This window comes from Pseudoalteromonas sp. S408, assembly GCF_005886645.1.
Taxonomy (GTDB): Bacteria; Pseudomonadota; Gammaproteobacteria; order Enterobacterales; family Alteromonadaceae; genus Pseudoalteromonas.
Genome location: NZ_PNDY01000009.1, coordinates 57,672 through 171,589, shown reverse-complemented (window position 1 = coordinate 171,589; position 113,918 = coordinate 57,672). Strand labels below are relative to the sequence as shown.

Sequence of the window (113,918 nt, the reverse complement as noted above, 5' to 3'; positions counted from 1 at the left end):
AAATTAAAGAAACCCGTTACAATGTGACGGGTTTTTTGCTATCTGGGATTTAATAAATAGCCAAGAGCCCATGACGAACTCAGTAGTGAAACAAAACAGCTCGAAGGCGAGCCCCGGCCAATGATAGTGTCCCATTTGCTATGTGACTCTCCACCGCTGTGGGCACCACGACATTCTACTGCGTAGCGCACCGACTTCAAATACAAGAAAGCCCGATTCGAAAGAGCCGGTTTTTTTTACGTCTATAGAAAAGTAAAATTAAGCATTTCTCTCTCTAAAGCGCAGTGTCTCTTAAGCGAAGCGCCTCTTTGTGAACAGTGTTGTGGCTATCCAATGTATTGGCCATGATAGTAACCCATTCCACTGTGACCTTCCAACGCTGTGGGCACTTCGGCATTGCAAGGCTCCAAATAAGAAAAACCCGTTACAGCAATGTGACGGGTTGTTTGTTGTTTAAGGTTTTTCATGCCGAGCCCAGTAATCAAACGAAACAGCGAAAGGTGAATCTCCGCAAGGCTGTACTAACACAATAATGGTGTTGTTATTTTACAGCTTTATTTTCCCATGTAATTACTTAAGGAGCGTAATAATATAAAAAAAATACTAGCGATTTAATAAAGCGTAGTGATTAATATGTACTTGCTATAAAAGTAAGTTTTTGTAGATTTTGTTTAACTTTACTTGTTAATAAGCCTTATGGGCTTTATGCTCTTCTTTCGTTAACGCTTTTACTCATTCAGGGTCTTCTATGCCTTTCTCCTTACTTATTGATGACTCATCTTCTTTAATAGAGTTTACTCGTATTTATCTTGCTTTGTTTTATACCTTTGTAGCTGGTTTTTATACATTTAGAATTATTTATGTGACACGTACTTCTAAAGAAAGCATTGTTTTTCCTGGAGTTAAGTATTGTGCAAGTTGGTGGAATCACACTGCGTTTAAGTTTTTTAGGGCGTTAATATGGTTTATTTGTGTATTGCGGGTGTTTATACCATCGCTTGATAATTACCTAGGTGTTTTTACTGGTCTGAATGGCTGGCCTGGCGTTATGTTTGGTAATGCGCTGCTTACAGCTGGGTTTGCTTTGTCAATGATAGTTCATTTTAATATGGCCTCACTATGGCGCTCAGGAGTTGATCCAAACGGTCCACGGATACTAAAAACAAAAGGACTCTATCAGTTTTCAAGAAACCCTATGTATTTGGGTGTTATAGCAGCTCAAGTAGGGTTTTTCTTAGCATTACCGAGTATATTTAGTTTGGTATGTTTAATAGTTGGAGTTGTAGCTATTCACAGGCAAACATTGGTAGAAGAAAAGCATTTATCCGAGAGCTTTACTGCTGAGTATAAGCAATATTCGCAGCTTGTACCCCGCTGGTTTTAGAGAGTGCTTATTTATCGATAAAATATTTAACAAATTCTTGTTTTGATACAGGCTTTGAAAAAAAGTATCCTTGGATGTAGTCACAATTTAACTGTTTCAGTAACAAATATTGTTTTTGATCTTCTACGCCTTCAGCAACGACTTCTACATTTAAGTTATGAGCCATTGTAATAATAGCTTTTACCAGAGCAATGCTGTTTTCATTTGTTTCTATGTCTTGTATAAACGAGCGATCAATTTTTAGTATGTCGATATCTAGCCGTTGTAAATAAGCCAGTGATGAATACCCTACACCAAAGTCATCAATAGCAACATCTATCTGAAATTCACTTAGGTGCTTTAACTGTCTTTTAAACTCTGCGTCAGTACCCATTAAAGTATTCTCTGTTACTTCAATTAAAATTGAGTGTGCGGGTAAGTTATATTGCTTACTAGCCTGTATCCATCCACCAACCCATTCTCCTGAACGATCAATTTCAAGTGGTGAGGTATTGACGCTTACTTGGATCAGCTTATTTGAAAGTGTATTAAATAAAATACAGTCTTGTATTGCTTGAGACTCAACCCATTTACCAATATCAGTTATTAATCCATTTTTTTCTGCTATGGGTATGTAGAAAGTAAAATCAGGGGATAATCTACAGCTCAATGTTAAACATTACGTGGTACAACATCCTCACTGATTTTAGAGCTTGGAGATAGCTAATCATCCAAAGCCTCAAGATACAGGTGGTCAATAAAATTTGGTCACAGTTTTAGAATCTTGATATCTAACCTCAGATTCATTTGGCGCTATACACTAGTTCTGTACTTAGGTTATTAAAAGGTTGCCAAGTGGCGACTATATCAACCCCGTTAGTTGTTGTTTCACCCTCTGAGACAATATCAAGGTCAACACGGGTTTGAGTAAGCGCAAATGCGGCTTGTTCAAATTGACCGAGTTGAAATAAACGTATCGCGGGCAAAAACTGATTAGGATCGGTGTTAAATCTAATTGCAGCGATATTATCGGCATCGGTATGAAATGCAGAAAAGTCCACAGAGGTGTTTTCACTTTCAAAGCGGTAGCCTAACTCGTATGAAACATAATTTTCTGATTCAACGTTGTCGTTGCCATTGAGGAAAGTTGCAATCGCATATTCATCAATAGCTCTAATCCCAGCACTTCCTCCGAGCGCCTCTTCTACAACCGTGCCATTCACTTTATAGTCATCATTAAACTCTATAAGGGTTGGTGTACGAACACTTCTAGATATGGCTCCCCAAATTAGGTGGTTTTCTTGTGGCTTATAAATAACCCTAGCTGATGGTTGGTTTTCCCAACCAGTTAAGTCATTGTGATCGAGCCTAGTGCCAATAATAAGGTCTAGAGAGTTAGGTATTACATTGTATTGAGCCTGAAGTAACCCGCCATACTGTTGAAGGTTGCTAAGGTTTTTATCACTGTCTAAAAATAGGCTCTCGTCAAAAGAGATATTGTTATACCTATAATTTAGCCCCCAATCTAGCTGCAAAGAGTCATATAAAAAGTTCATTTGGTAGTCTATATCTATAGATTCAAAATTTTCTTTTATATAGGTCTGATTACCACTTTGCTTTAACCACGACACTTGCAACATTTGATTGGCATCTGGTGATATTCTATTTTCAAGGCGCGCCATAACACGCGAATCTGTGCGTGATAAGTCATCCGAAAATAAAACGTTTTTATTAGTTGCGTCAATGACTCCACGAAAGTTTTGCCCTAGGTTTGAGTGAGTAACGTCGCCTTGAACCAATGCCGACCATTCATCGCTAGGTGTAAAGTCGGTACGAAAGCCAAAAGAATGTTGTTTTGCTGTGTCGGTAGGCTCTAACGAAATTCCTTTTTTTGATTCATTGGCATTTTTTACATGGCCATGAATACGATAGCTTCCTTTATTAGCTAAATCGTTACCATAGCGTACATTGGTATTAATGTTTATTTGATTACCCGTAGTAGCATTTGCATAGGCCCCACGGGTATCAATACTGTTTTTAGTAATAATATTGATAACACCATTATTTGCATTTGTGCCCCACAATAAGCCGCCTTGACCGCGAATAACTTCTATTCGTTCTATATCATAAAGTGGGACGTTAAGTGTTTCCCAGTAGACAGCAGCAAATTTAGGTGTATATAAGCTTTGCCCATCCACCATAACTAAAAGTTTACTTGAAAATCGAGAAGCAACACCGTGCGAAGAAATTGCCCATTGGTTATTATCAAGTTGCCTAACTATAAGACCTGGCACCATTTTTAGCGCTTCAGGTACTGAGTTTGCACCCGACTTATATATTTGTTCTTTGCTTAATACATAGATTGACGAGGCGGTATTAAATGCAGACTGTGCTCGCTTCCATTGCAGACGTTACTTACACATCCATTTCCATTAATGCGCGAAGGTCTAGCTCTGTGTCTTCAAAAGGGTCTGCAATCACAAGCGGCGATAATAATAAAAATGGCCATAGTGATTGATACGAAAATTTCACTAAGGATCTCCTACCTAGTCAAAGATTATATAAGCGAGGTTGCTTTTTAAAACATTACATTAACATCGTAAAAGCTTTAAACATAGAAAATACGTTATCGTCATTAATAAAAATCGAAACTACTTTTATTCGTATATCATTAGCTCATATAGCAATTTTGGTTAAAATAACATCATTACTAAGTGTAGGTTTAAATGATTGATTATATATATTATCTTATAACGAAAGTATTAAGCCCATGTTTGATTGCTTTTTGCCACCTAAATCAGGTTGTTTCGCATAAAAATGCTTTGATAAATTAAAATGATGGTGATTCCTAATGGTGGCGTAATTAAATTTATTCTCAATAAAGCCTATCAATACTGGTTCAGGGTTAAAAAATAAATTAATCTTGTTGCATTTAACGATTATCAGAATATTATATGAGTTTTATTTTTTCTGCACTGCTAGCTAGTCTTCCTGTTTTACCTGAGCCCGTTGCAAACAATGCCGTAGCTAAGGTTACAGTACAAAACCAAAGCTACTTTTTAAGTTTTATGGGGCTGGGTAAAAACAAACAACATACCGATGTACACAACAAGGTATTTTCTCTTAAATTAGGTGAGGGCGCATGGCAGCAGCAAGCGAGTGTGCCTTCAAGTTTGCCACTAAAAGGGCGCTTAGCAAGTACTGCTGTGGGCTTAGGTGAATACGCCTATGTATTTGGTGGTTATACGGTAGATAGCGACCATACTGAAATTTCAAGTCCCGATGTTTACCGTTTTGATATAAAAAGCAATACATACAAACACCTTGCAAGCATGCCAGTACCGGTAGATGACAGTGTAGCGCTGAGCTACAAAGAGCGCTACATTTACCTGATTAGCGGCTGGCATAACGATGGTAACGTAAATTTAGTACAGGTATACGATACCCAAACCAACACATGGCAACAGGCATCACCTTTTTTAGGCGAGCCTGTATTTGGCCAAGCAGCTGCTATTAGTGGTAACACTATTGTTATATGCGATGGCGTTAAAACCCAAGCAAACCCAGATTCACGCCGCTCGTTTACAGGTGTTGCGCAGTGTTTAAAAGGCACAATAGATGCTAACAATGTGCAAAAAATAGATTGGCGCACGTTACCTCATCCTACAGGTGAGTCGCATTACCGTATGGCTGCTACAAGTTACAATGGCAACATTTACATGATGGCTGGTTCTAACAACCCCTATAACTATAACGGCATTGGTTATGATAAAAAGCCAGCACCGGCAAGTAAACACGTGTGGCGTTTTAATATTGAGCAAAATTCATGGCAAGTTTTATCGCCTTTAGCCGCAGGCACTATGGATCACCGCGGGCTACTTGAGCACAACGGGGCTTTATATCGTGTTGGAGGTATGAACAACCAACAACAAGTAATAAGCGATGTAACAGGTTATGAGGTAGCAAAGTGAATACGCTTTATATTACAGGCGCAGGGGTAAGCGCTGCTAGTGGTATACCTACTTTTAGGGGCGAAGATGGCTTTTGGACTATAGGCAGTAAAAACTATACGCCTATGGAAATGGCCACGCGTGCTATGTATCAAAACAATCCGCGCGAGTTTTTAGCCTGGTATTACAACCGCTTTGCAACGTATCGTAACCATGGCCCTAACGACGTACACCACTGGCTTAGCGATAAAAACTTAATAATCCAAAATATAGATGGGCTTGATGGCAAAGCGGGTAATAAAAATTACATTGCTATACATGGCAGGCTGGATCAAATGACGTTATTCCATGAACAAGGCGAAGCAGTTAAACCGCTAATGACCCCATGGGATAGCGTAGACGAAAGCCGCCTGCATGACTCTCTTTTTGAGCTATTTAATATTCAAAACCAAACGCCTGAGTTAAACCATTCATTTAAGCCCTTTGTTTTATTATTTGATGAATACTACACCGAGCTTTACAGAATAACCGAAGCACAGCAGCGTATGCTCAATGCCGATAAAATTGTATTTATAGGCACCTCATTTAGTGTCAATATCACTCAAATGGCAATTGAAATAGCTCGTACTTACAGCATACCTATTGAGGTGGTAGATCCTAGTCCCGCGCATGTTTTACACCCAAATGTAAGCTATAAAAAAATGACTGCACTTGAGTATATCCAGCATTGCTAATTTATTTATGTAATTTAAAACTTACAAATAAATACATAAAAATATGCGTTTTGTTAACCCCAGTGATACATGTTGTTTTATAATGAAACTGTAAACCGAAATCGTTTAAAATAACATGACCTAAGAGAGTTACATGAGTGATTTAACTGCAATAGCCAATTTATCAATATTATTAGTAGAGCCGTCAGAGGTTCAGCAAAAACTGATAATCAAATCACTAACTCAATGTGGTGTAACGCAAGTAGAAACTGCAAGTAATCAAGCGCAAACGTTAGCATTGCTAGAAAAGTATCACCCAGATTTAGTTATTAGTAGCATGTACCTAGCCGATGGTACTGCAGATTCTCTGTTACAAAATATTCGCTCAAATCCGCGCACAGAAAGCCAAGCGTTTATGTTAATCTCGAGCGAAAGAAATAAAAAATACCTTGAGCAATTAAGGCAGTCGGGCGTATTAGCTATTTTACCTAAACCATTCAGTGCAGATGCAATTACACGCGCATTAAAAGCAACGCTCGATATAATTACAGAAGAAGAGGTAGAACTAGAGCACTTTGATGTCACACTTTTACGTGTACTTGTTGTTGATGATAGTCGTTTTGCGCGCAAGCATATTATTCGTGTGCTTGCTGGTATGGGAATTCCAGCCCCGGTTGAAGCAGAAGATGGTAAACAAGCAATTGAAAAACTTAACGAGCAGTCGTTCGACTTGATTGTTACCGACTATAACATGCCGGAAATGGATGGGCGTGAGTTAACCGAAACAGTACGTGGCTCAAATGCTTACTCGCATATTCCTATTTTAATGGTGAGCTCAGAGGCAAACGACACCCATCTAGCTAATATTGCGCAAGCGGGCGTTGATGCCATTTGTGATAAACCGTTTGAACCCGCAACAGTGCGAGATTTACTCTTTAAAATAATGTCGTGATAGACATTTTTTCATCACATGTATTTAAAATGAGTGCAAAAATAACAGCACTCGTTTTTAAATACTTTTACATTTTCCCTAATCTATAAATAAGCAGTGCTGTTTTTGCGGTGTTTTTATTAAGCGAGGTTATATCGGCGGTTTCGTTTTTAGTGTGCGCGCCACTGCCCATTAGGCCAAGGCCATCAAGCGCCATATCAACATGGTTTGCAGCAAACGAAATATCAGCAGCGCCGGCATTACGAGGGTTTGCAGCCACCACTTTGTTATAGCCTAAGTCTTGGCTCGCTTGGCTATACAGTGCAAGCAGCTTTTTATTACCTTCGGTGAATCCCATTGGTGGGTAGCCGTCTTCAAAAATAAGCTCAGCTTGGCTGCCATTTAAGCTTTTAGCCACTATTTGCTGCATCACTTTTTTAGCGCCCTCTACCTGCTTTGGCGAAAGCGCACGTAAATCACCCGCTACATGCACGGTTTGTGCAATTACATTACTTTTACCAAATGCTGTGGCTGACGAGTTAGCACTGTCGTACTGTGCATCAGTGCCACCCACAATAAGCCCCGGGTTAAAGGTTAAATTAGGTTGCGTGGCAAGTTGCTCTCTAAAGTCATTTAAAATACGCGACGCCTCGTAAATAGCTCCATAGCCCACACTTTCACTAAATATTTGCGACGAATGAGCCGCATTGGCCGTTACATTTAATGTCCAGCCGGTATAGCCACGGCGCGCCGCCATCGCGGTTTTAATATTGTTATCGCCGTTCTCAAAACCTAGCGCTACGTCAGCCCAAATTGCTGCATCAACAATCGCCTTTTTAGATAAACTAAGCGGGCGACCGCTGCTTTCTTCATCGCCGGTAAGCAGTACTTTTACGCTTACGTTTTCAAGTAAATTAAGCGCTTGCAGGCTTTTAAGCGCGGTAATTATAATAGTGTTGCCGCCTTTCATATCGGCTATACCTGGGCCGCTCGCGGTGTGTTCATCAATTTGTTTATAGGTAGTAAAGTTATCGTGTTTGGCAAACACCGTATCTAGATGGCCGATCATCAGTATTTTTATTGCATCGGGGTTTTTACTCTCATGCGTAGCGAGTACATGCCCAGCACGGTTAAACGCGCTGCCATCTAACCACTCAACCTTAAAACCAATCGCTTTTAGTTGCTCGCTTGCAATAGTGCCTACTTTTTTTACGCCTTCAATATTAAGCGAGCCGCTATTAATGTTTACCGCTTGTTTTATCTCTTCAAGTGCTTGAGGCATGTTTTGCTCAACTTGTTTTACTATTTCACGCTCATTTTTATTAAGCGCCGCATGGCTTGTAAGCGGTAGGGTACTTGCAAGGGTAAGAATAAGTGCTTGGCTAAATTTTAAAAGTGACATAACAGCCTAATAATTGGAGAATAGTTCAGCTAATATGAAGTATAAATACAGAGTATTCAATAGGCGTAGTTTATGACTTTTATAAATAATAACGAGTTACAAGTTTAAAAGTTATGGAGTGTATGTGTTATTAATTTAACCACTGGTATTTAAAATAAAACCACTTAGCTAAGCAGCAGCCAGTATTACTGTACGTCAATATATTTGATATTACTGGTCTCAACTGTTTACAGGTGTTTATTATGTGGCTAGGATGAAACTGGTATAAAATAGGGACATTTGCCGATTTGTAAAAAGAATAATGTCGTAGGCTGAATTTTTAGGTCACAAGGAATAAATAGTGAAAATTGAAAGTATATGGATTAAAAACTGGCGCTCTGTAAAGAAGTAAAGCTAAAGGCACAAGATCTAATGGTTATCATTGGCCAAAATAACCATGGCAAGTCGAATCTTTTATCTTCTGTCTTGTTTTTTTTTGGTGAGGTTAAACAACAAGATCTAGATTTCTATCATGGTTCTGCTGAACTATTCGTAGAAATTGAGTTTGGTGATCTTGATGATTCAGACAAAACTACTTTCAAGAAGTATTTAACCTCCGAGGAAAAAATAGTCGTAAGAAAAACAGCTTTTTTAGGCGGTAGCTTTGAATATCGAGGATATATAGAAAACCCATCAGAGGATTGGCTTCAAGAAGCCAATGCTTCTGCCTATACAAAAAGGGAGCTTGCTTCCAGCCTGCCATTCCACTCTTACATACCGGATTCTGGGCGAATTACCAAACAAAATATTATCGATGCCCAAAACGAATACATCCAAAATAACAGAGAAGATATTCAATTCGCTTTTGAACTTGAGGTAACAAACTTTCTTGGGTTGAAAAGTGTCGCGAAGGGAATATTTGGTGAGGTTTACTTTATACCAGCTGTAAAAGAAGCCTCCGATGATTTTTCTTCAAAAGATTCCAGTGTGTTCGGCAAAATGTTTGCCGATGTCGTAACTTTAATGTCTGAACACAATAATGACTGGAAAGAAACAAAGGAAAAGCTCGGACACCTTTTTTCTACCCTGAACAAAAGAGATCATGAAGGCAATGATAATAGTGAACGACCTCAACAATTAACCGATTTTGAGCAAGAGTTAACTGACGAGCTTGCTTCATGGGGGGCAAAATTAGATATTGAGGTAAGCGCTCCTGATATTGAGAGTGTATTCAAAGCAAATACTCAGGTTTGGGTTGATGATGGCGTCAGAACAGATATAAAACGAAAAGGGCATGGTTTACAACGAGCTCTGACCGTTGCACTAATACAAGTAGTGGCTAAGAAAGCTCATGCTGAAGCAAAGTCTGCGGAAGAACAAGGTCATAGGAAATCATCTAATTCTAGGTATTTTATATTCGAAGAGCCTGAGCTTTATTTACATCCCCAAGCGCAAAGGTCGTTATTTGACTCTTTCGTTTCACTGTCAGAATCAGGTAGTCAAGTTATCCTCTGCACGCATTCCAGCGGCCTTATTGACGTTGAACGCTATAAGTCTATCTACATAGCAACAAAAGATGATGAAGAGAATGGCACTAAGGTTAAGCAATGCACTGAAGACTTGTTTGATGGAGATTCAAAAAAAGATTTCAATCTTTCTTACTGGATCAACCCTGATCGTGGAGAGCTATTTTTTGCCAGTAAGGTAGTTTTACTAGAGGGAGCTACAGAAAAAACTGTATTTCCATTATTAGCTAAAGATTTAGGTGTGTTTAGGTACGAATATACCTTAATCGATTGTGGCTCAAAAGATAATATCCCACTTTACGTTAAGCTTATGAATAAATTTTCCATTCCATATATAGCAGTTTATGATCGAGATCATCAGGCTCACAAAGGAGCAGATGCAATCGCGTCTGCAGATCGATCTACACAAAAGATCGTGGATGAGATAGATATTAATATTGGTTCTTCGGTGGTATTAGCAAACGATATAGAAGAGGAGCTTGGGCTACCAAGTGGAGGTAGTAGCAAACCTTACATAGCAATAAGTCACATTACTGAAGAAGGCTTTGCAGTCACTCCACGAATGAAACAAAAAATCAGAGAAATCTATGACGCCGAGGCCTAACAAGTTGCTGCACTCGGAAAAATTACTCGCTGCGCTCCTAATTTTCCGGTGAGCAAGGCGCTATACCCTATGATGAAAAAAATGACTGATAAAAGGAATAATTATGTCTAATGAGAGTTCGTATCATTTATTTAAAATAGAGCTACCAGTAGAACGAAGAGATCAATTTGATGCAACGATAGGTCTCGAAAGTTACCTCATCACTAGTTATCCCAAAAGCCTTTGGTACTCAGAAGATAAGAATGCAATACTTTTAGACATTCCAGATAGCATCGAAGGTTTTTACGAAACAGTACAAAATTTAACAAAATTACCGTCAGGTGGATTCAAAGCAACACTTTCAAAAATTGACGAATCTCATTTGGATTTAGAGGAAATTCAATGGTTCAACGAAAGATATGAAATCAGAAAAAAACTAGTTGGTTCGTTGTTTCCTGCCTTAGTAGAGCAGCTAAAAAAGCCACTTCTACACATGATTTCACTTAGCACATAACACAGGTATAACAAGTGCCATAACCATCAGGTTTAACGCCATTGGCATTAAACCTGACAGCTCAAATTTAACCAATCAGCGTTAATTAGTCGGCATTAAATAAATTTCGCGTACGCTGTTGCGCTGGTTTGCTTCTATTGCAAACAATACCGCGTCGGCTACATCTTGTGGGTCGAGTTTGTCGGGTTTAGCTTCATCAAAAAAATGGGGTGTTTACCATGCCAGGGGCTATGGTGGTACAGCGGCCATTCCACTCGCTCATTTCCTCAGCTAAATTTTGCCCAAACCCGTAAGCAAACCATTTAGTTGCACCGTAAATAGAGCCTTTAATAGGCTTACGGCCAGCGGCTGAGCTGGTTAATATAAAATGGCCTTTGTTTTGGCGTAAATGGGGCAGGGTTGCTTTTGCCGTCCACAGCAGAGCTTTAATATTTATGTCTATCATGGTTGACCATTCATCAGGGTCACCTTTTTCGGTGCCTGCGGTTGAAACGCCCATACCTGCATTGGCAAATGCGGCATCTAGTCGGCCAAACTTTTCGAGCCCTTTTGTTACTACGTTTTCAAGCTCGGTAAAGTCGGTGGCATCTGCGGGTACACTGAGTGCGTTATCTTCACCCAATAATTGAACTAATTTAGTTAATTTGTCTTCGCTTCTGGCTGTAAGAATGACTTTATGGCCACTATTAACCAGTGTTTTGGCGGTTGCTTAACCTATGCCACTAGAAGCACCTGTAATGAGGACTATTTTTTCTTTCGACATGGTTACTTCTCCTATGTTTACCTATTCAAAATTATAGAAATTCGATTAGTTAAATAATGCATTGAGTAAGATTTACCATAGCAGGTTGAGGTTAACCTAAATTGAACATACAGCGGCTCATTTAATACTTTAATTTTGCCGTGTGTATAAAAAATATAGGTTAATTTTATTTATGGTTATATACTCGCGCGGCTTTTTGTTAGCGCGTTTGTTTTTTGTTCTTGCGTTGGATTAAATCGGCACTAAATAGAGTGAAAATAATCCTATAGGGTCAACAGGTACTTGGTCGTTAACGTTAAACTATGAGCTAAAACTTAACTTGGCTCATTTAAATTTTGCTGTGTGACAGCTTTTTTATCGGAACAAATATGAAAGATAAACTTATTGTGTTTTGGCAAAGCCATTCAGAAACTATTATCACTTTAGGTTACAAAGTGGTATTAGCGTTGGCTATTTTAGTTGCGAGTGCACTTATTGCGCGCTCGGTTAAAAAAGCGATTAAAAACTCTAAGTCGCCATTAAAAAAAGTAGACGAAACGCTACTACCGCTGTTATCGAGCATTGCGGGGTATTTAGTTTACATAATTGCTGGGCTGTTTGTTTTAGATATTTTTGGCGTTAATACGGCAAGCTTAATAGCGCTGATGGGCGCAGCGGGTTTAGCGATTGGTTTGGCGCTTAAAAACACCTTAAGTAATATTGCCGCTGGCATTATGTTATTGATACTTAGGCCATTTAAAATAGGCGATTTTGTAGATGCAAGCGGCACGCTTGGCACAGTAAAAGAAATAAACTTATTTACGACTATTTTTAAAACCACCGATGGCCTTTATATTGCATCGCCTAACGGTAAAGTGTGGGGCGGCAACATTAAAAACTTTACCCGTAACGGTAAAAGGCGCATGGATATAGTGGTGGGAATTTCGTACGCCGACTCTATTGATGTTGGTTTAAATGTACTTAAAGAACTCGCCGAATCAGAAAGCCGACTACTTGCAGAGCCTGCACCTAAAGTAATGGTTACCTCAATAGGCGAAAGTGCGGTGAACATTCAATTACGTGCATGGACAGTAAACGGCGATTACTGGCAAACCGTGTGGGATTTAAATAAACGCGTTAAAGAAGCTATAGAAGGTGCAGGGCTGAGTATTCCGTTCCCGCAGCGTACGTTGCATATATCTGAGTCGATGGCATCGGCAGTAACGGTTAATAAAGATACTTAAACACTATTAGCATAAATAAAAATAGCGAGCCAGGGCTCGCTATTTTAGTTTCAAAAAGTTTAACGCGCTAATTGAAAGTCGTATACTGAGCCTAAATTAAGCAGTTGGGTTAACTCATCTAGCGCTTGGTAACTTTCGTTGAGTAAAGCAGGGTCAGCGAAGTCGTTTGCACCTAATTTATCGCGGTAGTTGCGTTTAGCCCAATCACAAAGCTGAGTGTATTTAGTATCGGATAAAATAACCTCTGGGTTTACTGCACTTAGCTCTTGTTGGTTAAGAGCTACACGTAAACGCAAGCAGGCAGGACCACCACCATTTTGCATACTTTGACGCAGGTCAAAAAACTGTACTTGGTTTACTGGGTTATCGGCCATAATCATTTCTTCAATGTAGGCATTTACTGCACTATTACGTTGGCACTCTTGCGGGGCAACTAACAGCATTGAACCATCATCTAAGCTAACTAGCTGGCTGTTAAATAAGTAACTGCTTACTGCTTCGTTGATGCTAACTTTATTTGATGGTACTTCAATTATATAAAATTCTTTATTACCAACGTACGCAGCTTTTACGTCTTGAAGTGCTTGCTCTTGGTTTAAAAATGCTTGCTGGTGGCAAAGTAATACATTTGCGTTGCCAACGGCAATTACATCGTTATGAAACACACCTTGGTCTATTACGTCCGGGTTTTGCTGAAGCAAAATTTGGCTCGATTCTTTTAAGTTATGTAATCGGCAAATGGCTTCTGAGGCTTCGAGTGTTTGTCTTGCAGGAAACTTAACAGGCTTAGGTAATTGACTGTTAAAGGCGCTAGCGCCAAATACAAACATTTCTAGGCCTTGCTCACCATGGCTGTCGCAAAAACGGGTGTGATTTGCAGCGCCTTCGTCGCCAAAAAAGCCTTGATCAGGTAAATGAGTATGGTGTGTAAAATAACTATCGTTATTAAACATGGCTTTTAATAAGCGGGTAGTTGTAGCAGGCTCTAGCGAGCGATGAAATTTATTATTTAAATTAGCCGACGTAAAATGCACTTTGCCATCGAGTGTATCTGGCGAAGGTGAAACAGTTGCTGCGTTTGCAGTCCACATTGCAGAGGCCGAATAACATGCACGTAATAAAATAGGGTCTGCTTTAAATGCTTTATGAATAACTTGTGCGTCGTTACCGGTAAAGCCTAAACGACGAAGCACGTTTAAATCGGGGCGTGCGTGAGGCGCAAACACACCTTGTGTTAGGCCTTTATCGTGCATGGCTTTCATTTTTTCTAGGCCCTGTAATACGGCCTCTTGCGGGTTTGAAAAGCTTGTCGCGTTATTTAATGAGGCAACATTACCATACGATAAACCGGCATAGTTATGGGTTGGGCCCACTAATCCATCAAAATTCACTTCTAAGGCGCGCATACTTTTTCCAAAAATAATTAATATATAACAACAATACAACGCAACAGCTGCGCTTGCAAAGCGTATAGTCATTGGTTTTCAATATTTAATTTAATACGTTGTATTTAGTAGGAAGGTTTTATTTTATAGGCAGGGTGTAAAATTAAATAATGTACAAAAATGCAGTTGGGCTTATTTGCACAGCTTACGCTGCGTTTTTGTACATTACCGTGTTACTTAACATAGGCACGTTCTTTGTCGGCAGTAGTATGTGTATTGGTTGGCTCGTTTACCTGCCAAACGCTAATGTCTAAACGCCACAAAAGATAGAGGGTATGGTAAAAACTGATCATGGTTATTCCTTATTGAATCACTAAACACGTGTTTAATTAAGGAAGAATTGTGCCAATGTTAAGTTGAATATTTTATGAATATAAATCAGCTATTTAATTTATTTGCTTTATTTTGTGCAATTAAACTAGCACCAAAATAGGTAAGAATAGTCAATATTTGCACTTTTTTGGATCATAAAAACAACTCAGCCCAGCAAAAAATAAGCGGGGCTGGTTGAAGTAAAATACAAGCATAAGCGTGTTTAACGACCAACTTGCCCTTTTACTATTGGTTTGAACGACATGACTTTAAATTTACCGTGGCTCTCGTTTTGACCATTACTTAATACTGGCGAATGATGTAGGTCGTTAACGGTAAAATATATTTTATGATCGGCGCCATAACTAAAGCCATCTGGCCAGCTTAAGCGCTCGTCTTTAAATAATACCTGGTATTTACCGCTTGGTTTTACTACGCCAATTGCGCCGTTGGTAATGTCGGTAACATACACGTTGCCGCCGCCATCAACAATAATACCGTCGGAAATGGGTTTAGTGCCGTAACGCGTTACTTTACTCTCAAGGGTGCTTGCGCTCAGGCTTTTATTGTTAATATCGCTGGTGGCAATACGGTAAACCGACGTGCCAGACATAGAGCCAAAGTAAAGCCACTGTTCGCTTGGGTCGAGTGTGATTGGGTTTACGCCTAAACGAGCTGGTTGGCCGCCTAGTTTCATGGTGCGCCCTTCAATCACCATATCGATGTTTTCGGCTGTGGTGTATTGGCTATTTTGTAATACTCTGCGCGCCTCACCTGTTTTTAAATTTACGGTAATAATAGCGGCTTGGCTGCCTTGTGCTGTGTCGGCAATGTATACAACACCATGTTTATTATCGATGACTAAATCGTTTAAAAACGAGGTGTCGGTAATGGTGGGTTTAGCTAAGTAAATTATTTTATGCAGCTGCTCTTTATGGGTATCCCATCCGACTAAACGACCAGCATGATCAGGGCCTGATGTATCAAGCATCCATAATACGCCATCGGCTGATACATTTATGCCAAGTATATCGTAAAAGCCTTTGCCGTTTTTATACGCGTATGCCCATTCTTCATTAGGGTAGGGTTTGGTGGTGCCATCGCTTAATAGCTCCATAATTTTTTGTTTTTGGCCGTAAAAACCATGTACCGACAAAAACTTACGACCCGATGGCGTAATAGCAATGTTACCCGGTGGGTGCTGAGCGTCAAAAGTGGCTACTGTTTTTAAATCAGCATTTTGACTAGCAGTATTAGCAAACACACTGCTGGTTAACAACGCGGTGCTGCAGGCTGCAACTAAAAGTAATTTTTTAATCTGGTTCATGCTTCAAAGCCTTCTAAAACAAGTTTACCGCGTGATGTGTGCGATTCTAAAATTTGGTGCGCTTTATATAAATTAGCGGCGTTTATTGGGCCTAAATTTTGCCCAAGCGTGGTTTTAAGTGTACCTGAATCTATCAGTTCACTAATTTCATTAAGTAAGGTGTGCTGCGCTGTTATATCGGCGGTAGTAAATAGCGAGCGGGTAAACATAAACTCCCAATGCACTGAAATACATTTTTGCTTAAATTTTAAAATATCGAACGATGTTGGGTCGTCTATTAGCGCAAATTTACCTTGGGGTTTAATACACTCCACTATTTGGTCTTGGTATTGGTCGGTATGGGTTAAGCCAATAACGTAATCAAACTCAGCTAAACCCAGCTCTTTGCGCTGCTCGTTTAAGTTTTTAGAATGATCGAGCACGTGATCGGCTCCTAACTCTTTAAGCCAAGTTACGCTTTGCTCGCGTGATGCAGTACCTACTACGTTTAGCCCAGTAAGCTGCTTGGCAAGCTGTACTAAAATAGAGCCAACGCCACCAGCGGCGCCAATAACTAAAATAGATTGCTGAGTATTTTGCTTATTTTTAGGCACTTGCAGGCGATCAAACAGCATTTCGTAAGCGGTAATACTGGTTAGCGGCAGCGCTGCGGCTTGTGCGTCGGTTAATGTTTTAGGCGCACGCCCCACAATACGCTCGTCGACTAATTGAAATTGCGCATTACTGCCTTGGCGCGATAAATCGCCAGCGTAAAATACACGCTCCCCCACGTTAAATAACGAAACCGACTCGCCAACGGCTTTTACTATGCCTACGCCGTCCCAACCTAATACTTTGTGGCCTTGCTCTGGCGTTACATTGGCACGTATTTTTGTATCAACAGGGTTTACCGAAATAGCATTTACTTCAATAAGTAGGTCGTGCCCGGTAGCGGTTGGGGTATCAAGTTCAATTGCTTGTATAGAGCTTGCTGTAAGCGTTTTAGTGTTTTTGGTGTAGCCAAATGCTTTCATGTGGGTTCCTGATGATTTTAAGTACTTTTTAATATGTAAGCACTATAGCTCAGTTGAAAAATAGAAAAAGACATGAAAAACTAAAGCACTTTCAAATTTTAATTGAAAATATGCGATCATTTAACGATATTCAAACTTTTATAGATGTAGCTAGTTGCGCCAGCATTTCTGAAGCCGCACGGCAAAACGCGCAAACTCCAGCGGCGGTAAGTGCCGCTATTAAACGCCTAGAAAAAGATTTAGGAAACGTGCTGTTTATTCGCTCTACCCGCAGCTTACGCTTAAGTGTAGCGGGGGAGCAGTTTTTAAGTTACGCCAAAGATTCACTTTCGCTTATCCAACAAGGTGTAGCCGCAGTGCAAACTGCAGTAGGCGAAGTAACAGGGACGCTACAGGTATCGGCCCCCTGCGATTTGGGGCGAAATAAACTAAGTGAATGGCTCAATGAGTTTTTAGCGCAATATCCGCATGTAAAACTTAAACTGCATTTAAGTGACGAAGTAAGCGACATTTACAGCCAATCAATTGATATTGCGCTTCGCTTTGGCGTACCAAAAGATTCGCAGTTAATTGCAGCGCCGCTTTTTTTAAATAATGCGCGTATTTTAGTGGCCTCTCCTGAATATGTAGTAAACAATGGATTACTTACACACCCCCTTAATTTAACGCAGCATACCACCATTACCTTTATGCGTTTTGGTGAAGTGTTTAAAGAGTGGCGATTTTATAAAAATGGCGCGGTGCAAAAAGTGCAGCTAAATTGCCAACACATAGTAAACGATGGCGAAATGGTTAGGCGCTGGGCGCTAGAGGGCAAAGGCATTGCGTATAAGTCGTACTTGGATGTAATTGATAATTTAGCAAGCGGGCAACTCGTTCATTTATGCCCACAGTGGCAAAGCGATCCGCTACCGCTTTATATGATGTACGCCGACCGGCGCCAAATGACCCCGGTGATCAGCGCATTTAGGGCGTTTATTCAACAAAAAATAACCGCGTTAGTGGGGTAGTTTTTAATCTTTATTTTCTGCGCAGCTGTGGCTAGTTAAATCGTTGACTACTAAATCAAGTAGCTGCATAAGCTGTTTGGCTTGCGTAGGGTCTACACTTTCAAACTTACATAGTATATTTTTTGGAATATCAGCGGCGTCGTTTTTAAGGGCTTGCCCACTGTGGGTAAGCTGAATTAGGCGTTTACGCTTGTCGTGTTCGTTTTTAATAACAGCTAGCAAAGATTTTTCGGTCATTTTTTTGAGTATTTGGGTCATAGCGCCGCCATCAATAGCGGTTTTATCTATTAGCTGCGCGATGGTTATTTTGTCTTGCTCCCACAGCGCCATCATTACTACATACTGCGGATACGTTAAATTAAGTGCAGCTAAAGGCTCACGGTAAGCGCGTGCAATGCTATTTGATGCCATATATAGCCTATGACACAGCTGATTTTTTAATTTTAATTGCTCAAACGACATACCTAACTCCCAACGCGATAATACCTTTAACTCAAAAAAACATTTTAATTTGCATGCAAAGTATTTGCAATCTCTAATTACTTACCCTATTATTTTGCATGCAAAATAAATTAATTGATAAACTTTGGAGTTCACTATGAATGTATTACAAAACGTTGCCTACACAGCAAAAGCAACTGCAACCGGTGGCCGTGAAGGTGTAGCTAAATCTGACGATGGCCGTTTAGATGTGAAGCTATCAACCCCAAAAGGGCTAGGTGGTGATGACGGACAAGGCACTAACCCAGAGCAGCTATTTGCAGCAGGTTATGCAGCGTGTTTTATTGGCGCACTAAAATTTGTAGCAGGTAGCGAAAAAATTGCGCTACCAAGTGATACACACATTAATTCTGAAGTATCTATTGGCGCAATTGAAGGCGGTTTTGGCATTGCAGTTAAATTAGCGGTATCACTAGGTGATATGGATAAAGCAGCAGCGCAAGAGCTGGTAAATAAAGCACACCAAGTATGCCCATACTCAAACGCTACACGCGGGAATATTGAGGTGGAACTTTCGGTTATTTAGTTAACTGATTACTTAGCATTGTAATAGCCCAGGGGTTTTGCCACTGGGCTTTTTTTGTGCGTTGCAATTTAGCTGAGTTTCCACGCTTATAAATAAATATACGAAAAATCGTATATTCACTATTTCATATATTCTTGTTTTGTTTTATTGTATGCACACTAACTAAACGAGGATGCTATGGAACAACTCAACCCACTTCAATTTTACAAATGCTTAGCCGACGATACGCGTTTAAAAGCCATGTTATTAATTAGCCATGAGCAAGAGCTATGTGTGTGTGAGCTTGTTGCTGCGCTTGAACTTAGCCAACCTAAAGTATCGCGCCATTTAGCGCAGCTTAGGCAATGTGGCTTATTGAGCGACCGAAAGCAAAATCAATGGGTGTACTACAGCATTAATAAAGCCCTGCCAGAGTGGTCTCTTAGCGTAATAACACAAACACGAAACGAAAATTCTTCGTTTTATAACGACGATTTAAATCGACTCAATGCAATGGGTAATCGCCCTGAGCGTGCAGCAAGCTGCTGTTAATTAAGCAAATTGATATAACTTTACGAAAGGTATTTATTATGACAATTAAAGTAGGTATTAACGGCTTTGGCCGAATGGGACGTTTAACACTGCGCGCAGCACTAGAGTGGCCAGAAGTAGAATTTATTAAAGTAAACGATGTTGCAGGCGATGCTAAAACACATGCCCATTTATTAGAGTTTGACTCAGTGCATGGGCGTTTAGCGCACAGCGTTACAGCAAACGAAAATAGCTTTAGTGTGGGTAAACACACTATTGCTGTTACCAATAACAAAACCATTAACGACACCGATTGGTCTGATTGCGATGTAGTAATAGAAGCCAGCGGTAAAATGAAAACTACTGAGCTGTTAAATCAATACTTAGCACAAGGTGTTAAGCGCGTTGTGGTAACCGCACCAGTAAAAGAAGACGGCATTTTAAATGTGGTTATGGGCGTTAACGATAATTTATATAACCCAGATGAGCACAAAATTGTTACAGCGGCTTCGTGTACGACTAATTGTTTAGCGCCTATTGTAAAAGTACTACAAGAAAAAGTAGGCATTAAGCACGGCTCAATGACCACTATTCACGATATTACCAATACCCAAACTATTATTGATGCGCCACATAAAGACTTACGCCGTGCTCGTTCGTGCGGGACAAGTTTAATACCCACCACAACAGGTAGCGCAACAGCTATTACGCATATATTCCCTGAGCTAAAAGGTAAGTTAAATGGCCACGCCGTGCGCGTACCGTTAACTAACGCATCAATTACCGACTGTGTATTTGAGCTTGAGCGTGGTGTAACTGCAACTGAGGTAAATGAATGGTTTGCTCAGGCGTCTAAAAACGAGCTTGCAGGTGTATTAGGCTACGAAGAAAAACCGCTGGTATCGATTGATTACAAAACCGATCCACGTAGTAGCATTATTGATGCACTCTCTACCATGGTTATTAATAATACACAGCTTAAATTATACGCTTGGTACGATAACGAATGGGGCTACGCTAATCGTACCGCCGAGCTTATGCTTAAAGTTGCTAAAAGCGACTTGGTTTAACCATTTATAAGGTTTAAAGGGCTTTAACCATGTTTGAGCAGCTTGCTAATTTACCTACAGCAATAAAACAGTATTTAATTATTACCGGTAATTATTGGGCATTTACCTTAACCGATGGGGCACTGCGTATGCTGGTGGTGCTGCATTTTCATCAGTTAGGGTATGGTGCGTTGGCTATTGCCATGCTGTTTTTGTTTTACGAAATTTTTGGTGTGATCACCAATTTAGTGGGCGGTTGGTTAGGTGTCAAACTTGGGTTAAATAAAACTATGAATATAGGCTTAGGGCTGCAAATTGTTGCCTTAGGCATGCTGTGTGTACCGGGTGATTGGCTCACAGTTGCGTATGTCATGGTAGCGCAAGCACTAAGTGGTATTGCAAAAGACTTAAATAAAATGAGCGCCAAAAGCGCGATTAAGTATTTAGTTCCTCAAGGCGACAGCGGGCAAGCGCAATTATATAAATGGGTTGCTATTTTAACGGGGTCTAAAAACGCACTTAAAGGCGTAGGCTTTTTTTTAGGTGGCTTGCTATTAAGTTTATTTGGGTTTATTGGCGCTTTAGTTGGGCTTATTGTATTACTCAGCATAGCGTGGGTAATAAGTTTAGTGTTTTTAAAAGGCGACATGGGTAAAGCTAAAACTAAACCTAAGTTTAAAGAGTTATTTTCAAAATCTCGTGCAATTAATTTACTCAGTGCAGCGCGTTTGTGCTTATTTGCAGCGCGTGATGTGTGGTTTGTGGTTGCATTACCGGTTTATTTAGCGGCTCAGTTTAAGTGGGATCATTGGTGGGTAAGTGGGTTTATGGCAACGTGGGTTATTGCTTACGGACTAGTGCAATCTCAGGCACCACGTATTACAGGACACAGCCAATCTCATAAACAAGCAAGTGCCACTGCATATTGGTGGGTGGTGTTACTGAGCATGGTTACTTTAGTATTAGCCGTTTTAATGCAACTTAACTTAGCGGTACACATAACCTTAATAGTTGGGCTACTTATTTTTGGGGCTGTGTTTGCAATTAACTCATCGCTACACAGCTTTTTAATTGTAAGTTTTGCTAAAGACGATGGGGTGTCGTTAGATGTGGGCTTTTATTACATGGCCAATGCAATGGGGCGTTTATTAGGGACTGTGTTGTCTGGTTGGGTATTCCAAGTTTATGGATTAAGTGCCTGTTTGTGGGTGAGTGTGGTGCTATTACTAAGTGCCTCAGTGACGACTGCTTTTTTAGCCAAGCGTTAAAACTCAACGTATTGTATTAAATTAAATTTTGTTAACGGTTATCGATAGCTTGATTAATAAAATCGTCTAAACTGTATTTGTAGTTTAAACAAAGGGCGGGTCAATGCGAGAAATATCGTTAGCAAAAAAACTACTGTGGATTACAGTAGGCAGTATATTTATAACAGTTTTGGTGCTTTCTAGTGTTTTGTGGTGGCAGCTATCATCAAGCAACGATGAGCTATCAACCCAGTCAGAAAAATACATAGTAGCAGAGGTTGAAGAAAAGCTAAGTGCTAATGCGGCTGTATATGGTGAAAGAATTGCAGGGTTTATTAACGAGGCATACCGTGTCCCTTTTTCACTCGCTGCCATATTAAGTGGCACGGCGGGTAATGATGCACTTAGTCGCGAATCCGTTGTTAATCTTAATCAATCCATATTAAATAATAATGAATCGCTTTCTTCCATCTACTCCCAGTTTGAAGTAAACGGTTATGATTCTAAAGATACTCAATTTACAAGCGGCTACAGTCACTCTGTTGATGGTGCTGGTACACTCGAAATTTATTTTACGCGTAGTAAAGCAGGCGTGGTTGAGCAGCAAGTTGTAGACGACCCTGCCGAAAAATATTTCACTAAGCTTAATGAATTTGGCCTGCGAGAGTCTGAATGGTATTTGTGTGCTAAAGACAACGTTAAGCCCTGTATTATGGAACCCTACCTGTACGAAATTACGCCAGGCAACTCAGAAATGATGACGTCTCTTACGGTTCCTATTGTCAAAGATGGTCGGTTTGTTGGTATATCTGGCGTTGATTTAACGTTACCGGTTTTTCAAGCGTTAACAGAGCAGCTTTCAAAAGAGCTTTATAATGGTCAAGCTAAGGTAACATTATTAAGTGATTTTGGTTTAATAGTAGGCAGTAGCCACTACAAAACCAAGCTTGGCCGACCTTACAAAGAAGCCATGTCATCCACGATTACCAGTAAAGTTGAAAAGGTACGAGGTGAAAACAATCTTTTAAAAGCGGATGACACTTACCTGGTTAATTACCCCATAAATATAAAGCTTGCAGACACTCAGTGGTCGCTTATTATTGAAGTACCTGCAAATTTAGCACTGGCTGGCCCACAAGCTTTGAGCGAAAATATGCAAAGCACCGCAGCAGCATTGGGCACTATTATTTTAGTAACCGGCTTAATTATTGCGGGTGTTGCTTTTGTAGTTATGAAATTTGTTGTAGCAGGTGTTATTGCCCCACTTGAACAAATACAAGAACGCGTTGATAACCTAGCCAGTTCAGAAGGCGACTTAACACACACCTTACATGTAGACAGCCATGCCGAACTAATTGCACTGGCTGGTGGTTTTAACCGCTTTTTAACCAAATTACGCGACCTAATTGCTGAGCTTAAAGCCGTATCAGATCAGACTAAGCAACAAGGCGAAATTGCCCAGCATATAGCCATCGACACAAAACATAATGTGCAGGCGCAGTTTAAAGAAATAGAAAGCGTTGTTACCGCTATGAACGAAATGAGCGCAACGGCACTTGAAGTCGCAAGAGCGTCTGAGCAGTCGGCGCAGCAAGCTGACGAAATTAACGGCTTAGTGGTAAGCAGTGAGTCGAGCTTGTCGTCGGCTATGACGCAAGTTAAAACCATGTCTGAAGAAATAAAAGAGGCAAACCAAGCGGTTGAAAAAGTAGCCACGCGCAGTAAAGACATAACGCAAATTTTAGATGTGATCAGAACTATTTCAGAGCAAACTAACCTACTGGCACTCAATGCAGCCATTGAAGCTGCACGTGCTGGCGAACACGGTCGAGGTTTTGCCGTTGTTGCTGATGAAGTAAGAGCACTTGCCTCTAAAACACGTTCATCTACTGATGACATTAGCAACCTTATAGACAGCCTACTGCATGAGGTTGGCAATGCTTCCACTGTAATAGAAAAAGGCGTTGTAAGAGCACAAAACGCGGTTGACGAAACCTCTGTTGCTTTTGACGCGCTGCACAGTGTGGTTGTAAAAGTGGATGAAATAACTAATCAAATTACGCATATTGCAACAGCCGCTGAAGAGCAAAGCCTAGTAACAGAGGAAATAAACCGTAATTTAACGCTTATTTCTGATGCAGCTTCTCAGTTATCTGGTTTATCTTCACAGGCTGGCGACAGCAGCGAAGTTCTCAATAAGCTAGTTGCTCAACAAGATAGCGAACTCAATAAGTTAAAAACCTAACAGGTACATAATTTCTAAAAATAAAAAACGGCGGTAATTACATTACCGCCGTTTTTTTTGCCATTAATTGAGCTAAAGGGTTTAGAGCGTTTTCATAATTTTAAACATTTGATCGATCATAGGTTGTGCAAGCTCTTCAACACCCGGGCGGTTAAAATAGCCGCGTAGGCCTGTAAATTGCACTTTAAAAAAGCGGGCGTAGTCTTTTGGGCTAACCTCGCCTTTTAGCTCTTCACGCGCAATGGCTTGTGCAAATAAATCGCTTAAATAGGCTTCAAATTTATCTGATAAATCAAGGCTTAATGAATACAAACCGCTGTCTTCGTCGGCAAATTCGCAATTTGCTTTTACCAACATACAAATAGCGCTCGGGGCATTTTTTTTATCTTTAATAATCACGTTCTCAACAAACGTTTGTAAACCACCAATAATAGTAGGTGACGCCAATAAACAGGATTTTATTTGGTCTTCTATTTGCATGGTATAGTTTTTTAAAGACTCAATATAAAGTCCTTCCTTTGAGCCAAACGCAGAATAAATACTGCCTGGGCGCATATTAATTGCATCTTGTAGATCACGAGTAGAAGTGGCGTTAAATCCCTTCTCCCAAAATAGCTGACTGGCAAGGCGAACAACCTTCTCGCGCTCAAACTTTACTTTATTGACCATGCTGTTTCTCAATTAATTTGAACATTCGCTCAATTTTAACTTGAGCAATCGCTCAAAATCAAATACTATGTATTTCGACGTTACATAAACAACTCATTTTTGGAGCTAACAATGGCAGAATTTACTTTATACACAGCAGAAAACGCACCTGAAGAATCAAAACCTTTATTAGCCGATTCAGTTGCTGCATTTGGCATGCTACCTAATTTACATGCAGTAATGGCTGAAGCACCAACGCTATTAAAAGGTTACCAAGTACTGCACGACTTATTTCAAAAAACATCGTTTAACGCAGAAGAGCTAACAGTAGTATGGCAGTCAATTAACGTTGAGCATGAGTGTCATTACTGTGTACCAGCGCACAGCGCAATTGCCGCTTCAATGAAAGTTGACCAAGGTATTGTTGATGCACTAGTAAACAAAACACCACTTGCAGATGCAAAACTAGAAACACTACGTGAAACAACACTGGCTATGACGCGTGAACGTGGCGTAATTAGCGATGAGCAAATTGAAAAGTTTTTTGCAGCCGGTTACGGCCAACAGCAACTACTAGAAATTATTGTAGGTTTATCGCAAAAGGTAATGAGCAACTACACTAACCACCTAGCAAATACGCCAGTGGACGAACCATTTAAAAAATTCGCAAAATAATCGCGTATTAATTAACAAAAAAGGCAGCGGGGCTGCCTTTTTTGTACTGTAAACGATGATAGCTATTTAAATTTAACGGCTTGATTGCTACGTGTATAAATACGTGATTCTGGTTTAGTCCATTCACCTTTTTTTAAGTAGGAGGTAGACACAACTAACTTTTCATTTTTTAAATCACTGGTCGACTTCACTTTAGTAATACCTTCTTTACTACCAGTAACCTCTTCGTAAGCAACAAATTGCGTAGGGCTGAGTACTTTTATAGTGCCTTTTGTGTAAAAGCCGGCTGTTGTAAAATAATAAAAAACCAATGACTCTTTTTTACTATCGTAAAAAATCATCGACTCGCCACCATATTCACCCTCATTAATAGAGTGCTTTGTTCTTATTGCCTTACCATTGAGTGCACGCTCCCATAAGCCCACGTCTTGAACGGGTTTAGCGCCTGGTACAACATCAAAATCGGCCTGCCACGACCCTAAATAAGGCTGAAATACACTGAGGTGTTTATCAAGTTTAAGTGGTTGTTCTTTTGCGTGGGTTGTAAAAGCTAAAAAGCATAAAGTACAAAGGAGCGCTTTAAAATATGTCATAATTATTCTCTTATTATTTGAACTGATACAAACTAGTATAGGCGATAATTACTTGATAAAGAAAACCTTAATAATTCTATCCTTATTTTTTATATTCATATTATGGGTTGCACATTTTAAATGGGGCATAACTATTTTTGCGCCTACTTATATAACGGTTATTAGTGCCATAACATTTATTATGTATGCGTGGGATAAACAAAAAGCTAAGCAGTCGGTAAATAAAAAAGTAAGCCGCACGAGCGAACGAACTCTTCATTTATTAGCACTATGTGGAGGGTGGCCCGGGGCGTTAATTGCTCAGCAATTATTGCGTCATAAATCACAAAAAAAGCGTTTTATAACGGTACTTTGGGTGTGCATTTTATTAAATATAGTTTTATATTTTTTTGCTTTAGAGTTTCTTGGGTATTTGGAAATGGCTAAGTTAAGCCTTTAACCCCTCCCCACTGAGAAACAACTGAATCAGTGGGGAGGTGATTGAATCACAATATTAGCGCTTTAGCTGTGCTTCGCTTTGATTGAGTAAGCGAATGATAGGGTTTTGTTGTAAAATTTTATTTTTTAAGAAATATCCAATCAATAATCCGGCAACAAAGCCCCCAATATGTGCGCCATAATCAATGCCATCAGGGCCGCTTAACGCACCAGATATGTTTATAATCAACCAAATTGCAAAAAACCAAGCTGCAGAAAGTTTTTTCTGGTAAATGATAATCATAAAAGTGAGGCTGGCATGCCTAAACCACATTAAGTACATACCAAATAAACCTGCAATTGCACCACTTGCACCTACGCTAGGTATTGCAGATGTAGGGCTAACAAGGTAACTGGAGAGAGAAGCAATTAGCCCACACACTAAATACCAGATTAAAAAGCGCTTATGCCCTAAAACATCCTCTAAGTTGTCACCAACAACATATAAAAAGTACATGTTACCAAGTAGGTGCATTATTGAACCATGCAGAAACACACAAGTTAGTAGGGTCCATACCTTATTACCTTGACTTATATCTGCGGGCGTCATGGCAAAAAGTTCAAGAGCAATGCCAAATGTTTCCTTATTGAAAAAGTATAAAGTAAAAATTAATGTGTTGAGTGCAACTAAACCGAAAGTGACCCATGCTTTTCGCTGAGGTTTTATATTATATTCAACAGGCATTTGAGTTAAAAATTGAAAAAAATACGTTTTCCAGCTTGTTCCTTGATTTAGCTCGTTTAGGCTCGCTTTTAATTCTGGGCTGTTTTCAACTCCTTCTAGTTCATCTTTATCAATCCAGGTACCATCACAATGCCTACAAATATCAATTTCGGTGTGAAAATCTTCTAGAAGATGAAAACGTTCCAAGCTTTTATCACAATCAGGGCAGTCAAGTTCTGAAATACCTAATGAATCACCAAAGCTTGTTTCAAATTTGTCACCTACAGGACCATCGTTAATTTCGTCAATCATGCGATTAACTTCATTTTTTTCAAACCAAAGGCCGCCACATTCACGGCATATATCTATTTCTTCACCTTGATAATTTGTGACTTCTAAAGCATGGGTTTTACAATGAGGGCAATGTTTAATTGGCATTTGTTAATTCCTTTAGTGATCCGACAGAAATATTATTCTGTTTTAATTCCATTTTTAATTGTTCCGCGTTTTGTTTTAAGGCGGGTAATGTTTCATTTTTAATTAAATTAGTTATTTTTTTTAGCTCTATTGCAGCTTGTTTAGCTGACATTTTTCTTTCAATGGCAGCGTTAATTAGAAATTCGGCTCTAGAATAAAACCTACGAATTTTAGTCAAAAATTCACTGGGTGTTTCGAGTGTAGTAGGCGAAAACTGCATTGTTTTCCAAATATACTTCTCTAAGGTAGGCTTAAAAAATTCCATTTCAGATTTTGGTGGGCTTTTTGATAAGCGTTCGGCGTACTCTGCAACGGTATTTGCATTATCATTAACTTCATCAAATAAAGATGTTCTGAGGTAGTAGTTATCTTCTATTTTACTAAATGAATCAAATTTTAAGGCTTGCTCTAAGCCACTTTGTGCGGCCAGATAAACACCAAAAATTGTCGAGATCACCATAAAAAACTGATTTAACCAAAAGCCTGTACTTTTTAGTTCTTTATTATCAACGGTTCTGAGAGCCTGAGCTAACTTTTGAGTAGCTGCAGGGCTTTTTGTTTCACTCTGGGTAGAGGGAGTTGTAGGGGTCATTGCAAAATCCTTTTGTATTGCTTCCTTTTTAGGCAGAGCATTCTAAAGAATGCTCTGCCTATAATCAATATCGTATTAGCTAATTATAATTATTACTGGTTTATTATTTTATAGGTCAATCATCATTTTTTGGATTAAATTATCCTGTGTTTAACAATACTGCTCCACTTTGCTCACTCCCTAAATGATCGTCTTTATTATAAATAGGGCAACTGTTGAGTGATAAACACCCACAGCCAATACATCCATCTACGCGGTCGTGTATAAGTTGCATATACGCTATGCGTTCATCTAGTTGAGCTTGCCAGCGTTTTGAAAGCGCAGACCAATCTTTTTTAGTGGGCGTACGGTTATCGGGGAGTGAGGCAAGTGTTTGTTTAATATCGTCTAGCGAAATGCCCATTGTTTGTGCCGCTTTTATTACGGCCACTCGGCGAAGTACGTCGGGTTTGTAGCGGCGTTGATTGCCGCTGTTGCGCCAGCTTTTTATTAATTGCTTGGTTTCGTAAAAGTGTAATGTAGACACCTTCACACCACTTCTTTTTGCTACGTAACCTACTGTTAAAGTGGCGTCGATAAGTTTTTTTTGCTCAGCAGGCATTAATCTTTTTCCTTGTATTGACCTCAATATAACTTGAGGTTTTAAGCTTTCTTCAACATTAAAAAAGGAGCTGGAAAAATGCAACAAAAACTTAGTCGTAACACCGTTATTATTTATTCATCGGCACGAAAAAATGGTAACACAGCCGCACATGTTAAAAGTTTTGCTGAGCAAAATGAGCTGCATGTTGTGTGTTTAGATAAATTTAAAATACCGCCTTACAGTTACAGTAAAAACTACAGTGATGATGAGTTTTTCTCGCTTTTTGAGTCACTTTTACATTACGACCATTGGGTATTTGCCTCGCCAGTTTATTGGTACAGCACCACAACACAAATGAAAACATTCATAGATAGAATTACCGATTACATGGATGACGAACATTTAAAACCAAAGTTGCGTTTACTGCGCAGTAAAGATTTTTCACTGTTGTCTAATGCATCGTCAAGTGAGGCGCCAGATGCCTTTGTTGCGATGTTTAAAAATACATTTAGTTATTTAGGGATGCAGTTTTTAACGCACCACCATAAAAGTTCGCAAACTTTAGCGTGAATAACTGCCTTTTGTTCAACGCATCTGGTACTTTATTTATAAGCAAAAAAACAAACGGATTGTTTATGAAATACTTACTGTTATTTTTAATATTAAGCCCATTATCTTTCGCTAATGAGCAGCCTATTAGTGGTTTTGGTTATTATTATAACGTGCCAGAACATGCGCAAATTAATAATTCGACTCAATTCAAAATAGCGTTTGATGTGGCCGATGCCGCTAAAAAAGGGGAGCAAAATAATGCAATGAACTCACTTGCTCGCTTTATCAATATGCATGTAGCACATGGCGTTAAACCAGAGAACATTAAATTAGCGTTAGTTATTCATGGTGGTGCAAGTGAGGATGTTTTATCGAACGATGAATATAAAAAACGCTTTAACGTTAATAATAAAAACGCAAGCTTAATAAAACAATTATTGGCAAACAACACGCAGGTATTTGTATGCGGGCAGTCGGCTACGCATTTTAAAGTAGCGCCTAAACACCTAATACAGGGTGTTACCATGTCTTTATCTGCTATGACCGCGCATGCTCAACTTCAGCAGCAAGGCTACACTTTGAATCCATTTTAATGAAAAAAGCTATTTTATGTTTTGGTGACTCAAATACATGGGGGTTAAACCCCGTAACGGGAAAGCGTTTTGAGGGCAAGGTTAGATGGCCGTTGGTGTTAGCTGAAATGTTGGGCGATCAATTTACAGTAATAGAGGCGGGACAACCTAACCGTACGCTTGTAAATAACCCGCCATTTATTGGGGAGTTATCGGGTGTAAGTTATTTAAAGCCGCTTTTAGAAGCGCACTCTTTGGCTGTTATAATTATTGCCTTGGGTACTAACGATTTAAAACAGCGCTTTAAATTAACGCCTGAGCAAATAGGTCAAGGCTTAACAAACTTACTAGACAGTATTGAAGAGTTTTATGAAGGTAATAAACAACCCAAGCTTATAATTTTAAGCCCTGCTTATGTAAAGTGTGTAGGGCAATATAAACATGTTTACGAGGGCGCACCGAGTAAAAACGAGGCATTAAAAAAAGAGTTTGAAAATATTGCCCGTGCTAAAAAAAACTACTTTTGTGACTTACAGCAAAGTATTACTGTTTCAGCTATTGATGGGGTGCATATTGATGCTGATGGGCACGCTAAAGTAGCGGCTTTGATGTGTAATTTAATAAATGAAGCTTATGCGTAATGAACGCTAACGTTTAAATTATAAGTATGCTATTTACTATGAATATTGTGAGCTTATTTGCATTTAAGGCTGATTATGCAATGATGGAGAACACACTGATAGTGAATGCTTTATAGGCAATAAGGACATAATGAAAAAATACCAACAAAAGTCATTAATTGCAGTTTTAACCGGTGTTTTGGTTTTTGTAGTGGGTAGCTTAGTTTTATTGTATTTTGCTGGGCACAAATTAGCAGCTGCAATACAAAAAGATGCAAAACAAATTGTTAGCCACATAGACGCTGCTGTAAGCGAGCGTCGTCAAATTCTTTTTCCTTTAAATTCATTTAATTTCTCAGAATGTAGCAACGAAAACCTCCTTGAAATGCGACGTGCACTTTTTGATGCCAAGTATGTTGTAGATATTGGCTTTTTTAAAAATAATCAGCTTGTCTGTACAACGGGCTCGGGTGTACTAAAAACCCCCATAAACGATAGAACCCCCGACTACATTCGCAACAACCTCGAAAGTAATAACGACAATAACATTAGAGTTCGGTTTGAGCCTAAGTTGAAAATTTTACTTTTTGAAGAACGAATAATGCAGGTCGTGATAGTTAGGCAGGGTAACTATAATTTAATTATGGATACCGCGGCTATCAGTCGCAGCAATATTGCAGCTCCGTATTGGGAAATTACTTATAAGTCGGGTTCAGATGCATTTCATTTGGCGGGTAAAAGCGGATTAAGTAAAGAGCTTGCAAATCACAAACAAATACCATTTGAAACCGCATTTATGTGCAGCGAAAAAAATAAAGGGTATTGTGTTGCAGTTAGAACTCCTTGGAGCCAATTTTTTGCCGACAATCAGTTTTTACTGATTATTTCACTCATTTTAACTTGCCTAACGGGTGTGTCGAGTGCGCTAATAGTGGATTATCAAATTGCCGCTCGGCGTTCTATTAATAACAGAGTACGCAAAGGGGTAGCTAAAGGCTCATTTTATTGGACTTACCAACCTATTATTTGTTTGCATTCGGGTAATGTCGTTGGCTGTGAAGTGCTAGCTCGTTTTCAAGATAAATACGGGTCGCTTTACCCTGATGAATTTATTCCGGTGATACGCAAGAATAATTTAACGTGGTCGTTTACCCAATCAATGGTAGCAAAAGTAATTGAAGAGCTTACAGTATTAGATGATTTACCAACGGGTTTTAAAGTGTCTATTAATATATTTCCTTGTGATGTAGAGCAGGGCAATGTATCGCTGTTGACACAAGAGCCTGCACTTATTAATTCGCGATTTACTATTTGCTTAGAAATAACAGAAGACGAGTACCTCGATACCAGTATTGCCCATGCGCATTTTAGAACATTGGTTGAGTCTGGTTTTAACTTGTCGCTTGATGATTTTGGAACGGGTTACTCCAATTTGAGAAACTTACAAAATTTAAGTTTTCATCAGTTAAAAATAGACCGCACCTTTGTTCAAGATATAGCAACACAAGGTTTAAAAGCGTCTATGATCCCGAATATTATGGAGTTAGTGCGTAAGTTTAACTACACCTGTGTAGCTGAAGGAATAGAAACAACAGAGCAAGAGACTATGTTAAAAACAGCTGGTGTGCATTACGGTCAAGGGTGGAAATATGGCCGGCCAATGAAGGTCGATAAATTTAAACATTATATTGCGCAGCATGCGCTTTAAAAAAGATCGACGCTCTTTTTGTTTGCGTATAAGTCACTAAATTTATTATAAAAACAGGCTAATTAGAATGATTAGATCAATATTTACAATGCTTTTGTTACTGTTAATAACAGGCTGCGCATCACAATACCCAAATCAGCAAGTTGTCGGAAAGCAATTTCCAACAATCACTGGTGAAAGTTTAGAGAAAAAAGAATTTGTTATTCCGAGTGATTTTACCACTGAAAAAACCTTGCTGCTTATAGGCTATAAACAAGACAGCCAGTTTGATATTGATCGCTGGTTAATTGGCCTAGATATGGCCGGTGTAACACTCCCTACTTATGAGCTACCTACCATTGCGGGCATGGCACCACGTATGTTTAGTACGTTCATTGATAATGGTATGCGCAAAGGTATTCCAAAGGAGCTGTGGGGCGGAGTTATTACCATTTATGAAGATGGAGAGGCAGTACAAAAATTTACGGGCAATCAAAACCCAAATAATTCTCGTGTAATTTTAATTAATAAAGCAGGTAAAATTTTGCATTTTTACGACCGTGGTTTTTCGGTTGACGCGCTTAATAAACTTAAAGAAAAAATAAAATAAAGGGAGCTAAGCTCCCTTTGTTATTAAGTGGATTTAAAATTCGTAACTTATACTAAAGCGCGTAGTACGCGGCATAATATAGCGACCGTTTGGCGCGTCGGCATTACGTGGGTCACCCTCAGTAATACCTTGCTCATCAGTTAAGTTATCAATAGCTACTTGAAGCTTTATACCTTCTATTGGCTCTAAAATTAAGCCTAAGTCTACTTTTTCGTAGCCACCAAGAGTCACTGTGTTTTCGTTGTTACCAAAACGGTCATCAACTGCCGAAAGTGTACCGTATAACGTGGCGTACATACCTTGTAGCTCAAAGTCGTAGCTTGGCGTTACACGCACTTGCCATTTAGGCTGGCGCTGCGATGTATTGCCTTCATTTGTAGGGCTTTGCGTAATTTCGGTTTCTTGTAGTGTGGTATTTAAATTAACCGAAAAACCCGACTGATGATTAAAGTTATAATCAAGCTCAACACCATATGCTTCATTAGTTAAAATTTCAGCAGGTACGCCTGGGCGGCGTACAAATGTGTCGCCTTTTACTTCATTCACAAATAAAGTGGCGTAAAAGTCGGTAGAGTCTGAAATAAGTTTGTAGCCAAATTCACCTTGAGTTACTTCTTTAATTAGCTTTTCGCCGCCTTCATAAGCGCTAAAGTTATCTCTAAAGTCGTCAAAGTAAGGCATTTTATAGCCTCGGTTAACACGGGCAAATACGCCCATATCATCGTTAATAGAGTAGTTAATACCGGTTGTCCACGAGGTCTTACTTTCATCGTAGTTAACAGTCTTTGTGATTATACCGTCTAGGCCTTCATCAACACTGTATTCTACTTCATGGTTTTCGTGGCGAATGCCTACATCTAAGGTAAAGTCGTCGGCAAATTTATATTGAGTGGTAATATAAAATGCGTTGGTGCGTGCATCACCTGTTGAACTTATATCGTAGTTAAAATCGCAGCCGTCGGTGCTTTGATTACACTCAATACCAGTCAACGACTCACCGCCTGCTTCTAATACGTGGTAAGCCGTATTACCTAAACTCCACCAATCGTTTGCCGATGTGCTTGCTGTGTAGTAACCAAACGAGGCTGATAAGTCATCAAATTGCTTTGAAAACGCTAAATCGTTAGTAAATGAGCTAATTTCTTTAAGTACAACCCAGCGTCCAAGCTGTTGTATAGGGGTATTGCTTGCGTATTCTGTATTGGTTACTGCGCCAAACGCGGTTTGGCCGTTATCAGCAACGTCCCCAACTGTTGTAGCTGAGCCGCTTGGTACTAGGCCAAACGTATTCGCATCGCCTTTGGTTATGTTAAAGCGATCTGATAATTGCCAACCATTATCAAACTCTAATTTAATGCTACCGCCCGAAACATGCCCATCCCAGCCTCGGCCATCACCTAGGTCTATATCATGTGCTTGTGCATCAGGCCCGGTGAATATTGTTGCTTGGCGGTTTAATGTGCCAAGTTGTGTGTACCCTGCATCTATCCCTTCTATATTTAATGGGGTAGGTAGGTACCATGCACCGTGGTCATCTGTTTGGCGAGTGTAAAAGTTAAGCTCACCGTTATCTAAATCTTTAGTTATATTAATTGTGAATTGGCTGCCTTTCTCAGAGGTAAAGCCTGCATCACGAATACCGGGTGAGCTTTTAACATATCCACCTACCATAAAGTATAAATCGTCGGTGATTTCGCCGCTCATAACCGCATCTACACGCTGTAAGTCGTAATCTGATGTGGTGTATTTAAATAAGCCTTCGGTATCTTCGCTGCCTCTCTTTAAGCGAAAATTTGTTGTTAAACCTGGTTGCCCGTTAGATAAAACAGGGTTTGGACCACCGCGTAAGGCTTCCATTGTCTCTATTGTTTCATCAATTCTAAACAACGATGAATTTTCTAAAAAAGATAATGTAGGGGCAGGGTAAACAGGCGAACCTTCAATACTTAACGTTAAAAACGGGGCGTCACCGCCGCCAGGAAAACCACGTACAAATACATTCGCGCCCGACTCACCACCCGAGCTTTCTACCCATACACCCGGCACGGCTTTAAAAAGGTCGGCGGTGCTTTTAGGTGACAGTTTAATAATTTGCTGGCTATCAATATTTGTTACAGCGTAGCCGGCATCAATTTTTCTGATACCAACGCCAGTGGGCGTGCCTGAAACAACAATGCGCTCAACCTTGGTTTCTTGTGCTTGCTCTTGGGCAAACGCAGCGTGTGAGCTTAGGGCTAAAGTTATGGCACACGCTAGTGTGCTTTTTGCTTTATTGAATTTCATGTGTGATCCCGTTTTTAGTGTGTTAAACAGTGTGTTTTTACAGCGCCATTAGTAAAAGTTAATGTAAACAGGCTGTATATGGTGAAACCTTAGAGATAAATGCAAACGTTTGCAATACTTATTTGTAAATTATTTATGAATTTAATTTGTTGGATTATTAAGCGTAATACCAAATGAATTGATTTTTTGTAGCTGGAACGCGCCAGTAAAAATTAATAATGCTATATTGTCAGCTAGTTACAATTTATATTAGCGAACTCAAAGCGGCTCAAGGTTTTCATGAACAATAAAAAAATTAAATTAGCTGATTTAGCGAAATTAGCAGGCGTATCTACCTCTACCGTTTCGCGCGCATTAAATGACAACCCATTGATAAAGCAAGAAACACGCGACAAACTTCAGCAGCTCGCAAAAAAGCATAATTTTAGCCTAAACACGGCAGCCAGTCGTTTGCGCACCCAAAAAACAAATGTAGTTGCTGTTATTATTAACCTTGATGTGCAAACAGAGCAGTCAATTAGTGATCCGTTTTTATTAAAAGTAGTCAGCGAAATTAACCTAGCACTAAATCAACAAGGGCTAGAGCTTTTATTATCTAATTCCATAATGGCGCAACACGATTGGGCCAATTATTTTATTAACGGACGCAGAGCCGACGGAATCATTGTTGTTGGACAAGGTAAAGACCAGCGCAATATAGAGGCTGCCGCTAAAGCTGGTATTCCATTAGTGGTGTGGGGAGACCCTAAAACAACTAGCAGCTACCCTATAGTAGGCAGTGATAATTACCTGGGCGGTATGCAAGCAACGGCGCATTTAATAGAGCATGGTGCTAAAAATATTGTGTTTTTAGGTGACCCAGAACACGGCGAAATTAGCGAAAGACACCGCGGCTACGCTGCTGCGCTTTCAACACATAAACTAGAGCAACACGTTGTTTCAATTGATATTACAAGTGGTTCTGCTTATCAAGCAGTAAACCATTTACTGCGTGAAAAAGGCCTGTATTTTGATGCTATTGTTGCCTGTAGTGATATGGTTGCACTCGGGGCAATGAAAGCCTTAAAAGAGCGTTATGTGAGTATTCCAAACGATGTTGCTCTTGTTGGATTTGACGATATTGCAATGGCAGATATAAGCCACCCATCACTTTCTACAATTAAACAAAACACCCAGTTAGCTGCCTCTTTGATAGTTAAAAAGTTGATGCAACAATTTTTAGGCGAAAAAGTAGAGTCTCAAGTTATTGATATAGAATTAATAACTCGCCAGTCTAGCAAGCGCTAATTTATAGCTATGTGTATTAATTGTTAAAGTTGAAATGCAAACGATTGCAATGAATTTTATTCTACACTACACTCAAGCTTCACTGACACACACACGCTAATACCCTAAGGTCATTAGCTTATAAAGTTACAATGCATTGCGTTGTAAGTAGGGCAAGCTATGAGTAAAACAAAAATCACACTGGCAATTGCTGCAAGCTATTTTATTTTTGCAATATTATTAAATAGCGTAGGTACCGTTATTTTGCAGGCAATAAATACGCTAGGCGTTAGTAAAACAGAAGCATCGGTACTGGAAGGATTTAAAGATTTATCGATTGCGATAATGTCTTTTGCTGTTGCATCGTTTATCCCTAGGCTGGGTTATAAACTCGCTATGCTTGGCGCATTAACTGTGGTTGCAGCGGCCTGTGTAAGCACCGCAATGATTAGCGACTTTTATATGTTTAAAGTGCTATTTGCGGCTATTGGCTGTGGTTTTGCTGTAGTAAAAGTCTCTGTTTATTCAATTATTGGCCAAGTAACAGACGATGCAAATAGCCATTCGTCGTTATTAAACACCATAGAAGGTATTTTTATGGTGGGTGTATTAAGCGGCTACTGGATTTTTACGGCATTTATAAATCCCAATGAGCCTAGTGCATGGCTAAATGTATATTATGCACTGGCGGCACTTACTTTAGTTGTGATTGTAAGCGTTGTAGCTGCACCTATTAAGCCTGCGCTTCAAAGCGATAAGAGTAGTTCGAGCTTAAGTGACTTTGTGGCCATGTTAAAGCTAACTTACCAACCACTTGTTGTTATTTTTATTATAAGTGCTTTTTTATATGTACTTATAGAGCAAGGAGTTGGAACTTGGTTACCAACCTTTAATAACCAAGTATTACAGTTACCTGTAGCTATAAGCATTCAGTTAGCTAGCATATTTGCCGCCGCTCTTGCGCTGGGTCGATTAGTTGCAGGGCAGGTGCTTAAACACATTAATTGGTTTTTTGTTTTATGTGGCTGCCTTGTTGCGATGGCATCACTTATTATTATTACGTTGCCGCTTACTGAAAACTTACCAACTGCTGCGGTTAAAAGCTTATTTGACGCTCCGTTAGCGGCATTTATTTTGCCTCTTATTGGCTTTTTTATGGCACCTATTTACCCAGTATTAAATTCTGTGATGTTAAATGCGCTACCAAAATATCAGCATGCGGCCATGACTGGTTTAATCGTTGTATTTTCTGCATTGGGTGGCACAACGGGTTCAATGATCACAGGCTATGTGTTTGAGCACTTTAGCGGGCAACATGCATTTTACCTTTCTTTAATACCCATTAGTTTGATTTTTATTAGCGTGATTATTTTTAAAAAACGCACCCATGCCATTTCTCAACATACAGCTAATGCTTAAATTTTTAGGATTGTTATGAATTTTTTTGATAGCCAATTATTTAAAGATGTACAAACACAGCATATTTTTAGTGACTGTAAAACATTTGCAGATGCTACCGCACGTACCAATTGGCAAAGTGCGTGTGAAAGTTACGAGCAAGTAGCACCACTTAGCAACATTGATCTTAAAGAGTTTGTAAACGCTCACTTTTTAACAACCTCGCTATTAAAAATGAGTACTGAGGTAAATACTTCAAGTGTAAAAAGTTACATCAACTCGCTGTGGGATGGTTTACGCCGCGAAGCAGACACGCCTAAAGCCGATTCATTATTAGCACTTAAGCACAGCTATATTGTACCGGGTGGGCGTTTTCAGGAAATATACTATTGGGATAGTTACTTTACAGCGCTTGGCTTAATTGACGCTAATAAAGCCGACATTGTTGAAGATATGCTGCAAAACTTTATTGATTTAATAAACGATTTTGGGTGCATTCCAAATGGTAACCGTCGCTACTATTTATCTCGCTCCCAGCCGCCAATTTTAGCGCTTATGGTGCAATTATTATGGCAACATGTGCACAGCAAATCGAATAACTTAGCCTGGCTAAAAAGTTGTGTTACCGCGCTTGAAAAAGAGTATGCGTTTTGGATGCAAGGTGCAGATAATTTAAATACTGACCAAACAGCCGTTAAGCGTGTAGTAAAGCTCAATTGTGGTGGCGTTTTAAATCGTTACTGGGACGATGAGGCTGCTCCTAGGGCCGAGTCGCTTAGGGAAGATTTAGAGTTAGCCCATGATTTTGCAGATCATGAAAAGCCTGATTTTTATCGCAATATTCGTGCCGCGTGCGAATCGGGGTGGGATTTTAGCTCTCGCTGGTTAGCCGAGCCGCTTTCGCTAAGTTCAATACAAACAACAGATATAGTGCCAATTGACTTAAATTGCTTAATGTACAACTTAGAAAATCAGCTTAGTGAGTTTTACACTTTATTAGGTAATAACACGCAAGCCGAGGTATTTAATACCTATGCCGCTAATAGAAAACAGCTTATAAATACGTACTTATGGAGCGATGAGCATCACTTTTTTGTTGATTACAATCACAGTAAAGCGAGTCAGTCTGACGTATTAAGCGCTGCAGCAAGTACAGCCCTGTTTGTAAATGTGGCTTGTGATGAACAAGCTAAGCAGGTTGCTAAACTTATAGAGCAAGACTTTTTAAAAGATGGTGGTGTAGTGACCACTATTACAGATACGCCACAGCAATGGGATAGCCCAAATGGTTGGGCTCCGCTTCAATGGTTTAGCGTAAAAGGGCTTAATAACTACGGCTTTAGCGGCCTTAGTAAGCGTATTATGCAAAATTGGTTAACTATGGTCGAGCAAGACTTTGCTCAAAATAAGTGCTTACTAGAAAAGTATAATGTGTGTGAGCCACAGCTAAAAGCAGGTGGCGGTGAGTATGCAGTACAGCAAGGTTTTGGTTGGACAAATGGCGTAACTTCGCGCTTTTATACGCTCTGTGATGACTGATCAGAGCAGTTGTTTACTATACAAAATTCAAATGAATTTATTTAATTAATTGATTTTTAATAAATTAATATTACTTATAAATTTTTATCGTTTTCATTTAATACCAAAATCGCATTGTAAGTTGTTTTTAAATTAGGTAGTGTGGTGTAAATGTTTCAAGGATGAAATTTATGCTCAAACCTCACACCGTATTTGTAAAAACAACCTTTCAATCTTCTTTTCATTGTGAAAGCTATACCATTATACTAAAAACAATGCAGGCTATTTTTGGTGACATAAAAATGGATGATGCATTACCTAAACAAGACGCACGCGACAAGTTTGATTTATATTTAATTGATGGTGCTAAAAATAATTGGTTAGATTTACTTCCTGCTGATTTACTCTGTTTGGCTAAAAAGCATAAGGTTGTTTTATTTAATGTAGAGCAAGAAGCCGTTTGCGAAAAAAATTTATTAATGAACCATATAAATGGCGTTTTTTATAAATCGGATGCCCCAGAAGTTATTTTTAAAGGGTTAGTTAGGGTCACATCGGATGAATTGTGGTTTACCCGAAAAGTAATTTCTAAAGCGTTTAGCGATATTTTATTAGTTGCTTCATCTTTTAATTCTTTACAAGACGATATTAGTTTAAAGCAGGATGACTACGCTCATTTAACTAAGCGAGAAAAATCGGTTATTCATTTAATAGCTCAAGGGGCTAGTAATAATATAATTGCGGATAAACTTAATATAAGTGATCACACTGTTAAAACGCATTTATACAGTGCTTTTAAAAAAACAAATTCACGCAATAGGGTAGAGCTTGCAAATTGGGCCCAGCGGTATGTGGCAGTATTATTGCCAATGGCAAAGTAGCTAGTTGCGGCAAAAATTCAGTAACCATTAAATTATAAAGGCTACATTAAGTAGCCTTTATAATTTTAAATTTAAATATTACGCTGCTTTTTGAGCCCACAACCCTTTATCGATTCCTTTTGTAACAAGGTCGGTTAGTGCTTTTTCTATTGCTTGAGTAACGCATATACTCATGGGTTCGTTGTCGCTAAAGCCACCTTCAGCTTCGGCTAGGCGCTTGTAACTTACATATCTAAAAAAGCCTGCTCTCATTTCTTGGCTTAATACCTTTTTGCTGGTGGCAACGCTCAAGAGTATTTGCCCTGTTCGTACGTCTACAGCACGTAAATATATTGATATAGCATCTTCTCTGTAAAGTTCAGAAGCACCAATACCAAAATATTCCATCCCTAAACCACCTGTTTTTACGTTGGTATCGTAGCTTATAATACCCCCTTCTAAAATTATTTTAGCGGTGGTTAATGGAGGGAGTTCAACACTGTTTGGATTTTCTGATTGGGCTGCTCTAATTATTTTTCTTTCCGTTAATATATTTTGCAGACCTTCACGTTCGACCGGCGTAAACCAATCCGACTCATGAAGCGCTTGCACTAAAATAGAATTAGCCCCTTGTGTTACGGCAGTAGAAAAAGAGCTTACATTTGTTTGTGGTTTGTATTGGCCTGTTTGATCTCTAAATGAGTAAACTGATACGGGTATACTGCCTGCTGGTTTTGGTAAGTTTTTTAAGTCGCTAAATATTTCTGTCGGCTCAAGGCTCATGGCACTTTGTTGAGAAGGCGGAATTAATTTTCCTAATGTTGAGCACCCGCTTAGTAGCATCAATATCGCTATTGTTATTGTTATTGTTATTGTTATTGTTATTGTTTTTTTCATTATCCAAACCTCGGTACTTCAATAATCACGACGGTGTCATCAATGATATTCGTTATTTTGACTGTAATGGTATCAGCGGTGCTGGTGATGACTTCAATTTGATAATCGCCGCTCATAAAAATTGAGTCTTGGTCAAAAATACTATCTTCTATGTCTTCTCCAAAGGCCATGTCTGTTATTTCACGTACCATACGGTTTAGGTAGGTGCGCTCAAGCGAGTCCTGAAATTGCTCAGCATAGCCTTTTTCGATTGAAGGCGCTTTGTGTTTATTTTGAGCTTGCGCTTTACTCAATAACATATTGGCATTGAGTGGGTTGCCACCAAAGCTAGGGTTTATAGGGGTGTAAACCATTTCAGTTGCTGATGCGCAAAAGGATAATGTTGTTATTATTGTAAATATTATTTTTTTCATTTTACCATCCATTTAAAGCCATATCCTTAGAAGATGTAGCCATGTTTGAGCGAGCCATTGCATCAATTACCGTATAGACCGCTTGTTCAACGCGTGCGTCTAATGGCTCTAATCTGCGTCCTAAATAGGTTGCATATATAGTTTGATTGTTCATTACAAGAGTAAGCTTTGTGCCAGCTTTGGGTATTACCGTTTCTTTGATTTCAATGTTAAAACCAGCGGTTGAAGGCAAGTCTCGCCAGTAATCTGAAAATTCATAGTAAAATTGATGACCAAATCGGCTAATGCTTCTATCAAGTAATAACCCGTCAATTTCAAGTTCATCTGCAGCAACACCTGGAGGGGCCAAATACAAAGCGAGTAAGAGCAGGAGATTGATTTTTTTATTTATTTTCATAGTTTAGAATAGGGGAGTTGAAGCTCCCCTTTATTGTTATTAATTACATTTGTGTAATTGTGGCTGTATTACCGTCACCAATTTGAGTAACCGTTACGGTACTATTAACACCAATAACACCCCCTTCAACAATATTGTCATTGCCTAGCTGAGTGACATTGAATGTGACGTTTTCACCACCTACTAAAAACGGTGATTGTTCAGTACCTACAACCCAGTTATTTTCACCTTCTTGTGAAATATCTATGCTGTGGCCACTGCCTTCTACCATCATGTCGATAAGGTTAAAGTCGCCATTTTGCGCAATATCAATTTGGTTGAAGTTGCTATCAAGAATACCTGCAAGTGTAACCATGGTTTCATTTTGCAGGCCGTCTTGCGTAATTTCGATGTCGTTTTCGTTAGATGTCAGCGAAACGTCAGGGTAAGACGATTCAACAACCGCGATGTTTTCTTCACCCAGTTGGGTAAGGTTTACATCATTTTCTAAGCCATTAAAGTTCACTAAATGAGCAGAGTTAACGTCGCCAAATTGGCTAATTGTAAATTCATTATCTGAGCCTAACACGCCCATGTATGCTTCATTCTCGCTACCATTTTGAATGGCTGTAAGTTCGTTATCATTACCAATTAACTCAGCAGTTGTTGTATTAAAGTCACCATTTTGCATCGCCATTACTTCGTTGTTTTCGCCTTCAAATAAAGCTGAATCAACATTATTAGCCAAGCCTTCTTGGTCTATGCCTACTTCGTTATCGTTACCTACAATAGCAGTGAAATTAACAGTGTTGTCAGCACCTTCTTGCTCAACACCAAACTCATTATTGTCACCGTAAAGATCTGTAAGTGTTACAGCATTTTGATCGCCGTCTTGTTCAATATCTAACTCGTTATCGTTACCTTGTAGCGAGGACACTCTGAATGTATTATAAAAGCCATTTTGCTCTACCATTACTGCATTATCGTCGCCTGTAGCGCTTGTAATTACAGCTTCATGCCATTCACCAGTTTGTAATGCACTTACCTCATTGCCACTGCCTTGCATGTCCATGTTATAAAACCAATGACCACCTGTACCTTGTTCAATATCAACAGTATTGTCATCACCCACAATAGAGTTGATCGCTTCATTGTTAAAAAATAAACCTTCGCCTTCTTGTGAAACATAAAGCTGATTATTGTTGCCGGTGACCGTAGTTAACGCACCATTGTATAAACCATCTTGTGAGTATGTTTGCACATTATTGTCGCCAACGGTGGTTACTTCTACAAAGTTACCTGTTTGGAATTGCGACACCTCGGTCGTGTTGTCGTTGCCAATAGTGGTAACTTGCATTGTATTACCATCACCATCTTGTAAAAGTAATGCTGTATTACCTACTTGAGTTTGTGCAAGGACCATTGAATTGCTCGTGCTTTGTACAGATACTTTTGTACTTAAATCAGATACTGACCCTGATTTAGTTGCTGTATCTGCAAAGGAAGAGAAGCTTGTGCCCATTGCAATTGCTACTGCACAGCTTATAAGTGATTTGTTTAACTTCATTATTATTCTCCTTGAAATAAAAATTCTGAATGCTCTACGTTATTTTGTTTTTATAGAGTATTCGTAGTTCCAGCATGCCGTGCCGGTATAATGTTGTGATCAAACGTTATTCAATGTTGTGTCGCGTTTTCTAAATGCACATTCACTGTATTCTTGAATTATAAATTCTTAAATCATCTTTTTTTACCGATTTTTATATCTTTTAAATACAATTAGTTATGCTGTTTTTATTTTTATTTTTAGTATTTTTCTAAAAAACCAGTAAAAATTGTTGAGCTACTTGACTGGCTGCTTGTAATTAATAAATTCATAAAAAAGGCTGCCTTGAATGTTTTTTTAATGACGACTCTGGTCAAAAATGTTGATTTTTTGTTGTTTCCAATTTAAATACTTGAGTAATTTTTGATTTGTTAGTTTGCTGGGTAAATGCCATGTGATCTTTCTTATTCGATGTTGTCAGTAAACTTGCTTAAAATTTTTTAAGCTCAATCAACTATGGATAGAACAATGAAAACAAAATTATCTATTATTACACTTGCGCTTGTTCCTTGTTTGGCTGCTGCGCAACTACCTGAAACAAGTATTAAACAATCAGTAACTGCAAGCAGTGATTCACTTATTGTTAAATACAAAAAAAATGTGTCAGCTAAAATGCGTAAGCAAGCTCGTTCGTTAGTGAGAGCTAAAATCTCTGACATGAACAGCGATGAGGTTGATGATAACTATAAGTCTTTACTTTCAGGCCGCTTAGCTAAATTTAAAGTAACGGGTATGAGTACTAAAGAGGCAATAAAACGCCTTAAAACTCATCAGGCTATTGAATATGTTGAACCAGACTACCGTGTAAGTATTGCCACTACGCCAAATGATCCGCGTTTTGGTGACCTATGGGGTTTAAATAACGAAGGTCAAACCGGTGGTGTAGCTGACGCTGATATTGATGCACCTGAAGCGTGGTCAATTTCTACGGGTAGTAGAGATGTGGTTGTTGGTGTGATCGATACCGGTGTTGACTATAATCATGCCGATCTTTTAGCTAATGCTTGGGTAAACCCGGGTGAGATTGCTGGCGATGGAATTGATAACGACGGTAACGGTTATGTTGATGATGTTCATGGCATCAATGCAATTACTAACTCAGGCAACCCAATGGACGATCAAGGGCATGGTACGCATGTTTCAGGAACCATTGGTGCAAGTGGCAACAATAACGAAGGTATTGTGGGTGTAAACCATGATGTATCTATCGCTGGTTGTAAATTTTTAGATGCTTCAGGTAGTGGTTCAACGTCAGATGCCATTAAATGTATTGACTACATGGTTGGTCTTAAAAACTCAGGTGTTAACCTTCGCGTACTAAATAATAGTTGGGGTGGAGGCGGTTATAGCCAAGCTTTAGCCGATGCAATAACGGCCAGTGAAGACGCAGACATTTTATTCGTAGCAGCAGCAGGGAATGACGCAGTAGATAACGATGTAAACCCGCACTACCCATCTAACTACGAAAACGACAGTGTACTATCAATCGCAAGTACAGATAGCAGTGATAATATGTCTGGTTTTTCGCAGTGGGGCCTAGAAAGTGTTGATATGGGCGCGCCGGGTAGCGCTATTCTTTCAACTATTCCAGGTGGCGGTTACGCTACTTATTCTGGCACTTCAATGGCAACACCACATGTTGCAGGTGTGGCTGCTCTTGTTCTTTCAGTAAACCCAGATTTAACAACAGTAGAGTTAAAAGAGCTGCTAATGAGCAGCGGCGATGCTAATACTGCTTTAACAGGTAAAACAGTTGCAGGTACGCGTTTAAATGCAAACCAGGCATTATTAGATGCTGATCCTACACCTGGCTTTAAATTATCGGTTACTCCTACAACTCAGCAAGCAACCGTAGGCGATACAGTTACCTACACGTTTGAGATTGGTTCGATTGCGCAATGGGATGGCGATGTAGCGCTTTCGCTTAGTTCTAGTTTAGAGGGGGCTTCACTTAGTGCTTCTACGGCACGCCCAGGTGATGAGGTTGTTTTAACTGTAAATACGTTTGATGACACGCCTTGGGGTAATTATGATTTTACGGTTGAGGCAAGTACAGATCAGCAGTTAAAAACACAAACTGTGTCATTAATGCTACAGCCTGCAGGCTTAAACGATTTTACATATAGCAGTGATGATAACGTATCTATTCCAGATAACGATCCACAAGGTGCAAGCTCTGTAATTACTGTTGCTGATGATTTAACTATTTTTGGCACTTCTGCCGATGTAAATATTACACACACTTGGTCTGGTGACTTGGTATTAACGTTAACATCGGCTCAAGGTTCAGAAGTTACGTTACAAAGTAACCAAGGTGGCAGTGACGACGATATTGTTAAAACATTTACATCAAGCGCCTTCAACAGTGAAGTTGCAACTGGTGATTGGACGTTACACGTTGTAGATACAGCGGGTGCTGATGTTGGTAACATCAATGGTTGGTCTCTTACATTTAGTGCGATTGGAGAAGTTACTCCACAGCCACCACAAGCGAGCTTTGACACTGAAATAGAAGGCTTAACGGCCATGTTTACAGATGCAAGTACTGATGCCAACAACGATATTACACAGTGGAGCTGGAGCTTTGGTGATGGGGCAACATCGTCTGATCAAAATCCAACTCATGTGTACGCAGGCTCTGGCAGCTACAACGTTGAATTAACCGTAACAGACAGCGAAGGTAATACGAGTACGTATATGCAAACGGTTGTTGTTAGTGATGTTAATATTGAGCTTACATTAAAACGCGCTAATAAATCACGCTTGGGTACTATGCGTGTAGATCTTAGCTGGGACACAGTGGGAGCTGAATCGATGAACGTTTACCGTAATGGTGAACTAATTGATACTACGTCGGATAACGGCCGCTACCGTGATTATGAGCGTGGTGCTTCACTATCAAGCTACGATTACCAATTGTGTGTTTCTGAAAACGTATGTTCTAACATCGTAACAGTAACATTTAATTAAGTAACACCCCCTTAGAGTAACCAAAGCCCAGCTATGCTGGGCTTTTTTGTTTTAAGTTACTAAAGTGTAATTTTAAATAGACTACATCTAGGCTTTTTTATAGGGGTGGGTTTTAAGCCAGTGCTCGGCGATTTGCTCGCGCGTGGCAAACCACACTTGCTCATGCGATTTAGCATACTCTAAAAACCGTGCGAGGGCTTTAATGCGCCCAGGGCGGCCAATTAAGCGGCAATGCAGCCCTATCGACATCATTTTTGGGGCGTTTTCACCTTGTGGGTCGCCTTCTTCATAAAGCGTATCAAAGGCATCTTTTAAGTAATTATAAAATTGATCGCCGGCATTAAAGCCTTGCACCGCAGCAAAGCGCATGTCGTTTACATCAAGGGTGTAAGGCACTATTAATTGTGGCTTACCTTCTTTAATACTGTAAAAGGGTAAGTCGTCGCTGTAATCGTCGGCGTCATATAAAAACGAGCCATTTTCTACCACAAGGGCTGCAGTATTTGGGCTTGTGCGCCCGGTATACCAGCCTTTTGGCTTTTTACCTGTGAGTGTTTGAATGATCTCAATGGCTTTTTGCATGTGCTCGCGCTCGGTTTGCTTATCTATATGTTGATAGTTGATCCAGCGCAGGCCGTGGCTTGCTATTTCGTGCCCTGCATCTACAAAGGCTTTAGCTATATCGGGGTGGCGCTCAAGGGCCATTGCCACAGCAAAAATAGTGACAGGTATATCGTATTTTTTAAAGAGTTTAAGTAAACGCCATACACCTGCTCGCGAGCCATATTCGTAAATGGACTCCATGCTTATATGGCGGTCTTCTACATGCGGGGCACTGACTATTTCGGATAAAAATGTTTCGGCCGCTGCATCACCATGGAGTACAGAGTTTTCGCCGCCTTCTTCGTAATTTAATACCACTTGCAGAGCAATGCGGGCTTTATTGGGCCAATTTGTATGGGGCACCTGTGAGCCATAACCAACTAAATCGCGCGGGTAGTGTTTAAATTGCTCGCTCATGTTATTGCTCCTTTTTAATTGCTGTGAGCCAAGAGCCTAGTGTTTCTCGCTCTGCATCAGTCATTTTGGTCATATTTGCCAATGGCATGTCTTTGGTTATAACCGCGCGGGTATGAATAAGCGTGCTGGCTTTTTTTACATCATTAATAGAGTCGAGCTTAAAGCCAAGCGGCGCTGTTTGAAAAAGCTTTGATGTAGGTGTTTCACTGTGGCACTGTGTGCAGTGCTTGCTGATTATATCCCATGCTTGAGTGTCGGTAATGCTGGCTTGTGAAGGCGCGCTTTCGCTTGTATTTGTTGGGCTGCTAGGCCATGGAGCTATAGCAAGCATGAGGGCAAAAAAGGCGGCAATACCACTTATAAGTACCGAAGGTTTATTAATACCTTGGTGCTTTAAGTTAAAGTAATGGCGTATCCACATGCCAATACCAAATAGCGCAATTAATATAAGCCAGCCAACGCTGTGGCTGTAGGTATATGGAAAGTGGTTGCTTAGCATAATAAATACCACAGGTAACGTGGCGTAGTTATTATGAATAGAGCACAGCTTTGCTTTTAAACCCGGTGCTGAATCAGGAATACGGCCAGCTTCTACTTCGCTTACCATGTAGCGCTGCCCTGGCATAATAATGTGGTACACATTGCCAACCATACACGTGCCAATAAGGGCACCTACGTGAATATACACAGCGCGGTCACTAAATAGCTGGTCAGCCCCGTAAGTCCAAAGGGCCAATAGGCCAATAACCACAGCAATAAACGCGTTGCCGTTTTCAACCAGCGGGGTTTTACATAATAATCGATAAACACCATAACCTAAGCCAATAAAGCCAAGCGATGCACTAATAGCTGCAAATTTACTTAGCTCACTTTTGCTGTTATCGATTAGGTAAACATCGGCGCCAACATAAAAAAGTAGACTAAATAATAAAATACCGGTGATCCACGTTGTGTAGGCTTCCCATTTAAACCAATGCAGAGTGTGGGGCATTTCTTCAGGGCCATTTTGATACTTAGCCACTTCGTAAAAGCCACCGCCGTGCACGGCCCATAAATCGCCTTTTATGCCTTTGTCTTGTTTCCATTGTGGCGGGGTTTGTAAGTTATTATCAAGCCACGCAAAATAAAACGACGCGCCAATCCACGCAATGCCAGCAATTACATGAAAAAAACGAAGCACTAAATGAACAAGCTCAAATAAATAGTTTTCCATTAGGTTAAGCCTCTTCTAACTGCGGTGTGTGGGTGGCTGTAAACTGTTTTTTATCATCGCGTTTATAAACGCTTTTACCCATAATGTAGGTTTGTTCAATACAGCGATCATCGCCTAGCATCATCATGGCAAAAAGTTGCTCGTGTAGTGTTTTAGCATGGCCAATTCTAAATTTTAAAAATGAAGTAGCCGCGTAATCCATGACTATAAAGTCGGCTTCACAACCGATTGCAAAATTTCCTATGGTGCCTTCTAAATCCAGCGCCCGTGCGCCGCCAAGCGTCGCTAAATATAGGCCTTTAAAAGCCGAGAACTTTTGACCTTGAAGCTGTTGAATTTTGTACGCTTCATTACCTGTTTGTAGCATAGAAAAACTTGTGCCTGCGCCAACATCGGTGCCCATACCTACGTTTATTCCGTGCTCTTCACAGGCTTTTAAATTTAAAAGGCCCGAACCTAAAAATAAGTTAGAAGTAGGGCAGTGCGAAATAGCCGCGTTGTTATCTGCAAGGCAGCAAAGCTCGCGCTCAGATAAATGAATACTATGAGCAAATACCGAGCGTTTACGCACCATTTTAGCTTGCTCGTAAACACTTAAGTAATCATCAGCGTCGGGGAATAACCCTTTTACCCATTCGCACTCGTCTTTGTTTTCAGATAAGTGCGTATGTAGGTAAGTGTCGGGGTATTCTTCTAATAGTTGAGTGCATTTTTGTAGTTGCTCAGGGGTTGATGTAGGCGCAAAACGTGGCGTTACCGCATAGCTTAACCTATCAACATTGTGCCATTTTTCTATGAGTGCTTTTGATTGATCGTAACTGGTTTGCGCGCAATCAGATAAATCGTCAGGGCAGTTTCTGTCCATCATCACCTTACCGGCAATCATGCGTAAATTACGTTTTTGAGATTCGTTAAAAAATGCATCTACTGATTGCGGGTGCACAGTACCAAATACCAATGCGGTGGTGGTGCCGTTACGTAATAACTCATCTAAAAAGCGGTTTGAAACCTCACTTGAGTACACTTCACTGGCAAACTTTTTTTCGGTTGGGAAGGCGTACTCGGTAAGCCAACTTAAAAGTTGCTCCCCATACGCGCCGACCATTTCGGTTTGCGGCAAATGTATGTGTGTATCTATCATGCCGGGCATAACTAATTTACCATCGTGGCGAATAAGAGTGGCTGATTTATCTAAGCTTGGCAGTATGTCTTGCTCGTAACCAAGGTTAACGACTTTGCCGTTTTGAATAACTAACGCGCCTTTTTCAAAATAGCGATGGGCGGTGTCGCCCGCTATGGCCGGGTCGTCAACAAAGTCGAGTATGTTGGCACAAATTACGGTTAATTTATTATTGTTTTGCGTGCTCATTGTTAGCTACCTCTGTACGTTGAGTAGCCAAATGGGCTAAGCAATAACGGAATGTGATGATGTTTTTGATCTTGTAATCTAAAGGTTATTTGCGCTTCTGGGTAAAACGCTGGAGTAGGCTGATTTTTGTAATAGCTATCTAAATCAAATACCAACTTATAGGTTGCAAATTCTACGTCTGTATTTAGCCAGTCGGTAATACGTCCGTCGCTATTTGTTTTACCTTGAGCAATTAATTGCCACTCGTTATTAGTGTGAACAAACAATTGTACAGCTACATCGGCTGCAGGTTTACCTGTGCTGGTATCGAGAATATGGGTAGTAATAGGGCTTTTGTTCATACTTTTATTCATATCAGGGACTCCAATCTTATTTTTGTTATTTTGGCTTGTTCGCCTGCGGCTATAGTGAGCTCTGTGCTGCGGGTGTTGTGTATACGCTGCTCTATGAGCTCAAGCATTTGCTCAGCACTTTTGCCGCTGGCACACACAATAAATATAAAGCCAAATTTACTGAGGTATTCTTTATTTAGCGCAATCATTTTTTTAAGGGTTTGCTCGTTTGCTTTGCTCATTCCTGATTGTTCGTGCCCCGCTTTTTGCGCTGTAGCTGCGTACTTTTTACTTAATGTTGATAAATCGCCAATTTGCGGGTGGCCTTCAAAAGCGGCTAAATAGTCGCTCTCAGCGAGATGTTCCCATACGCTTTGCGCGCTCTGAAAAAGGTGCTCTTTATTTTCAAATGGCATGGTATTTAGCATACCGCTTACCCAGTTAGGGGCTGTGCAGCAGTGCTCTAAGGCTTGGTACGCTTGCGCTTCATTTAGGTTATTAATTTTTAAGGTGCTCATGCGTTTTCTTCCTCGTGCGTGGTGCTAATTAAGGCATTTTTAAGTGCACGCCATTGCACACCTTGGCGTTTAGGCGCATGGGTTTGCATAGCCTGATAAAGCCCAATTAACTGCCCGCTAATTGAAATAGCCACTTCCATAGGGAGCTTACCCGTTACATTTTCAAGCCCAACAGGGCAGGTCATTTGCTTTATTTGCTCGGTGGTAAAATCGCGATGAGCTAAGCGCTGCTTAAAGCGTTTTGCTTTGGTATCTGAGCCAATTACGCCAAGCCAATTGGCATCAGCGCGTTTAATAATGGCTTGTGTGAGTGCAAAATCGAGCTGGTGGTTATGGGTTAATATTAAGTAATTATTAGCTTTTGGGGCGCGTTTAACTTGCTCTGTTGGCTCTTCATCAACCACTTTTATAACATTATTTGGAATAACCGATGGGAATACATCGGCGCGGCTATCTATCCAACGTATACGCATAGGTAATTGTGCCAATATAGCAATAAGCGCCTGTGCTACATGGCCTGCGCCGTATATGTCGAGGGTAAAGCGCTCGCATTGCATGCACTCAAGCATCACGGTGGCAGCTCCGCCGCAGCACTGGCCTAAATTTGCGCCTAAGTTAAATTGCTCTATCACTTGGGCGGCTTCGCCTATGGCAAGTAGCTCGCGGGCTTTTTCGATTACTACGTACTCAAGGTGACCACCGCCAAGGGTGTCGTAAATATGCTCGCCGCTTATTACCATTTTAGAGCCTGTGCTACGAGGGGTTGAGCCATTGGTTCCCAGTACCGTTGCAATAACATAGTTAGTGCCGCTTTGTTCGTGCTCATTTATAGCCTGCGCCCAATTTTGCGTATGAAAACCCTGAAACGACTCATTCAAATTAGCCATGTTGATACTCCTTAAACCAGCTAGCGGTTTGCTCAATTGCATTTAATACACGCTCAGGTGTGGCAGGCGTATCGAGTGGGGCGGTGTACTTGTAATCGGCCACACTGCTTATCGCATTACGAATAGCACTCCACACACTAAAGGCCAGCATAAACGGCGGCTCGCCAACTGCTTTTGATCTAAATACGGTGGTTTCTGGGTTGGCCGAATTATATAAATTGACGTTAAATTCGGCAGGGGTATCGCCAATAGCCGGAATTTTATAGTTAGCAGGGCCAAAGCTTGCAAGCTGGCCTTTATTGTTCCATTGTAAGTCTTCGGTGGTAAGCCAGCCCATACCTTGAACAAAGGCACCTTCAATTTGCCCTATATCAAGTGCCGGGTTAATTGAGCTGCCCACATCGTGCAGAATATCAACACGGGTTACGGTGTTTTCGCCTGTTAGCGTATCGATTTCTACTTCACTGAGTGCTACGCCGTGTGCGTAGTAAAAAAATGGGCGGCCTTCGCCTTTGGCTCTATCGTAATGAATTTTAGGCGTGGCGTAATAACCCGTTGATGAAAGCGATATACGGTTCATGTAAGCAAGGTTTGCAAGTTCGCTAAAGCTAATTTCACCTTTGTTAAAGGTGATCAGGTTATCTTTAAATACAACACTTTGGCTGTCTACTTCAAAGTGCTCGCTTATAAAGTTTATTAAGCGTTCTTTTATGGTGTTTACGGCGTTTAGCGCTGCCATGCCGTTTAAGTCGGTACCGCTTGAGGCGGCGGTTGGCGAGGTGTTTGGTACTTTGTCGGTACGAGTTGCGCTTATGCTTACTGCGTCAAAATCAACACCAAACCCATGGGCTACAATTTGCGCTATTTTAGTATTTAAGCCTTGGCCCATTTCGGTGCCGCCATGGTTTAAATGAATTGATCCATCACTATATACATGCACTAACGCACCTGCCTGGTTTAGGTGCTGTACGGTAAACGATATACCGTATTTAACCGGCGTCATCGCAAGGCCCTTTTTTATAATAGGGGATGATGCGTTAAAGGCTTTAATAGCGTCTTTTCGCTCCCAGTAATCACCCGACTCCTCAAGCTGGGCAATCATATCTTTTAAAATATGCTGCTCTACTGTTTGATGATACGGCGTGGTGTTGCGGCCTTTTTTGTATAAATTAAGTTTTCGGATCTCAAGCGGATCTTTACCTAGTTTAGCGGCAATGTCGTCCATTATTAGCTCTGCCATAATCATGCCTTGCGGGCCACCAAATCCTCTAAATGCGGTGTGGCTTACGGTATTAACTTTACAGCGATTACCTTTAATGGTGGCTGCTGGGTAGTAATACGCGTTATCGGCATGAAACATTGCACGGTCTACAATGGCATCAGATAAATCGGGCGAATAACCACAAAACCCATTTACGGTTACATCAGCGCCTTCAATTAGGCCATTTTCATCAAACCCTACATGGTATTGGTTATAAAATGGGTGACGTTTACCGGTAAGTTTAAAGTCGTCGCTGCGGGCAAGGCGCATTTTTACTGCACAGCCAAGGTAGTAAACTGCAAGCGCTGCAAGGCAAGCCCACGGTGCACCTTGGGTTTCTTTACCGCCAAAGGCACCGCCCATACGGCGAGTTTCTACGTTTACAAAGCTAAATGGCTTTTTTAAAATTTTAGCAACTAAGTGCTGCACCTCTGTTGGGTGCTGGGTAGAACATTGAACATGGATCCCGCCGTCGTTGTCGGGCTGAGCAAGTGCTATTTGTCCCTCAAGGTAAAAGTGTTCTTGCCCGCCTATGTGTATTTCGCCTATAAGCTGGTGGGCTGCATTATTTATGGCTTGCTCGCTATTGCCCCGGTTAAGTGAATGTGGCGGCCTTACCCAATGCTCTTTTTTAATTGCTTCTTTAATATCAAGTATGGGTGTGGTTTGCTCGCAATTTATAACCACTAAGCGAGCAGCGCGGCGAGCAATGGCGTAGCTGTCGGCAACGACTACCAGTACCGGTTGCCCATGGTATTGAATTTCATGATTGGTCAGCAGTACATCACCAGGAAATACTGGGCCAATATCAAGCTTACCGGGTACATCATCGGCCGATAAAATACGCTTAACACCTGCAACTTCAAGCGCTTTACTTGTATCAATTGATTTAATAAAGCCGCTGGTAATGGGCGCAAGTACAGGGTAGGCGTGTAAGCAGCCATGAGGCTCTGGGTTATCGTCGGCGTAGTTTGCATTGCCACATACTTGTTTAATTGCGCTTTCGTGGTACTTAGATTGGCCAACGCTTCCGCCTTGGGCTTTTAGTTTATCCATTTCAAAGTGACGCATGTGAAATCCTCGTAATGGCAATGTTGTTATTATTTTTACTGCTTGGTTGTGCACCACAAAACTCAATACCAATACGTTGTAGCAAGTTTTTGCTTACCGTAGTGCGATAATGTGCGCTGCTGCGGACATCGCTCATGGGGGTAAAGTCATCATTTATAGCATTAGCGGCATCTATAAACGTGCTTACTTGTAAGGGCTGAGCATTAAGCTTTTGCTCTATGTGTGCGGCGCGTTTGGGGATTGCAGCCATACCGCCCATGGCGCAGCGGGCATTGCTAATTTCACCTTGTGCTTGCTCAATAGCTAGGACTAAACACACGGTAGATATATCATCTTCAAAGCGTTTTGAAATTTTATGGCACGCAAGCTTTAACGAGTCTGAGCGTTTTGGCACTGTAATTTTGCTAATGACTTCATCGCTTTTAATGACTGTTTTTTTGTAATCAACAAAGTAGTCGGCCACGTTTATAGTACGTGTGCCTGCTGCGCTTAATAAATCTAGAGTGGCATTAAGTGCAATTAATAATGGGGCTGGATCGCCAATAGGAGAGGCATTTCCTATGCTGCCACCTAAGGTGCCACTGTTACGTACTTGGTTAGAGCCAAGGCGTTCAAACAGCTCCTTAGACTCTGGGTAGTAAGTGTAAAAAGCATCTACAAACTGGCTGTAAGGGAGTGCTGCACCAATATGTAGCTCGCCGTTATTATCGCTTAATGTGCAAAGCTCTTTAGCTTGGCTGAGGGATATTATTACATCGGGTAATAGCATATTTTGGCTAAGCTCAATGGCAAAGTCGGTGCCACCAGCAACTAAGTGTGCGTGGGGGTAAAGCGCTTTTAGTTCAACAAGCTGCTTAGCATTTTGTGGCAAGTAGAATTTGCGAAGGCCATTTTTTAAAAATGGAACGTCGTCATCATATTGCGTATTAAGTGAGGCTTTAAACTGAGCTGCCATGGCTGAGTAAGGCTCATTTTTGCGCTCATAGCTGTAGGCTTTTTCTACCGCTAGTAAAATAGGGCTGTAGCCAGTACAACGGCACAAGTTACCACCTAAAGCATGAATAGCGGCCTTTTTACCTGGGTAACTCGGGTTATTAATATAAAGCGCCAACATGCTCATTATTATACCTGGGGTACAAAAACCACATTGCGAACCATGGCACTCTACTAATGCGCGTTGTACTGGGTGTAAGTCATCAAGAGTTGGGTACAGCCCCGCTGTTACAGCTTCTACGGTTACTATGTGTTTTGCGTGTGCATTGCCTAATAAAAGCAGGCAGCTGTTCATGGTTTGATAGTGCCAAACTGGGTTACCGTTTGAGTTTGTTTTTTCTTCGCCGACTAAAATTGTGCACGCGCCGCAATCGCCTGTAGCACACCCTTCTTTGGTGCCCACTTTCCCTTTTTTGGTGCGTAACCAGTCCAAAATGGTGAGACTTGGCGAACATTCTTGTACTTCTATTGGCGTGTCATTTAATAAAAACTGAATCACACAGACCCCCTTAACTTTTTAACACCTTGTTTTTAATAAGGTTTATTGTCTGCTTTTTCGTATTGTTATTGCGCAAGTAAGAAAAAAGCTGTTTTATTATAATGAGTACTTTGCAGTTAATATGCCAAATCTGACCGATCGGTTAGCTTTTTGCTTTTTAAGAGGGTAAAGAAGGTTTTAAATGAAGTTTATAAAGTTGTAAAAAGGTTTTAAGTTGCTTATTTTTATTGCTTTTATTTGTTTTTTATCGAGTAGTTAAGTTTTTATTTGTTATTTTTTGCATGACTTTTTAATCGCTTTCATGTGTTAACTTGACCAATAGGATATGTTTATTCTTGTAAGCTATGTGCTTTTAAAAAGTGCATTTATATAATTATTTAAAATTACATAAGCGAAGATGTTTTTTAGCTAGGTTGAATGCTTTTTAGGAAAAACGAGGTCTTTGTTAGCCATTACAGATTTAATAGGCACATAATGAACTTAACACACACAAATAACGCACTGATCACTTTACTTGCTCTTAGTTTTGGGCTGCTTGGCGTATCGTTTGCTTTGGGTGCAAACCCAAATTCACTTGTAGCAACATTTGAATTTTATGGGTTCGATACTTCACTAAATAATAAAATGATAGGCTTGCTAACCGGAAGCACTATGATTGCATTAGCACTTGCCACTCTAGCCGCGCATTTAAAATTAATAAAACCTACACCTGCATTAGTTCTCGCTTTAATTGTTAGCATAGTGCCTTTACTTACTTTATTAGCCAGCAACCGTTGGATGGCCCAGTTAGGCGGCTTTCCAATTATTGGCAGTGGCCAAGGCATTATTAAATACTTTGCAGTCATCCCTTTGTATTTATTTTTGTTTTATAAAAATAAGCTTACAGACAAACAGCACGTACTTTTAAACTTCATGCCGATTGCTATGGTTTTACTGTGGATTGGTGGCATGAAATTTTATGAGTTTGAAGCCAAAGCCATTGTAAGCCTAGTAGAAACCTCACCGTTTATGTCGTGGTTATACACGGTATTTAGTGTACAAGGCGCATCAAACGTAATTGGTGGGTTTGATGTATTATTTGCAGTGCTACTTGGCATAGGCATTTTACTTAACAATAAAAAGCTCATTATTGTTAGTGGCTTAGCGTGTTTAAGTGTGTTTTTAATGACCCAAACATTTTTAATTACCGCAAACGGCGCATTGAGTTCAAGCACATTATTAGAGCGTTTAGGGCAATTTGTAATTAAAGACTTATGGTATGTAGGCAACTTAGTTGTTATTGCCACTTTAATGCTATTTAAACCAACTAAATAAAGAGAACTGTATGATCAGTTGCCATCAATACGACTACATCGAAATTGCCTGTATGCACCATTTAAGCATTGAGCTTATATTAAATAATGGCGATGTTGTGTGTGGAGTAGCAACTGATACAAAGCGCAATGCTAATAGAGACGAATGCATAGTTGTTAACGTAAACAGCGAGCTGCAACTTATTGTGCTTACTACAATTAGTGTACTTAAAGCGCTTACTCACAACCCGTATTTTGATAATGTAAACTTTGAGGCTAATTAAACACTCTGCTGTAGCTTTATTAATAATGCTGCAAAGACAGCCCTGTAAACCTCTATTAAAAACTAACTATGTATATAATCCGGAACTTTTACTCTAATTCGAAACCCAACCCAATAACCTTATCAATACGGTTTTTATATCTTATAAAAAGGCCACTTTTATAACCCCCAATAACCTGTTTACATTGCAGTTTTTTGGTGGGATTATTAAGCTATATTATGTGTGCCGTTTACGGCAAGCGTCATATCCATTATTTGGAGTAGTTGTTGTTAAAGTGTAGTAAGTGCAAAACAAAAAATAGTTTTAAAGCTGACTTTTGGATGTCAAAAATCGATATGGTGGGATTTCTTTTTCTTAGCCTTTGTTTATCTATTCCAATAGGTTTCTTGGCTTTTTTAGCTGAAGAGTCACAAGGTTTTGCTTACTTTATAGCTTTTATTACATTTTTTATTGCGGTAATTGGCAAGCACTATAAGGTTGTGGCACTTTTATTTGTTGAGTTGTGTATAGATTCAGCACTCTATGAAAATGGCGCTTATGAATTTAGTTTTATGGTGGCAACAGCGTTTGTTCTCACGTTTATAAAAATTGGAAGTAAAGTGTATGGCTTCTTTTTTCAGTGCGTTAACTATAAGTTCGAATTAGATATCACCTGTGGTAAGTGTAAGAAAGTTTATAAGCAATTAAAATTACCGCAGCAGGCATAGTCAGCATATATCAAGCGCATTTAAAATGGCGTTAAACGCTCTTTTGAGATTCATTCTCTGCTAATTATAGCCAAGTTCCCCGTATTATATGCGGGCGTTAGTAACCATCAATCTTAGTAAGGAGCCAACATTTGAAAAAAGTTATACTCGCTGTTGCAGTTTTAATGTCGAGCATTTCACATGCATCGGAAAATGCGAAAAGTTTTTTTGATGAATATATGAAGCTAGGTAGTAATTTTGACGTGAAAGTTGCTTCTTTATATGCAAACGATGCCAAAATTCATTCCTATCGCGTTTACCCGCATGGTGCGGAGCGTCAAATGGAAATTACGGGTGAACAGTGGAAGGTGCTTGTCCAACGTGTAATGCCGGGACGCCTATACGCGGGGCGGCTTCGCCATTATGCCCCACGCATCTGCGCCCCTTAGCTTAAAGTTAGGGCTCAAGGAGAGTTTCGGTGTATCGTTTAGCGTTTTTTATTTCCTTAATACTTTTTAGTGCTAACACCCTTGCTTGCAGTTGTGCAGAACAACCACCTTCTGTGCATTTCAGTAACGCTAGTAATGTGCTGAATGGGCGTATTATGAAATTGGAGATTTTATTTGATAAAGACAAGAGACCTTATCAAAAAATCACTTTAGACAACAAGAGTATGCTTAAGGGTAATTACACAAAAGTCATATATTCCGCAATGGACGGTAATGCATGCCACGGAATGTCTTTTTCATTGGGGAAAGAGTATGTTGCTTTTACAGACGACTCTAATTGGATAACGGGTTATTGTGGTGGTACTCAGTTAATTTGGGATAACTTCGACTTTAGTGAAGAGTTCTTAAAATCTATTCGAGCATTAAGCCCTAACAAGCAAATAAATCAGGACAAATAACAGTTGGTTTTTGCTCCTGCGTCGCTTATTTTAACCAACTGATATTTGCCCATTATTTGGGCGTTGAGAGGCTGTAGAATTACTCTTTTTAAAGAAAATCGGCCTGTTTTATGGGTTCCAAATGCATTACCTAATGCTTTAAAAGCGCTTGGAGTTAATTCCAGGAGCTCGTTTTTTAATTGAATTTGACTGTTAGCGCTATTCTACTACCTAATTATATTACTAAAGGATTATTGTGAAATACTCTAGGATTGTACTCTTTTCAGTCGGCTTGTATCTATTACTAGTTGCTTTATCAACAATAGCCACAGAGATTGTTGGTTTTGATGAAATGATTCAAAGTACACTATACGCTTCTACCCATTACGCCATCGGGTTTGTAACCTCTTTAATCGTTTATTGTTACTTGGGGTACAAGCAAAGAGTGAGTCCCTATAAACAAGCCTTTTTAGTTGCGGCTGTTTATTGGTTTATTAACTTAAGTGTCGGTGCCTTACTCTATATATTGTTAGAAATAACAATGGAGCCTTTAATGTATTTAATTTCAGCTTTGCTGCATGTTATTGCAGTTTTATTAGGGACTCTACTTGGTATTAAATTACGTTATAAAATAAGGTTGGATGTGAATGCAACATGACAAATAGCAAAAGAGGGTGTTGCCGTAAATACGCCGTTTAAATATGCAGTAACATTAAAGTTTAATATACAAAAGCAGGTACTTTAGTTCCTATAACTGCTTTAACTCACCTTGCTGGTATGCGAGTAAAACCTCACAAAGTTAATCGTTAAATAGAACAATACTTACATTTAACCTCTGCATTATTTATTAGTTCACTCTTTTTGTAAGGTTTGAGTAAAAAGCACAAGCGCGCTGTACATCACACATAGAGCTTTTGTTACATCGCTGTCGATAACGGCTTCTGCTGGGTGATGGCTTATGCCGCCAGGGCTGCGTATAAAGAGCATACCAACAGGGCAAATAGGGGCTATGGCCATTGCATCGTGCCCTGCGCCTGAGGCAAGAGAAGGTGAGGCTTGGTTATTAAGTTTGCATGCGCTTGAAAATAAATGCTGAATGTGAGTATCGCACGCTACGGCGTCGGCCGCATGTGTCCACTGCCAATCGAGCGTTAAATTACGCGATGTTGCAATTTGATCTGCGCGTGTGCGAATTGCACTAAGTAATATGGCTAGGTCGTCATCGTTTTGAGCGCGTGCATCTAGGCTAATGGTGGTTTTACCGGCAATAACATTTGTAACGCCTGGGCGTGCTTGAATTTGCCCAACGGTAGCTACTTCGCCATTACTCGCATTTTTTGCTAGTTGCTCTATAGCAAGCGTCAATTCGGCGCAGCCTGCTAACGAATCCTGACGTAAATTCATAGGTGTGGTACCAGCGTGGCCGCTTTGGCCGGTTAGGGTGATCATCGCGCGTTTAGCACCTGCTATAGCTGTTACTACTCCTAATGCTTGATTTACCGACTCAAGCACGGGGCCTTGCTCTATGTGGGTTTCCCAGTAACCGAGTAACTCATTTTTGTTTAGTGCTGCTTTTGCATAATCATCTGGGTTTAAACCAAAATCAAGCATGGCTTGGCGCATAGTAATGCCGTTTGTATCTTCTATATTTAACCACTGCGGGTCAAACTCGTTTGCCAGTGCTTTTGAGCCAATTAATGTGGTGGCAAAGCGGGTGCCTTCTTCATCACAAAAGCCCACTACATCTAAATGAAACGGTAAATCAAGCTTAAGTGTATGCGCAAGGGCGGCTATTTCAATACCGAGTAACACACCTAAAATGCCATCAAATGCACCGGCATTGGGTACGGTGTCTAGGTGAGAGCCTATAATTAAGCGTTTAGCATTTGGGTTAGATGACGCTAAGCGCCCCCATAAATTGCCTACTTCGTCTTGCCACGATTGCATGCCCGCTTCAGCCATCCTCGTGGCAGTAACGTTATTACACTCTTTGTGCTCTTTTGATAAATACACGCGGTGAATGCCACCTTGCATTTGCGATAGGCCACTGAGTGTTTTACAACGCATTAAGGCGCGCGCAGCATAGGTGTTAGCTAGCTCACTATTTAATAATGGCGCTAAAGAGGGGCTTGCAGTCGTCATGCTAAATCCTTTTTATTATTTATAATGAGCAAGAGCGGCAATAGCGGCTTCGCCTTTAGGGCCTTTATAGCCGTTGGCGTGAAGGCAGGCATCTAGGCTTGCCAATGTTTGTAGTACGGTATCTTTACGGGCGTTGTAACCCATGGTACCAATACGCCAAATTTTGCCATGCAGTGGCCCAAACGAGGTGCCAATTTCAATACCAAAGTCGGTTAGCATTTGTCCGCGTACATGGTCGGCGTTAATACCTTCGGGAATATACACACCCACTACGTTGTTCATCTTATTACTTATGTCGCCAAATACGTTTAAGCCCAGCGCTTGAATACCCGTTAGCATGGCATCGCCGTGTAACTTGTGGCGAGCTACGCAGTTATCTACGCCTTCTTCAATAACAATGCGGGCACATTCTGATGCGCAGTACAGCATGCTGGTGGCTTCGGTATGATGGTTAAGGCGCTCCTCTCCCCAGTAATTCATGATCATGCCTAAATCAAAGTAGTTAGAGCGTACAAATGGCTCGGTGCCGTCGGTATGCTCTGCGGTACGAATACCTGCTTCTACTTTTTTACGTTTTTGGATCCAATCGGCGCATTTGTCGCTCAGTGTTAATGGCGCGGAGCCAGAAGGCCCCCCTAAACATTTTTGCAAACCCACCGAAAGCGCATCGAGTTTCCACTCATCGGCGGGTAAATCGTTACCTACAATCGAAGCGGTGGCATCGCAGTAAAATAATACATCGTGCTTTTGGCAAATATCGCCTATGTGTTCAAGCGGTTGGTTCATGGTTGTTGAAGTATCGCCTTGTACCATGGCAAGTACATTGGGTTTTACATCAACAATGGCTTTTTCTATTTGTTCGGGGGTAAATACTTCGCCCCACGGCACTTCTATGGTGTGCACTTTTGCGCCAACGCGCTCGGCTATTTCAGCAAGTAAGTGGCCAAAGCGCCCCATAATTGGCACCAGTACTTTATCGCCTGGGCGTAAAATAGAGCATAAAACGGCTTCTATTCCTGCGCGTGATGTACCGTCAACTAACAGGGTCCATTCATTTTTGGTTTTAAATATTTCGCGGTAGCGGGCCATTGTTTCGTTCATAAAACCGGTCATTACTGGGTCGTATTGGCCAATTAGCTGCGCCGACATAGCACGTAGTACACGTGGATCTGCGTTAATTGGGCCTGGCCCCATTAGTAAACGCTGCGGCGGATTTAAGGTTTGAATTTGCGTGTTGCTAAACATGTTTTAGGCTCCCAGAGTCTGAATAAGCATGCGAATACCCGTTATCATTAAGACAACGGCAAAAGCGCGTTTTAATTGTTTTTGATCCAGCTTGCTACCAATTTTTACGCCAATAGGCGCAAACAAAATAGTCAGCGGAATAATAAGGAAAAAGGCAGGGAGGTTAACTAACCCCCACGTACCTAGGGGAGCATCGGTTGGCGTGGTGCCAATACTTAATAAGGTAATTACGCCCGGTAGCGCAATCAATAAGCCAAATACGGCTGCAGTGCCTACGGCAACATGTGCACGTACGTTAAATGCGTCAAGCATGGGCACACCAATTGTGCCGCCGCCTATGCCGATCATGACAGATAAGCCACCGACAATACTTGCCATTATGCCTTGGCCAAATTTACCCGGTAATTGATTTACAAGGGCAGGGGCGCCGGCTCTAAATAACATGTTAAGGCTAACTAAAATAGCAATACAAGCAAACATAAGTACCAGTGCATTACCGCGTATTGAGTGCGCTAAGTAGCTGCCTACAACGGCCATAACTAAAATAAACGGCGCCCAGTATTTAATTAAAGCAAGGTCAATGTTGCCCTTTGCATGATGCGAGCGAATAGACGAAATAGAAGTAGGCACTATGGTGGCAAGCGATGTAGCCGTGGCGATCATCATGGCCGACTCTGGGCTTACGCCAAAACCTTGCAATAAAAAGTAAAGCACAGGCACAATGACTATACCGCCGCCAACACCAAATAGGCCTGCTAAAATACCTGCAAAAATACCGGTTGCTATTAAGGCCGCAATAATTGGCCATTGATTCATTATTTCTGTCATGTGTGTTCCTACTGCGTTGATGAAACAGTTGCACGGCCATCAGAGCGAGGGTCCGTTGCAGCTTCAAGGGTTGTGGGTGTATCTAAAATTGCACCTGCATGGCCCATCATTTCGTTGTTGTTTTCAACGCTTACCCAATCGTGGCCGCGTTGATTTAACTCATCTTGTATTTGCAAAGCGAGGCTGTGCTCTATTTTTAAGTTAGTGCTTGTATCGCCCCATGTGCGGCCAAGTAACCAGCGGGGGTCGCTCACCGTTTGGGTAATTGATTTATTACGCCACGCGTAGCCTGCAAATACAGCGGCTTGAGTTTGAGGCTGGCCTTCACCGCCCATGGTGCCGTAGGCAAGGCGTCTGCCATCTTCAAACTTAGCCATCGCTGGATTAAGTGTATGTGCGGGGCGTTTGTTAGGTGCTAGCGCATTGGTATCTTGGTTGTTTAAGCTAAAGCTTAGCCCGCGGTTATTCCATACAAATCCGCCTTCGCTCATGAGTATTCCGCTGCCAAACTCCCAATAAATACTTTGAATAAAGCTCACCAATTGCCCGTTTTTATCGCGTGCTGCCATCCAAACGGTATCACCGGGCTCAGTATTGAACGGCCAGTTTTTGGCTTGGCTCATATCAATATTGTTGGCAAGCTCGTTTAGGCGATCATCGGTTAGTGCATTTTTGTAATCATCGCCGAGTGCTTCTGGGTCGGCCCAAAGTGTAGGGCGGTGAGTAAAGCTTTGTTTGGTTGCCTCTACAATTAAATGGGTCCAGTCGGCTTCGGTGTTGGCGTTGTGTTTTAGTTTATTAACCGCGCCAATTATTTGCAGCGAATGCACCCCTTGTGTAGGTGCCGGTAAGTTATAGCAATTAATACCCGACAAATTAGCGCTCAGTGGGGCAACTACATCGGCTTGTGTATTGGCAATGTCGGCTGGGGTAATAATGCTACCAGCGCTTGCTAAATCGGCCGCAAACGAGTCGGCAAGTTCACCTTCATAAAAAGCGCTTAAGCCGTGCTTTGCCAAATGCTCAAAGGTATTGGCAAGTTTTGGATTTTTAAAGTGTTGCCCTGCTTGTAACGGTTTACCGTTGGGGATGTATAGCGCTTTAAAGGCATCGTTAGTATTAGCAACCGTTGCTAGTTTTTCGCAACCTGCTTGAAGGCTTTTGGTAACAGTAAACCCTTCGCGGGCAAGCTTAATAGCGGGGCCTAAAATAGTACTTAACGGCAGGACTGCGTGTTCATCTACCTCAAGGGCTTTTTGCCAGCCGCGGAGCGTAGCTGCTTGAGTAAGCGCACTTAAACCGCCGCGTTCAGGCATTTGGTTGGCATTTTTATAGGCATCTATGTTTTTAGGTGCGCGCCCGCAGGCATCAATTGCGGTAGGGGTGCTTTGATTTGGGTAATCAATAAGCCAAAAGCTGTCGCCACCAATTGAGTTCATATGAGGGTAAACCACGCTAATAGCAGCGGCCGCTGCTACCATGGCCTCAACGGCTGTGCCGCCTTGTTTTAATATTAATGTGCCCGCCTCTGTTGCAGCAAAGTGCGGGGCTGTAAATGCAATGTTGTGTGCGTTCATGTGAGAGTTTCCTGTTTAAAATATGCAGCTAATTGTGTTGTGCAGGCAAGTAGGCTTTTATCGTTGTTATGGCTCATCATGAGTGAAAACCCATAAGGGTGGCCATTATCTAAATTAGCCAATGGTAAGTGAACTTGCGCCGAGCGGCTCAAGCCCGCAATAGCAGATAAAGTTATAATTTGCATACGCAGTGCGCTTGTGTCGGCGCCCAATTTAGGTGCGGTTGTTGGCGTGGTTGGCAAAAATAAGCAGCTGTTTGAGTTTAAGTTCTTAGCGATTAATGTTTGCCACTGGGTTTGTATATTAAGTGCTTCTTGTTCTTCTTGGGCAGTGAGTGCCAGTGCCATTTTAAAACGGGCAGCAATTGCCGGAGCAAACTGGGGAGGGTGCCCCGGCAATTGAAGCCAATCTTTATGCGCTTTAGCTATAGCACGACCTTGCAGTATTCTAAAGCTATCGGCAAGTTCGCTTAAAATGCTGCTTTTTGGCAGCGCAAATTCTTTGTGGTGTTTAAAATAAGGTTTGGTTTTTTCTAGTAGTTGCTTAATAGGTGCTTGCAAGTCTGGGCTTACTAGCTCAAATAACGGCTCGCAAATCACCAAGGTATTTACGCTACTCACCGTTTGATTTGGTAGCAATACGTCGCCTACTTGTTCTAATAGTTCTGCGCTTTGGGTAAGCCAACCAATAGTATCAAAAGGCGGTGCTAGCGGGATTAGGCCATCTTTTTCAATCACGTTATGGCTTGGCCTAATGCCAAATAAGCCGCAGTAACTTGCGGGTATTCTAATAGAGCCGCCGGTATCGGTGCCCAATCCAATGTCAGCTAAATTGCCGGCTACCGCGGCGGCTGAGCCCACACTTGAACCCCCACACGCGTGCCCTTTTAATTTAGGGTTTTGTGCTGCGCCATAATGAATATTATTACCTTCTAAGCTGTAAGCAAGTTCGTCGGTGTGGGTAAAGCCTGTAAAAATACAACCCGCATCCATTAATTTGTTTACGCTACTTGCGGTTTGTTTAGCTGGTGGATGTGTTTTAAACCAGCGTGGGTTACCGGCACTGTTTTTATGCTCTTTAACAGCAAATACATCTTTTACGGCAAGGCGCTTAGTGTTTAGTGTGCCTGTTTGACTTGATTGCCAATTACTCGGTCCATGGTCACAAAATATGCCTGTGTTTTTAGTTTTTGATTGCGTGTTCATTTTGTAACCCATCGAAATAAAACTGACCAAATGGTTATTTACTAATTTTAAATTGATTAAAAGAGAATGTTGTCGTTATTTTTTCAGTTCATTGCGTAATATATTATTTTTATTTACACAGCATTAGTGCACTTTTAATTGGTGACTTTGGTTTTAGCAAACTTAGTATAAGCAAAACAGATGCCAAAACTTTATTCTTGTCCGATTGGTCAGGTTTCTGGGCGTTGCAGAGGGGTATTTGTAATTTTAACGTTTAAGAATGGGTGTTTTTAAGCGTAAAACAAACCAGTTTGGTGCAATGCTGCACCAAGTTGGTTTGTTTTTTACATGAACTTATTAAATAAGGGGGGTTTTACTAATTATTAGGCCATTAACGTCGGCGTACAACCAATCGTTTGGCGCTATTGCGGTGCCTAGCATATTAATAACTTGGTCTTGATCGCCAAAACCGCGCTTAAGTGTGCTGCGAGGGGTTGAACCAAGGGCCATGACCGGTAAATCCATTGTTGCAAGTATTTCTATATCGCGGCAACAACCATTTATTACAACACCTTCCCAGCCATTTTGTAGCGCGCGTTCGGCCATAATGTCGCCAATAAAAGCAAAGCGTTTGCTAGCAAATCCATCAATTACTAACACTTTACCTTTGCCATCTTTATGTAAAATATCGGCGGCAAACGAATTGTCTTCTGGGCAGGTAACGGTCACTGCTTGGCCACTAAAGGTGGTTTTGTTACCAAAGTGATGCAAGCCACTATCTGCTACTTGAACCGAGTTGCGGTGATCGTCGAATAGGTCGGGGGTTGTAAAGTTTTCCATGTGTTAGCTCTCATTTTGAACGGGTATTTTTAAGCCAATACCTTTTAAAATTATGTGGGCAATTGATTGTGTTATTTGTGCCACGTCGGTTTTGTCATATTCAAGTTTATTCATTACCAAAAGTACTTCTGCCTGAAAGTCAGCGTAGTATTGTGTTGTTGACCAAATAGTAAATAAAAGGTGATGGGGGTCTACTTGGTCTATTTTTTTTGCGTCCATCCAGGACTGAAACACATCAATTTTTTGTTTAACCCAAGGGCGGGTATTTGTTCTAAAGTAGTTTTGTAAATACGGTGCGCCCCGTAAAATTTCATTGGCAAATAAACGAGATTGTAGAGGTTGGTTTACAGCAAGTATCACTTTACTTTTTATGTAGTTATAAAGCACTGCAGCAGGATCGTCTTCAGCGGTGACGTTATCAAGGCCTAAGTTCCAGTTTGCTATTATGCGGTCTATCACGGCTTCGTAAAGGCCGTCCTTGCTTTTGAAATAATACAGTATGTTAGCTTTAGGCACGTTCGCTTCTTTTGCAACCATACTCATGCTTGCACCGTCATACCCATTAAGAGAAAACAATTGCTCGGCAGCATTTAAAATAAGCAGTTGGTTTTTTTCCCGAGTGACTTCTTTTTTATTTGGTTTTGTTTGTGTGGTCATTATTTATTATGCGAGTTTAACGTGTTGATTGATTGTAGCTTTACTGACCGAAAGGTCAATTACTAAAGTGGCTTCAACACTTAAATACACACATTAGCTAATGCTTCGGCTAATGACGTTTACTAATTTATTTTGAACTTTACTAAGTCCACTGGATTACAATTCTCGCGCCCTGATCAAATAACGGCCAGTTTATAATCGTGTTAATTCACAAAGATCAACAGCCCCTTGTTATTTCTTTTCATTATTTACCTGCGCTAACAAGTCGAGTACTTTTTGTTGGCCAAATGTTTGTGCAAATTGCTCGGCTGTTTGACCGGCTTTGTTTTGATGCGCGTTATCGCAATCAAGGCTAACGAGTGTTTTAGCTATGCTAAATTCGCCTCTAAATATTGCGGCCATTAGCGCTGTGTTACCGCGGTTGTCTTCAAGGCAGGCATTAGCGCCTAATTGCAGTAACGTATTTACGGTGTTTTTATTACCATGGTAGGTGGCAATCATAAGTGCGGTGTAACCTTTATTGTTGTAGCTATCAATTGGTATACCGGCATCAACAAATTGTTCTATTACTTGTGTGTCGTTTGTGCGTGCTGCGGCAAAATAGTAAGCAAATAAGCTGTTGTATTGGGTTTGTGCTGAGTCTTGGTTTTGAGCCGTTGAAGTAGGGGCATTTTGTGCCTGCAAGTGTGTGCTTATGCCCAGTAATATGACTGTTATGAATATGAGTTTACGCATAATTAGTTACCTTTGAAAAAGAGGAAGGAGAAGTCCTTCCTCTGGGTTGGGAAAATTATTAAAGTTTAGCGGCTAATTGTTTAACCATTTTAATATCGCCATTTACGGCTTTAGTTAAACGTGTGCCGTACTCGCTATCGGCTTTGTAAAAGTGGCTTAGCATTTTGTGTTTAACACTGCTGTTTTGCACTTTGCCTAAGTCGCCAGCTAAGTTATTGACTAAGTTAGTGCGTTCTTGTTTGCTAAAGCCGCGGTACAACACACCCGCTTGTGCAAAGTTGTGCTGCTTTTTAATAGCGGCTTGTTGTACAAAGCCTTTAAGCTCGGTGTTACTTCTGCGTGCAATTGGGTTTTCTACTACGTTTTCGTGACTTGGTTGGTAGTTCACGTTACTTGTTGTATTGCCGTAGTTCATTGCGCCGTCTTGGTTGTAGTTAACTACATCAACTTTTGCACGGTTAATTGGCAATTGCTGGTGATTAGCACCTAGGCGGTACATTTGTGTGTCAGAGTATGAAAACACTCGCCCTTGTAATAGTCTGTCTTCAGATGGCTCAATACCTGGAATTACATTTGCCGGCGCCATTGCAACTTGTTCTGTAGATTGGAAAAAGTTAGTTGGCATACGGTTTAGAGTCATTGTGCCTACTTTAGTTTCTTTAACGTCTAACCACATTTTTGTTGCATCCAGTGGGTTGTAGTCAAAGTCACCTAGTTGCGATGGGTCAAGCGTTTTAATGTACAGATCCCACTTAGGGAAGTTGCCTTTATTTATCTCTGCATAAAGGTCGCGTGTTAGGTGTTGAAAGTCTTTACCTTGTACTTCGGTTACTTCTTTTGCATCAAGGTTGTCGATTCCTTGTTGGCTTACCCAATGAAACTTAACGTATTTTACATCACCTGATTTATTAATCATTTTATAAGCATGCACACCCCAGCCGTCCATTTTACGTAGGCTTGCTGGTGTGCCGTAGTCGCTGTATACCCACGTTAACATGTGAGTAGAGCCTGGTTCGTACGAGAAAAATTCAAATAAACGATTAGGATCTTGAATGTTATCAACCGGCGATGGTTTTAACGAGTGAACCATATCTGGAAATTTAATTGCATCACGAATAAAAAATACTGGCAGGTTATTACCCACTAAATCCCAGTTTCCTTGGTCTGTATAAAACTTAGTTGCAAAACCACGTGGGTCACGGAGTGTTTCTGGGCTGCCTTTTGAGTGGATCACAGATGAAAAGCGAACAAATACCTCTGTTTCTTTACCTGCCTCAGTAAATGGCGCTGCAATAGTTAAGTCGTCTAGTTCTTTAGAAGCAACAAAAACGCCATGTGCGCCTGTACCACGGGCATGTACAACACGCTCAGGAATACGCTCACGTGCAAAGCGTTGTAATTTTTGAATTAGGTGCACGTCTTCGAGTAATACACTGCCACGCTCACCAGCAGTAATTGAGTTTTGGTTATCGCCAACAGCTGCGCCGTTATCTTTAGTAAGTGTCGTGGCAGCGCTTGCAGGTAATGCCATAGCGAGTGCTAATGCGCTTAAGGTTAATTTAGTTTTTGTTGTGTTTATTTGTGTTTTCATTGTCGACCTCGTTATTTAAATGTGCCGGCAGTGTTGCTGGCTGTTTAACTGTTAACGAGTGTATGGGTAAAATTAACTTCGGTAAAATTGATTGTTTAGATTGTATTAATCATAAAAGTAGATTGGCGTATGCAGTAAATACACTTGCTATGAATACGGCATGCGATTTTAGTCGTAACAGTTAAAATTAAAACTAATAAAAATCAACAGCTTTTTTATTGAGGTGTTGATTATTTAAGCTATGTAGCGAGCTTTTAAGTTCACAACGTGTTGACATATTATAATAATAAAGAGAATATGCTCACTTGCTGGGCTTATGCTCAGTTTTGTGTTTGCATAAAACTAAATGCAATAAGGTAGAAAAATGAACCCTAAAATTGAACTGGTTATTTTTGACTGTGATGGCGTTGTAATTGACAGTGAAGTTTTAAGTGCGCAAGTGCTCATCGATATGCTTGTTGATAAAGCTGTGTTTATTGACCGTGCTTATGTACAAGAACATTTTTTAGGATGCAACTTTAAAGCAGTTACTCAAAAGATAGCTGATGCATTTAATGTTGAATTGCCTGAGCGATTTGAAGCTGATTATAGAAATGCACTTTTACATGAGTTTGAAACAGCCCTAATGCCCACAAATGGCATTAAAGAGGTGTTAGCTAACTTAGCTATGCCTAAGTGTATTGCAACAAGTAGCAGCCCAGCAAGAACAGAGAAAGCGTTAAATGTTGTTAAGTTGAGCCATTATTTTGACGAGGTGTTTACTTCGAGTGAAGTAAAAAATGGAAAACCTGCGCCGGATTTATTTTTACACGCCGCTAAAAAAATGGGCGTTAACCCAGTTAATTGTTTGGTAATAGAAGATTCAAAAGCCGGTGTGAGTGCTGCGATCGCTGCAAATATGCAAGTACTGCATTACAGCGGTGGGGGGCATATGCAAGGTGCAATTAATTTTGTGCATAAGGCATACCCACATGTTGATCACCTAACACATTGGCACATGTTTTATGAAATGTATCCAACACTAAAAGTATAGAAAAACAGCGCCAATTTGTCCCACACTGACACGAATTGAGTTGTAAAAAATAACAGTGTGAGTGCTTAGCTGCTCACTCGACCAAATACACCGTATTTGGCAAGTTTTACTGTGTTTATAAATAGGAAGTACCATGGCAACGAGTCCACACACACACACATTTAAAGATGTAAACGAGGAGCAACTTCCGGTTGCTAATAATAAGCTTCATGGTTGGAAGCACTTTGCTGGCTTATATGCAGGCGAACATGTTGCAGCCACAGAGTTTGTTATTGGAGCAACGTTTGTTGCACTTGGCGCATCTACTATCGACATTTTATTAGGTTTATTAATTGGTAATTTATTAGCTATGTGTTCTTGGTGGCTAATTACCGCACCTATTGCAGTAGAAACGCGCTTAAGTTTATATAATTATCTAAATAAGATTGCCGGTAATTCAATGACTAAGCTTTACAACTGGGCTAACGTCATTATTTTTAGCGTTATATCGGCCGCAATGATTACTGTATCGTCTACGGCGGTGCGGTTTTTATTTGATATTCCAGCACAGTTAGATTGGTACCCAAATAGTTTAGCGTTTGTGGGTATTGTTTTAGCCGTTGGCTCTATTGTTGTGTTTGTGGCTATGTATGGGTTTTCTACTGTTGCCGACTTTTCTAAAATTTGTGCGCCTTGGCTATTTGTTATTTTTATAGCGGGTTCGTTTGCACTTTTTCCTGAACTTTCAAATCATGTAATTGGGTCAACCTCATTAACAAGCTTTAGTGACTTTATGACCATTGGCGACTCTTCTATATGGACGGGCACGAATGCCGAAGGAGAACCAGGAATAGGTTTACTTGAAGTTATTGGTTTTGCGTGGGCTGCAAACTCTATTACTCACTTTGGTTTAATAGATATGGCTATTTTTAGGTTTGCTAAGCGTAAAAGCTATGGTTTGTTCTCGGGCGTAGGCATGTTTTTTGGTCATTACTTGGCGTGGATCTCGGCCGGCATTATGGGCGCAGGTGTTGCTGTACTCCTTAAAACCACTATTTCATCACTTGATCCGGGTGATGTGGCCTACCACGCATTAGGCTGGACTGGTTTTGTTATTGTAATTATTGCCGGTTGGACTACAGCTAACGCCAATCTTTATCGTGCAGGATTGGCTGCACAATCTATTTTTGTAAATCATTCTCGTGAACGCACAACCGCTATTGTTGGAGTTGTCACAGTGATAATTGCATGCTTTCCGTTCGTATTTTCTCAAATGTTGCCACTGCTTACTTATGCCGGTTTGTTAGTTGTGCCTGTCGGGGCAATTGTATTTGCTGAGCATGTATTGTTTCCAAAAATTGGTTTAACCCGTTATTGGGCTAAGTATAAAAATATTACACGCAGCGTACCGGCTATAGCGTCTTGGGCATTAGCCTTGGTGTTCGGTTTTGGCTTAAATGCGATTGATGTAATGTCGTTTTATTATTTGTTTATACCTACTTGGTTTTTCACCATTGTAATTTACACGCTGTTAGCCAAAAAATACGGTGCTGGCGAAGATTACAAACAACACATTGCCGCTGAAGAGCAAGAGCAAAGTGACATAAAAGCGTACCAAGCGGCACAGGCGAAAGATATTCCAAAGCCTGTAATCGATAGCTCATTTTTTACCAAAATACTTAATACGGTTTCTACTATTTCACTTGTCATTATTTGTATATTTGCCAGCCAAGTCATGTTTTTTAGCGATACCATGAGCACATACGGCGCAAATAAATCACAGTTTGAGATAGCGTGTTTTATTTGTACGGTTATTTATTTTGTTACAGCCTACTGGTCGTTAAAGCGCCACAAAGCGCTTAATGCTGCATTGTAATTTACCTGTTTTTTAATTTTGTTTTAGTAAGGCCGCACCATGACACAACATCACACTGACGCTCTTGTTAAAGGGCTAAACCAACAAAGTTTGGCATACATGCCAAGCCATGTAGATGCACCCAATTACGACCGTAGTAACGTAAAAGCAGGCATAGTTCATATTGGTGTTGGCGGTTTTCACCGTGCTCACCAAGCTATGTATATTAATGAGTTATTAAAAACACCAGGTTCAGAGCAATGGGGTATTTGCGGTGTTGGCCTACTTGAAGCAAACCGTGGACTTCGCGATGTATTAAAGCAGCAAGACTACCTGTATACGTTAACGGTAAGACACCCTAATGGGAAAATAGACAATACCGTTATTGGCTCTATGATTGACTTTTTGTTCGCACCAGAAAATAAACAAGCAGTTATAAAAAAATTGGCGCATCCCGATACTAAAATTGTGTCGCTAACCATTACTGAAGGCGGTTACAACTTTAACCCAGTAACGGGTGAGTTTGATTATGAAAACCCGGATATAATTAACGACATTAATAATCCGAACGATCCTATTACCGCATTTGGATATGTAGCCGCTGCGTTAAAGCTACGTAAAGAGCAGGGTTTAAAAGCATTTACTGTACAGTCATGCGATAACATTCAACACAATGGCAATGTAACGCGCAAAATGTTACTTGCTTTTACAGCAGAGCAAGATGCAGAATTAAGCGAATGGATTGAAGAAAACGTTTCGTTTCCCAATGCAATGGTAGACCGCATTACACCTGTTTCTAAACAAAGTGATATTGACTACGTGTCAGATACATATGGTGTAAGTGATGCTTGGCCAATTACCTGTGAGTCGTTTTCGCAGTGGGTAATTGAAGATTCATTTTGTGACGGGCGCCCAAATTGGAATAACGCCGGTGCTCAATTTGTAAAAGATGTAACCCCTTTTGAAACCATGAAAATTCGTTTATTGAATGCAGGCCATTCGGTACTGGGTTTACTGGGTTCTGTACATGGCTATGGCACAATTGACGAAACAGTATCCGATCCTTTATTTGCAAAGTACCTACGTGCGTTTATGGATAAAGAAGTAACGCCTAACCTAGAGCAACTAGAAGGCATTGATATTGAAGTGTACAAAGACACGCTAATTGAGCGTTTTGCAAACCCTAACATTAAAGACAGCTTATCGCGTATTTGTTCAGAAAGTGCAGCTAAGCTACCTAAGTTTTTAATTGCCACTATTAACGAAAACCTGGCACAAGGGCGTGATGTATCACTTGCTACATTGGTTATTGCTGCATGGTGTTTTTACAGCGACAAAGAAACAGATGAGCAAGGCAATAGCCTTGAAGTAATTGATTCAATGCAAAGCGAGTTACATGAAGCCGCGGCTAAAACGGCTACTGATTCGCTGGCGTTTTTATCGCTAACAAGCTTATTTGGCGATTTAAATACGCAAAGCGCATTTACGTCTCACTACAAAAACAATGTAGACGCGTTATACGCACCTGCAAGTAAAATTAAAGCAATTATGAAAAACGTGCTTGAGCCTAAAGGTAACTAATAATGAGCATTTTAATTGATTCTAAACAAGGTAAAGACGTAAGCGTAAGTTGTTTTGGCGAAGTGCTATGGGATTGTTTTGCAACAGGTAAACGCTTAGGTGGTGCACCATTAAACATGTGTGTGCGCATTAATTCATTAGGTATTAAAGCCGATATGATAAGCGCAGTAGGTAACGATGAATTAGGTACTGAGCTTTTAAGCAAAATTAAAAGCAAAGGCGTTAGTTGCGATTATATTGCCGTTAATAAAGACAAAAAAACCAGCACCGTACAAGTTACTCTCGATAAAAGCGGTTCAGCCAGCTACGAAATAGAAGCCGACACTGCGTGGGATAACATTGAGCTTACTGACTCACTCATTGAAAAAGTACAAGCCAGTGATGTATTTGTATTTGGTAGCCTAATTGGCCGCAGTGAAGCCTCTCTTGCTACGTTAAACCAGTTGGTTGATGTGGCTAACTTTAAAGTGTTTGATGTAAATTTACGGGCACCACATTACACATTAAACACGCTAGTAGATTTAATGAATAAAGCCGACTTCATAAAATTAAACGATGAAGAGCTTTATGAGATTGCCAAAGCAATGGGCTGTAAGTTTCATTCACTTGAGCAAAACTTAGCGTTTATTGCAGAGCAAACTAACACCGAATACCTTTGTGTAACCAAAGGCAGCCACGGTGCGCTACTCACTATTAAAGGCGAGAATTACTATAACTCAGGCTATTTAATTAGTGTTGTAGACACAGTGGGCGCTGGGGATTCATTCTTAGGTTCATTGATATATCAGTTATGTAGCAGCGATTGTGCTCAGCATGCGGTTGATTTTGCCTGTGCGGTAGGGGCTATGGTTGCAGAAAGTGCAGGTGCTACACCTACATTGACTCATCAACAAATTAACGAATTTATGCGTCCTCTTTAAAAATAATTGTGTGTTGAAAGCGGCTCAAGCAATATGCTTAGCCGCTTTTTTTTGCCGAAAAATTGTGTGGTAAACACACATTGTGAACGTTTAAATAGCTGCATTCGAGAGGTTTAAAAACGAGCTTTTAAATTACTTTATAAATTGAACAAATCATGAGCGATTACGACTATGGCATTAGCTAAACGTCTAATTGTTTGTCACAAACAGCTTTGATACTGTTCCAAGGTTATTAGGTCAACATAATGCGGAGCGATTCACACTGCGCTCCTAAATACACATACAAAAGAGAAACGTGCTTTATGATTATCTTTTTTATTTGCCTCACCATATTAATTTTGGGGTATAAGTTTTATAGCCCATTTGTAGAAAAACAAGCAGGCATGGATTCAACGGTTGACACACCACAAAAGCGCTTTAGCGAAGGTGTTGATTACGTGGCTATTCACCCTGTGCGTGCCTTTTTAATTCAATTTTTAAATATAGCCGGTGTAGGCCCTATATTTGGTCCAATATTAGGAGCATTGTACGGACCCATAGCGCTTGTATGGATTGTGCTAGGTAATGTTTTAGGTGGTGCCGTACATGACTTTTTTTCAGGTGTAATGAGTATAAAAGAAGACGGTAAAAGTTTACCTGAAATAGCTGGTCATTATTACAACGTTGTATTTAAAGGCTTTATGCTTATATTTACCGCTATGCTATTGTTCTTCGTTGGCGTTGTATTTATTATGAGCCCAGCAGGTCTATTAAGTAACCTAAACCTATTTGAAGGTACATTTTTAGCCAACAATACTTTTTGGGTTTTAGCTATATTAGCGTATTACTTTTTAGCAACGTTGTTACCAATTGATAAAATAATTACACGTTTTTACCCCATTTTTGGTTTGTTAATGATTGTAATGACTGTAGCTGTTGCCGTGTCGTTACTCATTAACGCGCCACATTTACCGGTTGCTGGCGATTTCTTGGCGTATTTTGAAGCCGACCACGCGCATGACTTTTTAGCCCCAAACCCCGACGGCTTACCAACTTGGCCTTTGTTATTTATAACTATTACCTGTGGTGCAATTAGTGGTTTCCATTCAACGCAAGCTCCTATTATTGCTCGTTGTTTAACAAACGAAAAATATGTGCGCCCGGTGTATTATGGTGCCATGATGTGTGAAGGTATTGTTGGTTGTGTTTGGGCGCTGGCTGGTATTGCGGCGTTCCCTGAAGGTTATGCTGGTTTAAAAGCAATGCTTGACCAAGGTGGTCCAGGCTTAGTTGTAAACCATATTGCAAACAGTTACCTAGGAGTATTTGGCGGTATTATGGCAATTATTGCGGTTGCTGTTTTCCCAATTACTTCAGGTGATACCGCGTTTCGTTCATTGCGCTTAACCGTGGTTGATGCCTTTAATATTCCGCAAAGTATACGCAATCGTTTATTACTCGCGCTCCCTATTTTGACTATCGCTTATTTTATGACGAAGTTAGATTTCTCATTAATTTGGCGTTACTTTGCGTTTTCAAACATGCTGCTGTCTACTAGCGTATTGTGGTTAGCGACCAAGTATTTGTTTGACCGTGGTACATTTCATTGGATTGCCAGTGTTCCTGCGGTAATTGCAACGGCTGTTACCTTGTCGTATATCACAACAGCTGCAATTGGTTTTAATTTATCAAGCGATTTAGGTAAACCTATTGGGGCAGTTGTAGCGGTCGTTGGCCTAATTATACTTGCTATAGTGCATGCTAAGCACAAACCGAGCCCAGCAGTTTAAATAATTTCCGTGTAAGACTAAAAAGCGAGCTATATAAGCTCTCTTTTTTTATGCGTTTAATCGTGTGGTTAATTACTGTCTCGCGTTGCTAAATCAAAGTAGCTATGATCGTCGAGAGTTTTACTTATCATCATTGCCCCTTCAAGCATACTTACTGTTTGAATAGCGGCTTTTTGTGGGTTTTCGTCACCATTAACTGAATGCGCAGCGCTTAGCCATGTTAAATTTTTAGTAAAAAAGCGTTTTACTTCTATACGTACTTTTTCTGGTAGGGTGTCGCTTTCGGCACCAAGTAAACCACATAAACACATTTTTTTATCGGTTACTAGCGCGCCCCTAAATAACGATGTGTAAAAATCGATGGGATCTTTACCTTGGGCTTTTAACTCAGCGGGTTCCCCTAATGAAAGCAGAAACGCATCGGTATATTGATGCGCAAGTTCTGCGCCCAAATCAGCTTTGGTAGGGAAGTGGTAATGTACACTTGCGCTTTTTATACCCACTTCGTTAGCAAGCTCTCTAAAGCTAAAATTGCTGTATCCGCCTAGGCGTACTTTATTTTCTGCCGCTTTGAGTAGGGCCTCTTTTTTGCTCATGTTTCGTTATCCTATTCTTGATACTAAAATTATCGACCAGTAGATAGTTATTATCAAGCCTTAATGTTTTTATAAATAAAAATATGAATTTTCAATCGTTTAAAAATTTTTGGCCTACATGGCTGTTTTAAAGTTTGACTTACTTTAGTTTAAGGAATATAAATACCTATCAGTAGATAGGTTAATTAGAAAAGGTCCCACAATGAAAATTTATGATGTAGAGAACTTCCCAAATCCGCTTCGCGTTCGTATTGCACTGGCAGAGAAAAATGCGACAGCTGATGTTGAATTTATTTCAGTAGATTTACTGAATGGTGAACACCGAACAGAGGCTTTTTTAGCCAAAAATCCATTAGCAGGTGTACCAGTATTAGAGCTTGATGACGGAACATTTATATCTGAATGCACGGCAATTACTGAATATATTGATACTGCTTTTACAGGACCATCATTGATGGGCATTTCGGCAAAAGAGCGCGCAGTAATAAATATGATGCAAAAACGTGCTGAGTCTATGGTACTTGATGCCGTTGCAACGTATTTTCATCATGCTACTGATGGTTTAGGCCCAGAACTTGAGACATATCAAAATGTTGAATGGGGCGAAAAGCAAGGTGAAAAGGCGCGTAGTAGCCTAAACTATTTTAACGATATACTTGCGCAAACAACGTTTGTTGCAGGTGACAGTTTTAGTATTGCCGACATAACCCTTTATGCTGGATTAGTGTTTGCTGGGTTCGCCAACATTGCATTACCGAGTAATTTAACCCATTTACTTGCGTGGCAAAAAGCAGTTGCAGCACGGCCGAGCGTAGCTGGCTTGTAAGTGAAAGTGTGTTCAATAGGCCAATTAAACTCGGTATATTGAGTTTAATTAGCAAAACATCAATGTAAGGAGCAAGTATGAAAATAGCAGCCGATTTCAGCCAGCGTGTGGTGGTGCACAGTAATACATTGCCGTGGGTAAAGTCGCCTATGGTTGGGGTTGATAGGCGACCACTTGATCGTATAGGTGACGAGGTTGCGCGCGCAACCAGTATTGTGCGTTATGCACCTGGTAGTGAGTTTTCGCCACATATTCATACCGGCGGGGAGGAGTTTGTTGTATTAGAAGGTGTTTTTCAGGATGAACATGGTGATTTTCCTGCCGGTTCGTACATCAGAAATCCACCGCAATCAAGGCACAAACCGGGATCTGAGAAGGGGTGTATTATTTTTGTAAAGCTTTGGCAGTTTCAGCCACAAGATAGAACGCATGTTCGGTTGCAGACTGATTTTATGGGCAGCGTTGCGCTCGCGACACAACCTGGGATCACAATAACACCTTTATACAAAGATGAGTTTGAGGAGGTTAGCTTAATTCATTTAGCGCCTAATGCGCAGTTTGTTCTAGATGCAGAGTGTGGGGCTGAAATGTTAGTTATTGAAGGCACCGTGACAGAAGGGACAGACTTGCTTGAAAAACATAGCTGGTTGCGCACACCAGTGAGCACTAAGCTTATGGCTAAAGCAGGCAAACTGGGTGCGAAGTTATGGGTTAAAGAAGGGCATTTAACCGATGTAGAAAACCAAATTGCGCGAGTGCAGCAAGCTTAACTAACCAAGGCTCAGGATAACTGCTGTTTTGTTGATTTGCTTCATGATTGATTAATATAAGGTGTTTTATGCTCAAAACTTAATATAAAAATGAGCAAATACCATGGCAAATTTAACTCCTAGTTTAACACTTGATATAGAAGGCGCAGGACGCGAATTTTTCTTAACTTTAAAAGCCGTTGGCAACTTAAAATACGACGATTACGAGTCAATTACCTCTGAGATTGATACAGCGCTTCGAAAGGTAAACAAGCCTATTATTAATGTATTAATAGACGGTATTGATATACAAGGCGTAGGGTTAAAAGCTGTGTTTGACGATTTTCACTTGGGTATAAAGCACAATTCGGCGCTAAATAAAGTGGCAATTTACGGTAATAAAAAATGGCAAGCGACTGTTGCAAAAATTGGTAACCGTATTATTTGTGGTGAAATGGTTTACTTTGAAAATGCCACTGCCGCTATTGAATGGCTTGAACAATAGTTTTAAATAGGTTGTATGATTTTAGGCTTAGGGCAGCGTTATTAGACTAAAGTCTATAAGTTAGATTTCTTCACGTATTAGTTTTGTTTTTATCGTTTGTCGGTTTTACAGGGATCCTCTAAAGTTCAGTTGTCGGCAACAAGCACGACTTAACTAAACAGGATTATGACCATGAAAACACTTATCAAAACTATCGCTCTTGGCTCACTATTAACATGTTCAGCTGCTGCTATGGCTGATCAAAGTGATTACAAATTAATGGTTATTGAAGCGCAAACCGCGCCGCAGCCACTTGAGCAATCTTTTAATAGCTGCGCACTTAATGTTAAGTCAAAAAATTACGCTGAAGCTGATGAAATTTGTACTAAAGCAATTGCACTTTTACAAGATGCAGATGCCCCTAAATTTAAAGTTCGTGAGCTTACATCATTCGCGCTAAGTAACCGTGGTATAGCTCGCTTAAAAGCTAAAAACGAAACGGCTGGCCTTGCTGATTTATACGAAGCAAAACAACTATCTAACAATGATATGGTATCGCACAACTTAACACGTGCTAAAGAAGAGCTTGCTTTATAAGCGCTTAAATTAGTAATTGTAAAAAAGCCCCTGTAGGTATTTACCTACAGGGGCTTTTTTAGACTAACTTTTAAACTACTTCTGAGTGTATTAGCTCAAAGTACATCGTCTAAAACGGGCAATGCAGGAAAAGCACCCTTTGATAAACAAGCTTTTGAGCCACAGCGAAGGCCAAAACTTAATGCGTCTCTAATTATTTGTTCGTTGTTGAGTTTGTCGCTTGGTAATAGCGTCTCGTGGTAGTGATTTAAGTGATATAAAACACCTGCAATAAACGCGTCTCCGGCACTGGTTGTATCTACTGCGTTAATAATTGGAGCGGCTTCACTTACGGTAAACGTTTTATGGTAAACGGTGGCAGGCTCAGGTCCATCGGTTAAGAAAACTAAACTAACACCCAGCTCTATAAGCGATTGTAAATATTCATCACCTGACTGATTGGATTGTTCTGCTAAAAAATTTAACTCATCACGAGATAATTTAATAACGTCGCAATGGGCATAGCAGGCACGTACATTAGGTTCAATATCACGAATGTTATGCCAAAGGCTGTATCGTAAATTTACGTCGAAGCTAACAAGTTTATTATGACTTTTTGCTTGTTTTAGAGCGCTTATTGTTGTGTTTGCAATGGCAATACTTGTAAGCGTATTTGAGCAAAAATGCAGGGTACTTATTTCATCCCACTGAATTTTTTGTAAATGTTCATGGGTAAGCAGTAGATCGGCGGTGTTATTGCGGTAAAAATTAAAGCTACGCTCGCCTGTTTCATCTAGGCTGACAATAACCATCGCTGTTTGCGCATTTTTTATAGTAAATAAATACTCTGTGCTGACATTATAGTGCTTTACTGCGTTAGTAAGTTGTTTTGCAAAGTAATCATCACCCATACCACCACAAAAAGCTGCGTTTCCGCCCAACTTTGCATAACCTACTGCTACGTTTGCAGGTGCGCCACCAGGAATAGGTAAATAAGCTGTGTTGTGTGAGTCTTGTGGCAACATATCAATAAGCAGCTCGCCAAGGCTAAGTAATTTGGTCATGTTATAAATCCTAAAAAACCTAGCCAGGCTAGGTTAAATTTACGGGAGAGTAATAAAGTTTGAGCTAAGCGAGGAATAAAGCGCTGAAATAAAACTGCATTTCAGCGCTTAACACACTCAGACTCGGTTAGTTAAACGCGTATTTAAGCGTTAATGATGTAGTACGGCCATTAATTGTACGTGCGCGAATAATCCCGTTTGCTGGTACTGAACCTTCCTCTGCTTCTGTAATACCGACTGTGTCAAATAGGTTATTTACATTAAGCGCAAGGCTAAGGTTTTCAGACAGGTCGTAGCTTACAAAGCCATTTACCTGCGTGTAACCATCAAATTTAAGGTCATTGTTATCTTGCGCGTAGGCATCAGTTGTACCAATAAAGCTTAAACCTGCTGCACCTTTTTCATAGCTGTAACGAGCCATTAGTGAGTAAATTAAATCAGCTTGACGGCGTGGCGTATTCCCTACAACGTCAGGTGTTAGGGCATCTTTAGCTATTTCGGCATCAGTCCACGTTAAGTTACCACGAAAATCCCATGCATCCATGAAGTATGTTGATTCAAGCTCAATACCTTTGGCTTCGTATTCACGGTCAAAAAACGTTTGTGATGTTGCTTCAAAGTTTTGTTCTTCAGTTTCTGCGTAGAACGCTGTTGCAAATACCGATAGCGAGTCAAAACGCTTTTTAACACCAAACTCAAACTGATTTACTTCATCAACTGCATCTTCATCAGCTACTGAGCCATCTGAGCGTACTTTACCAAATAAAAGACGATCAGCGTTTGCACGTCCGCCTTTACTGATACGTGCAAATGTTGCAAGGCTAGGGTCTATTTGGTAGTTAGCACCAATTGAGTAAGACGAATAGCTCCAGTCGTAATTTACTGGGCTTGCATTCGCATGATCAATACCTACAACGCTTTGCTCGGGTACTGAAATAACACCATCACGGTTCATGTCTACAGTAGAGGTTACTGCTCCTGCGTAATTACCGCGTGCTTCACCGCTGTCATAACGCGCACTTGCATCAATACTCAAGTCACCAAGTTTAGTTGAGAAAGCAACATAAGGTGCACGTGTGTCGTATTCAGTGTCGTAATCGCGTTGACAACAGTTGCCCCAAAATGGCGTGCCGTAAGCGTATAAACCGTTTTCAGAAAACTCAGTGCCGTCGGCTGCGGTTACGTTTAACAGTGCGGCATTGTCACCTTTAAGCTCCATAACGTAAGAGTTCCATAACCACGACATAGCTATGTTTTGTGTTGATGCGTAGTAACCAAACGTAAGGCTTGTGTCATCGTCAAACGATTTTGTTAGTTTAAAGTCGTTAACAATAGAGTCAAAGTCATTCATTGTTACGTCAAACGTATGGATGCGCATTGCTAAATCGCCATTGAATGCGTCACCTGTATTTGCGTTACTAAGTGTTGCGCCTGCTCCACCAATGCTTGCTGCCATTGCTGATGCATCACCTACTTCAGCAGGGATAATAGAATTAAAGTTTCCGCTAACTGATGACTTACGGAAACGGTTTTCAATACGCCAGTCGTTGTCTAGGTCAAATACAGCTTCAAAGCCAATAGAATCAACATTTGGGTTCATGCCATCGCGAATGTCACCATTGCTAATTTGATTTTGACCATTTAAGCGAACTGTTTTAGTAAATAAGGCTGAATGCGGTGTATCTGACTGAGAGTCAAACCCTGGAACTGAATCACCATTTGAGTACATTGGCATTGGAAGGTAGCCAACGCTTTTGTCGTCTAAGTGTTTGTAGTAAAGGCGCACATAGCCGTTCTCGAAATCTTTAGTCAAATTAGCTTTTATTTGACCACCTTTATTTGACGTGTAACCTGTTTCACGTGGGCCTTCACCTTGGCGTACAAAACCACCTACATGAAAGCGAACGCTGTCAGTTAAATAAGTACCGTATTCAAAATCAGTACGGACACTATCGAAATCTAGGCCAACAGTGGTTGCAACGCTGCCCGATTCGTTTTCGCCGTTTTTAGAGATAAAGTTGATGATACCGCCCGGTGCATTACTTGCTGCTGTAGACGCTGAACCACCACGAATTGACTCAACCGTTTGTACCGTATTGTCGAGGCGCATAAAAATATCAGCATTACCAAAAGCGATGTCACCGTATTGCAGTACAGGTAAACCGTCTTCTTGTAACTGTAGAAATTTAGCGCCACCTGATGCAACCGGTAGACCACGAACTGCAATGTTTGCGTTACCTTCACCGCCAGTAGATTCTGAACGGATACCCGGAATGATTCTAAATGCTTCAGCGGTAGAGCGAGGTGTTGAAACTTGAACTTGTTCAAGCGAAACACTGCTTACTGATACGCTTGAAGCCATAATAGTTGTACGGCGTGGAACACCGGTTACAACGATTGTTTCAAGTCCTTTGTTTTGTGATGCTTCTGGCTGAGTTGTTTCTGCTTCTTGAGCATTAATGCCTTGGCTTACTGCAAGTGCTAATGCACTGATTAAATATAAAGGAGTGTTGTGTGTTGTCATGTGAACGCCTCGTTATGTTGAACCTAAGTGGTTATTTATTTTTACTTAATCGATTAAGTAAAAATAACAAAATTTTTACAAGATGCAAATTATTTTATTGTTAATTTGCTCTTTTTTTACTCACCCATTGATTTTTAGGGTAATTTTTTTGTTAAATAATTATCAAATTAATTAGTAACTACGTTATTTTGTTCTAAAGCTGATGCTGATGGGTCGCGTAAATAATTAAAAAGCATAGCCAAAAATAAAATAACAGCAAAACCGGTTGCTAAATAAAAGCCATAACGTACGTGACCAAAGTAATCACTGATCATACCCATTAAAAGCGGTGCTAATGCTGCTGACAATGCGGTGAAAAATAATATAACGCCAGCTACGGCACCATGTTGTTGAACAGGGAAACAGGAAATGCCTTTAGAATTTAAAGTGGGGTAAACCATTGACATAAATAAACCAGAAAGTGGAAGCAATCCTACAGCCCAATCTACACCGCCGATTAATGTGCCTACATAGCACAGTGCTATGCCAAGGCTCAGGTAGGTCATTACGCTTTGCCAACTAAAGCGATTTAGTAACCATACCGCTATAAAACGACCCGCTGCGCGGAGTATAAAGAATATGGTTAGTGCGTATGTTGCAAGTAATGGCCATGAACCTGTGTAGTCTTGTAGTAGTGTTGGCATCCATACATAAATAGCCACTTCGGTAGCTACATATAATGCGATGGCCATTGAAAAGCCGAGTGCGTAAGGGTTTTTAATCATTTTCATGGTAGTGGCAAGTGAAGCGGGTTTTTCGGTTGTTTTTACAACTGGCGGATAATCTGCTCGCCATGCTAGAAGAGCAAGGATCAAACACATAACACCGGCAATAATGTAAAGGTATGTCCAGCTTACATTTTGAACGAGTAAAATACCTACCAGTGCAGGACCAACAATAGCACCTATTCCAAAAAAGCCTTCTACCTTGTTCATTGTTTTGGTGTGTTCTTCGTTACTGTGTGAAATATCACCCAATAATGCTAATGCACCTGTTTTAAATAAGCCGATTGCCAAACCAATACAGCAAAGGAGTACCAAGAAAAAATTAAAACTAGAACTCACTGAAAATAAAAAACAACTCGCAGAAAAAATGAGTAAGCCCAGCATAATGGTTTGCTTTCGGCCTAGGCTGTCGGCTAAAAATCCTAAAAATAGTCCACTAAAAGCAATTAAAGCCATTGGCGCATAATGAAAGGCACTGGCTTGGGTCATACTTAAACCAAAGTCTTTTATGAGCTCAGGGATGATCATGCCGACCGCATCAGAGGTCATGGCAAACATAAAAAACATCATGTATGTGAGCCAGCGTATTTGTCGCAACGGATCGCTGCTTGCTTGTGTGTGTGATTTTGTCATTTTATTTAATCCTCGTTAAATGCAGGCTAATATGCGTTAAGTCAGTTAGTTACTTAGTGAAGTATTATTCATGCAACGATAGTTGTATGTAAAATTTTTAAAAATTACTTGTAAATTCTTACTCTCTAGTTAAAGATATATCTTAATCGATTAAGTTTCAACATGGTAATCACTCAATGATGCAAAACAAAGTTCAATTGATCACATATGCTGATCGAATCACTGGTCAAGACATTAATGCACTCACTACACTTTTAAACGGTTTTTTAAAAGGCGTATTTGGCGGTGTGCATTTGTTGCCATTTTATAATCCAATTGACGGCAGTGATGCTGGCTTTGACCCTATCGACCATAGCGAAGTAGATTCAAGAATAGGTTCTTGGGAAGATATTAAAGCGCTAGGTAATAATCATGATTTAATGGCTGACTTAATTGTTAACCATGTATCGGCGCAGTCTTTTCAGTTTCAGGATGTGCTTGCAAAAGGTAAAGCCTCTGAGTTTTGGGATTTGTTTTTAACCAAAGAAGACGTATTTCCAAATGGCATGAGCGACGCAGATCAAAAAGCAATTTATCGTCCTCGCCCTGGTAGTTGTTTTACACCAATGAAATGTGGTGATGGCGAAACGTACGATTTTTGGACTACGTTTACCGATAATCAAATTGATATTAATGTAAAGGTAGAGGCAGGCGTTGCGTATTTAAATAACGTACTTACCAAGTTCTCGGCTAACAATGTAAATATTATTCGCTTAGATGCAGCGGGTTACGCTATTAAGCAAGCGGGTACTAACTGTTTTATGCTAGATGAAACGTTTGGTTACTTAGATAACTTATCTAAGCAAGCAAATGAATTAGGTATGGAAACAATTGCTGAAATACACAGCCATTATCAAACTCAGGTTGAGGTGGCTAAGCGCGTAAACATGGTTTACGACTTTGCACTGCCGCCGCTTATTTTACATAGCTTATTTAACAATGACGTTGATGCACTTTTGAAGTGGCTAAAAATATCACCACGTAACTGTTTAACTGTTCTCGATACACATGACGGTATTGGTATTATTGATGCAGGTCCAATGGGCGATAAACCGGGTTTATTAAACGCTGAGCAAATTGATAACCTTGTAGAAACTATGCATGCAAACAGCAATAATGAAAGTCGACAAGCAACAGGAGCTGCTGCAAGTAATGTTGACTTATATCAAGTTAACTGTACTTATTATAATGCGTTAGGCGCCAAAGATTTTGATTATTTATTGTCTCGTGCCATTCAGTTTTTTGCACCAGGTGTTCCACAAGTGTATTACGGAGGCCTATTTGCATGCGAAAACGATATGGAACTTTTAGCAAAAACAAACGTTGGCCGCGATATTAATCGCCCATATTTAAATGCAGATAAAATAAGTCAATCACTTGATAAGCCCGTGGTAAAAGGTTTAATTGAACTAATTAAACTTCGTAACGAGCACCCTGCGTTTTCGGGCGAATTTTCAGCGCAAGGTGAGGGCAGTATGTGTTGTTTAATGTGGCAACTTGGTGAGCAATCAATTTCATTAAGTGTAGATTTTGAAGCAAGAACCGCTCTCATAACACAAGTAAATGGCGAAGAAGAAACATCGATAAGTTTAGATTCTTTATTGTAACGAATAGAGTTTTGCTTAACAAAAAGCCAAGCTAGATAGCTTGGCTTTTTTATTAGCTGCTGGCACCAATGTCGAGCTCGTAGCTGACTTCTTGTAATTTGTTTTCTTTAGAAATAAATAAGTTTGCAGCAATTACGCCTTTTTCTTCACTGTTTTGATGAATAGTACTTAACCGAGGCACAAACCGTGCTGCTTCATCAATCCCATCAAATCCTACAATACGCAAGTCTTTACCAATTTTTATACCTTGCTTGATTGCTTCTCGCATTGTGGCCAGTGCAATTAAATCACTCATACAGATAATAACGTTAGGGCGAGGTGAGGCTGATAAAACTTCTTTTGCAGCTATATTAGCAAACCGTTCACTGCTTTCAGGTATGTTCCAAATACGATCGTCAGCAACATTAATATTTGCCTCAATTAATGCGCGCTGATAGCCACGTAAACGCTGGTGAGAAATTGACTCTCCGGTTTTAAACTCGTGATGTTCATAAACGCGGCATAATACATTTTCATCGAGAAGTCTCAGCCCTAAGATAGCGACTTTATCGCTTATATCATGCAAAACATGCTTGGCAATCTCGTAGCTAGCTTGTTCGTTATTGATGTTAACTGAAGCATTGCGATTAATGTCAAAATCTACAGTAACGACGTGTTTTGGTGTTGTTTTAAGTTGTTCTACTAATGCGTGGTTACGAGGACGACCGTAACAAATAAAACCATCTACAAAATCAACAACACTATTAAGGTTATTATTACTGCCAGAGAACAACAAAACGTTAATATTGTTTTTTTCGAGTACTGAGGTAACGCCACGCATAAAGCTGCTGGCGACTGGGTCCGACACCATGTATTCCACGCTGTCGGGTAACACTAAAGCGACAATGTTAAAGGTACCGTTTCTTAACGATTGCGCCGCTTTATTTGGACCAAAGTAACCAAGCTCTTTGCAGGCTTTGAGTATCGCTTCTCGGCGCTTTTCAGAAAGCTGATCTGGACGATTAAATGCATTAGATACCGTTGCATTAGACACACCTAGCTCTTTAGCAATACTTTTTAAGGTCCATCGAATTTGTTTACTCATTAATTACTCTTTGCCGAAAAACTACATTACATAAATTAACATATTGTGCTGTTTAACATAATAAAAAATTGGGTTTCTAACGTTAATCTTTTAGTTATTTGATAACCGTATTTAGATTTAACAAGCGATTAGTCATGTAATTAATTTACCCCTACACAAAAAAGGTGTTTTAATAATATTTGGCGGCTTAAATGAGTGGAAAAATTAAATTATTATTACCCGATAATAATATTTAAAAGTTGCAAACTCTAATTATGCGGTGAAACTTAGATATATATTATGGTTTTAAGTTATAAACAACGTCAGTATGTTCTTGTAATTATAAGCTTGATTTTTAAACAAACTGTTGTAATCTAAATCAGGTACACCAAAATCATTACCATGGAGAGAACAATGAGAATATCTAAAGCTTTACCTTTGATTATAGCGTCGGCTTTATCAGCTAATTTTGCTTATGCAAACACAGACCAAGGGGCAGATGCACTTCCTTTGTGTGAAACTGCTGAATGTACATCGGATTTCAAAAAGCTCAGAAATTTTGCCATTAACGGTAGTAGCGAAGCTGCTAGCTTACTTGCTATTGCTTATGCAAATGGTGAAGGCGTAAGCCAGGACGATGCATACGCAAGAAAGTTTATGTTAAGAGCTATTAAGTGGAAAGACCCTTTTGCTATACATCAGGCTTCGCGTTGGTATAGAACCGGGCATATCTTTGATAAAGATATAGCAAGAGCTGATGAGTTATTAAACCGAGTTGTTGATAGAGGTTTTCCGCCAGCTTTGGTAGATAAGGCAAAACAATTGTTTGCTGAAAATAATAAAAATTCAGACAAATTAGCATTCGACTTGCTAATAAAAGCAAAAGAGTCAACTTACTTACCTGCCTATGAGTTGTTAGCTGTTTTTTATGAACATGGTATAGGCACTGAAGCTAGTTTGTATCAGTCAGCTAAAATGCATAAAACGCTGGCTATTCGTGGGCATGAAGGTGCGCAAGAAAAATTAGATAAATTAGTTGCAATAATTGAACAGCAAAATATAAATATTGACGGTTTAAAGGTAAGTCAAGACATTGAGCGTTTAGATCCTGTTTTACTGGACGTCCATTCAGAAATTAAAGATTTGATTGCCAAACTAAAGACTACGGATTATGACGGTAGAGGCACCGTTTCTAGAATACAAGGTCAGGCATGTTCAGATGCGGGCAATGGTTGTTATATACAATTTAATAGAAACTCTCCAGGTATGATACCTAATGTTGTTACAGGGACAATTAAAGGTCGCTTTAGAGGTCAATAGGCCTTGACCGTTTGAAAAAGGAGAGCGTATGCTCTCCTTTTTTTGTATTTAAGTAATTTTACTTAATTTTATTTTGCAATATGCGTAAGGTTAAATTTGACGCTGGCGAGTATTGTATTTTTTAAGTTGTCGTAGTCATTTTCCCAACTAGCTTTTTTACTACCCAGTTTATTTTCAAGGATGTTGATTGTTATGAAAGTTGTATCAATGCTTACGCTGTTTAGCCTTTGTTATGCGAGTGATGCGTTAGCGTGCTCTGCAAGTAGCGACCCTGAACACGTTGTGCAAGCGCAACTAGAGGCTTATAACGCGCGAAATATAGCGTTATTTGCAAGCTGTCACTCGGCTGATATAAAAATTAAAAGCAGCCAAAAAGACGCCCCCGATATCATTGGCCAAGAAAGCTTGATAAAAGCGTATCAGTTTTTAAAAACGGCGCCAAAATCTTTTAAAGTGGTTCTTGAAAACAGAATTGTAAATGGTCCTGTGGTCGTTGATTATGAACGGTTAACCGGTCTTGGTAACGGCAAAGATGATATGTTTGCCGTTGCGGTGTACGAAGTGCGTAGTGGAAAAATTGTTAACGTATGGTTCCCACCGACTAAATAAAAACGGTTTGATTCAAAACACCTTGAGTCGAAGCCTACATCAAAGTGTTTTAATGTTACTACTTAAGCATATTTTCTATAACCTTTAGCTTATCGTTATAGCTTTTAATGCCAGAGGCATGCAGTAACGCAACCGAACTAAACGAGGCAAGGTTAACTAACTGCTTATGTTGGCATTTCATTAATTGAGTGAAAATATGGCACACCTTAGCTGGTTTAAACTGCTTGGGCCGTTTAATTTGCCATTGATCAATCCCTTCTTTTGGTAATAAACATGGAACATGACCTGGGTATGCTTGCCAAGGCGAGTCTAATGCTTCGGGGAATGCATAGCGTAAAAAATCATGATAAAAGCGATGTTTTCTTACCTGCGCTGTGGGCTGCGACAAAACATGACGAAGTACTTTCCAAGAGTAAAAGGGCAGGCAAAAATCCATTTGATATTCATCCACTTTATCAAATGGGATGGCTAAATGGTGATGCTGATCGTTAAGCAACAAAAATAAATAGTAAGCTTTTTCAAGAGGGATATCTCCAAACTCTTTTAATGAAGTCACGATATTAGCCTTTAAAGTGGCTTGCATTTTATCAGCATTATGGATTATTGAGTTAGCCCAGATGCACAATAAATTCCAAAAAATTTCGCCATAATCCGTACCTGTAAGTCGTTTTGTTATTAATTAGGTATCAAGGTTTGTACCAAGATTAATTAATACTTTGCTAGAGAGTCGCGGTACAAACTGAATTTACCTTTTTAGGTACAAATTAATTGCCTTAAAACATAAGACTGTATAACTTCGTAAGGTGAAAAAGTTTTATAAAAGTAAATTTATGAATTAGCAGGAAAGCCGAATGAACAATAAAATACTTAAATCATCTACTGCTACGTACCAAAGTGGTGTGGCAAAAGTCGATGGTAAATTTTATGTAACGCAAGGTCAGGTACGTTTTGAGCCATACAATGAAAGTGCTGGTTTAGGGCCTTATACATTATCACGAAGCGCAATTATTAAAATTGAAAAATCAGTCGGTAAAGGGGCGGGGATTTTGCCACTTACACATGATGCAATAACAATTACTTTAAAAAATAATGATAGTTATGATTTTATTTTAGCTAACCCCGATGAATGGATTCGTTTACTCAAGCATTAAATGATTGGGGTCTGTTGACCTTTCAGGTTAAATCTTCAGCAGCCTGTTTAGTGTTTAGTGTTTAGTGTTTAGTGTTTAGTGTTTAGTGTTTAGTGTTTAGTGTTTAGTGTTTAGTGTTTAGTGTTTAGTGTTTAGGCAAGGCAGAGCCTATGTTGTGTAGCTATTCCCCATAAATTGGCGATAACGTTGTATATGGAGGTACGTTTAGCTGATTTACCTTAAGGCTTAGGTAAAGTGATTGTGCCAAATAAAGTCTATGTAAATAGAGCGCGTGGGGCAGGAGACTTTTACAAGCCAGATATTGCGTACAACGGCATCGACTGGACAACTAACATATTATTAGAGCACATAAAGCGCATACCATAGCTTACAAAATAAAAAACCGCTCTAAGAGCGGTTTTTATAGATTGTTTATTTATGTTTAGTTACCCATTGAGTATCTAAAACCAAAGGCATAACGTGGCCCATATTGTGCAGCGCTTAAGAACTGACTTTCAAAACGGCTGAACGAACGCTCTGTTTCGTTTGTTAAATTAACCCCTTCAAAAAACACGGTAGTGCTTTCGTTAACTTCGTAGTTAACGCTAATATCCCACTGTAAGTATTCTTCAGCATATTGTGGTGGAGCGGTAGCGCCTGAGTCCGGTAGGCCTTGCGCAATTAAGTATTCATCACGCCATGCACCAGTAATTTTAACTGATAAGCCATCTTTTTCGTAAAAACCTTGTAGGTTTGCAGAGTCACTCAGACCCGCTAACACAGCTTGAGATGCAAGGTAATAGTTGTCGTACTCTACATCACCATCAACAATAGTGGCATTAAAACCAGCACCAAAACCCGACTCGCCAAATAAATGCTGTATCGCAAACTCAACACCATTTACTTTACGAGATCCTACGTTTTCTGGTGAGTTGATTGTCCACTCAATTAACGGATCAGTTGCTGGGTCAGGAAGTACGCGGTTGTTTTCGCCAATTCCTACACCATTTGCAACAATCTCATTATAGATAGCAGCGTCAGTTGCCTGATCGCCACGCCCTTCAATTGCGGCGACCGCGTTATTCCAGCGCTGACCTAAATAAACATCATGCAGGCCTTCAAACGTAGTAGTTACTTGCGTGTTATCAATCCAATTATCTACATCTTTCCAAAACATGCCTACTGCAGCGTAGCTACCTTCATTGTAGTAATATTCAAGGCTAAGATCGAAGTTGGTTGATTTAAACGGTTGTAGGTTTGGGTTACCACGACTACCGCTTCTTGAATTTAATTTAGGTGACGGTGTTAAGCTTAAGTTGCCAAGCATGTCGCCAAGAGTAGGGCGTGTGATTGTTTGACCCCATGATACGCGTGATACTAAGTTATCAGAAAGGTCAACTTTCACATCTATCATAGGTAGAAGAAGATCGTAATTACCTTTGTAATCAACCTCAACTAATTCACCACCACTGGCAAATTCTGTTAACCATTCAGAACCACCAGCCCAATATACCTGCTGAGCAACACGGCTTTTGGCTGGGCTAACAATGTCAGTTTCTTCGTAGCGAAGGCCTAAATTTACAAAAACATCGTAGTCGCTAACGTTAAATACCCAATTTGTAGATAGGTAAACACTGATTGTTTCTTCTTCTACTTTATTAGTTGGGAAGCCATCAAAAGTGCCTATTTGGTAAACATCACTGCCTATTACGTCTTCAGTTAAAAAAGCGCTTTGGCGAGCAAATGCTTCATCAAGATCATAAGTATAAGCATAGCCTGGCGCTACACCGTTAGGACCAAACGAAAATTCGTCAAGGAATCCACTTAAATCTACACGCTCAAACATACTGTCTGGGAATATCTCGGCAAATGTACCATTGTTAAAGCCTGGAGCATTCGCATTATTAGAGCCACCCCAACCACTAAGTGTTTGCTTAGTATATGCTGCACCAAATTTAACGGTTTCTAAACCAATATCAGTGTAAGTAAATAATTTACCGTCTAGTTGTACTTGAGATACTTCAGATTCACCGGGTGTTCTGGTAAATATACTAAAGTTAGAACCAATTTGGTTTGGATCAACTTCTTGTGTGCCATTATTCCAATTTACATTAAAACCAGGTACGTCACCCTCACGGAAAAAGTATTCTTTAGTTGAAATATCTGCCGAACCTAAAATGATTCGTGCATTAGCACCTAAACCAGGATCTTTACCATTATCAGTTGTTGTTTTAGATGTGTGGGCATCAAAGTTAAAGCTCAGATTTTCGGTTGCTAACCATTCAACGTTAATACCTGTCGCTTTTGAGTCAACTTCTGATGTTTCACGAAATGCAGTAAATGATGCATCGTCACCTGCAGAGTTGTAATAAACTGCTGTACCGTTTTCATCAAGCTCATAAGCATTGGCATTACCACCGAACGAGCCGTTCCAGATCCCCCAAGACAATGAGTTATTACCGGTTGTTGCTTGTGAAATTGTATGGTCAAGCGTAAATGTCAGGTTGTCTGTTGGTGCAAACTGAAATGTTGCTTGTGCATTTAAGCGTTCGCGCTGAATGTCATCTTTCGCAAAGCTAACTTCTTGCGGAAAGAAAGCGGCTGAAACAAATTCACCATTTTCCCCCGCGTTTGGGTCAAAGAATTGTTTATCCGGGTTACCTTCAGCATCCATTGGGCGGTTATCAACAATATTAGCCGCATCAACCGAGAGGTTAGGGTTAACTAACCAAGATCGAACATTTGCTGCTTGTCGTTGAAAATCACGACGATGGTATGAAAAGTTAGCCGACACACCAAAACGCTCGTCATCAAAGGTATTACTGTAGATACCTGCAATTTCAGGTGTTACTTTATCGCCTTCTTCTACAGATGTATCGTGAATACCTTTAGCCATGAAAGAAAAACGCTCACCTGGCTTTTGTAATGGTTTAGCGGTAACAATATTTACAGTTGCACCCAATCCACCCGTTGGTGAATCGGCGCGCGCAGTTTTCATTACTTCAAGCGAACTTACACCTTCTGATGATAAGTTTTCAAAGTTGAATGAGCGAGTAAAACCTGTGCCGGCCATTTGGCGACCATTTAGTGTTACCAAGTTAAACGATGGGCCAAAACCACGAACAGTAATTTGGCTACCTTCACCGTTTGAACGGCTGACAGACACACCAGTAATTCGCTGTAATGATTCTGCTAAGTTTGTATCTGGAAACTTACCCATTTCTTCAGCTGAAATGGCGTCAACTACACCAGAGGCATCTCGTTTTACATCCATTGAACGAATTAACGATCCGCGGATACCTTTTACTTCAATGACTTCTAGTTCAGGTTCAGCAGTATTTTCTTCTGCTGCATAGGCTAAATTGAATGTACTTGCAGCGATGATAAGTGACACAGAAGCTGCTAACTGGCTCTTTTTAAAAGTGAATGTGTTCATAATTGCTCTGCTTTTCTAAATTTATTACAGTTAGTGGGTGCCTATTTAAAGGCACCTACCATTCAATGGTTGTTCTACGGGTTTGCAATAATCACGTTATCGATGCGATAAACCGCGCCTTCACCCGTACCCCATGCTGGGAAAACCATTAACACGTTGATATCACTGATATCTAAACCGGCGTCAAAAAGTGATTGCAACGTAAATGTGTATGTTTGCCATTGACCAATAACTGGTGTTTGACCTTCAACACTTTCTGCAAGAGGCAGCTCCACAGCTGATGCTGCACCAGTTGACTCAATTTTAAATAACCATTGAGAATCCGTTGCGTTAGGTGGAGTCACCATTTTCATTTCAAATTGTACAACCCCATTTGCAAGGATAGACGAGGCATCAAAAGAAACACCTTCATCGGCTAAAAAGCCCATAACAGTTGGCGCTGAGCCAATTACAAACTCAGCAACGGTACCATGGTCGCTATCGTCTGTTTCTTCTGTTGGCGTTGAACCGCCACAACAGTCCCAGATGCTCCATTGCTCTGCGGCTGTATCTTGGAAGATTGTAATTTCACTTCCTGCTGCAGATGTTGCACTTGGGTCATAAATTTTAGCGTTATCTACACGATATACTGCACCTTCACCGGTGCCCCACGCTGGAAAAATCATAACAACATCAATTGCGCTAACATCCAGGCCTGCACCTGCTAAGTCAGCTAAGGTATAAGTGTAAGTTTTCCATTCACCGGCAACTGGTGCGTCACCTGCGTCTGTTAACGGAAGCTCTACTGCTGAGTCACCCTCATTTGATTCTATTTTCATTAACCAAGTTGAATCTGGGTTATTAGGATTTGACATTACTTTTAGTTCAAACTGAAGAACGCCATTTTCTAAAATGCTAGTCGCATCGAACGGTGTGCCGCTTCCACCCGCAGAAGTGCGTGTGTTAAAGCCCATTACTGTAGGCGCTTCACCAATGCTAAACTCTGCAGTTAAACCGTGTTCTTCGTCGTCTAATGCTTCAACTGGTGTTGAACCACCACAGCAATCCCACATAGGCCAATCTAAACTTTGTCCGTTGTCGAATAAAACAACCTCAGGAGAAGCACCCAAGTCACCTTCAATTGCTACATTAGTAATAAGGTACTCAGCACCTTCACCTGTTTGCCATGCAGGGAATACCATAAGCACATCAATTGCACTTAAATCTAAGCCTTTTTCTTGAAGTAATGACAATGGAAAAGTATATGTTTGCCATTGACCAGTTACAGGCGTTACGCCTTCATTGCTTTCACTTAATGGTACGTCGCCTGTATTTGGGCCACCATCACCTGCTTCTGCTTTTAGTATCCAGGTAGTATCTGATGTTGGAGGCGTTACCACTTTCATATCAAACGTTAAACGGCCGTTTAAATCTAGTAATGGAGATGCATCAAATGGAGACGATGTCCCTGTGAAATCGTCTGCAAAGTGACCACCGCGTGTAGAGAAGCCAAGCACGGTGCCGTTGTTATCATTTATGTTAAATTTAACAACGTCACCTTTGTCTGCATCAGTGATAACTTCTGGTACAGTGCCGCCACAACAATCCCATGCAATCCAGTTGGCGTCTAGGCTACCGTTAAATATATCAAGGTTTCGGGCTACACCGTCGCTTGGTGGTGTAGGCACAGGTGCTGCACCTTCTACAAGTGCGTCTTCTAGGCTGTCGTAACCTGGGCGAACTGTTTCACAGCCTTTGCCAGTGATTGGGTTTGATGCACATTCGTATACTCGAACGTAATCAATCTCAAAGCTTTGGCCTTGTGCAAACGCGTCTGCATCAATACCTAAATTGTTAACGTTTTCAGGCCAATCTCCACCAACTGCGTGATTCAATATCAGGTAAAAATCTTTGTCGAAAGGGGCGTTATCCCAATGCGTTGTAAGTTCGCCGCTTCCTTGTTCAAAGTATTCAGCAAACCAGCCTTTATGTTTAAGGCCAACAGCTTCGTCTTTTGAATTGTAACGAACTTCTGAGCGACGTTGTGTAGCGTATAAATAGTCATCTACATACCAGCGGATCTCACCTTCTTGCCACTCTATAGCGTAAGTATGAAAATCATCAGCTGGGTTCATGTCTTCAGGTAATAAATAAGCTTTACCTGAACTAGAGTTATTTGGCCATTCACGACCGTAATGAAGAGTACCGTGTACGTATGATTCAACAGTGCCATCTTCAGCGGCTACTTTTAGGTTTACAGCTTCTAAAATATCAATTTCACCAGAGCGTGGCCATGTGCCGTATTCTTCATCAGTTGGCATCATCCAAAATGCAGGCCAGCTACCTTGACCAGATGGTAATTTTGCACGCATTTCAAAACGGCCATAAGTAAAATCTGCGTTGTAACGGGTATTTAGGCGGGCTGATGTGTAAGGTTTTTGTGCACCTTCTTCTGCGGGAAGAGCAACTATGTTAAGCATGCCGTCTTTGATGAAGGCATTTTCTTCGCTATCGGTATAACATTGCTTTTCGTTATTACCACCACCAGCACAATTTAATTCAAAGTTCCATTTGTTTGTATCAATGCTAGTGCCGTCAAATTCGTCATTCCATACCATGCGCCAATCTGAGACTGGCTCTGAAGAATTAACGACTTCTGTATTCGTGTTTGTTGTTGCAGCGTCACCACCACAGCCGGCCAAAGACGCTAATGAAATAGCTGCCAAAAGGCGTGTAATGCGTGTTGTTTCAATGTTCATAACTGAACCCCGTTCAACTGATAATTGTCAGAATATGTGTTTAAGTTTAGTTGATTTTATAGCTTTTATACTTTCTGTAAGCGCTTACATTTGTGTGTGCAATTGTAAGCGCTTACAAATAGTATTGTGCAGTTGTGATTTGGTCAACATATTTGTCTAAATTATTTACAATTAATTTACTGATTAACGCATTAACAGTAGTTCTAAAGTAATCAAACTGCGTAATATTGTTTTAATATTTTATTTTTTAAGAGAATAGGTGTTACTTATTTTTTAAATGGCATGATTAACAAAGCCCAAAGAGACGCATTTTGTTTTTGGCTTGGGTATTCTTTTAAGCCAATATCTATCTCGTTATCGGCCTTTTGCGCTTCATTTTTGTAACTGCCAAACAGTTTGTCCCACCATATAACGCTAAATCCGTAGTTCGAATTGGTTTCGCTCACGCGTTGGCTATGGTGAATACGATGCAGTATTTGAGTCATTAAAATTAATCGAAGTGGTTTCTCTATTGCTTGTGGCAAGCGTATATTTGCATGATTAAATAGTGCTAAACCATTAAGTGCTATTTCAAATATTAATACGGTAATAGCAGGCACGCCTAAGGCGGTAACGGCAATCAATTTTATAAGTATGCTTAGTACAATTTCGATAGGGTGAAAACGCAAACCTGTGCTGGTATCTACATGGGCATCGGCGTGGTGCACACGGTGCAAGCGCCACAAAATAGGCACCTGATGAAAAAGCCGGTGCTGCCAATAAATAAGTATATCAAGCAGTAACATGCTTAAAATAATAGCAACAATACTTGGTGTGGCTATTTGATTAAATAAACCAATACCGTGTTCTTGGTTATAAAGCGCTACTGCGGTTAAGCCTATTGGCACACTTAAGCGAGCAATTAGTGATGAAGCAAACACGAGTCCAAAATTAGCAAACCATCGGGTGTTACTTTTTATAGGCGATTTACGCGCAGGCATACGCGATTCTAGCAGCATCATAATAACCAAAATGCTGAAAAAGAACCCTAAACGCCACCAAATTTCATTACTCATTGGCTTGTGTAACCTCATCAACTTCTTGGAGTTTTAACGTGTTATATCCTCCATGTATACGTGTAAAAATAGTAATAGCGCACGCAGTGGCAAAAATACTCGCCATTATGGCAAAGTGCTGCGGCCAAATACAAAAGGCAATAAATAGCGCTATGGTTTCTGTGCCTTCGGTTAAGCCATTTAAATAGTAAAAACTTTTGTATTTAAACTGGGGTTTTTCGAGCTTAAATTTTTCGGCGGCTATGGCAAAGGCTAAAAAGCTTGAGCCTGTGCCTATAAAGGTGGCCAGTAATATGCTACCTGCAATGGCGTTTTGCTCGGGGTTTGCCAAAATAAAGCCAAGCGGAATTGCCGCGTAAAATAAAAAGTCGAGGGTAATATCTAAAAAACCGCCCGCGCTTGAACTTAAATTTGCATGGCGTGCCAATGCGCCATCTAGCCCATCTAAAATACGATTTAAAGCAATAGCTGTTAACGCTGCGTACCACATTTCAAACGCAATTAATGGCACTGCTAATAGCCCTATTAAAAAACCGACCACAGTGAGTTGGTCGGGCGTTATATCGCGCTTGTGCATTAATGCTACAACAGGGGTTAACAGTGGCTTTATTACCGGGGTGATGTATTTGTCTAACATGCTTGGTGCCTTGACCTTTTTGTGCGTTTATTTGGCTAATTTTAAGGTGACCAGTTTGCCGTTTGCGGCCTCTGCATCGCTATGATCGTGGGTTACCATAATTGCGGGCAGTTTATGCTCACGTATTTGGCTAAATACCAGTTCGCGGGTATCTACTCTTAATTGGGTATCGAGCTTGCTAAATGGCTCATCAAGCAAAATAGCTTTTGGCTCGCTTAATAGCATACGCAGTAAAGCAACGCGGGCTTGTTGCCCACCAGAGAGATTGTCGGGGTGGCGATTAGCCATGCCTTTTAATCCTAATTGTTCAAGGGCGTGCTCTATTTTTTCAAGGCGCTGTTTTTTATTGCCTTTAGGCATAGCAAAGGCAATGTTACCGCTTACCGACAAATGCGAGAATAATAACGCATCTTGATAAAGCACACCTATGTGGCGTAAATGAGCAGGCAAGTTATTAATATTTTTACCGTTAAGCCACACTTCGCCACTTGCGTTAAAGCCGTTGGGTAATGTGCCGGTAAGCCAATTTAATAAACTTGATTTACCACTGCCTGATGGCCCCATAATAGTAAGTATTTCGCCGCCTTTTACCTGCTCGTTTAAGCTTAGTAATTGCTCATGTTGACGATAAAGCTCACAATTTTTAATCTCTAAAGATGACTGCATTAAAAACCTTTTAATTTATGGGTTAGCGATGTGCGCTTTTAAAAAAGTACTTAGGTAAAACCCACGCCAGGATAAAGCCAATGAGTGGCAATGCCATTTGCATAATGGCATACACAGCACTGGTACGCCTACTTGCGCCATTAGCAAGGGTAACCGCTTCGGTTGTTATGGTTGCTATGCGCCCGCCACCGGCTAAAAGTGTAGGTAAGTATTGGCCAAAGCTAATGGCTAAACCAAGTGCAGCCGCAATCAAAATAGGGGCAAACAACTGGGGTAGTTTTACCTGTAAAAACACTTTGCAGGGCGTGGCGCCAAGGCTTGCTGCTACATGAGCAAAGCGAGGGTCTAATCGCCTATAGCTGCTCGCAAGCGATAAAAACACATACGGTAGTACAAACAATAAATGGGTAAATACCACATTAAAAAACGCGGCTTGGTTATTTGCTAGTTGCTGCAGCCACACTAGGCCAAATAAAAACGCAATACTTGGTACAAGCAGCGGTAAATAAATAATTAAGCTGGTAAAGCGCGATAGGGGTTTTGCATTTAACTGCTCAGACTCTAAGCACAAAAGCGTAATAATAATGGCAAATAACGTAGTAACTAGCCCTATCGCAAGGGTATTACAAAGCGGGCCTTGCATTTGCATTAGTGCACTTTTAAAGTGAAATAGCGTGAGCTGCTCGGGCAGTGCCGCCGGAAAACGCCAAAATCCGGCAACCGACCACATAATTAAGCCAATTAATGAAAGCAAAATAAAGCCAATTACAAATACTGTTAATACGGTCGTTATTTTTTGCCAATAAACACCGCCATATTCTCGCTCTCCATTGGTGAGTAAATCGCTAAATAATACTTTTATGGTTTTTTCGCCGCCAAGCCAAAGAGCTAGTAAACCACCAGTAAGTACAAGCTGCAATAATGCCCCCGCAGAGGCTTTAATACGCAGGTTTAAATCTACATCGTTAAACCAGTGCATAATAGCGACAGCCAAGGTGGGTGGTGTATTTGGCCCCAAAATAAGTGGCATTTCTACACTTGCACTGGCATAAGCCAATACGGCTAAAATGGGTAGGCGCAGTAATGGATAAAGGCTTGGCAGAATCACTTTAAAAAAAGCAGTCATAGGGCAGTAGCCTAAATTAAGCGCTACTTTATGTTGGTGGCGCAGTTTTTTGCCAAGCTCAGGTTGGGCAAGCACACCTAGCGCCATTAACAGTAAAAAAGGCAGCTCTTTAAGGGTTAAGCCTAAAATTATACTAATGCCAAACGAATCATGCGGAAACATGCCGTTAGGCGCAAGTTCCCACCCACTAAACCAAGGCGATACTAAACGCGAGATCATACCCGAAGGAGCAATTAAAAAACCAACCGCTATAGCCGCTGCTGCGTGGGGTATTACCAGTATTGGGCTCAGTAAACGCTGAATACGGTTAAGCCAAGGACTATTAAAAAATGCCGCTAAAATCATTAACGTAATGATAAAGGCAAGTAAGGTACTTATTAATCCTGTGCCAACACTTAGCATAACCATGTGTGTAAGGCCGGGTGTTTGCATAAGCATAGTAAAGCCATGTAGGCCAAGTGTTGTATGTTCAAGTACCGGCGCATAGCCAAAAGCGGGTAATAGTACGCTAATTAATCCGCCTATTACGGGCAAAATAAGCAATGCCAGTAAAAAGCTTGGGCTTAATTTAACTAATTTACTGAACATATCGGCGCTTTTATGTGATTTAAGCGTTGGGCTTGCTGCTAACTTATTTGAAACAACACTCATTGGCTAACCCCAAAGCGCGCTTGCCAACCTTGCATAATAGCGTTTACCCAGCTTGGGTGTGGCTCACTTAGCGTGCGTTTAATGCTATTTAAGGGTAATGCGCTTGGATGCGGTTCCACCGTTTTAAACAAGGCTTGCTGCTCTTGGCTCAATGTAGATTGAATCAATACACTTTTATCCCCCCAAACTGAAGGTTTTTGCTTATGTGCTTGCGCCTCCGGGCTTAATAAAAAATTAGCCACCAATTGCGCACTTTGTGCATGGCTTGCATTATAAGGAATAGCGACGAAGTGAGTGTTACTTAAACTGCCATCTTGCATTGCATAACTGCGAATACTTTTTGGTAAATCATAACGTTTAACGGCGGCGGGTACTTCGGGCGCTGAAAACGTAAATGCTATGCTTAGCTCTGTGTCGCCTACTAAGCGGCGCATTTGTGCACCACTTTGCATAAAATGGCTGCCATCGCGCCAAAGTGTTGGGTGCAGTTTATTTAAAAAGTTCCATAATGGGTTTAATACTTGGGCTGTGTTTTGTGCAGTAGCTGGCTGATTTAACTGCGCTTTAAGTGTGTCATCACTTTGTTGATGTAGCATGACAAGCGCGTATTTTAAAAAGCTCATTCCTAAAAAATCAGGTGGCTTTGGGTAACTAAAGCGACCCGGGTTTTGTGCGCTCCAGCTAAGTAATTGGGTTAGGGTTGTTGGTAGTGTGTTATTTGCAGTGTCGTCAATTGCTAAACTGTCGTAATAAAAGGTGAGCGATGCTTGACCCCAAGGTGCTTCCATTCCATTGGTGGGTATTCCAAAATCAAAATTAACAGCGGGGTTATTGCTAGGGTCGGTGTAACTAAAATTAGGCAGCTTATTAGCCCATTGTTTTAATAATAAAGAGTGCTCGCTCATGGTGGCAAAGTTAGCACCGTTTATCCAAATTAAATCTACGCTGCCTTTATCGTTATTGTTTGCTGATTTTTCAGCAAGTACCCGGCTTACTGCTTCGCTGGTATCACTTAGCTTTACATGTACTAAGTTTATGTTGTGTTTGGTTTTTACTTGCTGTGCAGCCCATTGAATATACGCATTTATTTGCGCATCGCCACCCCACGCATAAAAATATACGCTTTGGTCTTTGCCTAAGCTTTCAACTTGCTGCCAGCGGCTTTGTAATTGTGTACTTGCTAGGCTTTTAAAACTAATAACAAGGCAAATGCAAAAAGCGACACAGCATAAGCTGTATCGCGATAATGTTTGCCAAAATTTATTAGCGAGCATTTAAATCCCAGTTGTAATCTAAAAACTTAATTTTCATGTCGTCATTTTCAAGCGCTTTTTGCTGAGCGGGTATCAGTTTTAGCTCGTCTGCGTATTGTGAGAAAAACTGTTGTAACGAATTAGCGCCTCTAAAACCGTGTTCAAAATCATCACCGTACCATTTAAATATTGAAGACACACTTAGCGTGTTATCTTGCGCCATATTACGTGTCATATCAGATAAAAAACGGTCAGTTTGATGGTGTAATTGTGATTCGAGTTTAGATTCTGTGTAGGCTTCTTCACGTAGTGCTGGGCAGCCAATACTGGCACAATTTACAGCAAAGTGAATACGAGGGTCGTTGTATTTACCACTGCCGCGTATTAAACCATGCTCAATATCATCAAGGCTACGAGTTTTACCAAGTAATGGCACAAACTCTTTGCTCCACGGCGAGCTAAAAAAGCTGCCTAAATCTTTAATCGATTTAAGACTTGGGTATTTAGTTAATATAAGCTCAAGAGTAAAGGCGTTATACGCATTGATTAAAAAAGCCAGCTGCTTATGTTTGCTCCATTCATCAAACTCATTTTGCGTAACCGCCGATAGTGAATCTAAATAGGTTTTAAGTTCACTGTACTTGGCTTTAATTGCTGAATAATCGACCTCTGTGCTGTGGCCATGATTAATAGCTACAACATGATTGTTTAATAATACGTTCCAGCTGTCGTGCATGTTTTGAGCATTGCTTGCAAACGATGTTGCAAGCAAAGCAGACCCTAACAATAGCGCTTTAAAAGGTGTTTTAAACATTTTAGCCTCTGCGCCATGTGTGGTATTTTTCAAGCATGTTAAGTACTTTCTCAGGTGCGTGAGCGCGTTTCCACTCGCCGGCTGCGTACTTGTTACCTTCAGCCCACGTAGGGTAGCTGTGAATAGTGCCTAGTATTTTGTTAAGGCCTAAACCGTGTTTCATTGCCAGTACAAACTCAGCTATTAAATCGCCAGCGTGCTCAGATACCACAGTAACACCAAGGATTTTGTCTTTGCCTTTTGGTGTAATTACTTTAATAAAGCCTTTGGTGGCGCTGTCGGTAATGGCACGGTCTAGCTCTTCAAATTCAAAGCGAGTGATTTCATAGTCTATGCCTTTTTCAATCGCTTCTTGCTCATTTATGCCCACTCTTGCTACTTCAGGGTCAATAAATGTGGTCCAAGGAATAACACGGTAATCTACTTTAAACTTTTTAAGATTACCAAATAAGCCATTTACTGCTGCGTACCACCCCTGATGAGCGGCTACGTGCGTAAACTGATACGGTCCTACTATATCGCCAGCGGCAAAAATATTAGGGTAAAGCGTTTCAAGGTATTCGTTAGTTACTACAGTACGATTAGTTTCTATACCAAGTTCTTCAAGGCCGTAACCTTTAAGACGAGCGCTTCGGCCCACAGCACATAGTAGCTCATCGTATTCAATATCGATTTCGGTATCGTTATGTTTTACCACAATGAACTTTTTGCCATCGCGCGCTTCACAGCGTAGTGCCTGATGCGAGGTTAAAATGTTTACGCCGCTTTGCGTTAGCGCTTCGTGAGCAAAGGTAGACACTTCTAGGTCTTCTTTGATCATAATACGTTCAGCCATTTCAATTTGCGTAACGCTTGAACCTAAGCGGGCAAAGCTTTGTGCAAGTTCGCACCCAATTGGACCACCGCCAAGTACAACAAGCTTTTTAGGGGCTTCTTCAAGCTCAGCAAATTTAGTCCATAAGGTGTCACTTGTTACATAGCCTGTTTCTTCAATACCCGGTAATGGCGGTACAAATGGGCGTGCGCCAGTGGCAATAACAATAGTACGGGCAGTGAGTGTTTGTGTGCCGCCATCGTTAAGCTTAATTTCTACCGTCCATGGGTCTAATAATTTACCGTAGCCTTTTACAACATCTACGCCTAGGTTTGTGTAGCGCTCAACGCTGTCGTGAGGTGCGATGTCGGCAATTACTTGGTGTACACGTGCCATTACTTTTTTAAACGAAAACTGCGGTGTGGTGTTTTCAAGCCCGTAATGCTCGCCATGACGAATTTGTTCTGCCACTTTTGCACTTTTAATTATGGCCTTACTTGGCACGCAGCCATAGTTTAAACAGTCTCCACCCATTTCGCCGGCTTCAATTAGGGTTACTTTGGCTTTAACTGCCGCTGCAATGTAGCTTGTCACTAAGCCGCCAGCTCCCGCGCCAATAACAATCATGTTTCGATCGAACTTTTTAGGCTTAGTGTAATTTTTGTATACACGACGTTTTTTAAATACGTTTAGAATACTCTTCGCTATTAATGGGAATACACCTAACAGGGCAAATGAAAGGATAAGATCGAGGGATAAAATACCAGACAAGCTCTCAATTTGCGCAAGCTGAGTACCGGCATTTACAAATACAAACGTACCCGCCAACATACCTACCTGGCTTACCCAGTAGAAGGTCCACGATTTAATAGCAGTAACACCCATTAGTAAATTAATTAAAAAGAACGGGAATACTGGCACCAAACGAAGTGTAAATAGGTAAAAGCCACCTTCTTTTTCAACGCCCGCATCAATAGCCGCTAAACGCTCAGGAAAACGTTGTTTTATAGAGTCGCGTAATAAATAACGCGACACTAAAAAGGCAAGTGTTGCCCCAATTGTAGATGCAAATGACGCAACCAATAAACCCTCAACTAATCCAAATAGCGCACCTGCTGCCAACGTTAAAATAGCCGCACCCGGTAAAGAGAGAGCTGTCACTACCACATAAAGTAAAAAGAAGCCGCCAATAACAAGTAGCGGCGACTGCGCCTTGTACTGGTCAAATTGGTCCATTGACCCTTTTAAGCCATCAAGTGTTAGTAACTGGTGTAAATTAAAATGAAAGAACGCGCCAATAGCAGCGGCTGCAATCACTATCAAAAATAATTTTTTTATCATGTTCTCTCTCTTAATTAGGGCCTATTGACCTTTCGTATTGCCCTAGGTAAACCCTTTGGGCTGCGCCTGTTTAGCACTCATTTTACTTTAAAGCCTATGTGAGATAATAACATCACATAGGCTTTGCCCTGCTAGGTATTTAAGCAGGTTGATGCAAATTTAACCTAGAAAAGCTAAGTATTCATAAATCTTAAAATTTATGGGTCAGCGTTAGCTTGGCATTTATTGGCAATTCAGGGAATGCCAAGGTTGCGCCAAAGTAACCGCCTTCAAATACAGGGCGCCAGTTTTTTTGGTTTGTGATGTTATTCACATCTAAACGCAACTTGGTGCTAGGCGTAAATGCATAGCTAGTATTAATGTTTAGCGTGTATTGATCACGAATTTTAACTGTTTGTAAAAGATCTAATGGGTAACTCTTTGTATATAGACCCGAAAAGCCAGTTTGCCATTTCGAATTAATTGAATAATTTCCATTAAAACTGAATGACTGCTCAGGAATACCTTGTACTTGGCTGTTCGACGGTGCAAATGGTGTAAAGCTAGGTGCGCCAACACCGGTACCTGCAATAATGTCTGGGCGTGAGTTGTCAAAGGCATCGGCCACTTGTGCTGAATCTTGACTACTTGCAGAATTATCGTATTGCGCATCAATATAGCTGTAACCTGCGCTTAACCAGTAAGGGTAAGCATCATAAAATACTTGGCTTTCAAAGCCGGTGGTACGAATACCTGTATTACTGCCATCACGGTTACGTAGGCTGCGTCGTTGGCTAAATAGCGCGCCATCAGCATACCAATCGCTGTTGGTTGGTGCATATTTTAAACCAAACTCTACAAGCGTGTTTTCGGTTGCAAAGTTTTGTGCGCTAATAACGTTGCCGCCACCCAGTACATTACCCCCAGCCATACTATTTGATGTGGCTTCGTTATAACTGGCAGCACCGTAGCCGGTGAAATCAACATTTAGTTTGTAATTAAAACTCACTTGGCCTGATTGTAGCGTGTCGTTAATGCTATCGCTGGCTGCAGTTTGGCCTTGTGGTGCAATTGGGTCGCGCGCTTCTACATCGTAATAATCAACACGGTAACCTACACTGGTATGAAATTTATCAGTCCAATCTGAGTCTTGTTGAATTGCAAATCCTGTTTGCCATGAACGTGAGTCAGTAGTGTCTGATAGGTTAAAGTCGCCGCTGCCATCGTTATTTATATCGTACTGCGCACCAGGTGATACGAACACACCAGGGCGAAGCTCAACTAAACGTGCTTTTTGTGCATCGGTTAAGGGAATGCGGCGGTTTGAAAGTGGACCAGTTAAATCAATTGGTAAATCGGCCTCGGTGGTAAATTGGCTGTAGCCAAGTACTTTGTTGTAGCGAACGTCGAAAGCAAAAATTGTTTGCTGGTCGCTATTCCATTGGTAGGTAAGCTCAGTGCGATTTTGCGCAGTGTCGGCACCGTCAATAATTTCAACAAAGCTATTTTGTGCTATTTCTTCACGTTGTAAATGTTGAAAGTAACTAATGTTTTTAATAGAAGCATTTGCGCTTAGCTCGCGTTTGTAAATACTGTGAATTAAATAGGTTGTAGCTTCGTTTTGGTTATCAGGGTCGGTAAGTACGGTGCTGCGATCAATGTTTACTAGCCCAGTAGGCGACACAATTGAACCCGCAGCTGGTACTGTACTGCCATTTGCTTGTACGCCTTGGCCGGTAATATAAAGGCCATGATCGATAAGTGCTTGAGTAGGGCGGTTAATACCGGCGTTGTCGGTAAATTCAACTTGGTATAGTTCAAAGTTAATATCCCAGCTACTTTTGTCATCTGGTAATATTCGTAATGCAGCAAATAAGCTGTCGCTTTTAGTGCCCGAATAATCATAGTAGCTACCATGATCAAGGTGCTCATAGCTTACTCTAAAGCCTACTTTGTCTTTGATTATTGGGGCTGTAAAGTCAATTTGCGCACTGTATTGATCCCAACGGCCTGCTGATAAGCTCGCTTTACCCTTACTTTCGTCAGTCGACGCTTGTTTAGAGTGTAAATTAACAAACCCACCATTACGCTGACTCGAACCGAATAAAACAGGTGGAGCGCCTTTAACAACATCTATCTGTTCTATAGAGTTGAACGATAAAGGAACACCAAAACCGTTGTTTCCTGCTTGACGACGTGTTCCATCTTGAAAAAGCTCACCTAATTGGCCGCGAATTGTAGGCAAACTTGGCGCACCAAATCCACTTGCAGAATAGGTGTTTGGGCTTACTGCTAATACGTCTTGTAAAGTAGTAATGTTTAGTTGCTCTATTAACTCGCTTGAAATAGGTGTTACTGAGCGTGCTATGTCTTGCAATGCTAAATTATCGCCAAAAGGGCCGTCAATTGTTTCATTTTTAACAGAAAGTCCTTGAGACTTTATAACTTGGCCTGCCACTTCAATATGCTCAATCGAATCTTGTGCTTGCGTTTTGTCAGCTGCAAAGGCTACAAGGGGAGTGTTTAATATAGTGGCTAAGGATAGTGCTAAGTATGCGTGTTTCAAGCGTTGTCTCTCTAGTGTAATTAGTTACTGGCGATAAAGACCGAAAGGAATAAAAATATCTTTCAATCAAAGTTTAACTTTTTTAATTTTTAGAATGGATGTCTGCAAATTATGCTTATTATAGTCTTTAAACGTTAACTATTGTTGATTACCAATTCGTATTAAATCTTAATAGTCTGAAATTAATCATAGCTTATACGGTCTTGTTCAATTCTTGGTTTATTTATATATTTTTAAAGGAAATTTTATGACAGGTTCTTTAAGTAGCGATGTTCAAAGCCGTTTACAGTGGTCACTTTTGTCGCTTCGTTTAGGTGTTTTTATAGTAATGATAATGTGGACTCTCGATAAGTTTGTGAATCCGGGTCACAGTGCACGTATATTCGAACACTTTTATGGGATTAATGGCTCTACTGACGTTGTTGCTTATGTATTGGGCGCGCTTCAGCTTATTTTAATGTTGGCATTTTTAGCAGGGATCAAAAAACGAATTACTTACGGTGTGGTTTTTATAATGCATGGTTTGTCTACGTTGTCATCGTATAACCAATACATAGATGGATTTAATAACTTATTATTTTTTGCAGCGTGGCCAATGTGGGCAGCGTGTTTTGCGCTGTATTTATTACGAGATCAAGACTCTAAATTCACAGTAAAGTAGAGCGCTTATACAAAAAAATGGTTATAAGCCAATTAGCTTATAACCAAAATTACACAGGGAGGTGTATGAATTTGTTACCTGCAATGGTTAGTGCATTGCGTCGTTGTATTTATCGCCTAGGCGCTCTTTTTGGCCTTCAGACAGCGCTTTACCCGCTAGCTGAAATACCTCATGTTCTTCTTCATCTAAATGATGATGCACTAAATGGTGTAATTTTTTAGCCTCGACCAACCATGCCGACGAGCTCATTTCGGTGTCTTCAAGTTGTTCAATTAATTCGTCTATTTCGTGGTGTTCGGCAACGCTATGACGGGCTTTTTCTTGTGTTAAGTCTTCACAAATTAATGGATTATAAAAGTAACGTTCTTCAAATTTGGCATGTTCTTCTAGCTGCGTTTTTAGCTCATCCATTAAGCTGTGGCGTTTTTGTGTATCGCCTTTTGTTTGAATAAGCGCATCAACTAATTCGCGTTGTTTATCATGGTCATTACGTAGTGCTTCAAAAATATTCATAAATCTTCCTAATTAATTACGTTGCTTGTAACGATTGAAGCAAACGTAGTGCCATAGTGTAACTTTATGAAATTACTTGGTTTTATATTTGGTGTGTTTGTTAGGCTGTTTTATCTATGTATTTTTTACAGACAAGAGGGTGAAATAATTTCTCACTTACCAAACGTGCTAAAATTTGCTAAACCCTAATGCGTCTAGGGCTGCTCTACATTAACTTGATTGCGGCCATTTTGTTTGGCTTTATAAAGAAGCTCATCGGCATGGATGATGAGTTTTTCAAGTGAGCGATTAGAAGAGGCACTAATTGCTGCGCCTGCGCTAAAAGTAATGGTTTCTGTGTTTTTTAAGCCTTCTATTTCACTACAATAATTAGTTAGCGCATTAGCAATAGAATCGAATGTTGCTTCAACACTTTTTTTATCTACTGTGTTTAAAACAAATAACCATTCTTCACCACCATAGCGGCCAAATTGGTCATCATCGTCGAGTACACTTTGTGCTGCACGCGCAAAGGTAACAAGTACTGCATCCCCTACATCATGGCCATAGGTATCGTTGATATGTTTAAATAAATCTAAATCAACAATAGCAATAGTTGCGTTGCTTTGTTTAAGTGTATTAGCGGCTTTTTTCATTATACCGCGTCGATTAAAACTTTTAGTTAAATAGTCTGTTAGCGCCATACTGTAGTATTTTTTACGCTGAAGTACCTGTTTATAAATGAGTAATAACGACACAAGAACTAAAATAAATGCAATTGTTGCGCTTAAACGCCAAATAATTTTTTGTTGATATTCTTCTTTAGCAAGTAGCTCATTTATGTTTTTGTCGTATTCTAATTGAAGTATTTTTTCTTCTTTTTCTTTCACTTCAAATTTTATTTGCAGTGTTTTAATGTTTGTTTCGCTGGTGGCTTCGTAATGCTTTTTCATAAATGTAAGCATTTGCTCCATAGCATCAAATGCATCGTCTGTTTTGTTTAGGTTTCGTTTTAATTGATATCGCTTTTGAAGAAATTCAGCTTTGTAAATGCTGCGACTAAAGTCGTCTAACATCGAAAATACTTGATCATTCATTTTATCGGCTTTTTCAGGTAAGCCTTGTTTTGAATAGATATCTAACATTAAGATCATTGTTGCTAGTTTCATATCGCCTATTTCAGCTGCACGGGCAACTTTAAGGTTTTTATTTGCTAGGGTTAAAGCGTCTTCGTAGTTTTCTTGTTTATACAAAATGTTAGCAATTGAATACTGTGCAAAAGAAAGTCCTTTTTGCATATCAACAGATTCAAAATAGGCGAGTGCTTTATCAAAATAAATAAGTGCTTCTTGTAGCTTGTTTATTTCAAGCAATACGTTACCTAAACTCCAATAGGCTTTTGCTGTATATAAGCCATCTTGTGTTTGCTGGTAAGCAACGAGTGCTTTTTTAGCGTAAATAATGCCTTTTTCTTTTTCGTCTAAGTAATTATAAGCGTCGGCTATTTTTCTATAGAAGTAACCTTGCGATGCAATATCATTTTTTTGAATTGCTAGCTCTAATCCGTCAAGTGCAACACTTAAGGTTTTTTTTAGGTCATCTGTTTCTGTATAATAAAACGCGAAGGCTTTTAATATGATAATTTTTTCGGCGGGTGTAGATTGCGCATAACGCGTTTCTAATTTTTTAATAACATCGCTTGCTTGTTTGAGCTTTTTTTTCAAGCTCAGTAATTTTAGTTGTGACTCTAAAAATAGCAGTAAAATGTCGGGCTGTTTAGGCAGTTGTTGATTTGCTAAATACTCATTAAGGTGGGCATTTAGCTCATCATACTTTTCTTGTCTAAAAAGAAGCTCGGCATAAATGGCAGCGGATTCTAAATGTAGTGAGTTACTATACTTTAATTTACTCAGTTCATACGCTTGAGTAATTTGTTTTTTGTTTTGCAGGTAATCAAGCTTATCGGTTCTTACATTTTTAATAAGTACGCTTACGGCTTTTTGGCTTAACTCAATGGAGGACGTATTTGCAGAGTTAGCAGTACTTTGAAAAGTGGCAAGTAAAAAAAAGATAACGACAACCGGCTTAATCACTGCCCTGAGGTAGCTCATTTGCGTTTGTATATTTATCATCATGTTAGTCCCTTACCAATTTAGTATACGTTACTTAATACTACGACAACGCTCAGTTATTTAAACTGTGTGCGTAAAATTACACCCAAAATGTGTAGCTAATAAAATATAAATAGATGTTTTCACGGCGTTAATCATGTAATCACATTATCATAAAAGTTATTTTAAAAAATATCTACGTCCATAATCTTAGTATTAGCACGGTATTAAACGCATAATTTAATGCTTAATTATTAAAAATCAGCGGCAACTTTAAACTCTAATCGTTCATGAGTAATCGGGTGTGTGAACGCCAAGTACTCAGCGTGCAGATGTAATCGGTCTGCTTTTTTACCATAGTGTGTATCACCAACAATAGGGGTATTTAAACCCAAAACATGTGCACAGTGCACTCGCAATTGATGTGTGCGGCCTGTTTTAGGATATAGCTGCAAGCGTGTTGTGTTGTTTTTTCGCTCAAGCACTTGCCATGTTGTTAGTGAAGGCTTACCTTTTTGGTAACACACTTTTTGGCGCGGTTTATCATCAAAGTCTGGTGTAAGGGGTAACTCTATAGTCCCGCTTTCTTGCTCTATGTTGCCGTCGACTAAAGCAACGTAGCGTTTTTCTATTGTGCGCTCAATAAATTGTTTTTGAATGGCTTTATGTGCCCGTTTATTTAGGGCAATAATTAATAGCCCGGAAGTAGACATATCCAATCGGTGCACAATAAGTGGGCCTGTAGCCTCTGGAAATTGTGTTTTCATACGCAAAAATACAGAATCGTCTATGGTAATGCCGGGTACCGATAAAAACTCTGCCGGTTTATTCACTATTACCAAATCATCATCTTGATAAACAACAGCAAGCTCTTTACCTTGTGCCGGGTTATTGAGAAGCGGGCTCGGTTCTACGTTTAAACCTTTTAACATGTGGCCCAAAATAGGTTGGCATTTACTAAAGCAAGAAGGGTAGTAGTTTTTATGTTGCCTAACCGCTGATTTTGGCGGCGCTCCCCACCAAAATTCACCCATGGCAATAGGCGTTAATTTATGTTTAAACGCATGCTGAAGTAACTTAGGCGCTGCGCAGTCACCTGCTCCCGATGCTGGCGTGTGCTCAGGTAATTTAGCAAAGATAGCATTAAGGTCTTCTGTTTCGCCCTCAATATTAAGAAATTGATACTGGGCAAATAGCATTTTTTGTAAGCTTTTAGAGAGTGTTTTACGGCGTTTTTTTAAATGCTCAAGCTCATCGTCTATTTTGCTATGCGCTTGTTCAAGCGTGACTAGCTGTGTTTGCCATTTTTGCTTTAATGCCTGAAGCTGTTTTTTTTCTTCAATACTTTGAGTTGCCAGCTTTTTTTTGAGTTGCTGAATTTTAGTCTTACTCGATTTTTTTTCAGCGTCGCTGCGTTGTTTTTTCCGCTTTTTTCTACTTTTTTGCATTAAAGCATGCTGCGCTTGCAGTTCTTTTTCAAAGCCTTCGTTGGCTGTTGCTAATAACTGGCTTATGCTTTTTAGCTGCTCACTGTGTTCAAGCTCGTTTATTTGCGCGTTTATGTCATTTATTATTTTACTTTTGGCTAAGTAGTTTTCATCGTTCAATTGCATACTTGAAATAGGGGGAACAAAGTCAATGCTGGCTTTGTCTGCATCAACTTGCCCTGAGTAGGCTGCTAAAAAACCAAGTTCGTTTTGCTCATTTTTAACCACTAATACGCCAAACATTTTACCCGCGTTTTCAGCTTTTAAATGTGGCAGTGTTTCGAGCTGCTGTTGCAATTGTTCGCTTGCTGCAATAGTCAGTGGGTGTGGCTCGTAAAAAAATGGGTAAGTAAACTGTTCCGGTAACGAAATAGTAGAAACAGGTTGAGCAAATGGAGTAAAACAAGGGCTGTTTGGCATAGCAGTCGAATTATGAGATTGAGACGAAGAATTGATTTAGATTTTACCACAGCATGAGCTTGGTGGGTGATATTGGTTATACAAATAATAAAAAAAGGCCAACAATAATGCTGGCCTCACTATTTTAACTTACCACAAATTATTTATTGGCATCTTTTACAGCTTTAAGCTTTGCTGCATGGTCTATTTCGTAATCAGGCATGTCTTTTTTACCTTCTATTAAATAGTTATCCATCCAACGCATTAAACGTAGACTGTAGTCATATTGTGCTGCCACTTTACGGTTACCATGGCCTTCACCTGGGTAATAAACAAGGCGAACATCTTTACCTTGTACTTTCATGTAGCGGTATAGCTCCATTGACTGTGCTGGATGAACACGCGGGTCGTCTTTACCGTGCATAATAAGTAATGGTGTTTCAGATTGGCCAGCCCAAAAAATAGGGCTGCGCTCTAAGTACCATTGCCATTTATCCCATGGGTATGAACGGGCATGTACCAAGTGCATTTCGTTAGAGATGTCAGTAGTACCAAACTTAGATAGCTGATTAGTTACACCCACAAACATAACGCTTGCTGCAAAATGCTCAGTTAGTTTTGTTGCACCCCAAGCAGAGGCGTAACCGCCGTATGAGCCACCCGTAATACCAACGCGTTTACTGTCAACTAAACCCATTTCTACTAAATGGTTTTTAAAGTCCACCAAGTCGTCAAACTCTTTACCCGCATAGTCGTTTTGCCCTAGTTTTGAGTAATCAACGCCTTTACCTGTAGAGCCGCGATAGTTCGGATAAAACACCGCGTAACCGCGTGCTGCACCCATTTGACCTGGGCGAGAGTAATTGGTGATCCACCCATCTTTGTCGTGACTTTCTGGGCCGCCATGTACTGACATAATAAGTGGGTAGCGTGTGCCTTTTTTGTAATCGAGCGGATAGACAAGTACGCCGTCTAACTCAACACCATCACGC

General features: G+C 40.4%; 100 protein-coding genes and 2 pseudogenes (1 of these 102 only partly in view). 46 read left to right on the top strand and 56 right to left on the bottom strand.

The genetic code is table 11. The features are described from left to right. Positions 1 to 274 precede the first annotated feature (274 nt). Positions 275 to 397 (bottom strand): hypothetical protein, encoded by a 123-nt coding sequence (locus tag CWB62_RS18940; RefSeq protein ID WP_283235017.1) that lies wholly within the window; start codon positions 395 to 397, stop codon positions 275 to 277. Positions 398 to 748: 351 nt separating this feature from the next. On the opposite strand from CWB62_RS18940, the gene CWB62_RS09400 reads away from it, so the two are divergent. Continuing rightward, entirely contained in the window at positions 749 to 1,384 is a 636-nt protein-coding gene (locus tag CWB62_RS09400) for a methyltransferase family protein (protein ID WP_138529643.1), read from the top strand. A gap of 7 nt (positions 1,385 to 1,391) precedes the next feature. Here CWB62_RS09400 and CWB62_RS09395 read toward each other — a convergent pair whose 3' ends face one another. Together CWB62_RS09395 and CWB62_RS09390 are read right to left on the bottom strand one after the other, a co-directional pair. Further along, complete coding sequence (locus CWB62_RS09395) at positions 1,392 to 2,033, bottom strand: EAL domain-containing protein (RefSeq protein WP_249310768.1); 642 nt, start codon at positions 2,031 to 2,033, stop codon at positions 1,392 to 1,394. 133 nt (positions 2,034 to 2,166) lie between these two features. Beyond that, complete coding sequence (locus CWB62_RS09390) at positions 2,167 to 3,702, bottom strand: TonB-dependent receptor plug domain-containing protein (protein WP_249310778.1); 1,536 nt, start codon at positions 3,700 to 3,702, stop codon at positions 2,167 to 2,169. Between the two features lie 615 nt (positions 3,703 to 4,317). Between CWB62_RS09390 and CWB62_RS09385 the strand changes: the two genes are divergently transcribed. The 3 genes from CWB62_RS09385 to CWB62_RS09375 all read left to right on the top strand — a co-directional run bounded on the left by CWB62_RS09385 (position 4,318) and on the right by CWB62_RS09375 (position 6,978). Next, positions 4,318 to 5,334, top strand: coding sequence for a Kelch repeat-containing protein (locus CWB62_RS09385; protein WP_058404771.1), 1,017 nt, complete (start codon positions 4,318 to 4,320; stop codon positions 5,332 to 5,334). Beyond that, a complete protein-coding gene (locus CWB62_RS09380; RefSeq protein WP_138529645.1) occupies positions 5,331 to 6,047 on the top strand; it encodes an SIR2 family NAD-dependent protein deacylase in 717 nt (238 codons plus the stop codon). Before CWB62_RS09385 ends, CWB62_RS09380 begins: the two co-directional genes overlap by 4 nt. Positions 6,048 to 6,180: 133 nt before the next feature. Next, positions 6,181 to 6,978 (top strand): response regulator transcription factor, encoded by a 798-nt coding sequence (locus CWB62_RS09375; RefSeq protein ID WP_138529647.1) that lies wholly within the window; start codon positions 6,181 to 6,183, stop codon positions 6,976 to 6,978. A 67-nt stretch (positions 6,979 to 7,045) separates the two neighbouring features. Here CWB62_RS09375 and CWB62_RS09370 read toward each other — a convergent pair whose 3' ends face one another. Beyond that, positions 7,046 to 8,359, bottom strand: coding sequence for a M20/M25/M40 family metallo-hydrolase (locus tag CWB62_RS09370; RefSeq protein ID WP_138529649.1), 1,314 nt, complete (start codon positions 8,357 to 8,359; stop codon positions 7,046 to 7,048). 411 nt (positions 8,360 to 8,770) lie between these two features. Here CWB62_RS09370 and CWB62_RS09365 point away from each other — a divergent pair, with 411 nt between their 5' ends. Next, positions 8,771 to 10,468, top strand: a complete 1,698-nt coding sequence (locus tag CWB62_RS09365) for an AAA family ATPase (RefSeq protein ID WP_249310770.1) — start codon at positions 8,771 to 8,773, stop codon at positions 10,466 to 10,468. 103 nt (positions 10,469 to 10,571) lie between these two features. After that, positions 10,572 to 10,961 carry a hypothetical protein gene (locus CWB62_RS09360; RefSeq protein ID WP_138529651.1) on the top strand — a complete coding sequence of 130 codons (390 nt, stop codon included), beginning with the start codon at positions 10,572 to 10,574 and terminating at the stop codon, positions 10,959 to 10,961. A gap of 81 nt (positions 10,962 to 11,042) precedes the next feature. Here the strand turns inward: CWB62_RS09360 and CWB62_RS09355 are convergent. After that, positions 11,043 to 11,724, bottom strand: a pseudogene (locus CWB62_RS09355) (SDR family oxidoreductase). 368 nt (positions 11,725 to 12,092) lie between these two features. Here CWB62_RS09355 and CWB62_RS09350 point away from each other — a divergent pair. Next, the gene (locus CWB62_RS09350; protein ID WP_138529653.1) at positions 12,093 to 12,947 is read left to right on the top strand and encodes a mechanosensitive ion channel family protein; all 855 of its coding nucleotides are present in this window, start codon (positions 12,093 to 12,095) and stop codon (positions 12,945 to 12,947) included. Positions 12,948 to 13,006: 59 nt separating this feature from the next. Here the strand turns inward: CWB62_RS09350 and astB are convergent, their stop codons facing one another. The 3 genes from astB to CWB62_RS09335 form a co-directional block, all read right to left on the bottom strand. After that, complete coding sequence (gene astB / locus CWB62_RS09345) at positions 13,007 to 14,353, bottom strand: N-succinylarginine dihydrolase (protein ID WP_138529655.1); 1,347 nt, start codon at positions 14,351 to 14,353, stop codon at positions 13,007 to 13,009. 574 nt (positions 14,354 to 14,927) lie between these two features. Next, complete coding sequence (locus CWB62_RS09340; RefSeq protein WP_138529657.1) at positions 14,928 to 16,031, bottom strand: L-dopachrome tautomerase-related protein; 1,104 nt, start codon at positions 16,029 to 16,031, stop codon at positions 14,928 to 14,930. Further along, positions 16,028 to 17,044 carry a zinc-binding alcohol dehydrogenase family protein gene (locus CWB62_RS09335; protein ID WP_138529659.1) on the bottom strand — a complete coding sequence of 339 codons (1,017 nt, stop codon included), beginning with the start codon at positions 17,042 to 17,044 and terminating at the stop codon, positions 16,028 to 16,030. The genes CWB62_RS09340 and CWB62_RS09335 overlap by 4 nt, the downstream gene beginning before the upstream one ends. Positions 17,045 to 17,154: 110 nt before the next feature. Between CWB62_RS09335 and CWB62_RS09330 the strand changes: the two genes are divergently transcribed. Continuing rightward, positions 17,155 to 18,054 (top strand): LysR family transcriptional regulator, encoded by a 900-nt coding sequence (locus CWB62_RS09330; RefSeq protein WP_058404762.1) that lies wholly within the window; start codon positions 17,155 to 17,157, stop codon positions 18,052 to 18,054. 3 nt (positions 18,055 to 18,057) lie between these two features. Here the strand turns inward: CWB62_RS09330 and CWB62_RS09325 are convergent, their stop codons facing one another. After that, a complete protein-coding gene (locus tag CWB62_RS09325) occupies positions 18,058 to 18,516 on the bottom strand; it encodes a MarR family winged helix-turn-helix transcriptional regulator (protein WP_058404761.1) in 459 nt (152 codons plus the stop codon). Positions 18,517 to 18,652: 136 nt separating this feature from the next. Here CWB62_RS09325 and CWB62_RS09320 point away from each other — a divergent pair, with 136 nt between their 5' ends. From CWB62_RS09320 to CWB62_RS09300, 5 genes are all read left to right on the top strand, one after another. Beyond that, positions 18,653 to 19,081: an organic hydroperoxide resistance protein gene (locus CWB62_RS09320; protein WP_058404760.1), complete on the top strand. Its 429-nt coding sequence runs from the start codon at positions 18,653 to 18,655 to the stop codon at positions 19,079 to 19,081. A 177-nt stretch (positions 19,082 to 19,258) separates the two neighbouring features. Further along, the gene (locus CWB62_RS09315; RefSeq protein WP_058404759.1) at positions 19,259 to 19,612 is read left to right on the top strand and encodes a metalloregulator ArsR/SmtB family transcription factor; all 354 of its coding nucleotides are present in this window, start codon (positions 19,259 to 19,261) and stop codon (positions 19,610 to 19,612) included. 38 nt (positions 19,613 to 19,650) lie between these two features. Then, positions 19,651 to 20,661, top strand: a complete 1,011-nt coding sequence (locus tag CWB62_RS09310) for an ArsJ-associated glyceraldehyde-3-phosphate dehydrogenase (RefSeq protein ID WP_058404758.1) — start codon at positions 19,651 to 19,653, stop codon at positions 20,659 to 20,661. Between the two features lie 29 nt (positions 20,662 to 20,690). Next, positions 20,691 to 21,908 (top strand): organoarsenical effux MFS transporter ArsJ, encoded by a 1,218-nt coding sequence (arsJ, locus tag CWB62_RS09305; protein WP_058404757.1) that lies wholly within the window; start codon positions 20,691 to 20,693, stop codon positions 21,906 to 21,908. 103 nt (positions 21,909 to 22,011) lie between these two features. Beyond that, positions 22,012 to 24,132 (top strand): methyl-accepting chemotaxis protein, encoded by a 2,121-nt coding sequence (locus CWB62_RS09300; protein ID WP_138529663.1) that lies wholly within the window; start codon positions 22,012 to 22,014, stop codon positions 24,130 to 24,132. Between the two features lie 81 nt (positions 24,133 to 24,213). Here CWB62_RS09300 and CWB62_RS09295 read toward each other — a convergent pair whose 3' ends face one another. Beyond that, a complete protein-coding gene (locus tag CWB62_RS09295; RefSeq protein WP_058404756.1) occupies positions 24,214 to 24,801 on the bottom strand; it encodes a TetR/AcrR family transcriptional regulator in 588 nt (195 codons plus the stop codon). A 111-nt stretch (positions 24,802 to 24,912) separates the two neighbouring features. Here CWB62_RS09295 and CWB62_RS09290 point away from each other — a divergent pair, with 111 nt between their 5' ends. Beyond that, complete coding sequence (locus CWB62_RS09290) at positions 24,913 to 25,455, top strand: carboxymuconolactone decarboxylase family protein (RefSeq protein WP_058404755.1); 543 nt, start codon at positions 24,913 to 24,915, stop codon at positions 25,453 to 25,455. 62 nt (positions 25,456 to 25,517) lie between these two features. Here CWB62_RS09290 and CWB62_RS09285 read toward each other — a convergent pair whose 3' ends face one another. Then, positions 25,518 to 26,048: a hypothetical protein gene (locus tag CWB62_RS09285; RefSeq protein WP_058404754.1), complete on the bottom strand. Its 531-nt coding sequence runs from the start codon at positions 26,046 to 26,048 to the stop codon at positions 25,518 to 25,520. Between the two features lie 52 nt (positions 26,049 to 26,100). Here CWB62_RS09285 and CWB62_RS09280 point away from each other — a divergent pair, with 52 nt between their 5' ends. Beyond that, entirely contained in the window at positions 26,101 to 26,487 is a 387-nt protein-coding gene (locus CWB62_RS09280; protein WP_058404753.1) for a DUF1294 domain-containing protein, read from the top strand. 54 nt (positions 26,488 to 26,541) lie between these two features. Here CWB62_RS09280 and CWB62_RS09275 read toward each other — a convergent pair whose 3' ends face one another. The 3 genes from CWB62_RS09275 to soxR form a co-directional block, all read right to left on the bottom strand. Continuing rightward, a complete protein-coding gene (locus CWB62_RS09275; RefSeq protein ID WP_058404752.1) occupies positions 26,542 to 27,627 on the bottom strand; it encodes a rhomboid family intramembrane serine protease in 1,086 nt (361 codons plus the stop codon). Continuing rightward, positions 27,617 to 28,258 (bottom strand): hypothetical protein, encoded by a 642-nt coding sequence (locus CWB62_RS09270; protein WP_058404751.1) that lies wholly within the window; start codon positions 28,256 to 28,258, stop codon positions 27,617 to 27,619. Before CWB62_RS09270 ends, CWB62_RS09275 begins: the two co-directional genes overlap by 11 nt. A gap of 139 nt (positions 28,259 to 28,397) precedes the next feature. Next, positions 28,398 to 28,859, bottom strand: coding sequence for a redox-sensitive transcriptional activator SoxR (soxR, locus tag CWB62_RS09265; RefSeq protein ID WP_138529665.1), 462 nt, complete (start codon positions 28,857 to 28,859; stop codon positions 28,398 to 28,400). 78 nt (positions 28,860 to 28,937) lie between these two features. Between soxR and CWB62_RS09260 the strand changes: the two genes are divergently transcribed. The 5 genes from CWB62_RS09260 to CWB62_RS09240 all read left to right on the top strand — a co-directional run bounded on the left by CWB62_RS09260 (position 28,938) and on the right by CWB62_RS09240 (position 32,882). After that, positions 28,938 to 29,411 (top strand): flavodoxin family protein, encoded by a 474-nt coding sequence (locus CWB62_RS09260; protein ID WP_138529667.1) that lies wholly within the window; start codon positions 28,938 to 28,940, stop codon positions 29,409 to 29,411. Positions 29,412 to 29,476: 65 nt separating this feature from the next. Then, positions 29,477 to 29,986 (top strand): DsrE family protein, encoded by a 510-nt coding sequence (locus CWB62_RS09255; protein WP_138529669.1) that lies wholly within the window; start codon positions 29,477 to 29,479, stop codon positions 29,984 to 29,986. Next, positions 29,986 to 30,606 carry an SGNH/GDSL hydrolase family protein gene (locus CWB62_RS09250; protein ID WP_138529671.1) on the top strand — a complete coding sequence of 207 codons (621 nt, stop codon included), beginning with the start codon at positions 29,986 to 29,988 and terminating at the stop codon, positions 30,604 to 30,606. The genes CWB62_RS09255 and CWB62_RS09250 overlap by 1 nt, the downstream gene beginning before the upstream one ends. Positions 30,607 to 30,736: 130 nt before the next feature. After that, positions 30,737 to 32,293 carry an EAL domain-containing protein gene (locus CWB62_RS09245; RefSeq protein WP_138529673.1) on the top strand — a complete coding sequence of 519 codons (1,557 nt, stop codon included), beginning with the start codon at positions 30,737 to 30,739 and terminating at the stop codon, positions 32,291 to 32,293. A 67-nt stretch (positions 32,294 to 32,360) separates the two neighbouring features. After that, entirely contained in the window at positions 32,361 to 32,882 is a 522-nt protein-coding gene (locus CWB62_RS09240; RefSeq protein ID WP_138529675.1) for a hypothetical protein, read from the top strand. 33 nt (positions 32,883 to 32,915) lie between these two features. Here the strand turns inward: CWB62_RS09240 and CWB62_RS09235 are convergent, their stop codons facing one another. Then, a complete protein-coding gene (locus CWB62_RS09235; protein ID WP_138529677.1) occupies positions 32,916 to 35,165 on the bottom strand; it encodes a TonB-dependent receptor in 2,250 nt (749 codons plus the stop codon). Between the two features lie 246 nt (positions 35,166 to 35,411). On the opposite strand from CWB62_RS09235, the gene CWB62_RS09230 reads away from it, so the two are divergent. The 4 genes from CWB62_RS09230 (at position 35,412) to CWB62_RS09215 (ending at position 40,228) form a co-directional block, all read left to right on the top strand. Next, complete coding sequence (locus tag CWB62_RS09230; RefSeq protein WP_268801452.1) at positions 35,412 to 36,452, top strand: LacI family DNA-binding transcriptional regulator; 1,041 nt, start codon at positions 35,412 to 35,414, stop codon at positions 36,450 to 36,452. 159 nt (positions 36,453 to 36,611) lie between these two features. Beyond that, positions 36,612 to 37,850 (top strand): MFS transporter, encoded by a 1,239-nt coding sequence (locus tag CWB62_RS09225; RefSeq protein WP_058404742.1) that lies wholly within the window; start codon positions 36,612 to 36,614, stop codon positions 37,848 to 37,850. Between the two features lie 15 nt (positions 37,851 to 37,865). Continuing rightward, complete coding sequence (locus tag CWB62_RS09220) at positions 37,866 to 39,368, top strand: trehalase family glycosidase (RefSeq protein WP_058404741.1); 1,503 nt, start codon at positions 37,866 to 37,868, stop codon at positions 39,366 to 39,368. Positions 39,369 to 39,538: 170 nt separating this feature from the next. Beyond that, positions 39,539 to 40,228 (top strand): helix-turn-helix transcriptional regulator, encoded by a 690-nt coding sequence (locus tag CWB62_RS09215; protein ID WP_058404740.1) that lies wholly within the window; start codon positions 39,539 to 39,541, stop codon positions 40,226 to 40,228. Positions 40,229 to 40,306: 78 nt separating this feature from the next. On the opposite strand, the gene CWB62_RS09210 is transcribed toward CWB62_RS09215, so the two are convergent. From CWB62_RS09210 to CWB62_RS09195, 4 genes are read right to left on the bottom strand one after another with little or no spacing between them, the layout of a single operon-like run. Further along, entirely contained in the window at positions 40,307 to 41,104 is a 798-nt protein-coding gene (locus CWB62_RS09210) for a CsgG/HfaB family protein (RefSeq protein WP_138529679.1), read from the bottom strand. Further along, positions 41,104 to 41,529: a curli assembly protein CsgF gene (locus tag CWB62_RS09205; protein WP_006792599.1), complete on the bottom strand. Its 426-nt coding sequence runs from the start codon at positions 41,527 to 41,529 to the stop codon at positions 41,104 to 41,106. The genes CWB62_RS09210 and CWB62_RS09205 overlap by 1 nt, the downstream gene beginning before the upstream one ends. After that, positions 41,519 to 41,914 carry a curli production assembly/transport protein CsgE gene (locus CWB62_RS09200; RefSeq protein WP_138529681.1) on the bottom strand — a complete coding sequence of 132 codons (396 nt, stop codon included), beginning with the start codon at positions 41,912 to 41,914 and terminating at the stop codon, positions 41,519 to 41,521. The genes CWB62_RS09205 and CWB62_RS09200 overlap by 11 nt, the downstream gene beginning before the upstream one ends. A gap of 43 nt (positions 41,915 to 41,957) precedes the next feature. Further along, entirely contained in the window at positions 41,958 to 43,460 is a 1,503-nt protein-coding gene (locus CWB62_RS09195) for a curlin repeat-containing protein (protein WP_138529683.1), read from the bottom strand. Between the two features lie 507 nt (positions 43,461 to 43,967). Here CWB62_RS09195 and CWB62_RS09190 point away from each other — a divergent pair. Continuing rightward, complete coding sequence (locus tag CWB62_RS09190; RefSeq protein WP_138529685.1) at positions 43,968 to 46,469, top strand: S8 family serine peptidase; 2,502 nt, start codon at positions 43,968 to 43,970, stop codon at positions 46,467 to 46,469. A gap of 87 nt (positions 46,470 to 46,556) precedes the next feature. Here the strand turns inward: CWB62_RS09190 and puuE are convergent, their stop codons facing one another. Genes puuE through xdhA form a run of 8 tightly spaced genes read right to left on the bottom strand, consistent with a single transcriptional unit; the run spans position 46,557 to position 55,632 of the window. Further along, complete coding sequence (puuE, locus tag CWB62_RS09185; protein ID WP_138529687.1) at positions 46,557 to 47,489, bottom strand: allantoinase PuuE; 933 nt, start codon at positions 47,487 to 47,489, stop codon at positions 46,557 to 46,559. A 1-nt stretch (position 47,490) separates the two neighbouring features. Beyond that, positions 47,491 to 48,702 (bottom strand): urate hydroxylase PuuD, encoded by a 1,212-nt coding sequence (locus tag CWB62_RS09180; RefSeq protein ID WP_138529689.1) that lies wholly within the window; start codon positions 48,700 to 48,702, stop codon positions 47,491 to 47,493. 4 nt (positions 48,703 to 48,706) lie between these two features. After that, positions 48,707 to 50,071: a guanine deaminase gene (guaD, locus tag CWB62_RS09175; RefSeq protein ID WP_138529691.1), complete on the bottom strand. Its 1,365-nt coding sequence runs from the start codon at positions 50,069 to 50,071 to the stop codon at positions 48,707 to 48,709. Between the two features lie 2 nt (positions 50,072 to 50,073). Then, positions 50,074 to 50,424: a hydroxyisourate hydrolase gene (gene uraH, locus CWB62_RS09170; protein WP_138529693.1), complete on the bottom strand. Its 351-nt coding sequence runs from the start codon at positions 50,422 to 50,424 to the stop codon at positions 50,074 to 50,076. Then, on the bottom strand, positions 50,421 to 50,921 hold the full coding sequence (uraD, locus tag CWB62_RS09165) for a 2-oxo-4-hydroxy-4-carboxy-5-ureidoimidazoline decarboxylase (protein WP_138529695.1): 501 nt from the start codon (positions 50,919 to 50,921) through the stop codon (positions 50,421 to 50,423). Before uraD ends, uraH begins: the two co-directional genes overlap by 4 nt. After that, the gene (gene xdhC / locus CWB62_RS09160; RefSeq protein ID WP_138529697.1) at positions 50,918 to 51,808 is read right to left on the bottom strand and encodes a xanthine dehydrogenase accessory protein XdhC; all 891 of its coding nucleotides are present in this window, start codon (positions 51,806 to 51,808) and stop codon (positions 50,918 to 50,920) included. The genes uraD and xdhC overlap by 4 nt, the downstream gene beginning before the upstream one ends. After that, on the bottom strand, positions 51,801 to 54,140 hold the full coding sequence (gene xdhB / locus CWB62_RS09155; protein ID WP_138529699.1) for a xanthine dehydrogenase molybdopterin binding subunit: 2,340 nt from the start codon (positions 54,138 to 54,140) through the stop codon (positions 51,801 to 51,803). The genes xdhC and xdhB overlap by 8 nt, the downstream gene beginning before the upstream one ends. Further along, on the bottom strand, positions 54,127 to 55,632 hold the full coding sequence (gene xdhA / locus CWB62_RS09150) for a xanthine dehydrogenase small subunit (RefSeq protein WP_138529701.1): 1,506 nt from the start codon (positions 55,630 to 55,632) through the stop codon (positions 54,127 to 54,129). The genes xdhB and xdhA overlap by 14 nt, the downstream gene beginning before the upstream one ends. A gap of 474 nt (positions 55,633 to 56,106) precedes the next feature. Here xdhA and CWB62_RS09145 point away from each other — a divergent pair, with 474 nt between their 5' ends. The 6 genes from CWB62_RS09145 to CWB62_RS09120 all read left to right on the top strand — a co-directional run bounded on the left by CWB62_RS09145 (position 56,107) and on the right by CWB62_RS09120 (position 59,438). Beyond that, positions 56,107 to 56,946, top strand: coding sequence for a DUF417 family protein (locus tag CWB62_RS09145; RefSeq protein WP_138529703.1), 840 nt, complete (start codon positions 56,107 to 56,109; stop codon positions 56,944 to 56,946). A 10-nt stretch (positions 56,947 to 56,956) separates the two neighbouring features. Further along, positions 56,957 to 57,208, top strand: coding sequence for a Rho-binding antiterminator (locus CWB62_RS09140; RefSeq protein ID WP_138529705.1), 252 nt, complete (start codon positions 56,957 to 56,959; stop codon positions 57,206 to 57,208). Between the two features lie 320 nt (positions 57,209 to 57,528). Beyond that, positions 57,529 to 57,915: a hypothetical protein gene (locus CWB62_RS09135; protein ID WP_249310772.1), complete on the top strand. Its 387-nt coding sequence runs from the start codon at positions 57,529 to 57,531 to the stop codon at positions 57,913 to 57,915. A 131-nt stretch (positions 57,916 to 58,046) separates the two neighbouring features. Further along, positions 58,047 to 58,343 (top strand): hypothetical protein, encoded by a 297-nt coding sequence (locus CWB62_RS09130; RefSeq protein WP_212746523.1) that lies wholly within the window; start codon positions 58,047 to 58,049, stop codon positions 58,341 to 58,343. A 155-nt stretch (positions 58,344 to 58,498) separates the two neighbouring features. Beyond that, the gene (locus CWB62_RS09125; protein WP_249310774.1) at positions 58,499 to 58,801 is read left to right on the top strand and encodes a hypothetical protein; all 303 of its coding nucleotides are present in this window, start codon (positions 58,499 to 58,501) and stop codon (positions 58,799 to 58,801) included. A 235-nt stretch (positions 58,802 to 59,036) separates the two neighbouring features. Further along, positions 59,037 to 59,438 (top strand): hypothetical protein, encoded by a 402-nt coding sequence (locus CWB62_RS09120; protein ID WP_249310776.1) that lies wholly within the window; start codon positions 59,037 to 59,039, stop codon positions 59,436 to 59,438. Between the two features lie 194 nt (positions 59,439 to 59,632). On the opposite strand, the gene CWB62_RS09115 is transcribed toward CWB62_RS09120, so the two are convergent. The 9 genes from CWB62_RS09115 to CWB62_RS09075 form a co-directional block, all read right to left on the bottom strand. Further along, positions 59,633 to 60,922, bottom strand: a complete 1,290-nt coding sequence (locus CWB62_RS09115) for an allantoate amidohydrolase (protein ID WP_138529709.1) — start codon at positions 60,920 to 60,922, stop codon at positions 59,633 to 59,635. A gap of 15 nt (positions 60,923 to 60,937) precedes the next feature. Next, the gene (locus tag CWB62_RS09110; RefSeq protein ID WP_138529711.1) at positions 60,938 to 62,167 is read right to left on the bottom strand and encodes a pyridoxal-phosphate-dependent aminotransferase family protein; all 1,230 of its coding nucleotides are present in this window, start codon (positions 62,165 to 62,167) and stop codon (positions 60,938 to 60,940) included. 3 nt (positions 62,168 to 62,170) lie between these two features. Further along, a complete protein-coding gene (locus tag CWB62_RS09105) occupies positions 62,171 to 62,995 on the bottom strand; it encodes a sulfite exporter TauE/SafE family protein (RefSeq protein ID WP_138529714.1) in 825 nt (274 codons plus the stop codon). A gap of 8 nt (positions 62,996 to 63,003) precedes the next feature. Continuing rightward, positions 63,004 to 64,572, bottom strand: coding sequence for a gamma-glutamyltransferase family protein (locus CWB62_RS09100; RefSeq protein ID WP_138529716.1), 1,569 nt, complete (start codon positions 64,570 to 64,572; stop codon positions 63,004 to 63,006). After that, positions 64,569 to 65,777, bottom strand: a complete 1,209-nt coding sequence (locus CWB62_RS09095; RefSeq protein WP_138529718.1) for an amidase family protein — start codon at positions 65,775 to 65,777, stop codon at positions 64,569 to 64,571. The genes CWB62_RS09100 and CWB62_RS09095 overlap by 4 nt, the downstream gene beginning before the upstream one ends. A gap of 336 nt (positions 65,778 to 66,113) precedes the next feature. After that, positions 66,114 to 66,596, bottom strand: a complete 483-nt coding sequence (locus tag CWB62_RS09090; protein WP_058404883.1) for a putative 4-hydroxy-4-methyl-2-oxoglutarate aldolase — start codon at positions 66,594 to 66,596, stop codon at positions 66,114 to 66,116. Positions 66,597 to 66,599: 3 nt separating this feature from the next. Continuing rightward, positions 66,600 to 67,253, bottom strand: a complete 654-nt coding sequence (locus CWB62_RS09085) for a TetR/AcrR family transcriptional regulator (RefSeq protein ID WP_058404884.1) — start codon at positions 67,251 to 67,253, stop codon at positions 66,600 to 66,602. A gap of 231 nt (positions 67,254 to 67,484) precedes the next feature. Continuing rightward, positions 67,485 to 67,988 (bottom strand): ankyrin repeat domain-containing protein, encoded by a 504-nt coding sequence (locus CWB62_RS09080; protein ID WP_058404885.1) that lies wholly within the window; start codon positions 67,986 to 67,988, stop codon positions 67,485 to 67,487. A 58-nt stretch (positions 67,989 to 68,046) separates the two neighbouring features. Next, positions 68,047 to 69,579, bottom strand: a complete 1,533-nt coding sequence (locus CWB62_RS09075; protein WP_058404886.1) for a catalase — start codon at positions 69,577 to 69,579, stop codon at positions 68,047 to 68,049. Between the two features lie 364 nt (positions 69,580 to 69,943). Here CWB62_RS09075 and CWB62_RS09070 point away from each other — a divergent pair, with 364 nt between their 5' ends. The 5 genes from CWB62_RS09070 (at position 69,944) to CWB62_RS09050 (ending at position 76,716) form a co-directional block, all read left to right on the top strand. Then, on the top strand, positions 69,944 to 70,612 hold the full coding sequence (locus tag CWB62_RS09070) for an HAD family hydrolase (RefSeq protein WP_058404888.1): 669 nt from the start codon (positions 69,944 to 69,946) through the stop codon (positions 70,610 to 70,612). 133 nt (positions 70,613 to 70,745) lie between these two features. Continuing rightward, entirely contained in the window at positions 70,746 to 72,467 is a 1,722-nt protein-coding gene (locus CWB62_RS09065) for a purine-cytosine permease family protein (protein ID WP_058404889.1), read from the top strand. Positions 72,468 to 72,506: 39 nt separating this feature from the next. Beyond that, entirely contained in the window at positions 72,507 to 74,027 is a 1,521-nt protein-coding gene (locus tag CWB62_RS09060; protein ID WP_058404890.1) for a mannitol dehydrogenase family protein, read from the top strand. Positions 74,028 to 74,029: 2 nt separating this feature from the next. Continuing rightward, complete coding sequence (locus tag CWB62_RS09055; protein ID WP_058404891.1) at positions 74,030 to 74,947, top strand: carbohydrate kinase family protein; 918 nt, start codon at positions 74,030 to 74,032, stop codon at positions 74,945 to 74,947. A 302-nt stretch (positions 74,948 to 75,249) separates the two neighbouring features. Then, complete coding sequence (locus CWB62_RS09050; RefSeq protein WP_058404907.1) at positions 75,250 to 76,716, top strand: carbon starvation CstA family protein; 1,467 nt, start codon at positions 75,250 to 75,252, stop codon at positions 76,714 to 76,716. A 68-nt stretch (positions 76,717 to 76,784) separates the two neighbouring features. Here CWB62_RS09050 and CWB62_RS09045 read toward each other — a convergent pair whose 3' ends face one another. Then, a complete protein-coding gene (locus CWB62_RS09045; RefSeq protein ID WP_058404892.1) occupies positions 76,785 to 77,312 on the bottom strand; it encodes a TetR/AcrR family transcriptional regulator in 528 nt (175 codons plus the stop codon). Positions 77,313 to 77,514: 202 nt separating this feature from the next. Between CWB62_RS09045 and CWB62_RS09040 the strand changes: the two genes are divergently transcribed. The 4 genes from CWB62_RS09040 (at position 77,515) to CWB62_RS09025 (ending at position 79,968) form a co-directional block, all read left to right on the top strand. Beyond that, positions 77,515 to 78,138, top strand: a complete 624-nt coding sequence (locus CWB62_RS09040) for a glutathione S-transferase family protein (protein WP_058404893.1) — start codon at positions 77,515 to 77,517, stop codon at positions 78,136 to 78,138. A 77-nt stretch (positions 78,139 to 78,215) separates the two neighbouring features. Further along, positions 78,216 to 78,908 (top strand): cupin domain-containing protein, encoded by a 693-nt coding sequence (locus CWB62_RS09035; protein ID WP_058404894.1) that lies wholly within the window; start codon positions 78,216 to 78,218, stop codon positions 78,906 to 78,908. A gap of 103 nt (positions 78,909 to 79,011) precedes the next feature. Continuing rightward, positions 79,012 to 79,392 carry a SpoIIAA family protein gene (locus CWB62_RS09030; RefSeq protein WP_058404895.1) on the top strand — a complete coding sequence of 127 codons (381 nt, stop codon included), beginning with the start codon at positions 79,012 to 79,014 and terminating at the stop codon, positions 79,390 to 79,392. 171 nt (positions 79,393 to 79,563) lie between these two features. Next, the gene (locus CWB62_RS09025) at positions 79,564 to 79,968 is read left to right on the top strand and encodes a hypothetical protein (protein WP_058404896.1); all 405 of its coding nucleotides are present in this window, start codon (positions 79,564 to 79,566) and stop codon (positions 79,966 to 79,968) included. 95 nt (positions 79,969 to 80,063) lie between these two features. Here CWB62_RS09025 and CWB62_RS09020 read toward each other — a convergent pair whose 3' ends face one another. The 3 genes from CWB62_RS09020 to CWB62_RS09010 form a co-directional block, all read right to left on the bottom strand. Then, positions 80,064 to 81,011 (bottom strand): carbohydrate kinase family protein, encoded by a 948-nt coding sequence (locus CWB62_RS09020; protein WP_058404897.1) that lies wholly within the window; start codon positions 81,009 to 81,011, stop codon positions 80,064 to 80,066. A gap of 127 nt (positions 81,012 to 81,138) precedes the next feature. Next, positions 81,139 to 83,535, bottom strand: a complete 2,397-nt coding sequence (locus CWB62_RS09015) for a TonB-dependent siderophore receptor (protein WP_058404898.1) — start codon at positions 83,533 to 83,535, stop codon at positions 81,139 to 81,141. 167 nt (positions 83,536 to 83,702) lie between these two features. Next, a complete protein-coding gene (locus CWB62_RS09010; RefSeq protein WP_058404899.1) occupies positions 83,703 to 84,932 on the bottom strand; it encodes an MFS transporter in 1,230 nt (409 codons plus the stop codon). A gap of 176 nt (positions 84,933 to 85,108) precedes the next feature. Between CWB62_RS09010 and gtfA the strand changes: the two genes are divergently transcribed. Then, positions 85,109 to 86,578: a sucrose phosphorylase gene (gtfA, locus tag CWB62_RS09005; protein ID WP_082653620.1), complete on the top strand. Its 1,470-nt coding sequence runs from the start codon at positions 85,109 to 85,111 to the stop codon at positions 86,576 to 86,578. Between the two features lie 52 nt (positions 86,579 to 86,630). Here gtfA and CWB62_RS09000 read toward each other — a convergent pair whose 3' ends face one another. Beyond that, entirely contained in the window at positions 86,631 to 87,662 is a 1,032-nt protein-coding gene (locus CWB62_RS09000; RefSeq protein WP_058404900.1) for a LacI family DNA-binding transcriptional regulator, read from the bottom strand. Between the two features lie 393 nt (positions 87,663 to 88,055). On the opposite strand from CWB62_RS09000, the gene CWB62_RS08995 reads away from it, so the two are divergent. Beyond that, positions 88,056 to 88,961 carry a tetratricopeptide repeat protein gene (locus tag CWB62_RS08995; protein WP_138531021.1) on the top strand — a complete coding sequence of 302 codons (906 nt, stop codon included), beginning with the start codon at positions 88,056 to 88,058 and terminating at the stop codon, positions 88,959 to 88,961. Positions 88,962 to 89,153: 192 nt separating this feature from the next. After that, positions 89,154 to 89,570 carry a nuclear transport factor 2 family protein gene (locus CWB62_RS08990; protein ID WP_138531019.1) on the top strand — a complete coding sequence of 139 codons (417 nt, stop codon included), beginning with the start codon at positions 89,154 to 89,156 and terminating at the stop codon, positions 89,568 to 89,570. A 58-nt stretch (positions 89,571 to 89,628) separates the two neighbouring features. Here the strand turns inward: CWB62_RS08990 and CWB62_RS08985 are convergent, their stop codons facing one another. After that, positions 89,629 to 90,126, bottom strand: coding sequence for a hypothetical protein (locus CWB62_RS08985; protein WP_249310816.1), 498 nt, complete (start codon positions 90,124 to 90,126; stop codon positions 89,629 to 89,631). A 295-nt stretch (positions 90,127 to 90,421) separates the two neighbouring features. Here CWB62_RS08985 and CWB62_RS08980 point away from each other — a divergent pair, with 295 nt between their 5' ends. Both CWB62_RS08980 and CWB62_RS18850 read left to right on the top strand, forming a co-directional pair. Next, a complete protein-coding gene (locus CWB62_RS08980; RefSeq protein WP_058404903.1) occupies positions 90,422 to 90,721 on the top strand; it encodes a hypothetical protein in 300 nt (99 codons plus the stop codon). Positions 90,722 to 90,898: 177 nt separating this feature from the next. Then, positions 90,899 to 91,087, top strand: a pseudogene (locus CWB62_RS18850) (S41 family peptidase); the annotation flags it as partial. Positions 91,088 to 91,142: 55 nt separating this feature from the next. Here CWB62_RS18850 and CWB62_RS08970 read toward each other — a convergent pair. The 10 genes from CWB62_RS08970 to CWB62_RS08925 form a co-directional block, all read right to left on the bottom strand. Beyond that, the gene (locus CWB62_RS08970) at positions 91,143 to 94,136 is read right to left on the bottom strand and encodes a TonB-dependent receptor (RefSeq protein WP_058404904.1); all 2,994 of its coding nucleotides are present in this window, start codon (positions 94,134 to 94,136) and stop codon (positions 91,143 to 91,145) included. A 74-nt stretch (positions 94,137 to 94,210) separates the two neighbouring features. Further along, positions 94,211 to 96,874, bottom strand: coding sequence for a glycoside hydrolase family 16 protein (locus tag CWB62_RS08965; protein ID WP_138529820.1), 2,664 nt, complete (start codon positions 96,872 to 96,874; stop codon positions 94,211 to 94,213). Positions 96,875 to 97,140: 266 nt separating this feature from the next. Next, positions 97,141 to 97,929 (bottom strand): sterol desaturase family protein, encoded by a 789-nt coding sequence (locus CWB62_RS08960; RefSeq protein ID WP_138529822.1) that lies wholly within the window; start codon positions 97,927 to 97,929, stop codon positions 97,141 to 97,143. Further along, positions 97,922 to 98,566 (bottom strand): CDP-alcohol phosphatidyltransferase family protein, encoded by a 645-nt coding sequence (locus tag CWB62_RS08955; protein WP_138529824.1) that lies wholly within the window; start codon positions 98,564 to 98,566, stop codon positions 97,922 to 97,924. The genes CWB62_RS08960 and CWB62_RS08955 overlap by 8 nt, the downstream gene beginning before the upstream one ends. 27 nt (positions 98,567 to 98,593) lie before the next feature. Further along, entirely contained in the window at positions 98,594 to 99,232 is a 639-nt protein-coding gene (locus tag CWB62_RS08950; protein ID WP_138529826.1) for an ATP-binding cassette domain-containing protein, read from the bottom strand. Between the two features lie 22 nt (positions 99,233 to 99,254). After that, a complete protein-coding gene (locus CWB62_RS08945) occupies positions 99,255 to 101,009 on the bottom strand; it encodes an ABC transporter permease (protein WP_058403161.1) in 1,755 nt (584 codons plus the stop codon). Continuing rightward, the gene (locus tag CWB62_RS08940) at positions 101,006 to 102,283 is read right to left on the bottom strand and encodes an ABC transporter substrate-binding protein (protein WP_058403162.1); all 1,278 of its coding nucleotides are present in this window, start codon (positions 102,281 to 102,283) and stop codon (positions 101,006 to 101,008) included. Before CWB62_RS08940 ends, CWB62_RS08945 begins: the two co-directional genes overlap by 4 nt. Beyond that, positions 102,273 to 103,076: a DUF547 domain-containing protein gene (locus CWB62_RS08935; protein ID WP_058403163.1), complete on the bottom strand. Its 804-nt coding sequence runs from the start codon at positions 103,074 to 103,076 to the stop codon at positions 102,273 to 102,275. Before CWB62_RS08935 ends, CWB62_RS08940 begins: the two co-directional genes overlap by 11 nt. Position 103,077: 1 nt before the next feature. Beyond that, positions 103,078 to 105,231: a dihydrolipoyl dehydrogenase family protein gene (locus CWB62_RS08930; RefSeq protein WP_058403164.1), complete on the bottom strand. Its 2,154-nt coding sequence runs from the start codon at positions 105,229 to 105,231 to the stop codon at positions 103,078 to 103,080. A 190-nt stretch (positions 105,232 to 105,421) separates the two neighbouring features. Next, the gene (locus CWB62_RS08925) at positions 105,422 to 107,776 is read right to left on the bottom strand and encodes a TonB-dependent receptor (RefSeq protein WP_138529828.1); all 2,355 of its coding nucleotides are present in this window, start codon (positions 107,774 to 107,776) and stop codon (positions 105,422 to 105,424) included. A gap of 247 nt (positions 107,777 to 108,023) precedes the next feature. Here CWB62_RS08925 and CWB62_RS08920 point away from each other — a divergent pair, with 247 nt between their 5' ends. Further along, a complete protein-coding gene (locus CWB62_RS08920) occupies positions 108,024 to 108,437 on the top strand; it encodes a hypothetical protein (protein ID WP_058403166.1) in 414 nt (137 codons plus the stop codon). Positions 108,438 to 108,524: 87 nt separating this feature from the next. Here CWB62_RS08920 and CWB62_RS08915 read toward each other — a convergent pair whose 3' ends face one another. The 4 genes from CWB62_RS08915 to CWB62_RS08900 all read right to left on the bottom strand — a co-directional run. Next, positions 108,525 to 108,950, bottom strand: a complete 426-nt coding sequence (locus CWB62_RS08915) for a hemerythrin domain-containing protein (RefSeq protein ID WP_058403167.1) — start codon at positions 108,948 to 108,950, stop codon at positions 108,525 to 108,527. A gap of 194 nt (positions 108,951 to 109,144) precedes the next feature. Continuing rightward, positions 109,145 to 111,064 (bottom strand): tetratricopeptide repeat-containing diguanylate cyclase, encoded by a 1,920-nt coding sequence (locus tag CWB62_RS08910; RefSeq protein ID WP_058403168.1) that lies wholly within the window; start codon positions 111,062 to 111,064, stop codon positions 109,145 to 109,147. 230 nt (positions 111,065 to 111,294) lie between these two features. Further along, positions 111,295 to 112,947, bottom strand: a complete 1,653-nt coding sequence (locus CWB62_RS08905; protein WP_138529830.1) for an RluA family pseudouridine synthase — start codon at positions 112,945 to 112,947, stop codon at positions 111,295 to 111,297. A gap of 139 nt (positions 112,948 to 113,086) precedes the next feature. Continuing rightward, positions 113,087 to 113,918 carry the end of a S9 family peptidase gene (locus CWB62_RS08900; protein ID WP_138529832.1) on the bottom strand. Its footprint extends 1,217 nt past the window's final position, so only the last 832 of its 2,049 coding nucleotides appear in the window; its start codon lies off the right edge, out of view; the stop codon is at positions 113,087 to 113,089.

What these genes read in the sequence shown, in the direction of transcription:
- CWB62_RS09065 (WP_058404889.1), top strand. Translation starts at nt 70,746, where the DNA reads ATGGCAACGAGTCCACACACACACACATTTAAAGATGTAAACGAGGAG.
- soxR (WP_138529665.1), bottom strand. Translation starts at nt 28,859, where the DNA reads ATGCCTGCTGAGCAAAAAAAACTTATCGACGCCACTTTAACAGTAGGT.
- CWB62_RS08955 (WP_138529824.1), bottom strand. Translation starts at nt 98,566, where the DNA reads ATGTTAGACAAATACATCACCCCGGTAATAAAGCCACTGTTAACCCCT.
- CWB62_RS09205 (WP_006792599.1), bottom strand. Translation starts at nt 41,529, where the DNA reads ATGGATGGTAAAATGAAAAAAATAATATTTACAATAATAACAACATTA.
- CWB62_RS09030 (WP_058404895.1), top strand. Translation starts at nt 79,012, where the DNA reads ATGGCAAATTTAACTCCTAGTTTAACACTTGATATAGAAGGCGCAGGA.
- CWB62_RS09045 (WP_058404892.1), bottom strand. Translation starts at nt 77,312, where the DNA reads ATGAGCAAAAAAGAGGCCCTACTCAAAGCGGCAGAAAATAAAGTACGC.
- CWB62_RS08960 (WP_138529822.1), bottom strand. Translation starts at nt 97,929, where the DNA reads ATGAGTAATGAAATTTGGTGGCGTTTAGGGTTCTTTTTCAGCATTTTG.
- CWB62_RS09260 (WP_138529667.1), top strand. Translation starts at nt 28,938, where the DNA reads ATGCAACAAAAACTTAGTCGTAACACCGTTATTATTTATTCATCGGCA.
- CWB62_RS09195 (WP_138529683.1), bottom strand. Translation starts at nt 43,460, where the DNA reads ATGAAGTTAAACAAATCACTTATAAGCTGTGCAGTAGCAATTGCAATG.
- CWB62_RS09400 (WP_138529643.1), top strand. Translation starts at nt 749, where the DNA reads ATGCCTTTCTCCTTACTTATTGATGACTCATCTTCTTTAATAGAGTTT.
- CWB62_RS09245 (WP_138529673.1), top strand. Translation starts at nt 30,737, where the DNA reads ATGAAAAAATACCAACAAAAGTCATTAATTGCAGTTTTAACCGGTGTT.
- CWB62_RS09290 (WP_058404755.1), top strand. Translation starts at nt 24,913, where the DNA reads ATGGCAGAATTTACTTTATACACAGCAGAAAACGCACCTGAAGAATCA.
- CWB62_RS09215 (WP_058404740.1), top strand. Translation starts at nt 39,539, where the DNA reads ATGCTCAAACCTCACACCGTATTTGTAAAAACAACCTTTCAATCTTCT.
- uraH (WP_138529693.1), bottom strand. Translation starts at nt 50,424, where the DNA reads ATGAATAAAAGTATGAACAAAAGCCCTATTACTACCCATATTCTCGAT.
- CWB62_RS09295 (WP_058404756.1), bottom strand. Translation starts at nt 24,801, where the DNA reads ATGGTCAATAAAGTAAAGTTTGAGCGCGAGAAGGTTGTTCGCCTTGCC.
- CWB62_RS08965 (WP_138529820.1), bottom strand. Translation starts at nt 96,874, where the DNA reads ATGAACATTGAAACAACACGCATTACACGCCTTTTGGCAGCTATTTCA.
- CWB62_RS09200 (WP_138529681.1), bottom strand. Translation starts at nt 41,914, where the DNA reads ATGAAAATAAATAAAAAAATCAATCTCCTGCTCTTACTCGCTTTGTAT.
- CWB62_RS09015 (WP_058404898.1), bottom strand. Translation starts at nt 83,535, where the DNA reads ATGACAACACACAACACTCCTTTATATTTAATCAGTGCATTAGCACTT.
- CWB62_RS09225 (WP_058404742.1), top strand. Translation starts at nt 36,612, where the DNA reads ATGAGTAAAACAAAAATCACACTGGCAATTGCTGCAAGCTATTTTATT.
- CWB62_RS09330 (WP_058404762.1), top strand. Translation starts at nt 17,155, where the DNA reads ATGCGATCATTTAACGATATTCAAACTTTTATAGATGTAGCTAGTTGC.
- CWB62_RS09000 (WP_058404900.1), bottom strand. Translation starts at nt 87,662, where the DNA reads ATGAGTAAACAAATTCGATGGACCTTAAAAAGTATTGCTAAAGAGCTA.
- CWB62_RS18940 (WP_283235017.1), bottom strand. Translation starts at nt 397, where the DNA reads ATGCCGAAGTGCCCACAGCGTTGGAAGGTCACAGTGGAATGGGTTACT.
- CWB62_RS09020 (WP_058404897.1), bottom strand. Translation starts at nt 81,011, where the DNA reads ATGACCAAATTACTTAGCCTTGGCGAGCTGCTTATTGATATGTTGCCA.
- CWB62_RS09180 (WP_138529689.1), bottom strand. Translation starts at nt 48,702, where the DNA reads ATGGAAAACTATTTATTTGAGCTTGTTCATTTAGTGCTTCGTTTTTTT.
- CWB62_RS09125 (WP_249310774.1), top strand. Translation starts at nt 58,499, where the DNA reads ATGAAATTGGAGATTTTATTTGATAAAGACAAGAGACCTTATCAAAAA.
- uraD (WP_138529695.1), bottom strand. Translation starts at nt 50,921, where the DNA reads ATGAGCACCTTAAAAATTAATAACCTAAATGAAGCGCAAGCGTACCAA.
- CWB62_RS09270 (WP_058404751.1), bottom strand. Translation starts at nt 28,258, where the DNA reads ATGACCCCTACAACTCCCTCTACCCAGAGTGAAACAAAAAGCCCTGCA.
- CWB62_RS09340 (WP_138529657.1), bottom strand. Translation starts at nt 16,031, where the DNA reads ATGAACCAGATTAAAAAATTACTTTTAGTTGCAGCCTGCAGCACCGCG.
- CWB62_RS09275 (WP_058404752.1), bottom strand. Translation starts at nt 27,627, where the DNA reads ATGCCAATTAAACATTGCCCTCATTGTAAAACCCATGCTTTAGAAGTC.
- CWB62_RS09135 (WP_249310772.1), top strand. Translation starts at nt 57,529, where the DNA reads ATGTCAAAAATCGATATGGTGGGATTTCTTTTTCTTAGCCTTTGTTTA.
- CWB62_RS09190 (WP_138529685.1), top strand. Translation starts at nt 43,968, where the DNA reads ATGAAAACAAAATTATCTATTATTACACTTGCGCTTGTTCCTTGTTTG.
- guaD (WP_138529691.1), bottom strand. Translation starts at nt 50,071, where the DNA reads ATGAGCACGCAAAACAATAATAAATTAACCGTAATTTGTGCCAACATA.
- CWB62_RS08905 (WP_138529830.1), bottom strand. Translation starts at nt 112,947, where the DNA reads ATGCCAAACAGCCCTTGTTTTACTCCATTTGCTCAACCTGTTTCTACT.
- CWB62_RS09025 (WP_058404896.1), top strand. Translation starts at nt 79,564, where the DNA reads ATGAAAACACTTATCAAAACTATCGCTCTTGGCTCACTATTAACATGT.
- CWB62_RS09100 (WP_138529716.1), bottom strand. Translation starts at nt 64,572, where the DNA reads ATGAACGCACACAACATTGCATTTACAGCCCCGCACTTTGCTGCAACA.
- CWB62_RS09350 (WP_138529653.1), top strand. Translation starts at nt 12,093, where the DNA reads ATGAAAGATAAACTTATTGTGTTTTGGCAAAGCCATTCAGAAACTATT.
- xdhB (WP_138529699.1), bottom strand. Translation starts at nt 54,140, where the DNA reads ATGCGTCACTTTGAAATGGATAAACTAAAAGCCCAAGGCGGAAGCGTT.
- CWB62_RS09250 (WP_138529671.1), top strand. Translation starts at nt 29,986, where the DNA reads ATGAAAAAAGCTATTTTATGTTTTGGTGACTCAAATACATGGGGGTTA.
- CWB62_RS09255 (WP_138529669.1), top strand. Translation starts at nt 29,477, where the DNA reads ATGAAATACTTACTGTTATTTTTAATATTAAGCCCATTATCTTTCGCT.
- CWB62_RS09310 (WP_058404758.1), top strand. Translation starts at nt 19,651, where the DNA reads ATGACAATTAAAGTAGGTATTAACGGCTTTGGCCGAATGGGACGTTTA.
- CWB62_RS08920 (WP_058403166.1), top strand. Translation starts at nt 108,024, where the DNA reads ATGACAGGTTCTTTAAGTAGCGATGTTCAAAGCCGTTTACAGTGGTCA.
- CWB62_RS09080 (WP_058404885.1), bottom strand. Translation starts at nt 67,988, where the DNA reads ATGCGTAAACTCATATTCATAACAGTCATATTACTGGGCATAAGCACA.
- CWB62_RS08990 (WP_138531019.1), top strand. Translation starts at nt 89,154, where the DNA reads ATGAAAGTTGTATCAATGCTTACGCTGTTTAGCCTTTGTTATGCGAGT.
- CWB62_RS08945 (WP_058403161.1), bottom strand. Translation starts at nt 101,009, where the DNA reads ATGAGTGTTGTTTCAAATAAGTTAGCAGCAAGCCCAACGCTTAAATCA.
- CWB62_RS09385 (WP_058404771.1), top strand. Translation starts at nt 4,318, where the DNA reads ATGAGTTTTATTTTTTCTGCACTGCTAGCTAGTCTTCCTGTTTTACCT.
- CWB62_RS09360 (WP_138529651.1), top strand. Translation starts at nt 10,572, where the DNA reads ATGTCTAATGAGAGTTCGTATCATTTATTTAAAATAGAGCTACCAGTA.
- CWB62_RS09370 (WP_138529649.1), bottom strand. Translation starts at nt 8,359, where the DNA reads ATGTCACTTTTAAAATTTAGCCAAGCACTTATTCTTACCCTTGCAAGT.
- CWB62_RS09090 (WP_058404883.1), bottom strand. Translation starts at nt 66,596, where the DNA reads ATGGAAAACTTTACAACCCCCGACCTATTCGACGATCACCGCAACTCG.
- CWB62_RS08970 (WP_058404904.1), bottom strand. Translation starts at nt 94,136, where the DNA reads ATGAACACATTCACTTTTAAAAAGAGCCAGTTAGCAGCTTCTGTGTCA.
- CWB62_RS09240 (WP_138529675.1), top strand. Translation starts at nt 32,361, where the DNA reads ATGATTAGATCAATATTTACAATGCTTTTGTTACTGTTAATAACAGGC.
- CWB62_RS09375 (WP_138529647.1), top strand. Translation starts at nt 6,181, where the DNA reads ATGAGTGATTTAACTGCAATAGCCAATTTATCAATATTATTAGTAGAG.
- CWB62_RS09210 (WP_138529679.1), bottom strand. Translation starts at nt 41,104, where the DNA reads ATGAAAAAAACAATAACAATAACAATAACAATAACAATAACAATAGCG.
- CWB62_RS09110 (WP_138529711.1), bottom strand. Translation starts at nt 62,167, where the DNA reads ATGTTTAGCAACACGCAAATTCAAACCTTAAATCCGCCGCAGCGTTTA.
- CWB62_RS08930 (WP_058403164.1), bottom strand. Translation starts at nt 105,231, where the DNA reads ATGATAAAAAAATTATTTTTGATAGTGATTGCAGCCGCTGCTATTGGC.
- CWB62_RS08915 (WP_058403167.1), bottom strand. Translation starts at nt 108,950, where the DNA reads ATGAATATTTTTGAAGCACTACGTAATGACCATGATAAACAACGCGAA.
- CWB62_RS09365 (WP_249310770.1), top strand. Translation starts at nt 8,771, where the DNA reads ATGGTTATCATTGGCCAAAATAACCATGGCAAGTCGAATCTTTTATCT.
- CWB62_RS09105 (WP_138529714.1), bottom strand. Translation starts at nt 62,995, where the DNA reads ATGACAGAAATAATGAATCAATGGCCAATTATTGCGGCCTTAATAGCA.
- CWB62_RS09140 (WP_138529705.1), top strand. Translation starts at nt 56,957, where the DNA reads ATGATCAGTTGCCATCAATACGACTACATCGAAATTGCCTGTATGCAC.
- xdhC (WP_138529697.1), bottom strand. Translation starts at nt 51,808, where the DNA reads ATGGCTAATTTGAATGAGTCGTTTCAGGGTTTTCATACGCAAAATTGG.
- CWB62_RS09040 (WP_058404893.1), top strand. Translation starts at nt 77,515, where the DNA reads ATGAAAATTTATGATGTAGAGAACTTCCCAAATCCGCTTCGCGTTCGT.
- CWB62_RS09145 (WP_138529703.1), top strand. Translation starts at nt 56,107, where the DNA reads ATGAACTTAACACACACAAATAACGCACTGATCACTTTACTTGCTCTT.
- CWB62_RS09050 (WP_058404907.1), top strand. Translation starts at nt 75,250, where the DNA reads ATGATTATCTTTTTTATTTGCCTCACCATATTAATTTTGGGGTATAAG.
- CWB62_RS09095 (WP_138529718.1), bottom strand. Translation starts at nt 65,777, where the DNA reads ATGAACACGCAATCAAAAACTAAAAACACAGGCATATTTTGTGACCAT.
- CWB62_RS09075 (WP_058404886.1), bottom strand. Translation starts at nt 69,579, where the DNA reads ATGAAAACACAAATAAACACAACAAAAACTAAATTAACCTTAAGCGCA.
- CWB62_RS09035 (WP_058404894.1), top strand. Translation starts at nt 78,216, where the DNA reads ATGAAAATAGCAGCCGATTTCAGCCAGCGTGTGGTGGTGCACAGTAAT.
- CWB62_RS09060 (WP_058404890.1), top strand. Translation starts at nt 72,507, where the DNA reads ATGACACAACATCACACTGACGCTCTTGTTAAAGGGCTAAACCAACAA.
- CWB62_RS08980 (WP_058404903.1), top strand. Translation starts at nt 90,422, where the DNA reads ATGAACAATAAAATACTTAAATCATCTACTGCTACGTACCAAAGTGGT.
- CWB62_RS09315 (WP_058404759.1), top strand. Translation starts at nt 19,259, where the DNA reads ATGGAACAACTCAACCCACTTCAATTTTACAAATGCTTAGCCGACGAT.
- astB (WP_138529655.1), bottom strand. Translation starts at nt 14,353, where the DNA reads ATGCGCGCCTTAGAAGTGAATTTTGATGGATTAGTGGGCCCAACCCAT.
- CWB62_RS09085 (WP_058404884.1), bottom strand. Translation starts at nt 67,253, where the DNA reads ATGACCACACAAACAAAACCAAATAAAAAAGAAGTCACTCGGGAAAAA.
- CWB62_RS08940 (WP_058403162.1), bottom strand. Translation starts at nt 102,283, where the DNA reads ATGCTCGCTAATAAATTTTGGCAAACATTATCGCGATACAGCTTATGC.
- puuE (WP_138529687.1), bottom strand. Translation starts at nt 47,489, where the DNA reads ATGAGCGAGCAATTTAAACACTACCCGCGCGATTTAGTTGGTTATGGC.
- arsJ (WP_058404757.1), top strand. Translation starts at nt 20,691, where the DNA reads ATGTTTGAGCAGCTTGCTAATTTACCTACAGCAATAAAACAGTATTTA.
- CWB62_RS09235 (WP_138529677.1), bottom strand. Translation starts at nt 35,165, where the DNA reads ATGAAATTCAATAAAGCAAAAAGCACACTAGCGTGTGCCATAACTTTA.
- gtfA (WP_082653620.1), top strand. Translation starts at nt 85,109, where the DNA reads ATGATGCAAAACAAAGTTCAATTGATCACATATGCTGATCGAATCACT.
- CWB62_RS09335 (WP_138529659.1), bottom strand. Translation starts at nt 17,044, where the DNA reads ATGAAAGCATTTGGCTACACCAAAAACACTAAAACGCTTACAGCAAGC.
- CWB62_RS09220 (WP_058404741.1), top strand. Translation starts at nt 37,866, where the DNA reads ATGAATTTTTTTGATAGCCAATTATTTAAAGATGTACAAACACAGCAT.
- CWB62_RS09115 (WP_138529709.1), bottom strand. Translation starts at nt 60,922, where the DNA reads ATGACGACTGCAAGCCCCTCTTTAGCGCCATTATTAAATAGTGAGCTA.
- CWB62_RS09010 (WP_058404899.1), bottom strand. Translation starts at nt 84,932, where the DNA reads ATGACAAAATCACACACACAAGCAAGCAGCGATCCGTTGCGACAAATA.
- CWB62_RS09285 (WP_058404754.1), bottom strand. Translation starts at nt 26,048, where the DNA reads ATGACATATTTTAAAGCGCTCCTTTGTACTTTATGCTTTTTAGCTTTT.
- CWB62_RS08995 (WP_138531021.1), top strand. Translation starts at nt 88,056, where the DNA reads ATGAGAATATCTAAAGCTTTACCTTTGATTATAGCGTCGGCTTTATCA.
- CWB62_RS09300 (WP_138529663.1), top strand. Translation starts at nt 22,012, where the DNA reads ATGCGAGAAATATCGTTAGCAAAAAAACTACTGTGGATTACAGTAGGC.
- CWB62_RS08935 (WP_058403163.1), bottom strand. Translation starts at nt 103,076, where the DNA reads ATGTTTAAAACACCTTTTAAAGCGCTATTGTTAGGGTCTGCTTTGCTT.
- CWB62_RS09320 (WP_058404760.1), top strand. Translation starts at nt 18,653, where the DNA reads ATGAATGTATTACAAAACGTTGCCTACACAGCAAAAGCAACTGCAACC.
- CWB62_RS08910 (WP_058403168.1), bottom strand. Translation starts at nt 111,064, where the DNA reads ATGATGATAAATATACAAACGCAAATGAGCTACCTCAGGGCAGTGATT.
- CWB62_RS09325 (WP_058404761.1), bottom strand. Translation starts at nt 18,516, where the DNA reads ATGTCGTTTGAGCAATTAAAATTAAAAAATCAGCTGTGTCATAGGCTA.
- CWB62_RS09070 (WP_058404888.1), top strand. Translation starts at nt 69,944, where the DNA reads ATGAACCCTAAAATTGAACTGGTTATTTTTGACTGTGATGGCGTTGTA.
- CWB62_RS08950 (WP_138529826.1), bottom strand. Translation starts at nt 99,232, where the DNA reads ATGCAGTCATCTTTAGAGATTAAAAATTGTGAGCTTTATCGTCAACAT.
- CWB62_RS09055 (WP_058404891.1), top strand. Translation starts at nt 74,030, where the DNA reads ATGAGCATTTTAATTGATTCTAAACAAGGTAAAGACGTAAGCGTAAGT.